An 86,575-nucleotide genomic window follows, 5' to 3' on the forward strand; every position below is an offset into this window, starting at 1 on the left:
AACCTTCTATACAACTGATCAACGCTGAGTGTTGATCGCTTCGAAACCGGTGTGGCCAGGCTTCGAAGTGTAAATTGGTGGAGCTAGACGGGATCGAACCGTCGACCTCTTGCATGCCATGCAAGCGCTCTCCCAGCTGAGCTATAGCCCCTCATCGTTGATGTCATCGCTGAGGACGGGGCGAATCTTAAGGGCGTATCGAAAGCCTGTCAAACTTATTTTTGAAAAATTTCAAAATTTTTTGTCGGCATAACAATCACTTACCGCCCTCCCCCCGTAAATTCGGGGGAAAACGCCGAAGACGGGATCAAAAGATCCTGACCTGCGGCGCGTCCTGCAACGTCAAACGCGATCAGGCTATAGCGCCCAACAGCTTTTCCCACTCTTTGTTTTCTTTCTTCGACACGCCGCCCAGCAGGTCAATGGCCTGGCGCAGACGGAAACGGGTCAGATCCGGACCGAGGATTTCCATCGCATCGAGCACCGATACCGAGCTTGCCTGACCGGTGATCGCCGCAAACATCAGCGGCATCGCATCACGCAGTTTCAGCTCGAGGAACTCTACCACCGCCTGGATCGTCGCCGTGATGCTGTCCTTCTCCCACTGACGCAGGCTTTCGAGTTTCCACAGGATCAACTGCATCAACTGACGAACCTGATCACCCGAGAGCTTTTTCGATTCGAACAGTTTGGCGTCCGGGTTCACGCCACCGGCGAAGAAGAACCCGGCCAGCGGAGCAACCTGACTGAAGGTTTCGACACGGCCCTGAACGTGCGGTGCGATCTTCATCATGTATTCGGAGTTGAAGGCCCACTTCTGAATACGAGCGGCGAACTCTTCCACCGGCAGGTCACGCAACCACTGGCCGTTGAGCCACGACAGTTTCTCGATGTCGAAAATCGGCCCGCCCAGGGACACACGCTTGAGGTCGAAATGGTCGACCATTTCCTGCAGCGAGAACTTCTCGCGCTCGTCCGGCATCGACCAGCCCATACGGCCCAGGTAGTTGAGCATCGCTTCCGGCATGAAGCCCATACGCTCGTAGAACGTCACCGAGGTCGGGTTCTTGCGCTTGGACAGCTTGCTCTTGTCCGGGTTACGCAACAGCGGCATGTAGCACAGCTCCGGTTGTTCCCAGCCGAAGTATTCGTAGAGCAGGATCAGTTTCGGTGCCGATGGCAGCCATTCTTCACCGCGCAACACATGGGTGATGCCCATCAGATGGTCGTCGACCACGTTGGCCAGGAAGTACGTCGGCAGACCGTCGGTCTTCATCAGTACTTGCATGTCCATGCGATCCCACGGGATCTCGACGTCGCCACGCAACATGTCCGGAACCACGCAGACGCCTTCGGTCGGTACCTTCATGCGAATCACGTGAGGCTCACCGGCAGCCAGACGACGGGCGACTTCTTCCTTGGACAGCAGCAGTGCACGGCCGTCGTAGCGCGGGGTTTCGCCGCGAGCCATTTGCTCGGCGCGCATCTGGTCCAGCTCTTCGGCAGTGCAGAAGCACGGGAAAGCGTGGCCCATGTCGACCAGTTGCTGGCAGTACTTCTGATAGATGTCGCCGCGCTCGCTCTGGCGATACGGACCGTGCGGGCCGCCGACGTCCGGACCTTCGCTCCAGTCGATGCCCAGCCAGCGCAGGGCGTCGAAGATCTGCTGTTCGGACTCGCGAGTCGAACGCAACTGGTCGGTGTCTTCGATCCGCAGGATGAACTCACCACCATGCTGCTTGGCAAAGCAGTAGTTGAACAATGCGATGTAAGCGGTACCTACATGGGGGTCCCCGGTAGGCGATGGCGCGATGCGAGTGCGGACGGTGGTCATGGCATGTCTCGAAAAGAATGAAAAGCAAAGAACAATCAAGCGGCGAATGGTAACAGGCGACACCCGCCCCGCTCCAGCGGGCAGGGCATTTAAGCCAAGCTTGCGTCTGAAACGCCCGTCGGGCGCAGTGAATGGCTGAATATCAGCAGACGGCATTTACCGCTTATCGGCTTCGTGCCAGATTCGCTTGCTGATAACTTTCCTTACAATTCCTCGACTACAGTTTGCCCATGCCTGCCCAACTCAAGCGTCGCCTGATCATTTTCGTCCTGCTTGTCCTGCTGATTGCCGGAAGCTTGTTTGCTCATTGGTTTTTCAAGGGACGATTTTATGAAAGCACTGACAACGCTTATGTCCAGGGCGAAATCACCCGCGTGTCGAGCCAGTTGAGCGCGCGCATCGACGAAGTCCTGGTGCAGGACAATCAGCACGTGGAAAAAGGCCAGTTGCTGGTCCGCCTCGAAGGCGACGACTTCCGCCTCGCCGTTGATCGCGCCAACGCCGCCCTCGCCACCCGCGAAGCCGAGCGCCTGCAGGCCCAAAGCAAATTGACGCAGCAGGCCAGCCTGATTGCCGCCAGCGAAGCACAAGTGGCCACCACGCAAGCGACACTGGGCCGCTCACAGATCGATCTGTCCCGTGCCGAAGCCCTGCGCAAACCTGGTTTCGTATCCGAGGAACGGGTCACCACTCTTTCCGCCGATAACCACATCGCCCGCTCGCAAGTGGCCAAGGCTCAGGCCGATGCCCAGAGTCAGCGCCAGCAGGTCAGCGCGTTGAATGCGGAGATCAAACGCCTCGACGCGCAGATCGCCAACGCCCGCGCCGACCTCGCCCAGGCCGAACTGAACCTGACCCGCAGCGAAATCCATGCGCCGATCAGCGGCCTGGTCGGCCAGCGTGCCGCACGCAATGGCCAGATTGTTCAGGCCGGCGCGTATCTGCTGTCGATCGTTCCGGACGAAGACATCTGGGTGCAGGCCAACTTCAAGGAAACCCAGATCGGCCACATGCAACCGGGCCAGAAAGCCGAGCTGGTCTTTGATGCCTACAGCGATACGCCGATCGAAGCACGGGTCGACAGCCTGTTCGCCGCCTCCGGCGCGCAGTTCAGCCTGTTGCCGCCGGACAACGCCACCGGCAACTTCACCAAGGTCGTGCAGCGGATTCCGGTCAAGCTGACGTTCAAGGCCGATAACCCGCTGCACGGCAAAATCCGCCCGGGCATGTCGGTCACCGCTACCGTGAATATCAAAGACGCTCCAGACAATGGCCGGTGACCAATTGATCCGCCCGGTCGGCGAGCCGACCCGGCGGGACTGGATCGCGGTGATGAGCGTGATGCTCGGCGCGTTCATGGCGGTGCTCGATATTCAGATCACCAACTCATCGCTCAAGGACATTCAGGGCGCCCTGTCGGCAACGCTGGAAGAAGGCTCGTGGATTTCCACGTCCTATCTGGTGGCGGAAATCATCATGATCCCGCTGACCGCATGGCTGGTGCAGCTGCTTTCGGCACGGCGCCTGGCGGTGTGGGTGTCGATGGGTTTTCTGATTTCATCCCTGCTGTGTTCGATGGCCTGGAGCCTCGACAGCATGATCGTATTCCGCGCCATGCAGGGTTTCACCGGTGGCGCACTGATCCCGCTGGCCTTCACCCTGACCCTGATCAAACTCCCCGAACACCACCGTGCCAAAGGCATGGCGATGTTCGCCATGACCGCCACTTTCGCCCCGTCCATCGGACCGACCCTCGGCGGCTGGCTCACGGAAAACTGGGGTTGGGAATACATTTTCTACATCAACGTGCCGCCGGGACTGATCATGATCGCGGGGCTGATGTACGGCCTGGAGAAGAAAGAAGCCCATTGGGAACTGCTGAAAAGCACCGACTACACCGGCATTCTCACGCTGGGCATCGGCCTTGGTTGCCTGCAAGTGTTTCTTGAAGAAGGTCATCGCAAGGACTGGCTGGAATCGAGCCTGATCGTGACGCTGGGCAGCATCGCGTTGTTGAGCCTCATCACCTTCGTGATCGTACAGATTTCCAAACCCAACCCGCTGATCAACCTCGGCATCCTGCGCAATCGCAACTTCGGTCTGTCGAGCATTTCCAGCCTGGGCATGGGCGTCGGGCTGTACGGCTCGATCTACCTGCTGCCGCTGTATCTGGCGCAGATCCAGAATTACAACGCCCTGCAGATCGGCGAAGTGATCATGTGGATGGGCGTGCCGCAGCTGTTTCTGATTCCGCTGGTACCGAAACTTATGAAGTTCGTGTCGCCCAAATGGCTGTGTACCCTCGGGTTCGGGCTGTTTGGTCTGGCGAGTTTCTCATCCGGCGTGCTCAACCCTGACTTTGCCGGGCCGCAGTTCAATCAGATCCAGATCATCCGCGCCCTCGGCCAGCCGTTGATCATGGTCACCATTTCGTTGATCGCCACGGCTTACATTCAGCCCCAGGACGCGGGCTCGGCGTCGAGTCTGTTCAACATCCTGCGCAACCTGGGCGGCGCCATCGGCATCGCCCTGCTCGCCACCCTGCTGGATGCGCGCACCAAGACTTACTTCGATTATTTGCGTGAAGCGGTGGTGCCGACCAATCCGCAGGTGGCCGAACGTCTGGCGTCGATGACCGACCGTTTTGGCAGTGACACGGCGGCGCTGGGGAAACTGAGCGAGATTGTCCATCAGCAGGCGCTGATCATGGCCTATAACGACGCGTTTCATTTTGTCGGGATTGCGCTGGGGATCAGCATGCTGGCCATTTTGTTGACCAGAAAACTGCCCGCCGGACTGAAGGCCGGGGAGTCTCATTAACGTTGAGCGGACGCAGAGCGTCCAGGGCTGCATTCCCACGCAGAGCGTGGGAACGTTCTGTTAAACGGCCAACAGATGCTCGCGCAACTTGGCAATCTCGTCGCGCATCTGCGCCGCCGCTTCGAACTCCAGGTCGCGGGCCAACTGGTACATCTTCTCTTCCAGCTGGCGGATGCGCTTGGTGATCTCGCTCGGCGAGCGCAGTTCGGCCTCGTATTTGGCGTTTTCCTCGGCAGCCTTGGCCATGCCCTTGCGCTTCTTGCTCCGCGAGCCGGGCACGGTGGCGCCTTCCATGATGTCCGCCACGTCCTTGAATACGCCCTTCGGCGTGATGCCGTTGGCCAGGTTGAAAGCGATCTGCTTTTCGCGACGACGCTCGGTCTCGCCAATGGCGCGTTCCATCGAACCGGTGATGTGATCCGCATAGAGAATCGCCCGCCCATTGAGGTTACGGGCCGCTCGCCCGATGGTCTGGATCAATGAACGTTCGGAACGCAGAAAACCTTCCTTGTCGGCATCGAGAATCGCCACCAGCGACACTTCCGGCATGTCCAGGCCTTCTCGCAAGAGGTTGATCCCCACCAGCACATCGAACGTACCAAGGCGCAGGTCGCGGATGATTTCGACCCGTTCGACGGTGTCGATGTCCGAGTGCAGATAACGTACACGAATGCCATGGTCGGCCAGGTAGTCCGTCAGATCTTCGGCCATGCGCTTGGTCAGCGTGGTGACCAGCACTCGCTCCTCCAGCGCCACACGCTTGGTGATTTCCGATAGCAGATCATCAACCTGGGTCAGCGCCGGACGCACTTCGACCTGCGGGTCGACCAGACCAGTCGGCCGTACGACTTGCTCGATCACCCGTCCGGCATGCTCGGCTTCGTAATTGCCGGGCGTGGCGGAAACGAAGATCGTCTGCGGGCTCACAGCTTCCCACTCGTCGAAACGCATTGGTCGGTTGTCCAGCGCCGAGGGCAGACGGAAGCCATATTCCACCAGGGTTTCCTTGCGCGAACGGTCGCCCTTATACATCGCGCCGACCTGCGGCACGCTGACGTGGGATTCGTCGATCACCAGCAAGGCGTCGGCCGGCAGATAGTCGTAGAGCGTTGGCGGTGCCGCACCGGCGGGACGCCCCGACAAATAGCGCGAGTAGTTTTCGATGCCGTTGCAGTAGCCGAGTTCGAGGATCATCTCCAGGTCGAACCGGGTGCGCTGCTCCAGGCGCTGGGCCTCGACCAGTTTGTTGTTGTTGCGCAGGTATTCCAGACGCTCTTGCAATTCGACCTTGATCCCCTCGATGGCATCGAGCAGGGTTTCCCGGGGCGTCACGTAGTGACTCTTCGGGTAGAAGGTGAAACGCGGCAGTTTGCGGATGACCTCGCCGGTCAGCGGGTCGAATGCGGAAATGCTCTCCACTTCGTCATCGAACAACTCGATACGGATGGCTTCGAGGTCGGATTCGGCAGGGAAGATATCAATCACATCGCCGCGTACACGGAATGTGGCCCGGGCGAAATCCATGTCATTGCGGGTGTATTGCAGGTCGGCCAGGCGTCGCACCAGTGCGCGTTGATCGAGTTTGTCGCCGCGATCGACGTGCAACACCATTTTCAGATAGGTTTCCGGGCTGCCCAGACCGTAGATGCACGACACCGTGGTGACGATGATCGCGTCCTTGCGCTCCAGCAATGCCTTGGTCGCCGACAGACGCATCTGCTCGATGTGATCGTTGATCGACGCATCCTTCTCGATAAAGGTGTCGGACGACGGCACGTAGGCTTCGGGCTGGTAGTAGTCGTAGTAGGAAACGAAATATTCGACGGCGTTGTTCGGGAAGAACGACTTGAACTCGCCATACAACTGCGCGGCCAGAGTCTTGTTCGGCGCCAGCACCAGGGTCGGACGCTGCACCTGGGCAATCACGTTGGCAATGCTGAAGGTCTTGCCCGAACCGGTCACACCGAGCAACGTCTGGTGCGCCAGCCCGGCTTCGATACCCTCGACCATCTGGCGAATGGCCTCAGGCTGATCCCCGGCAGGGTCGAATCGGGTGACGAGCTGGAATTCAGACATAAACACCTCTGCAATCGCGGCGCTGACGAAAAACCGCAGAACCACGAGGAAGACCGCGAACGACCAATGTCGCGCAAGGAAAAACGAAGATTGTGCTGAATGTGGAGCCGATTGCCTTGCCTTTCAAGGTAAAAGTCCTACATCCGGTAAAGTCTCCGACAAGCCCATTCGACTAACGGTCGAGAAATAATCGGAAAAACTTACCTGAAAACCCGAATCGCCTGTCGCCATTGGTCGATGATGGCCTCTATACTAGCTCCCCGTTTGTGCACCGCTCTAGTGCATTCGGCTGGAGCGCCACACGTCCCTCCACTCTCCATTTAGAGCTGCCGTAAAAATGAGCCTGTTCTCCGCTGTCGAAATGGCACCCCGCGATCCAATCCTGGGCCTCAACGAAGCATTCAACGCCGATACCCGGACCAACAAGGTCAATCTCGGGGTGGGTGTGTATTGCAACGAAGAGGGGCGAATTCCACTCCTGCGCGCCGTTATCGAAGCCGAAACCATTCGCGCTGCTCAGCACGCTTCCCGTGGCTACCTGCCGATCGACGGCATCGCAGCTTACGATCAGGCTGTGCAAAAGCTGCTGTTCGGCAATGATTCGCCACTGCTGGCCGCTGGCCGCGTGGTCACCACTCAGGCCGTCGGCGGAACCGGCGCACTGAAAATCGGTGCCGACTTTCTCAAGCAACTGCTGCCGAATGCCGTCGTGGCCATCAGCGACCCGAGCTGGGAAAACCATCGCGCTCTGTTCGAAACCGCCGGTTTCCCGGTGCAGAACTACCGCTACTACGACGCCGCCACTCACGACGTGAACCGCGCCGGCCTGCTGGAAGACCTCAACGCCCTGCCGAACGGCTCGATCATCGTGCTGCACGCCTGCTGCCACAACCCGACCGGTGTCGACCTGAGCCCGGCGGACTGGAACAACGTGCTGGAAGTGGTCAAGGCCAAAGGTCACGTGCCGTTCCTCGACATGGCTTACCAGGGTTTCGGTGACGGCATTGCCGAAGACGCCGCTGCCGTGCGCCTGTTTGCCGAATCCGGCTTGACCTTCTTCGTATCGAGCTCGTTCTCCAAGTCGTTCTCGTTGTACGGCGAGCGCGTCGGCGCCCTGTCGATCGTCAGCGAATCGAAAGAAGAAAGCGCTCGCGTATTGTCGCAGGTCAAACGCGTGATCCGCACCAACTACTCCAACCCGCCGACCCATGGCGCCAGCGTTGTCGCTGCAGTGCTGAACAGCGCGGAACTGCGCGCCCAATGGGAAGCCGAACTGGCCGAAATGCGCCTGCGCATTCGTGGCATGCGCGAGCAGATGGTCGCTCTGCTGGCGAAGAAAGCCCCGCAGCATGACTTCAGCTTCGTCGGTCGTCAGCGTGGCATGTTCTCCTACTCCGGCCTGACCACCGAGCAGGTTCATCGCCTGCGCAACGAGTTCGGCATCTACGCCCTGGACACCGGCCGCATCTGCGTGGCCGCGCTGAACCAGAGCAACATCGAAGTCGTGACCGACGCCATCGTTCAGGTCATCTGATCCGGCGCAGCACTGAAAACGGGAAGCCCTCGGGTTTCCCGTTTTTTATTTGTCCGAAGAAAAGCCGCTATACCCTCTAGACTGCATGCAAACAGGATTTCAGAGAACCGACATGAAAAACGACGATCTGCGCGCCGACCGTGACGAGCTGGACTACTATCCACCCCGCACCTCGGGCAAACGCGAGAAAAGCCTGGTGCTGCAAGTGGCGGCCGGTGTATTTCTCGGCGGTCTGGCCCTGTGGCTGGTGCAACTGGCCGCCACGGCGTTGTACGCAAAACTGCTGATGGGCACCTTTACATTCGGTGGCTGAAAACCGTTCAGCAAAAAAATATCCGGCAAAGCTTGACTAGTCTTTTTAAATCAGTAACATACGCACCAATTCCGCAATAGCTCAGTTGGTAGAGCAAGTGACTGTTAATCACTGGGTCCCTGGTTCGAGTCCAGGTTGTGGAGCCAAATACAGAGCCCCTGAATCGAAAGATTCAGGGGCTTTTTTGTGGGCGTTGAAAAAATCAGCGCCATAAAAAGGGCCGATCAATTTTCCGACTGATCGGCCCTTTTCTGTTTCAGACACAACGGTCAGACGTGCTCGCTGCTCCTGGCATGTACCTTCGGTGCGCCATGACCGTGATCCGACTCCAGATCGATCACCGGCACTTCATTGCCATCGCAGTCATGGAGCTTGCCGTCGCTGAAGTAATCGCCTTCGCGCAGAGCGGCCAGATCCCGGTAACGCAGGGTCCGCTCTTCTGCCGCCGCGAACACCGACTGCTGATCCGAATTGCCGGCGGTGAAGTGGTTGAACGCCAGGTTCAGCAGGATCGCCATGATCGCCGACGAACTGATGCCGGAATGGAAAATGGTCGCGAACCAGCTCGGGAAGTGATCGTAGAAGTTCGGTGCGGCAATCGGGATCATGCCGAAGCCGATCGACGTGGCGACGATGATCAGGTTGACGTTGTTGCGGTAGTCGACCTTGGACAGCGTGCGGATACCGCTCGCCGCCACGGTGCCGAACAGCACGATGCCGGCGCCGCCCAGAACCGAAGTCGGCACCGCCGCGATGACCCGGCCCATGAATGGCAAAAGGCCGAGGATCACCAGGAAGATACCGCCGGTCGCCACCACATAACGACTCTTGATTCCGGTTACCGCCACCAGCCCGACGTTCTGGGCGAAGGCACTTTGGGTGAACGAGCCGAAGATCGGTGCAAACATGCTCGACAGCATGTCCGCCCGCAGACCGTTGCCCAGTCGCTTGGAATCGACTTTGGTGCCGATGATTTCACCGACCGCCAGGATGTCAGCCGAGGTTTCCACCAGGGTCACCATGACCACGATGCACATCGACAGGATCGCGGCAAAATGGAAGGTCGGCATGCCGAAATGGAACGGCGTCGGGAAGCCGAACATCGGACCCTGGGTGACGCCAGAGAAATCCGCCATGCCGAGGAACACCGCCAGCACCGTGCCGATCACCATCGCCAACAGGATCGACAGACGCGAAATGGTGGAACTGCCGATCTTGCTCAGCAACAGCACCAGCACCAGCGTAACCGCCGCCAGACCGATGTTCTGCATGCTGCCGAAGTCCGGCGCATGGCTGTTGCCACCCATGGCCCAGCGGGCGGCCACCGGCATCAGCGTCAGGCCGATGGTGGTGATCACGATACCCGTAACCAGCGGCGGGAAGAACTTGGTGATGCGTGAGAATACCGGCGTGATCAGCAAGCCGATCAGGGACGCCGCAATGACCGCGCCGAGCACTGACTGAAAGCCGCCCTCCCCGCCGCTGCTGACAATCGCCACCATCGTGGCGACACCGGAGAACGACACGCCCTGCACCAGCGGCAACTGACATCCGAAAAACGGCAGACCCAGGGTTTGCAGCAACGTGGCCAGCCCCCCCGCAAACAATGAAGCAGCAATCAACAGACCGATGTCCGCCGGCGACAACCCGGCGGCCTGGCCAATGATCAGTGGCACCGCGACGATACCGCCATACATGGTCAGAACATGTTGCAGGCCGTAAGCCATATTCGCGCCGACCCCGAGATTTTCGTCCTCGGGCCGTTGGTGTGAAACATGGGGCGTTTTCATGGTTAGGGGGTTCCCTGGTTTTTGTTATGCGCACACTGTATTCAAGAGTCGGGACAAATGTCCATAGAGTTGTATACAACTTACCAGTCACATTATGGATAGGTAGCCACCCAACCTTCTATCTCGCTGCTTCCATCCCCCACAAATCCGGCAACACATCGTTGACTGGCCCCGCGTTTTATCCACCCAGGCTGAAGTGCTCATGGCGACCGACGGTGCGGCCGCGCTCTTTTTTATACATATAAAGTATGCATAATGAAGTCATTCAAGATTCAGTTCGACAAAAGCAAGAATGCTGCCAACAAACTCAAGCACAGAGGGATCAGCCTCGCCGAGGCCGAACCGGTCTTCTACGACGAACGAGCACTGACGATTGAAGACAACGATCATGACGAGCAACGCTGGATCACTCTCGGCAACGACGGCAAGGGACGTTTGGTCGTTGTGTACAGCTATCGAGAGCCGAATTTGGTTCGAATCATTTGCGCGCGCAGGGCAACGCCCAGCGAGCGACGCGATTATTTTCCGGAGACTTGATCAATGAAGGATGAATACGACTTCACCCAGGGAAAACGGGGCGCCGTCGCCTCCAACAAGGGCAAGACCCGCATCACCATCATGCTCGATGATGCGGTCATCGAAGCCGCACGTACGGTCGCCGAAGACGAAGGGTTTGGCTATCAGACGGTAATCAACAACACTCTGCGCCACGCTCTGCTTAACAGCCGTGGCGATGCCGATGAACTCGAGCATTCCATTGGGCAATTCAAGAAAGGCATCACCGCCACCGACCTCAAGAGCCTTGAGAAAAAACTGTCGGCGGCCGTGAACGAAATCCGGCGGGTACTGGAGCCGGATGCAAAACCTTAGGCTTCACGCCGGCTGGATCAAGCGCGCCAGCGCCAGACGTGCACCGGGCTGGTGCGGCAAGCGCAGGCCGAACTCCCGTTCCAGCAGTTCGATGAGCTCATCGACATCCGTCACTTCGCGCCGCTCGCTCTCGGCACCGATGCGGTGGATCGCAAAACTGCCGTTGTTCAACGTACGTCGCCAGCCATCGCCGGTGCGTGCCACCATCAGACGCTGAGCGAACGGTGAGTCCGGGTGGGTCGAGACATACCAATTGCCGAGGGTGTAATCGATGTCTTCCTGGCGTTGCAGGTCGAACAGGTACATCGGTCGCCATTCACCTGCGACACTCGCCCGCAGCATGTAGCCATCGGCCTGCACTTCGATGCGATAGGGTTCGTGGGGGGTGGATTGCTCCGCTTCGGTATCGAGTACCAGCGGCGCAGTCGGAACCATGCCGCCGAAGCCGACGTCGGTGATGTACCGCACGCCTTCTATGATCACCAGACTCAAGCGATGGGTGCGCGCCGTCCAGCTGCCTTCGGGCTGATTCATCACCACTCGCCCGCTGATGCCCCGGGCATCGAAGCCCAGCTCCAGCAACAGTGCCAGGAACAGGTTGTTGAGCTCGTAGCAGTAACCACCGCGGGCGTCGTTCAGAACCTTGCGCTCGATTGACGGCAGATCGATCAATACAGGTTCGCCGGTGAGCGTCGACAGATTTTCGAAAGGGAAAACACCGGTGTGGCGCAACTGCAACAACCGCAGCGTGTCCAGGGTCGGTGCCGGATGCGTGTCGAACCCGAGTCGTTGCAGATAACGTTTCAGATTCGCCAGGCGTGGCTCGCTCATTGCTCAGTCCTTTTGCAGGGAGACGCGGATCGTTCCGCCGATGGTCCTCATGTATACGGGATCCGGGTATCGGATCGACAATTGATTTCACCAATCGACCCTGCCGCCTCAACGCGCGGTTGCAAGAACTTCGCCCGCTGCGGCGTAATACGCCCTCGCCCGAACTGCCGAGAGCCACGCCCCATGCACATCACACTGGAAGGCCAGGGCATCGTCCTGCGCCCCCTGCAATATACCGACGCCGACGCCCTGCTTCGTGCCGCTGCCGACGGCGAGCTGTGGAACCTTACTGTTACCGTAGTGCCCTCGGTGACTACCATCGACAGTTATTTGAAGAAGGCCCTCGACGGCCGCGATGCGGGAACGGTGATGCCGTTTGTCATTGTGTTGAAGGGGACCGGAGAGGTCATCGGCTCGACCCGTTTCTGGAAAATCGACCCGCTCAATCGCAAACTGGAAATCGGCAGCAGCTGGATCTCGGCGCGCTTTCAGAAAACCTTCGTCAACACCGAAGCCAAGTACCTGATGCTGCGCCACGCCTTCGAGGTGCTCGATTGCGTGCGCGTGCAGTTCACTACCGATGAGCTCAACCACAAATCGCGCAACGCGATCCTGCGCCTCGGTGCGCGACAGGAAGGCATCGTGCGTCACGAACGGATCATGCCCGACGGCCGCAAGCGCAACTCGGTACGCTTCAGCATCATCGATGATGAATGGCCGCAGGTGCGCCAGAATCTCGAACAGAAACTCGCCGGGTACGAACGCCGCTGATCCGGCTCAGGCGCGACGACGCAGCCATTGCAGAAAGCCTCTTTTCGGAACCGCTGCCGGCGCTTCCTGCGTCAGCGCCTGCGCCTTGAGCAGGCGGAAATCCAGCAGCGCCTTCATCGCGTCATTGATGTCATGACGGGCATCCAGGCAGGGCTTGAGATAAGACTTCTCGATGCGATACAGAGCGCAGAACGTCTTGGCGGAAAAGTCGGCGGGCAAAGACGAATCGGACAGAATCCCGGCCTCGCCGATCACTTCCCCCGGTCCCATGCGCCCGGATTCGAACGGTACGCCGTGACGATTCAAGGTCACCGAAACCACACCGGACTCAATGATGAACAAGTGATCGCTGACCTCCCCGCCCGCCAGAATGATCTCACCGGCGCGGAAGGTTTGCAGGGTCATGTTCTGGCTGAAGGTTTCTTTCTCTTCCTGCCGCAGGGTGGAGAAAATCGGCGAGCTGTCGAGCAGCGCCCGTGGCCGCGAGAGATGGGCCGGTGCGGCAGGCTCATCGCTCGACAGCAGGTTGACTCCGGATGCCTGCAAATGTCGGTAAGCCAGGTCGAACAGTTGATTGCGCACCGCACGTTTCTCGCCCATCGAGGCGACGAAGCCGCTGATTTCATACTCCGCGCCGGCGCTGCTCGAACTTTTCAGCGCGACGCTCGGCGCCGGCGTGTCCAGCAACGGACGACAACCTTGCATCGCCCGCTCCAGGGCGTCGATCACCGAATTCGGTCGGGCATGGGGGCTCACCTGCACGCTGACGGCGACACCGAACATGTTGCTCGGGCGGCTGAAGTTGATGATCTTGGCCTTGGCCGCCAGTGAATTGGGAATCACCGCCATGCTGCCCTGGGAAGTCTGCAGGCGCGTGGCGCGCCAGTCGATGTCGGTGACCCGGCCCTCGGTGCCGTCGATGGAAATCCAGTCATCGAGTTGATAGGGCTTCGTGGTGTTCAGGACGATCCCGGAAAACACGTCGCTCAGCGTACTCTGCAACGCCAGACCGACGATGATCGCCAGCGCCCCGGATGTCGCCAGCACGCCTTTGACCGGCAGGTCCAGCACATAGGCCAGTGCCGCAATAATGGCGATCAGAAAGATCACCGCACCGAGCAGATCCTGCAAAAGCCGCCCGGTGTGGCCGACCCGTTGCATCATCACCGCCCCGATCAACACCGTCAGGGTCCGTGCGCCGAACAGCCACCAGCCGATCTGCAGCCCGGTCGCCGCCAGATGCAGCGGCACATTGTCGGCCCAAGGCGCCGGCTCCATCGGGTTGAGGCCTTCGTTGAACAGCAGCACGCTGAACAGGCTGAAAATCAGCACCCGCACCAACAGCTTCCATCCACTGCCCCGGGAACCGATCAGACGCCACAGGCCAAGGTCGAGCAGGATCAGGATCAACGCGCAGAACAACGGATGTTCAGTCAGCAGAGACAGCATCAAACAACTCCGACAGAGGTCAATCGCGAGAAAATCGCACAGATTGGGCTTAGTGTAGGAGCAATTGATTTGGCGGGATAAGGGCTATCGAATGTCCCTCTGAAAAAAACTGTGGGAGCCAGCTCGCTGACTCCCACAATGTCGATCTACGCAGGCATCCGTCCGAACCGGCCTGACTGGAAATCAACGAACGCCTGATGAATTTCCTGCTCGGTATTCATCACGAACGGGCCATGACCGACAATCGGCTCATCGATCGGCTCGCCGCTGAGCAGCAACACCATCGCGTCCTCGCCGGCCTCAAGCGTCAGGCGGTCACCCTCACGCTCGAACAACGCCAGTTGCCCTACGCCCGCCGACTCCTGGCCGTTGATCCGGACCGCACCACGAAGCACCACCAGCGCGGTGTTTCGGCCTTCATGCAGATCCAGCGTCAGCGACTTGCCGGCATTCAGACGCAGATCCCAGACATCGATCGGCGTGAAGGTCCGGGACGGCCCCGTATGGCCGTCGAACTCACCGGCGATCAGCCGCAGGCTGCCGGCGTTGTCCTTGAGCGCGATGCTGGGGATGTCACTGTCCAGAATCGTCTGGTAGCCCGGCGCCGCCATTTTGTCCCTGGCGGGCAGATTGACCCAAAGCTGCACCATTTCCAGCGTGCCGCCCTTGCGCGCGAAATCCGCAGAGTGAAACTCCTCATGCAGGATCCCGGAGGCGGCGGTCATCCACTGCACATCGCCCGGTCCGATCTTGCCGCCGCTGCCCGTGGAATCGCGGTGCTCCACTTCGCCGTCATAAACGATGGTCACGGTTTCGAAACCGCGGTGCGGATGCTGCCCGACCCCACGTCGTTCAGTGGTCGGGGTGAACTGCGCAGGTCCTGCATGATCGAGCAGCAGGAACGGGCTGATGTGCTTGCCCAGGTTGTCGTAGGAAAACAGTGTACGAACCGGAAACCCATCGCCGACCCAGTGGCCGCGAGGGCTGGTAAAGATACCGATGAGTTTTTTCATGGTGGGCTCCGAAATCAGGTTGATCATGGATCGATCATAAATTCGCCACGCGTTTGGCACTAGTCAGGCAAAACCGGCTTCATCGTTCTACTGATGGAACGAATATCTTCACAATGATTCGTGACTTTCAGTCAACAGTACTTTGCCCGGACAGCGGTTTTTCTCACGGAAGCGACAACGGATACTCCTGCCCATTCCCACTGCAACCCTGGAGTCCTGCATGTCTGTTCCCGCTTTCGGTCTTGGTACGTTTCGCCTGCAAGGTCAGGTGGTCATCGATTCGGTGAGCACTGCCCTTGAGCTCGGCTACCGGGCCATCGACACCGCACAGATCTACGAAAACGAGGCCGAGGTCGGCCAGGCCATCGCCGCCAGCGGTATTGCCCGCAACGAATTGTTCATCACCAGCAAGATCTGGATCGCCAACTTTGCCAAGGACCGTCTGATCGACAGTCTCAAGGAAAGCCTGGAAAAGCTGCAGACCGACTACCTGGACCTGACGCTGATCCACTGGCCCTCGCCGGAAGACCAGGTACCGGTGGCGGAATTCATGGGCGCCCTGCTGGAAGCGAAGCGCCTGGGCCTGACCCGGCAGATCGGTGTATCCAACTTCACCATCGACCTGATGAAGCAGGCGATTGCCGCCGTCGGTGCAGAAAACATCGCCACCAATCAGATCGAATTGCATCCGTACCTGCAAAACCGCAAGGTCGTCGAGTTCGCACAGAGCCAGGGCATCCAGATCACCTCGTACATGACCCTGGCCTATGGCGAAGTGCTGAAGGATCCGCTGATCGTGCAGATCGCCGAGCGTCTGCAAGCCACCCCGGCGCAAGTCACACTGGCGTGGGCGATGCAATCGGGTTATGCGGTGATTCCATCGTCGACCAAGCGCGCCAACCTGCAGGGCAACCTTGGCGCCACCGCGCTGACATTGAGCGAGGCCGACATGGCACTGATCGCCACTCTGGATCGCGGTCATCGCCTCACCAGCCCCAAAGGCATTGCGCCGCAGTGGGACTGATCGCTCAGGCCTGAAGTTGCTGCGCGAGGTCGTGCATGGCCTCGCGCAGCGCATTAATGGCAGCCTCAAGCGCTGCGTCGGACGCCTCCGCACGGCAAGCCTGTTCGAGCACCCGGCACGCGTGGACCACGCGTTCGGCACCGATCATATGCGCTCCGCCGGCGACGTGATGCGCCAGATCCTTCAGGGCTGCGCGATCACCTTTCCGACCCGACTGGTCCAGCCGTTCCAGATCGGTGTGCAGACTACTGAGCATCTCCTCACGCAATTGCCCGATGAGCGGGTTGTCCGCACCCGCCAGTTGCAACAGCGAATTCAGATCGAAACCGGGCAATCCCTGCTCGTCCATGGCTACGGGCTGTGTTTCGTCCGGTGTTGCGCCCAGCAGCGCCAGGCTCAGTTCCCGCAGCAAAACCGGCTTGAACAGGCAATCATCCATTCCGGCTGCCAGACATCGCTGTTTTTCTTCCATTTGTGCATTGGCGGTAAACCCCAGAATCAGACAGGGCTTGCTGCCCGTCGCCGCCTCCTCTTCGCGAATCACTCGCGCCAGCTCATAACCGTTGAGCCCGGGCATGTTGAGGTCGGTGATCAGTACATCGAAAGATTGGCCGCGCCACAGATCCAGTCCCTGTTCAGCGTGTTCGATGTCGACAAATCGATGCCCGAGTTCGCTCAACTGCCGACACAGCAACAGGCGATTGACCGGGTGATCGTCCACCACCAGAACATACAGCGATTTCGCCGCTGTCATCACCGGTATCCTGGCGTCCTTCTGATCGAGAGGCTCAAGCACCGGCAGTTCCAGACGCAACATGACTTGCGTACCTCGCCCGGGAGCGCTGGTCAGCCACAAGTCACCGCCCATCATCCGGCACAGGTTGCGGCTGATTACCAGGCCCAGACCGGAACCATGGCGAGCCGACACCGGCTGGCTGCCGACCTGCACGAACGGGTTGAACAAGCGTTGCTGATCTTCGGCGCTGATTCCCCGACCACTGTCTTCGATGATCACTCCCACTTCCACCTGCCCCTCGGGCGCATCGTAAATGCGCAACCGCAGGACGATTGCGCCTTCATCGGTGAACTTGATCGCATTGCTCAGCAGGTTCGACAACACCTGCTTGAACCGCAGCGCATCGAGCATCACCTCGACCTCGCTGCGCTCATCCAGTTCTACGCACCATGACAACTGTTTCTGGCGCGCCAGTCCTTCGAAAACCCGACACACGGATAACACGGTCTCACGCAGATGGGTCCGTTCGGGAGCCAGCGACAGATGACCTGACTCGATGCGTGCGATGTCGAGAATATCGCCGATCAATGCCAGCAGTTGTTGCCCCGCAGTGGACGCCACCTGCATCGCCGGGCGATCGATCACACCTTCATCGGCATGTTTGAGCGCCAGTTCGAGCATGCCCAGTAAGGCATTCATGGGCGTACGGATTTCGTGACTCATGACGGCCAGAAAAGTGCTCTTGGCCCGACTGGCATCATCCGCCGCATCCTTGGCTTCCTGCAGTTGCAGCAGCCATTGCTGGCGCTGGCGAATCTGCCGGCGCTGAAAGGCAATCCAGGCCGATGCCAGCAGCAGCAATCCTGACGCAACGGCAAATCCAAGCAGGATTTTCTGCTGATGGCGCTGCCAGTAACTGTCATCGGCAACTGCATCACGACCCCAGCGCTCGACCAGAGCGTCGATTTCCTTCGGCGCAATGCTCAACAGCGCCTTGTTCAGAATCGAGTGCAATGCCACCGCGTCCGGCGCGGTAGCCAACGCGATCCGGGCAGGCCGGTCCCCCACCGTACCGACAATCCGGGTACGCCCCCGGTACTGCCGGGAAATCAGATAGCGCGCCACGATCAACGAACTCAGCGTGGCATCGGCCCGCCCGCTGACAATGGCTTCCATCCCGGCCGCCGGACTTGGTACTTCAACCAATCCGAGCTGCGGTACTCGCTCCAGCAGATAATCGCGCAAAGGGTGACCGCGATAGATCGCCAGCCTCTTGCCTGCCAGGTCATCCAGCGTTTTCACACCGGACGCCGATATCCCGCTGACGAGGACGAACGGATTGTTCAGATAAGCCCGGGAGAAACGCATTTCGCGTTCACGCTCGCTGCCAGGGGTCACCACAGGCAGCAGATCAAGCTCCCCGGCCCTCAATTGCTCAATCTGTCTGTCCAGTGACTGTCCCCGTTCAATCTCGAACTTCAGACCGCTGCGCTGGCTGATCAGATTCAACAACTGCGCTGCAAGCCCCTGCAGTTGCCCCCGCGCATCGAAGAACGTCAACGGGGCGAAATCCTCGATCGCACCGACCCGCACACTCGGATGCCGGTCAAGCCAATCCTGTTCACTGCTGCTGAGACTGACCCGTGATTGTCCTGCCATGTCCGCACGACCGGCACTCCAGCGCAGCTCCATGGCCAGGCGCTGCTCCATGGGAATGGCCAACAGGGCCTTGTCGACCAGACGTTTCAAACGAGTGCTGCCACGCGTCAGGGCAAAAGCGAAAGGGTTTGCATCGAGGCCCGAAGGGCCGGCCAGTTGCAGGTCATTGTGAAAGTTGGTGTTGATCAGATAGCCGGCACTGATGAAGTCACCGAGGTACAGATCATCCCGACCGAATGCTACGGCACCCAGGGCATCGAGGATCGAGCGATAACGCTGCAGGACGGCTTGCGGGTAAGCCTTCACGATGGTCGAAGCCGGCAGGTAGTCATCCACCATCGCAATGCGCTTGCCTGACAGATCATCGGGTATCGGTTCATCGAGCCGGGTCACCCACATCGGCTGATCTTCGGCGTAGGCGCGGGACAGCATCAGCTGGGGATCGGCGATCTCATAGTTGTTCGAGGTGCCCAGCAAGTCCAGCTCCCCGGCCTTGAGCGCGGCCATGGCGGATTCGCGATCAGGGTAGCACCAGACTTCGATCCCGACGTTCAGCACCTGTGCGATCGCGTCGGCGTATTCGGCCGTGAGGCCTTCCAGTTCATGCCTGTTGCGGGTCAATTCGAAGGGGGGATAGTCCGGCCCGGAAGCGCCGATGCGCAATACCGGGTGTGCCCGGAGCCACTGTCGATCCTGCTCGTCAAGCCGTACCTGAACACCTTCCAGCCGGATGCGGGAGACGATTTCCAGTTTTTGCGCAGCGCCGGATGCCTGTACCGCACTTGCAAAAAGGAAGATCAACAGAGGAATGAGTCGCAGCGACCTCACCACGGGTCAGCCTCTCAGAGCAGATGGTTGCGTCTGGCAAACTCTCGCAGCACCACGAGCGAGCTGACGCCGAGCTTCAACATCAGACGAGTCTTGTAAGTACTGATGGTTTTGTGGCTCAGGTTCATTTCCATGGCGATGTCCTTGTTGGGTTTGCCGAGTGCCAGTTGCAGCAGAATGTGCAATTCACGATCCGAGAGACGGTCGATCAGTTCGCGCTCATTGCCGTCGACACTCGATGGCCCCGCGAACCCCACGGGCGCTTCAGGAAAATAGCTGTAACCGGAACGGACAGCCTTGATTGCGTTCTGCAGTTGCTGCAATTCCGCGGACTTGGTGACGAAGGCCATCGCACCGGCACGTCGGCAACGGGCCATGTAATGCTGCGGGTCGGCCGAGGTAAAAATCACGATCTTGCAGATCAGGCCGATGGCTCTGATGCGTTCCAGTACTTCCAGACCGCCCATGCCGGTGAGTTTCAGGTCAAGTACGATGAGTTCCGGCGCATGCTCGCGAATCATCGGCACCACATCGACACCGCTCGAAGCGACATGAACCGGTTTATAACCCACCGATTCCAGAACCATACGGACGGCACCGGCTACCACCGGATGATCATCGACGACCATTGCTGAACCCATAACCACTCCCGTGGCGAATGCCTGACACTGGCGCCACTGAACCTGCATGAACGGGACGACTGGCAGCTGCGCTACAACTTTTGCACGGCAGGCACGGCGAAGCACCTGTCAGACCTGACAGTTGCGTACCGGACCAAATCGTGATCAGGCGCGCAGTTGCGCAAAGGAAGTTGCCGGGCACATAGGCGATGAATGTTCACGGCAAGCCTCGACCGACGCCATCAGCTGTGCGATGGCGCTCATCGAGGGCAACGGGATGTGGCTGATGGCAATTCTGTCCCGGTACCGTGCGGAAACGGCCGGGACATCCGCCGTCTCACCATAGACCAGCACATGCCGGACTTGCGGATGATCGAACAGATACCCGCAAAGATCCGGCATCCCGCCCGCCAGCTCGGCGTTCAACACCAACACATCGAACGGCTGGCAACCGTAATCGACCAATGTCAGCAGCTCGGTGAGGTTCTGAACCGGTGCGATGCGGTAGTAGTCGAGGCCGTTGAACAGACGCTCGATCTTCATCCGGTGAAAATGCCGGGTATCGGCGATCAGAATACGCAAGGTTTTGTCGGTCATCGTGAACGTCCCGCCAGTCACTTCAAGTGGCGGCAAGACTACCCAAGCATCGGGATACACTCTGTAGGACTTTTCTGAAAAAAACCGTCACTCATCCGGATCAAGCATGTCACTCCGTCGTGCTCGGACTCCAGAACGCCTGCACCACCAGGTTCGAGGTGGAGATTCGCGCCACCAGCGCGTCCAGTTCATCGCCATCCACAGAAGTGGTCGCAAGCGTGGCTTCGATCTCGATCTCGTCGGCGCCAAAGGCATGCACATCGACATCACTGGCCGGGTAGTTGCTGCGTTCCAGTTCGGCTTCGAGCAAGGCGAAAACAGCTGTCTGCTGCGAACGTCGGGCGATCACATAGACAATGTTGGTCACCTCCGCCGAAACCACATCCAGTGGCTGACGGTTGATGTTGTTGACGATCGGTCGCAGCAAGGTATTCGCGGCAAGCACGAACAAGGTGCCCAGCACCGCTTCGGCCAGCAGGTCGGCGCCGGCGCAGGCACCGACCGCTGCCGAGGTCCAGAGCGTCGCTGCGGTGTTGAGACCGCGTACGTTGCCCTCTTCACGCATGATCACGCCGGCGCCGAGAAATCCGATGCCGGACACCACGTAGGCGACCACCCGCACCGCACCTTCGGCACCGCCGAGACGATTGGCCATATCGACGAAAATCGCTGCGCCCACCGCCACCAGCACGTTGGTGCGCAAGCCCGCCGTGCGTTGCCGGTACTGCCGTTCGAAGCCGATCAGCCCGCCGAGCACGAAAGCGGCGCTGAGGCTGACCAGCGTGTCGAGCAGCGAATCGAGGTTGATGTTGTTGATGGCTTGCATGTCGTACTCCTTGAAACCGCCCCCCTTGCTCCCACAAGGGGGGATTCTTACCTGTTACTGCCAGCCGAACCGGCGGATGTAAAAGCCTTTCACGGCCTGGGTCAGTGCCATGTACGCCAGCAGAATCACCGGCAGGAACACGAAGTACATCGATGGCAGCGCCTGCAGTTTGAAGTAGTGCGCCAGCGGTCCCATCGGCAGGAAGATGCCCACGGTCATGATGATTCCCGTCATCACCAGCAGCGGCATGGCGGCACGGCTTTGCAGGAACGGAATCTTCGGCGTACGGATCATGTGCACGATCAGCGTTTGGGTCAGCAGCCCCACCACGAACCAGCCGGACTGGAACAGGGTCTGGTGATCCGGGGTGTTGGCATCGAACACGTACCACATCAGGGCGAACGTTGTGATGTCAAAGATCGAACTGATCGGGCCGAAGAACAGCATGAAGCGTCCGACATCCCCCGGCTGCCAGCGTTGTGGCTGTTTCAGCATTTCGTCGTCGACGTTGTCGAACGGGATCGCGATCTGCGAAATGTCATACAGCAGGTTCTGCACCAGCAGATGCATCGGCAGCATCGGCAGGAACGGGATGAACGCACTGGCCACCAGCACCGAGAACACGTTGCCGAAGTTCGAGCTGGCGGTCATCTTGATGTACTTGAGCATGTTGGCGAAGGTCCGGCGCCCTTCCAGCACGCCCTCCTCCAGCACCATCAGGCTCTTTTCCAGCAGGATGATGTCCGCCGCTTCCTTGGCGATGTCCACCGCGCTGTCCACGGAAATACCGATGTCAGCCGTACGCAGGGCCGGTGCGTCATTGATGCCGTCGCCCATGAACCCGACCACGTGGCCGTTGCCCTTGAGGATGCGCACGATGCGTTCCTTGTGGGTCGGCGTCAGTTTGGCGAACACGTTGGTGGTTTCAACGGCCACCGCCAGTTGCGCGTCGCTCATGCGCTCGATGTCGTTGCCCATCAACAGACCTTGCTGCGCCAGGCCTACCTCGCGGCAGATCTTGGCGGTCACCAGCTCGTTGTCGCCGGTCAGCACTTTCACGGCCACGCCGTGTTCGGCCAAAGCCTTGAGTGCCGGCGCGGTACTTTCCTTCGGTGGATCGAGGAATGCCACATAACCGATCAGCGTCAGCTCCTGCTCGTCGCCCAGGCTGTAAGTGTCGCGACCTTCCGGCATCGACCGTGCCGCCACCGCGACCACGCGCAAGCCTTCAGCGTTGAAGGCTGCGGTGACCTGACGAATCCTCGCCAGCAATTCATCGCTCAAGGCTTCGTCGACTTCACCGTGACGAACCCGTGTGCACACCGACAACACTTCTTCCACCGCCCCCTTGCAGATCAGCAGATGCGGTTGCCCGCGCCCCTCGACCACCACCGACATGCGCCGGCGGTTGAAGTCGAACGGGATCTCGTCGACCTTGCGAAACGCCGTGCCGACCTTCAGCTCACGATGGATTTCCACGTGTTCCAGGACCGCCACATCAAGCAGATTTTTCAGGCCGGTCTGGTAGTAGCTGTTCAGATAAGCCATTTCCAGCACGTCATCGGAGTCTTCGCCCCAGACATCGACATTGCGCGCCAGGAAGATTTTGTCCTGGGTCAGGGTACCGGTCTTGTCGGTGCACAGCACGTCCATGGCGCCGAAGTTCTGGATCGCATCCAGGCGTTTGACGATGACTTTCTTGCGCGACAGGAACACCGCGCCCTTGGCCAACGTCGAGGTGACGATCATCGGCAGCATTTCCGGGGTCAGGCCCACGGCGATCGACAGGGCGAAGAGCAATGCTTCGGTCCAGTCGCCCTTGGTGAAACCGTTGATGAACAGCACCAGCGGCGCCATGACAAACATGAAGCGGATCAGCAGCCAGCTGACCTTGTTCACCCCTTGCTGGAACGAAGTCACCGCCCGATCAGTCGCCCCGACCCGCAGTGCCAGCGCACCGAAATAGGTGTTGTTGCCAGTGGTGAGAATCACCGCCACCGCCGTCCCGGACACCACGTTGGTGCCCATGAACAGGATGTTGTCCAGCTCCAGCGGATTGCGGGTATCAAGGTCCGTCTGACGGGGAAACTTCTCCACCGGCATCGATTCTCCGGTCATTGCAGCCTGGCTGACAAACAGGTCCTTGGCACTCAGGACCCGGCAATCGGCAGGAATCATGTCACCGGCCGAAAGCACGATCAGGTCGCCCGGCACCAATTGCTTGATCGGCAGTTCGGCACGCGGCTCGTCCCGGCGCATCACCGTGGCGGTGTTGCTCACCATGGCCTTGAGCGCGTCGGCGGCCTGGTTGGATTTGCTTTCCTGCCAGAAGCGCAGCAGGGTCGAGAGCACCACCATCGAAAAGATCACGATGGCGGCTTTCAGGTCATCTGTCAGCCACGAGATCACCGCCAACAGGGTCAGCAGCAGGTTGAACGGATTTTTGTAGCAGTGCCACAGGTGGGTCCACCACGGCAGCGGTTGCTCGTGCTCGACTTCGTTGAGGCCGAACTGCGCGCGCAGCGCATCGACTTCAAAATCGGTGAGACCGTCGGTGTGCGTACCCAGATTCGACAGCAGCACGCCGCTGTCGCAATGGGCGGCGTCCACCAGCGTGTTGGCCAGGGTGGGCGGCACTTCACGGCTGACCGTGGTGTCTTTGAGGTTCTCCAGCAACGCCAGGCGACGGAAGTGCCGGGCGATGTGGCGGGTACGCAGGAAACCTGCGAAAAATTCCTTGAGCGTAAGTTTCATGGCTGTTGCCCCTGTGGTCAGCCGGGAAACCGTCAGGCAGGTACGTCCAGCCCCTTGCACCGGAGCAACCGGCACGGCAAGGCCTGGCGCGCCGGTCAAAAAAGACAGGCGTGTCGATAGGGCCGCGATAGCGACGATGAAGTCGAAACCACGCTCTTTTCAGTGTCGGTGAGAAGGACGTCGGGACATGGTCTCAACTGACCATGATCGGGATGCCGCTGCTCGCTGTTCGGCGAGACAACGGCACAAAGGAATGCGCGTTATCTTGCCGAGAATCTGCCGGTTACAAGGACCGGCCGACAACTGTCACTCGAACAAGTACCCACTGTGGGTCTCCGCTATTGATGAAAACGCGCGAAGCTTACGCCCCGATGTCTGGAGAGTAAACCCGCAAAAAGAAGTGTGTCGGGGAATGTGGCGGGTGTTCAGGAAGGGTTCAGGATTACACCGAAGATCGTTCCCAAGCTCCGCGTGGGAACGATCAGTGTGGAGGCTGAAAGGATGGTTAGCTGGCAGTGGCCAGCAACAAATCCGTCACCGAACGGCTGTGCCCGCGGTTCTTGCCATGCTCGTACAGCGAACCGGCAATCTCGTCCGCGCGGATCGGCAGGACCGACAGCAGCGTGTCGCTCAGGCCGTGGCTGGCCTGGCAGAAGCCCTGCATGTACAGACCGGCCTTGCAGCGCTCATCGGTGATCAGTCTGTAGTTGCGATCGACCTCGAAGTCGCCCAGGTACTCTTCCAGCGGCGCCAGCAGTTTGCGGTGCATCTGACGTTCGTAACCGGTGGCCAGCACAACCGCATCGTAGATGCTCACGGTGACTTCGTCGGTGGCGTTGTTGCGCACCGTCAGTTCGATCCCGCGATCGGTAGCGGCGGCGCTCTCGACGGTAGTCAGGGTGCGGAACGCATGGCGGGCAATTCCGGAGACTTTCTGGCGATAAAAGATGCCGTAGATACGCTCGATCAGGTCGATGTCGACCACCGAGTAGTTGGTGTTGTGGTACTCGTTGACCAGACGCTCACGCTCGCTGCTCTTCTGCTGGAAGATCAGGTCGGTGAATTCCGGCGAGAACACTTCGTTGACGAACGGGCTGTCGTCTGCCGGTTTAAGCGCCGAACCGCGCAGGATCATGTCGACCCGCACCGACGGGAACGAATCGTTCAGATCAATGAAGGCTTCCGCGGCGCTCTGCCCGCCGCCGATGATCGCGATGTTCATCGGCTGGTTGTTCACGCAGGGCTGTTTGGCCATCTCCGCCAGGTATTGCGAGTGGTGGAACACCCGAGGATCACCCTTGAGCGCCTTGAACGATTCAGGAATACGCGGCGTGCCACCGGCACTCACTACCACCGAGCGCGCGGTGCGCACCCATTGCTGACCGTCGGTACCACGGGAAATCACCCGCAACGCTTCGACCTGATGGTTGTGCAGCACCGGCTCGATGGTCAGCACTTCTTCGCCGTAACGGCTCTGTTCGGTGAACTGTGCGGCCACCCAACGCAGGTAGTCGTTGTACTCCATGCGGCACGGGTAGAAGGTGCCGAGGTTGATGAAATCCACCAGACGACCATGGTGCTTGAGGTAATTGACGAACGAGTACGGGCTGGTCGGATTGCGCAGGGTCACCAGATCCTTGAGGAAAGAAATCTGCAGCTCGCTCTGGGTCGACAGCGTGTTGCCGTGCCAGCTGTAGGTCGGTTGCTTGTCGAGAAACAGCACATCCAGCTCGCCCAGGGTCGGGGCTCGCTCCTGCAGAGCGATGGCCAGCGCCAGGTTCGAAGGGCCGAAACCGACGCCGATCAGGTCGTGAACGATGGGCGATGCAATTGCCTGTGTCATTTCCAGTGTCCTCTGGATGAACCCCCGAACAGCGCGGAGGAAGAGCTTGGGTGACCGGCCGGCCCTGAGCAGGACAGCAGGTCGTCTGTTGAGTAGGAACGAGGACAGTGAAATAAAATTTAACGACGACGGCTCAGTGGGCGTCCCATTGCTTGATCCGCAGGCGGCAATGCTTCATGGCATTGACGATGTGCTTTTCCACCAGCGCCTTGGAAATGCCCAGGCGCTCGGCGATTTCGGGATGGGACAGCCCCTCGATCTTGCGCAGCAGAAAGCTGTCGCGACACAGTGGCGCAAGCTCCGCCAATGCCCGCTGCAACATGTCCAGGCGCTGACCATGATCAAGCGTATTGTGGGGCGACGGAGTGAAGTAGCGTTCTTCACTGTCGAGTACTTCCAGGGATTCGGCCTGCCGCAGGGCATTGCGCCGGTGGTCGTCGATCACCAGATTCAGCGCGGTGCGATAGAGGAAGGCGCGGGGTTGTTCGATCGGCGTATCGCTGGAACGCTCCAGCACCCGCACATAAGCGTCATGCACCACATCTTCGGCCACCTGTCGGTTGCCGAGCCTGGCGTTCAGGAAACACACCAGCTCGCGATAGTAGTTTTCCAACATGACTCCCGGCCGCTCGAGTGCGGGTCCTGTCCTTGAGCACACCGTTGAGCCCCGCCGTTTGCGGCAGTAGCAATGTGGTGGCAACTTGAGGTGCGTAATTTATAGTAATTCTCATATAGATTTAAAGTGGTGTTTGTCGTTGCCCGAAAAATAGAGGTTCGGCTATACCTTCGGATTGCTGTAACAACCTGTGTCACCGCTTAAATTCCCCTCCGCTTTCATCGTTAACAGGACAGCTCCCCGTGTCTGCCGCGCCCTGCGGCAGCGTTCCACGGTGCCCGATCCTGTGCACGCGTGTTGAACGACGGGCCGATTTCCACTGGCCGGAACCCTGCATGAAACGTCCCCGCCCCGCCCGACGCGCACTGCTCGCAGCCCTTTGTCTGATCCCCGTCGCCGCTTACGCTGCCTGGCAGATCCTGCCTCCCGGCCGGGACAAGTACGCCACGGTGCAAGTGACCCGTGGCGATATCGAAAGCAGCGTCACCGCACTCGGCACCCTGCAACCGCGACGCTATGTGGACGTCGGCGCCCAGGCATCGGGGCAGATCCGCAAGATCCACGTGGAAGTCGGCGACGTGGTCAGGGAAGGCCAACTGCTGGTGGAGATCGACCCGTCGACCCAGAAAGCCAAACTCGACGCCGGACGTTTTTCCATCGAAAACCTCAAGGCCCAGTTACAGGAACAGAAGGCCCAGCACGAACTGGCGCAGCAGAAATACCAGCGCCAGCAAAACCTGGCCGCCGGCGGCGCCACCCGCGAAGAAGACGTGCAGACCGCCCGCGCCGAACTGAAAGCCACCCAGGCGCGCATCGACATGTTCCAGGCACAGATCCGCCAGGCCGAAGCCAGCCTGCGCAGCGACCAGGCCGAACTCGGCTATACCCGCATTTACGCGCCGATGGCCGGCACCGTGGTCGCCCTCGATGCCCGTGAAGGCCAGACCCTCAACGCGCAGCAACAGACACCGCTGATCCTGCGCATCGCCAGACTGTCGCCGATGACCGTGTGGGCCGAGGTCTCCGAAGCCGACATCGGCCACGTCAAACCCGGCATGACCGCCTACTTCACCACCCTCAGCGGCGGCCATCGGCGCTGGAGCAGCACCGTGCGGCAAATCCTGCCGGTGCCGCCCAAGCCACTGGACCAGACCAGCCAGGGCGGCGGCAGCCCCGCCAATACCAGCAAAAGCGGCAGCGCCCGGGTGGTGCTTTACACGGTGCTGCTGGATGTCGACAACGCCGACAACGCCCTGATGGCGGAAATGACCACCCAGGTATTCTTCGTCGCCAGCCAGGCGAAGGACGTCCTCACCGCGCCGCTTGCCGCCCTGCAAGGCACGGCCACCGCCGACCGGCAGACCGCGCAGGTGATCGCCGCCAATGGCGAGATTCAGTCCCGCGAAGTGCGTACCGGCATCAGCGACCGCTTGAGAGTCCAGGTGCTGGAAGGTCTGAGCGAAGGCGATCACTTGCTGGTCGGCCCGGCCGACAGCAACGGAGGCTGAATGCAAACGCCCCTGATCGACCTGCAGGACATCCGTAAATCCTACGGTGGCGGCGATGCGCCTGAAGTGCATGTGTTGCGCGGGATCGACCTGTCGATCCACGCCGGGGAGTTCGTGGCGATCGTCGGCGCATCCGGCTCCGGCAAATCGACGCTGATGAACATCCTCGGCTGCCTCGACCGCCCGACGTCCGGCGAATACCGCTTCGCCGGGGAAAACGTCGCCGGCCTCGACACCGACGAACTGGCCTGGCTGCGCCGCGAGGCTTTCGGTTTCGTGTTCCAGGGATACCACCTGATTCCGTCCGGCTCGGCCCAGGAAAACGTCGAGATGCCGGCGATCTACGCCGGTACACCCGCCGCCGAACGCCACGCCCGCGCCGCCGCCCTGCTCGACCGCCTCGGGCTCGCATCGCGTACCGGCAACCGTCCGCACCAGTTGTCCGGCGGTCAGCAGCAACGGGTGTCGATTGCCCGGGCGCTGATGAACGGCGGGCACATCATTCTTGCCGACGAACCCACCGGCGCCCTCGACAGCCACAGCGGCAAGGAAGTCATGGCGCTGCTCGACGAACTGGCGAGCCAGGGCCACGTCGTCATCCTGATCACCCACGACCGCGAAGTAGCAGCCCGGGCCAAGCGCATCATCGAAATCCGCGACGGCCTGATCATCAGCGACAGCGCCCGGGACACTCCCGAAGCCCGGACGTCGGCCAACCCCGGTTCCCTGCAGGCCGTCGATCTGCGCCAGCGTCTGAGCGAAGGCGCGCAAGCGTCCGGCGCGTGGAAAGGTGAACTGGTGGACGCCCTGCACGCCGCCTGGCGGGTGATGTGGATCAACCGTTTCCGCACGGCACTGACCCTGCTGGGGATCATCATCGGCGTCGCCTCGGTGGTGGTCATGCTCGCGGTCGGCGAAGGCAGCAAACGTCAGGTCATGGCGCAAATGGGCGCGTTCGGTTCGAACATCATTTATCTCAGCGGCTCGGCGCCCAATCCGCGCACGCCGCCGGGCATCGTCACCCTCGATGACGTGGCGGCGCTGGCCAGCCTGCCGCAGGTCAAACGGATCATGCCGGTCAACGGCGCGGAGGCCGGTGTGCGGTTCGGCAACGCCGACCACATGAGCTACGTCGGCGGCAACGACACCAACTTCCCGGCGATCTTCAACTGGCCGGTGGTCGAGGGCAGCTACTTCACCGATGCCGACGAGCGCAACGCCAGCGCGGTGGCGGTGATCGGCAAGAAAGTTCGCGACAAACTGCTCAAGGATGTGCCCAACCCCATCGGCCAATACATCCTGATCGAGAACGTGCCGTTCCAGGTGGTCGGCGTGCTCCAGGAAAAAGGCGCGAGCTCCGGGGATCAGGACAGCGATGACCGCATCGCCATTCCCTACTCCGCCGCCAGCGTGCGGCTGTTCGGCACGCGCAATCCGGAATACGTGGCCATCGCCGCGGCGGATGCCCGCAAGGTCAAGGAAGCCGAACACGCCATCGAACAACTGATGCTTCGTCTGCACAACGGCAAGAAGGATTTCGAACTGACCAACAACGCCGCGATGATCCAGGCCGAGGCGCGCACGCAAAACACCCTGTCGCTGATGCTCGGCTCGATTGCCGCGATTTCGCTGCTGGTGGGCGGGATCGGCGTGATGAACATCATGCTCATGACCGTACGCGAACGCACTCGCGAGATCGGCATTCGCATGGCCACCGGCGCCCGGCAGCGGGACATCCTGCGTCAGTTCCTCACCGAAGCCGTGATGCTTTCGGTGGTCGGTGGTCTCGCCGGAATCGCCCTGGCGCTGATCGTCGGCGGCGTGCTGATTCTCAGCGAAGTCGCCGTGGCGTTTTCCTTGATGGCGGTGTTCGGCGCCTTTGGCTGCGCCCTCGTGACCGGCGTCGTCTTCGGCTTCATGCCGGCCCGCAAAGCCGCCCGGCTCGACCCGGTCACGGCCCTTACCAGTGAATGATCGTTCTATGAAACCGCGCCTCAGCCTGTTGACCGTGTGCCTGTTGTTCAGCGCCTGCGGCAGTTCCGTCCAGCGTCCCGACAGCGGCTTGCAACCGCCCGTTGCGTGGCAGTCGCCCCACACGGCCAGCGTTGCCCGCATCGATCCGCACTGGTGGAAACAGTTCGCCAGCCCCGAGCTCGACCGCCTGATCGAACAGGCCCGTCTCGGCAGCTTCGATCTCGCCGCCGCCGTGGCCCGGGTCCGCCAGGCCCAGGCCGGCACGGTGGTTGCCGGCGGCTCGCAACTGCCTGAAGTGAAAGCCGGGGCCAATGCCAATCGGCAAAAACTGCTGCGTGGCAACGGTTACAACCAGCTCGATGCCGACAGCAGCAATCGGGCGGTGGATTACTTCGACGCCAACCTGAGCGCGTCCTACGAAATCGATTTCTGGGGTGGTAAACGCGCCTCCCGCGACAGCGCGCAATTCGCCCTGCAGGCCAGCGAATTCGATCGAGCGACCGTCGAGCTGACCCTGTTCAGCGGCGTGGCCAGCACCTATGCCCAGGCCCTGTCGCTGCGCGAGCAAAGCCGCATCGCCGAGCTGAACCTGGCCAACGCGCAGAACGTACTGAAACTGGTGCAGACCCGCTTCGACTCGGGCTCGGCCACCGCACTGGAACTGGCTCAGCAGAAAAGTCTGGTGGCCGCGCAGCAACGACAATTACCGCTGGTGCAACAGCAGGCCCGGGATGCCGTGATCAGCCTCGCCGCCCTGCTCGGCCGCCCCGTGCAGGAGTTGCAGACCAGCACGGAGTCATTCGACCGGTTGCAATGGCCGAGCATCGACGCCGGCCTGCCCAGCGATCTGCTCAATCGGCGTCCGGACATCGCCCGCGCCGAAGCGCAACTGGCAGCGGCGCAGGCCGACGTCAAAGTCGCCCGCGCGGCCATGCTGCCGACCGTGACCCTGACTGCGCAGCTCGGCTCCGGGGCCAATCAGTTCGATGACATTATCCGCAGCCCTTTCTACAACCTCACCGCCGGGCTGGTGGCGCCGATCTTCAACAATGGCCGCCTGAGCGCCGAACGCGACAAGGCCATGGCCCGCCAGGAAGAACTGCTGGAAACCTATCGCGGGGCAATCATCAACGGCTTCGCCGATGTCGAAAAAGCCCTCAACGGGATTCGCGGGCTCGATCAACAGCGCCAGTGGCAAAGTGAAGAGCTGAATCAGGCGCAGACTGCCTTCGATATCGCTCAGAGCCGCTACCAGGCGGGAGCCGAGGATTTGCTGACGGTGCTGGAAACCCAGCGCACGCTGTACGCGGCACAGGATCTGAATGTGCAACTGAGACTGTCGCGATTACAGGCGAGCGTGGCGTTGTACAAGGCGCTGGGCGGCGGGTGGCAGACGCTGTAATCGCAGCGAACTCACGACCGCTTTCGCGAGCAGGCTCGCTCCCACAATGATCGCGTCCATTCAGATGAAATGCGCTCATTGTGGGAGCGAGCCTGCCAGGTTCAGCGAATCAACGATAGCGTGGCCCCTCAGACCGCGCCGGTCTTGGCCGTCAGATTGCGCGCATACCATGGTCGTTTCGGCACGCGCCGGAACAGGCTTTCGAGCTTCTTCTCGTCTTCACCAAAGGTGATGCGCAGCGCCAGCTTCATGGTTTCCGGGTCCATTTCCACCGACTTGCCCACCTGCAGGCCCGGCACCGTGCTGCACCCATGAGTGGTCGGGCCAAGCCAGGGATCCGCCACCTCGACCCAGCGCCCGGGCGCAAACCATTTCACGCCATTGACCTCAAGTCGCGAAACCTGCCCCGGATGGAAGCGCTCGTGAGCGCGGAACCAGTCTTCCACACGGTCGTCGATCCAGCCATGAAACGCCCAGAACACCGGGTTCACATGGGATGAAAACGGGTCGCCCAGAAAGTCGTTCTCCGGGGCGAACCAGCGTGCGGCGAAGTCATCCAGATCCCGGGCCAACGGCACCGGCTGGCCATTGGAAGGATCCCGCGGCACCGAGGCCCAGCGCATGTGCAACCAGTCGTGCAGACCCAGTTCCACCTCGGAGCCGAACTGGCCCAGGGTCAGCTTCGACAGGTACTGCGGATCGCGGTACTGCGACTCCCAGACTTCGAAATTGCTCTGATAGGTCTCGGCGGTCTTCAGGTCACTGACCCATTGCGCGTACTCGTCATCGCCCTCGGCCAGCCAGGTCGGCGGCAGCGAGGTGCCGTCGTGGTTGTCGAAATAACGGGCGAACCCGACACGATCGCGTACCAGTTCCGGCTGCGGCAGCGGGAAGAACTGCCAGGACGGCAGATCCTGCATGGAGCGCGCGGTGCCGAGCATGTGCCGGTGCATGAAGAAAAAATCGATTCCCGAACCGTTGCGATCCTTGCGCGGACCGCGAGCATCGCGCTCCTGATCGCGAGGACCGGGTTGCCAGCCGAGGCCGCGCAAGGCGTTGCGCTTGTCTTCGGACAGCGTGTGCCACTTGTCCCGCGTCGCATGCCAGACCTGGTGAAACAGCCGATGCTCGGGGGACACCAGCCACGCCAGCAGCGTCGGATTCAGCGGTGTGCGTTGTCGTGCTTCCGGGAACAGGCATTTGACCGCAATGAAGCGGTGATCCTGGACCGGCAAGGCCAGCGAGCGGTCGAGACGCTGCACCGTGCCGCTGAGGCTGCCGCTGCCGGCGTTGCCGAAATCGGCCCAGACCTCATCGAGGATCATGTTCAGTTCGTAATCGACACTGCCCCCGGCGCCCAGCAGCCGCCAACTGAGCTTCGACGCCTCGGCCCCGGCAAGATCGCCGAGAATCCGGTAGCGCGGTGTTTCGGCAGAACGCAAACGCTCCGGCGTGTCGAGAAACCCGCACACGCCCCGGCCCCTCTGGCCGATATCCAGAAACACCTCCAGACCCTCGTTCGGCAATCCGTCGAGGCCCGCATCACGACCGCTGAAACGGATCTTCCAGACCCCGCGCAATGCGTTCGCCAGGCGCTGCCCGGCCACATCGGCGACATCGAACGACGCCTCTCCGGGCGTGATCGTCGGGTCGGGCTTCGTCCATTCACGATGCCCGAAATAAGCTGCAGGTACGGCAGCGCCGGTCAGCGCCAGGCCTGCCATGAACCATCGTCGAGAAATCCTCATTGCCCTACCTGTATTCAGCCCTGAAGCAGGCTTTATCCCAGCTAGAACGTTTGCTGCCCGGACAAATTTAAGCGCCGGCAACCACGACTAATTTTTTCCTGCGCCCGCTCGTTCCTCCCAGATAGCAAAGGCCTCTGCGCCTGTACCTCGACAGCGAACCTGACTGAGATGGCAATGACAAAACCACGTTCGAAAAAGGCTCTATTCATCGGCCTGCCGCTGGCCCTGGCGATCAGCGCCGGTGCCGGTTTCGCGGTCTGGGACATCTGGTTCAAGGACAACCCCGGCTACCCGGTCAAAGTCATGCAGCAGGCCGAAGAACTGCACGAACACATGCTCTCGTTCGACAGCCACATCACCATCACCCAGAACTTCGGCACCACCGGCAACGAGATCGACAAGGACGGCAGCGAGCAGTTCGACCTGGTCAAGGCCAATCGCGGACGGCTGTCCGGTGCGGCGCTGACGATTTTCGGCTGGCCGGAAATCTGGAACGGCCCGAACGCCCCGCACAAGCCCACCGCCGGTTTTGTCGAAGAGGCGCGCAACCAGCAGGAAGTCCGCTACAAGATCATCTCCGGGATGGTCCGCGACTTTCCCAATCAGGTCGGCATCGCCTACACCCCCAACGACTTCCGGCGCCTGCACGGCGAAGGCAAGTTCGCGATTTTCATCAGCATGCTCAACGCCTACCCGCTGGGTCATGACCTGAATCAGCTGGACCTGTGGGCGGCGCGCGGCATGCGCATGTTCGGCTTCAGCTATATCGGCAACAACGACTGGGCCGACTCGTCGCGCCCGCTGCCGTTTTTCAATGACTCGCCGGACGCTCTCGACGGTCTTTCCGATATCGGCAAGCAGGCGGTCAAGCGCCTTAACGACCTGGGCGTGATCATCGACGTGTCGCAGATGTCGACCAAGGCCCTGGAGCAAGTCGCACAATTGAGCCGCACGCCGCTGGTGGCCTCGCACTCGGCACCGCGGGCCATGGTCGATATCCCGCGCAACCTCAGCGACAAGGAACTGCAACTGATCAAGAACAGCGGCGGCGTGGTGCAGATCGTTGGTTTCTCGCAGTACCTGCGTCCGCTGACCCAAGGCACTCAGGACAGACTCAACGAACTGCGCAAGCGCTTCGATCTGCCGCCGCTGCCGAATCAGGCCTTCGCGCTGATGCCGGGCGATCCGATCATCTCGGCGTGGTCGGAGCAGAAGTTCGGCGAATACGCCGGCCAGCTCTACGCCATCCTCGACACAGAACCAAAGGCCAGCCTGAAGGACCTGGGAGACGCCATCGATTACACCGTGCGCAAGATCGGCATCGACCACGTCGGCATCAGTTCGGACTTCAACGAAGGCGGCGGCGTCAAAGGTTGGGAGAACGTCAGCGAGATTCGCAACGTCACTGCTGAACTGCTGTCGCGCGGTTACTCGGAAGCTGACATCGCCAAACTCTGGGGCGGCAATTTCCTGCGGGTCTGGGATCAGGTCGAGAAAGCCGCCAGACCGGCGATTGCTTCGAGCCGGGAAGTCGCCAGACCATGAGCAACCGTCGTGACTTTCTGAAGCAGGCCGGGATCCTCGCTGCCGCACTACCGCTGGGCGCAAGCCTGCCGAACATCGCCAACGCTTCGACCGCTGCGCCTCTGCCGCGCAACAAGTGGGCGCAATTGCAGCAACTGTTCGATCAGGATCCGGCCTGGCTGCACTTCTCCAACTTCCTGGTCACCACCCATCCGCGCCCGGTGCGCGAGGCGATCGAAATGCACCGCGTCGCCCTCGACAAAAATCCGGGGCTGGCCATGGACTGGGACCACGGTGTCACCGAAAAACGCGAAGAGGAGGTGCGCACCTGGGCGGGCCGTTACGTGCAGGCCGATGCCCGGCAGATCGCCCTGACCGGCAGCACCACCGAAGGGCTGGCGATGATTTATGGCGGCGTGCAGGTGCGCGCCGATCAGGAAATCCTCACCACCGAACACGAGCATTACGCGACCCACACCATCCTCGAACTGCGCACCCGGCGCGAAGGCACCCGGGTGCGCAAGATCCGCCTGTTCAAGGACCCGTACCGGATCAGCAAGGAAGAACTGCTGGCCAATATCGACCGCAGTATCCGCCCGGAAACCCGCGTACTGGGCATGTGCTGGGTGCATTCCGGCAGCGGCGTGAAACTGCCGCTCGCCGATATCGGTGCGCTGGTGGACAAACACAACCGTGGCCGCAGCGAGGCCGACCGCATTGTGTATGTCGTCGACGGCGTGCACGGCTTTGGTGTAGAAGACGTGAGCTTCCCGGCGATGAACTGCGACTTCTTCGTTGCCGGCACCCACAAATGGATGTTCGGCCCGCGCGGCACCGGGATCGTGGTCAGCCGCACGACGGACGTGAAATACGTCACGCCGATCATCCCGACCTTTTCCGAGGCCGAGCACTTCTCGACCACCATGACCCCGGGCGGTTACCACGCGTTCGAGCATCGCTGGGCCCTGACCGAAGCGTTCAAATTGCACCTGCAACTGGGCAAGGCCGACGTGCAGGCGCGCATTCACGAACTCAACAGCTACCTGAAAAAACGCCTGCTGCAACGGCCGCAGATCGAACTGGTCACGCCGCTGAGCCCCGAATTTTCCGCCGGTTTCACCTTCTTCCGGGTCAAGGGCAAGGACAGCGACAGGATCGCCGCACACCTGATGGCCAACAAGGTGGTGGCCGATGCCGTGGAGCGCGATGTCGGGCCGGTGATCCGCACGGCGCCGGGGCTGCTCAACGACGAAGCCCAGATCGACCGCCTGCTGGCGGTGCTCGACCGGGCGCTGTGAGCGAACGATTTCCTTCCCTTTGACGAGACTCGAAATGAACAGTGAACTGCCTCGTTCTGCCGTGAAAACCCTGCCGGCGCTGTTGCTCGCCGCCCTCGCCGCGAGCCTGCTGCCAGGCGCTGCGCAAGCGGCCACTGCGCCGGCACCGGGCAAGGTGTTCAAGGACTGCAAGGACTGTCCGGAAATGGTCGTGCTGCCCACCGGCACCTTCACCATGGGCACTCCGGAAGATGAAGTGGGCCGCGAGCCCGATGAAGGTCCGATGCACCCGGTGACCTTTGCCAGACCACTGGCCATCAGCCGCTTCCAGGTGCTCAAGGGCGAATGGTTCGCCTACCTCAAGGACACCGGCTACCGCATGCCTGACGGCGATGATCGTCCGGGTCGCGCGTGCAAGGCCGGGGTTCCGGACTACGCCGGCAGTGACCCGCGCAAGCAGTACACCGACCGGCATCCGGCGGTGTGCATGGACTTCGCCGAAGCCAACGCCTACGTGGCCTGGCTGTCGAAAAAGACCGGTCAACCCTATCGACTGGTCAGTGAATCCCTGCGCGAATATGCGGCCCGGGGCGGCACGAGCGGCCCGTTTCCCTTCCCGTTCGACGAGGGCAAGGAATACAGCATCGCCAAACACGCCAATACCTATGGCGCCGCCGACGGCTATAACTTCACCGCCCCCGCCGGCAGTTTCCCGCCCAACGCTTTCGGCGTGTACGACATGCACGGCAACGTCTACGAATGGACCGCCGACTGCTACAACGAAAACTACGAAGGCGCGCCGAGCGACGGCAGCGCCTGGCTGACCGGCAAGTGTGAATTCAGGCGCATTCGCGGCAACGACTGGGGCGAAGCACCGGTATTTTCACGCTCCGGCAATCGCAATGCGCTGGTGCCGACCGAACGTGGCGACTGGATCGGCTTCCGGGTCGCCCGGGATCTGTAACCCGCCATCGCCACGCTAAATTAACCCTCCCGCCAGTCGTTCTACAGATGGCGCGATCCATTGCGGCGCGCCACTGCCCTCTACGTCACCCAGGCGACGCCCGCAGCCGATGCAGGCCTTTGCCGCTCTTTCACGCAGGGAACCTCCATGAGCAAACCAACACGCGGGGTGATCAATGAATTGTTCGCCCTGCTCAAACCCTTTCGGCTGATCGTTGCCGGCTCGATCCTGCTCGGCATGGTCGGCGGCCTGAGCGTCACGGCGTTGCTGGCGACGATCAATAACGCGCTGCATTCCGAAGCCGGCCTCACCAGCACAGTGGTCGCGGTGTTCGCCGGCCTGTGCCTGCTGGCCCTGGCCAGCTCGATCTTCTCCGACATCGGCACCAACTTCGTCGGCCAGCACATCATCGCCAGGCTGCGCAAGGAACTCGGCGAAAAGGTGCTGTCGGCGCCCATCGAGCAGATCGAACGCTACCGCAGCCATCGACTGATCCCGGTGCTGACCCACGACGTCGACACCATCAGTGACTTTGCTTTCGCCTTTTCGCCCCTGGCCATCTCCATGACTGTCACCCTCGGCTGCATGGGTTATCTGGCGATGCTGTCGTGGCCGATGTTCCTGATGATGGCGGTGGCGGTCCTGATCGGCACGATCATTCAGTACATGGCCCAGGGCCGTGGCATGCAGGGTTTCATGGAGGCCCGCGACCACGAAGACGACTTGCAAAAAAACTACAACGCGATTGCCGAAGGCGCCAAGGAACTGCGCATCCACCGCCCACGTCGCCACCGCATGTTCGTTTCAGGCATCCAGAGCACCGCCGACCGGATCTGCGACACCCAGGTGCGTTCGGTGAACATTTACGTGATCGCCAAGACCCTCGGCTCGATGCTGTTCTTCGTGGTGATCGGCTTGGCGCTGGCCCTGCAATCGCTGTGGCCGAGCGCCGACAAAGCGGTGATGAGCGGCTTTGTGCTGGTGCTGCTGTACATGAAAGGGCCGCTGGAACACGTCATGGCGGCGTTGCCGATTGTCGGTCGTGCACAGATCGCCTTCCGCCGGATCGCCGAACTCTCCGAGCAGTTTTCTTCGCCCGAACCGCACTTGCTGCTCAACGATCAGGGCAACCGGAAAACCCCGGCGCACAGTCTGGAATTGACCGATGTTTCGTACAGTTTCCCCACCGTGGAAGGCGCGGCACCGTTCCGTCTGGGGCCGGTGAACCTGAAGATCGATCAGGGCGACATCATTTTCATCGTCGGCGAAAACGGCTGCGGCAAGACCACCCTGATCAAGTTGCTGTTGGGCCTGTATGCGCCGCAGCAAGGCGAAATCCGCCTCAACGGTCAGGTCGTCACCGCCCTCACCCGTGATGATTATCGCCAGCTGTTCACCACGATCTTCGCCGACTATTACCTGTTCGACGACGTGGTGCAGGGCGACACGCATATTCCGCAGGACGCGAACAAATACCTCGAACGCCTGGAGATCGCGCACAAGGTCAGCGTGCGCGACGGCGCCTTCACCACCACCGATCTGTCCACCGGCCAGCGCAAGCGTCTGGCGCTGATCAACGCATGGCTGGAAGAGCGTCCGGTGCTGGTGTTCGACGAGTGGGCCGCCGACCAGGATCCGACGTTCCGGCGGATCTTCTACACCGAACTGCTGCCGGACCTGAAGCGTCTGGGCAAGACCATCATCGTCATTTCCCACGACGATCGTTACTTCGACGTCGCCGACCAACTGGTGCGCATGAACGCCGGCAAAGTGGTCACCGAGCTGCAACCCGCCTGATTGTGAAACGTCTGTAAAAAAAAGTGCGTCGGGCCTTTCCGGTTTTCGGGAGGCTCAACGTCTTACATACAGTTAATAGAAATCGTTCTCAGTCAACACTTTCAAGAGTAGAAGAACAATGCCCGCACCGCACGGACTCCACCCGCTCGCCAAGGCTCTGCTGATCCGCCGCTCCTTGCGCACTACCCTTCCCGCTTTTTGCGCCCTGGCGTTGACCCTGCCGGTGATCGGTCAGGTGCAGGCCGCAGCGGTGGCGATCAATATTCCTGCACAGTCGCTGGGGAGCGCACTGCAGGAATTCGGTCGCCAGACCAATCTGCAAGTGCTCTACAGCCCGGACGACGTCAGCGGCCTGCGCAGCACCGCCGTCAGTGGCAGCCTGGAGCCGACCGCCGCCATCGCGCAATTGCTGCAGGGCACCGACATCGCCTACAGCGTGCAGGGCAACAATGTATCGTTGCGCGCCCGCAGCAACGGCGCGGCCCTTGACCTGGCACCGACCAGCATCACCGCCGCCGGCGAATCGGCCTGGGGTCCGGTGGACGGGATCGTCGCCAAACGCAGCGCCACCGGTTCCAAGACCGATACCGCGCTGAAGGAAATCCCGCAGACCATCAACGTCGTCACCCAGGACGAAATCAAGATGCGCGGCTCGCAATCTGTCACCGAAGCCCTGCGCTACACCGCCGGCATGACCGGCGGCGGCTTCTCCGACCGGGTGAAGATCTTCGATGAGCCGACGTCTCGCGGCTTCTCGCCAACCCCGCTGTACCTCGACGGCCTGCACCTGCCCTACGGCGGTGGCAGCACCGGTGGTTCGCTGCAGATCGATCCGTACAGCCTGGAGCGCATCGAAGTGCTCAAGGGACCGGCGTCGGTGCTGTATGGCCAGAACCAGCCGGGCGGTATCGTCAACATGGTCAGCAAGCGTCCGACCGCCACACCGCTGCATGAAGTGATCGTCGGTGGCGGCAGCTACGACCGCAAATACGGCGCCTTCGACCTCGGCGGCCCGCTCGACGACCAGGGCGAACTGCTTTATCGCCTGACCGGTGTGGTCAACGACAGCAACTCGCAGATCGACTACGCCGACCAGAAACGCATGATGCTCGCGCCCAGCCTGACCTGGCTGCCGAACGACCGCACCAGCATCACCCTGTACGGCCAGTACCAGAAAGACCACGACACCCCGGAAGCCCAGGGCCTGCCGGCCAACGGCACCGTGTACCGCAGCGCCAACGGTCGCATCAGCCGCAGCCTGTTCCTCGGCGAGCCGAACGTGAACAAGTACGACCGCGAACAGTTCGTGCTCGGCTACGAGATCTCCCACGAACTCAACGACGTCTGGACCCTCAAGCAGAACGCCCGTTACGCGCAGCTCAACGACCGTTACATCGCGCCGCTGCACGGCTATTCCTTCGAACCGAATCCGGTCACCGGTGCCGATGACGAAAGCCGTCAGACCCGCTTTGGCGTGGACTGGGCCCAGGACAACAAGGTCTTCGGTGTCGATAACATCGCCCAGGCCAAATTCAAGACCGGCGAGCTGGATCACACCCTGCTGCTGGGCGTGGACTACTACCACTTCAACTCCAAGTTCCTCGGTCGCTATGACCGGACCGGACCGGCCATCGACCTGTACAAACCGGTCTACGGCAGCGAGTTCAACTTCCGCCAGCCTTACCGTTGGGACAACACGATCAAGCAGACCGGCCTGTACACCCAGGATCAGATGCGCTGGAACCAGTGGTTCCTGACCGTCGGCGGTCGCTACGACTTCGCCGAGACCATCAACAAGGAACCGCTGGGCGGCAACCGTTCGAACATCAAGGACGAGAAGTTCACCGGACGCGCAGGCTTTGGCTACGAGTTCGAAAACGGTCTGACACCGTACGTCAGCTACGCCGAATCGTTCCTGCCACAGACCGGCGCCGACATGAACGGCCGTCCGTTCGAACCGACCGAGGGCAAGCAGTACGAAGTCGGTATCAAGTACGAGCCAAGCTTCGTCGACGGCTTCATCCAGCTGTCGGCTTACCAGATCGATCAGAACAACATGCTGACCAACGATCTGCAGAACCCGGGCTTCAGCAGCCAGAGCGGTTCGGTGCGCTCGCGCGGCGTGGAACTGGAAGGCAAGGTCAACGTCACCCAGAACCTGCGTGTGCTGGCTTCGGTGTCGCGCAACCAGATCAAATGGCGCAGCGTCAACGACGGTCGCGAAGGCCGCACCCTGGCCATGAGCCCGCCGCTGACCGCCTCGGCGTGGGTCAACTACGACTTCGACGTCTCCACCCCGCTGGCCGGTCTGGGCATGGGCCTGGGTACCCGCTACGTGCGCAGCAGCTACGGCTCGGACTACGAGGAGGATTCCTTCCAGATCCCGTCCTATACCGTATATGACGCCATGGTCTCCTACGACCTGGAGAAATCGCCGCTGCACGTCAAAGGCGTGAAAGTGAAGATGAACCTGGAAAACCTCGCCGACAAAAAGTACGTCGCCAGCTGCAACAGCACCCTGGACTGCTACTACGGCGAAGGCCGCACCATGACCGCCGACGTGACCTACAACTGGTAACACGCTCGGCGCCAGACAAAACGCCGGCGTCTGCCGGCGTTTTGCTGTCTGCCCGAATGCAAATCCCGGACAAAAGAAAAGGGCCGCAGACAGCGGCCCTTTTCAGTCCCTCGAATAACCCGCGCTACCCCACCGCAAACACCTGCGCCAACCGCTCGGCAATGTGCTGCTGCGCCTCCTCGGCTTCATCGATGATCGCGCCCATGCGCAGGAAGTCATGGGTCATGCCTTCGTACACCTTCAACTCGACTCCGACACCCGCCGCCTGCAAATGCCGGGCGTACGCCACGCCTTCGTCGTGCAGCGGATCGCACTCGGCCAGCACCAGCAACGCCGGTGCCATATGGGCCGGAACCTCACCCAGCAACGGCGAAAAGCGCGGATCGAGACGGTCGGCCGCCTCACGCTGATAGTGGTCGTAAAACCAGTTCAGCGAGGCCTTCTCCAGCAGATAGCCCTCGGCATAACGCTCGATGGTGGGCGTGCTGCGACTGGCGTCGGTGACCGGGTAGATCAGCACCTGCAAACGCGGCTGCACCGGAGCACCCGCCAATTGCGCAGCCAGCACCGTGGCCAGACTGCCACCGACGCTGTCGCCGGCAATCGCCAGACGGTCAGTGTCCAGCCCCAGGTCCCGAGCACTGGCCACCAGCCAGTTCCAGGCGTCCTGTGCATCGTCCGCCGCGGTGGGAAAACGGAACGCCGGCGCCAGTCGATAGGCCACCGAAAGCACCACACAATCGGCCATCGACGCCAGCGCCCGGCACAGCGAATCATGGGAGTCGAGGCTGCCGACCACATAACCGCCGCCGTGGAAATACAACAACGCCGGGCGTCCGGCCCCGGCTTTCAACGGCTGATTACTGTAGATCCGCGCGTCCAGCAGCGAACCGTCGCGCACCGGCAATTGCAGCTCATCGACCGCAGCAAGGTCTTCGCCACCGGCGTCCATCAGCAGCGACGACTGATCGAACTGCTCGCGGGCCTGTTCCGGGGTCAGCTCATGCATGCCCACGCGTTTGCCGCTGGCACGGCCATTGCCGACCAGTTGCAGGAACGCGGCGATATCAGGATTCAACGACATTCAATTTCTCCAGACGACTCGGGCGCCATAGGCGCGAGTCGTGTTTGCAATGACAGAGCGGGTTTCAGGACATGACTACTGATTCAACGAACTCGCCGAGCATTTCTTCAGCCTCGGACAGGAAAGTTTCATCCCGCGGGATCTGGAAGTGCCCGCAGTCCAGCCATTCGCCGCCCATGCCCGGCTGTTCGAGTTGCGCGGCCAGTTCCACCGCCTCCTCTTCGCGGCCGAGAGTCCACCAGCAGATCGGCTGCACCGCCAGCGGCGGGCAGCGGTCGAGCTGCAACGACAACTGCTTGAGCCGGCGCGCCACGCTGAACACATGGGCCAGTTCGTCGGCCCCCAGCGCCACGTAGGTCGACGCTCCAGTCTCGGTGCCCATCGCGGTGCTGAAGATCGCGCGCAGGTTCTGCACGGTTTCTTCACCCTCGATGGTCACGTCCGAGGCGTCCGGCAGCGTGACCCGCAGGAAATCACGCAGATCGGCTCGCCAGTCATCCACCGCACCGGCATTGATCGCCGCCGACGCCACGAAGCTGTCCACCAGACCGACAAACTGCACCCGCTGCCCTTCCCGCTCAAGCTGCGCCGCCATCAGCATCGCCAGCGTACCGCCGAGCGACCAGCCCAGCAGGTGATACGGTCCCTGCGGCTGTTTCTCGCGGATCTGCGCCACGTAATCGCTGGCCATGCGTTCCAGCGACGTATCACTGAAGGCCGGGTCGAGCAACATCCGCGACTGGATCGCCAACACCTGGCGCTGACCGCTCAAGCGACGGGCCAGCGGCTCATAGTCGAACACCGTGCCGAAACCGGCATGGATGCAGAACAACGGCGCCTTGCCCTTGACCTCGGCGTTCATCGCCAGCAGTCCGGAGGTTTTCTCGGCGGAGCCCTGAACGCTGGCCACCAGCTCGCCGATGCTCGGTTTCTGCATCAGGTCGCGCAGTTTCAGGCTCAGGCCCTGAGCCTTGAGCACGCGGCTGCGGGCAACCACCTGCAGGCTGAGAATCGAATCGCCGCCCAGCTCGAAGAAGTTGTCGGTGAGGCCGACCCGTTCGATCTTCAGCACCTCCTGCCAGATCTTCGCCAGTGCCTTCTCCAGCTCGGTGCGTGGCGCCACGTAATCCTGACGCTGTTCGGCGTCCGGGTCCGGCAAGGCCTTGCGGTCGAGTTTGCCGTTCGGCGTCAGCGGCATGCGGTCGAGCAACATCAGGTGCGCAGGCACCATGTAGTCCGGCAGGCTGGCCTTGAGCTGCTCACGCAGGCGTTCGCACAGACCTGCCGATGCATCGGCACTGGCCAGCACGTAGCCGAGCAGTTGTTTGCCGCTGACGCCCTCGCGGGCGACCACGGCTGCATCGCGCACGCCCGGTTGTTGCTTGAGGCGCGCCTCGACTTCACCCAGCTCGATGCGGAAACCACGGATTTTCACCTGATGGTCGATCCGCCCCAGGTAGTCGACCGTACCGTCGGCACGCTGGCGCACCAGGTCGCCGGTGCGGTACAGACGACTGCCATCGGCGCTGAACGGGTTGGCCACGAAACGCTCGGCGGTGCCGCCGGAACGGCCCAGATAACCTCGCGCCAGCGCCCCGCCGAGATACAGCTCGCCGGCGATGCCCACCGGCAAACGGTTCAGATCGCTGTCGAGCACGTAACCGCTGCGCTCGCCGACCACACTGCCGATCGGCGCGTAGGCGGCGCCGCATTCGTCTTCGGCGCCGGCCTTCCAGATCAGCGGCGTGACCACGGTTTCGGTCGGGCCGTAGCCGTTGATGATGTACTGCGGCTTGAGCGCACGCCGGGCCAGTTCGAAGCTCGCCACCGGCACCGCGTCGCCACCGAAGCAGTAGATGCGTACCGGCGGTGGATTGCCGTGTTGCTCGGCGTGTTCGGCCAGTTGTTGCAGGTACACCGGCGGGAACGCCGCCACGGTCACGCCGTGCTGATGCATGGCGTTGTACGTCTGCTCGGCCGTCCACAGGCTGTCGTCACGGATCAGCAGGCGTGCGCCATGGGTCAGCGTGGTCAGCCAGCGCTCATGGGCGCCGTCGAAAGCGAACGACATGAAGTGCAACTCGCAATCGGCTTCGCTCATTTCATACCGCTGACCGATCGCCTGGCAGTGCATCGCCAGCGGCCCGTGGGCCACGCCGACGCCTTTTGGCAAACCGGTGGAGCCGGAGGTGTAAATCACGTACGCCAGGTTGTCCGGTTCTACCGAAACCTGTGGCGCCGTATCCAGATGAGCGCTCAGGTCCAGTCGATCCAGCTCCAGCACATGCAGGTTGTCCTGGGTCGGCATCACCTGACGCAGGCTCGAATCACTGAGCAGCAACGCGATACCGGAATCGCGCATCAGATAATTCAGGCGCTCGCGAGGATAGGTCGCGTCCAGCGGCACATAGGCACCGCCCGCCTTGAGCACCGCCAGCAGCGCGACGATCATGTTTTCGCTGCGCGGCAACGCCACGCCGACCCGCACTTCCGGGCCGACGCCTTCGGCGATCAGCGCATGGGCCAGACGATTGGCCCGAGCCTCGATCTGGCCGTAACTGAACGTTTGATCATTGAAGACTACCGCGGTTTGCTCGCCGCGTTGCGCAGCCCACTGGCCGATGCGCTGATGCACCGCCGACGCTGGCGACTGCACCGCAACCGGTGCCTTGTCCGCCACCTGCGCGGTCGGCAGGCCGATGCGGCCCAGCGGTTGCGCAGCGTCTTCGGTCAACGCAACCAGCAATCCCTCCATGTTGCTGCGAATGCCTTCGACGGTCGCCCGGTCGAAGTGCTCGCGCAGGAACATGTACTCGATCACCAGTCCTTCTTCGAGGGTGACCATAAGGTCCATCGGGAAGTTGGTCAGGCCCGCGCTGGCGCTCTCGCCAAACGTCAGCGAGTCGTCGCGCCACTCACGCAACGCCTGATCGATCGGATGGTTCTCGAACACGATGATGCTGTCGAACAGCGACTGCCCGGTGCGGCCGGCCCAACGCTGAACGTCGGACAGCGGCGTGTATTCGCGCTCGCGCATTTCCAGGTTGAAGTCCTGCAGGTCGCGCAGCCAGTCACCGACCGCCTGTTGCGCCGGCACATCCTTGATCACCGGCAAGGTGTTGATGAACAGACCGAGGATCGATTCCGACGCCGGCAGGCTCGCCGGGCGCCCGGCCACGGTAGCGCCGAAAGTCACGCTGCGCTGGCCGCTGTAACGGCTGAGCAGCATCAGCCACGCGCCCTGCACCAGCGTATTGAGGGTGACCCGCTGGGACTGGGCGAAGGCTTTGAGCTGTTCGGTGCGGGTTTGGCCCAGACGGCTGTACAGCGCTTCATGCCCGCGACCGTCACCGGTGCGCACCACCGCGTCGGCGAGGTAGGTCGGCTCGTCGAGCAGACGCAAATGTTCACGCCAGAAATCTTCGCTGGCATTGGCATCCTGCTGTTGCAGCCAGTTGATGTAGCGGCGGTACGGCACGGCTTCGGCCAACGGCTGGCCCGAATACTGGCTCAGCACCTCGCCGATCAGCTGCGAACTGCTCCAGCCATCGATCAGGATGTGGTGATAAGTCCAGATCAGTTGATAACTGTCCTCGCCCACTTGCACCAGCGTCAGGCGTTGCAGCGGCGGACGGTCGAGGTCGAACCCCTTGGCCCGTTCACTGGCGGCCAGCGCCTGCAACGCGGCTTGCGAGTGATCCTGATCACGCCAGTCGAGCAGGCTCACCGGCAGTTGCGGATCGGCGAGCACGAATTGCAGCGGCTCGGCCATGTCCTGCCAGAGAAAACCGGTGCGCAGAATGTCATGGCGACGGCTTACCGCTTCCCACGCAGCCTTGAAGCGCGCCGGTTCCAGGCCCTGCACCGGAATGCTCACCTGGTTGATATAGAGGTCGCCGTCCGGCGAATTCAGACCGAGGAACAGCATGCCCTGCTGCATCGGCGACAAGCGGTACAGCCCGTCCAGTTGCCCTTCCGGCAATGGCAGTTCGGCAATCTGCGCCTCGCTCAAGCCGTGCAGCGGCAGGTCGACCAGCGCGGCCACCGGTGCCGGGTTGCCTTCGATGGCCCGGGCACGCACGGCCAGTTGCTGGATGGTCGGTTGCTGGAACAGGTCTTTCGGGCTCAGTTCGAGGCCCTGCTGACGGGCGCGGCTGACCACCTGAATCGAGATGATCGAGTCGCCGCCCAAGGCGAAGAAACTGTCGTTGGTGCTGATCCGCTCAAGGCCCAGCACCTCTTTCCAGATCTCCACCAATGCCTGCTCGGTGGGGTTGACCGGCTCGACATGTTGCTGCGAAGCCGAAAACTCCAGCGCCGGCAGACGCTTGCGGTCGAGCTTGCCGTTGGGGCTCAGCGGCATCCGCGCCAGCCACATCCGGTGCGCCGGCACCATGTAATCCGGCAGGCTCGCGCCCAGCCAGGTCGACAGGTTCTCGTGCAGTTCATTGCGCACGGTGTCCGGAGCATCGAGCGTCGCCGGATCGCTCGGCACCAGGTACGCCACCAGTTGTTGGCTGCCCAGCACATCACGGGCAACCACGACCGCTTCACGCACGGCAGCATGCTCCATCAGCCGCGCTTCGATTTCACCGAGCTCGATCCGCAGACCGCGCAGTTTGACTTGATGGTCGATGCGCCCGACGTACTCGATCACGCCATCGGCGCGGTAACGCGCCAGATCACCGGTGCGATACATGCGCTCGCCGGCCGCGAACGGACTGGCGACAAATCGCTCGGCACTCAGCCCCGGACGACGGTGATAACCACGGGCCAGGCCGATGCCGCCGAGGTACAGCTCACCGGCCACCCCCACCGGCAGCGGATTGAGGCCGCTGTCGAGAATGAAGGTCGACAGGTTGGCAATCGGCTGACCGATCGGCACGCCATCGCGGCCTTCGTCGCGGCAGGTCCAGTGGGTCACGTCGATGGCCGCTTCGGTCGGGCCGTACAGGTTGAACAGACCGGCCTGCGGCAGTTTGGCGAACACCTGCACCTGCGCATCCACCGGCAGTGCTTCACCGCTGCAGACGATGCGCTTGAGACCGGTGCAGCTCGCAACGTTGGTGTCCTGCAGGAAGGCCTGCAGCATCGACGGCACGAAGTGCAGCGTGGTGACACGCTCGGCGTTGATCAGCGCAATCAGCTTCGCCGGATCGCGATGGTCACCCGGTGCCGCGACCACCAGCCGGGCGCCGGTCATCAGCGGCCAGAAGAATTCCCACACCGACACGTCGAAGCTGAACGGGGTTTTCTGCAGCACGGTGTCGCTGGCGTCCAGACCGTAGGCCTGTTGCATCCACATCAGGCGGTTGGTCAGGGCGCGATGGGCGTTGCCCGCCCCTTTGGGCATACCGGTGGAGCCGGAGGTGTAGATCACGTAAGCCAGGTTGCCAGCGTCGTATTCAACTTGCGGGCTATGCGTCGGCAACCCGGCGAAGTCCGCGCCGGACGGTTCCAGACACAGGGTCTGTACGCCGTCGGGAATCGGCAGGCTGGCCAGCAAGTGCGGCTGAGTCAGCAACTGGTCGATGCCGCTGTCGGCAATCATGTAGCTCAGGCGATCACGCGGGTATTCCGGGTCCAGCGGTACGTAAGCGCCGCCGGCCTTGAGGATCGCCAGCAGACCGATGACCATTTCCAGGCTGCGCTCGACCGCAATACCGACCAGCACATCCGGGCCGACCCCACGGGCGATCAAGCCATGGGCCAGCTGGTTGGCGCGGGCATTGAGCTGCGCGTAGCTCAGGCTCTGGCCGGCAAACACCAGCGCCGGTGCGTCCGGGGTGCGCAGGGCCTGGGCTTCGATCAGGGTGTGTACGCCCTGCTCCAGCGGATAGTCGACGGCGGTGGCGTTCCACTGCTCGACCGTCAAACGGCGGTCGGCGCTGTCGAGCAGATCCAGCGTACCGAGCAAGGCCTCGCCCGACTGCACCATCTGCTGCAACAGGTTGTGCAGTTGCGCGCTCAATTGCTCGATCACCGAATCGGTGAAGTGCCCGCGCTGGTAGCTGTAGTGCAGCGACAGCTCATCGCTGACGTTCACCGCCAAGGTCAATGGATAGTTGGTCTGCTCGTGGTTGTCGATGCCACCGAAACGCAACTCCTGCGGCGCGCCCTGCTCCAGGGCCTGAGACACGGGATAGTTTTCGAACACCAGAATGTTGTCGAACAGCGCTTCACCGCTCTGCCCGGCCCAGCGCTGAATATCGAACAACGGCGTGTGTTCGTGCTCGCGCAGGCCGATGTTCTGCGCCTGTACACGCTGCAACCACTGGCCGACGCTGTCGTCCGGACGCGGGCTGGCGATCACCGGCAAGGTGTTGATGAACAGGCCGATCTGCTGCTCGACCCCCTTGAGTTCGGTCGGACGCCCGGCCACGGTGGCGCCGAACGCCACGCTGTCCTGCCCGGTCAGGCGCTGCAACAGCAGCAGCCATGCGGCCTGAAGCAAGGTGTTGAGGGTGACCTTCTGCTGCCGGGCGAACTCGCCCAGACGCCGGGTCTGATCGGCATCGATGAACACGTAGCGCTCACCATGACCTTCACGCGACTCGTCGCTGCGCTGGGCCTGAATCGCCTGGGCCAGACGGGTCGGCTCCTGCAGGTTGGCCAGTTGCGCGGTCCAGTAGTGTTCGCTGACGCTGGCGTCCTGACGTTGCAACCATTCGATGTAGTCGCGATAACGCCCGGCGGGCGCCGGCAGGGTTTCACCGGCATAACGCTGGAGGACTTCACCGAGCAACTGTGAGTTGCTCCAGCCGTCCATCAGGATGTGGTGGTTGGTGTAAATCAGGTGACAACGCCGCTCATCCAGACGCATCACGACCATGCGCAGCAGCGGGCCGTGGCTCAGATCGAAACCTTGCGCCTGCTCGCTCGCGGCCAACTGATCCAGGGCTGCCGGATCGGCACTGCGATCACGCCAGTCGAGCACGCTGAACGGCATCTCCAGTTGTTTGTGCACCACCTGCACCGGACGCGCCACCTGGCCTTGCCAGACAAAACTGGTGCGCAGGATGTCGTGGTTGTCCACCGCCGCTTGCCAGGCCTGCCGGAAGCGCTGCGGGTCGAGGCCTTCGACGTCGAGGCGAACCTGGTTGATGTAATCGCCGGTCGCCTGCTCATACAGGCTGTGGAACAGCATGCCCTGCTGCATTGCCGACAGCGGATAGATGTCGGCGATCTGCGCGACCGGCAGCGGCAGGCTGTCGAGTTGCGTCTGGGTCAGGCCGGCCAGCGGGAAGTCCGACGGGGTCAGGCCTTCCACGCCCGGCGTCAGGCAATGGGCGATCAGCGCGGCCAGCTCATCGGCGTAGTCGCGGGCCAGGGCTTCAATGGTGGCGCGGTCGAAACGTTCTTCACTGAAGGTCCAGCCAACGCTCAGTTCACCGCCATACACCTGACCATTGAGGGTCAGCCAGTTACCCAGCGGTGCATCCAGGCTCTGCTCCAGGCCGGCATTGTCCGGCGCCGGCGCGAACAGCGCGCCGTCATCGGCTTCGAAACTGCCGTCGAACTGGCCAAGGTAGTTGAAGGTGATGCGCGGAGTCGGCAACGCCTTCAGGCTGTTTTGCGCGTCGGCATCACCGAGGTGACGCAACGCCCCGAAACCGATGCCTTTGTTCGGGATCGAGCGCAGCTGTTCCTTGATCTGCTTGATCGACTCCCCCGCGCCCTCGGCCGGGGTCAGGCGCACCGGGAACAGGCTGGTGAACCAGCCCACGGTACGGGTCAGGTCGACACCGTCGAACAGCTCTTCGCGACCATGGCCTTCCAGTTGAATCAGCGTCGACGCCTGCCCGCTCCAGCGCCCGATCACCCGGGCCAGCGCCGTCAGCAACAGGTCGTTGACCTGAGTGCGATAGGCCGCCGGGGCTTCTTGCAGCAACTGCCGGGTCAATTCCGCGCCGAGGCGGGTCTGCACGGTGTGCGCCAGACAGTTTTGCTGGCCGGCATCGCTGCGCTTGCACGGCAGATCGGTGCTGACGTCGCTCAGGCAGGCCTGCCAGTACGCCAGTTCTTCCTGCAACGCCGGGCCATTGGCGTAGCGCTGCAAGTGTTCGCTCCAGTCCTTGAAGGCGCTGGTCTTGGCCGGCAGGCTCGGGGCCTGACCGCTGAGGGCTTGCTGATAAGCGGTTTGCAAGTCTTCCAGCAGAATCCGCCATGACACGCCGTCCACCGCCAGGTGGTGGATCACCAGCAACAGGCGTTGGCTGCCATCGGCCAGATTCGCCAGCACCGCCCGCAACAGCGGGCCGTTTTGCAGGTCGAGGCTGCGCTGGGCGCGGTTGCCCAAGGCTTCGAGATCCGCGATGTCGGCAATGCTTTCCTGCCAGAGCAGGCTTTGCGGCAACGCATCGACCGACAGGTGTTCGGCCTGCCAGCCGCTGCCCTGCTGACGGAAGCTCAGACGCAAGGCATCGTGATGGATGACCAGTGCACGCAACGCCTGCTCGACCTGTTCGGCCGCCAGCGATTGGCGTGGTTTGAGCAGCACCGACTGGTTCCAGTGGTGGCGCTCGGGAATGTCATCTTCGAAGAACTGCTGCTGGATCGGCAACAGCAACGCCGGCCCGGTGACCGCTTGCTGATCGACGGTCGATGCGCTGCCGCCGGTCTGCGCGACCAGCGCCAGACGCTGCACGGTCTGGTGCTGGAACAGGTCTTTGGGGTTCAGACGGATGCCGGCCTGACGGGCGCGGCTGACCACCTGGATCGAGATGATCGAATCGCCGCCCAGCTCGAAGAAGTTGTCGTTCAGGCCGACTTGCGGCAGCTTCAGCACGTCCTGCCAGATCTCGGCCAGGCGCTGTTCCAGTTCGCTTTGCGGGGCCTGATAGGCCTGCTGCGCCTGGCTGGCGTCCGGGGATGGCAAGGCACTGCGATTGAGTTTGCCGTTGGCGGTCAGCGGCAATTGTTCGAGCAGCAGCAAGTGCGCCGGGAGCATGTGATCCGGCAGGGTTTCCTTGAGTGCGGCCCGCACGCTGTCACGCCACTGGCCCTGTTCGGCAGCGTCGGCGTCGAGCAATGCAACATCACTCGGCACCAGGTACGCCACCAGTTGCTGACCACTGAGGCCCGGTTGCGTCAGCACCACCGCCTGACGCACGGCGGCCTGTTCGAGCAACTGCGCTTCGATCTCACCGAGTTCGATGCGGAAGCCGCGAATCTTCACCTGATGGTCGATCCGCCCGATGTATTCGATCACGCCGTCGGCGCGATAACGCGCCAGGTCACCGGTGCGGTACAGACGCCCGCCATCGGCGGCGAACGGATCGGGAATGAAGCGCAGCGTGGTCAGATCCGGGCGGTTCAGGTAACCGCGAGCCAGGCCGGCGCGACCGACGTACAGCTCGCCGATGCAGCCCTCGGCCACCGGGTTCAGGTCACCGTCCAGCAAGTACCAGGACAAGTCCGGAATCGGCTCGCCGATGGGGCTGCCGGCATCGCGTTGCAGGTCGGCCAGGGAGATCGGCCGGTAGGTCACGTGAACCGTGGTTTCGGTGATGCCGTACATGTTGATCAGTTGCGGGGCCTGATCGCCGAAGCGCTCGAACCATGGGCGCAGGCTCTTCACCTCCAGCGCCTCGCCGCCGAACACCACGTAACGCAGGCACGGTTGCGCCGCCGCGTGTTCCGGAGCGCACGCCACTTGCATCAATTGCTTGAATGCCGATGGCGTCTGGTTGAGGACGGTGACGTCTTCACGGCACAGCAAGCCGTAGAAATCCTCCGGCGAACGGCTGGTCTCGTAAGGCACCACCACCAGTCTGCCGCCGTACAGCAGCGCACCGAAAATCTCCCAGACCGAGAAGTCGAACGCGTAGGAATGGAACAGGCTCCAGACATCCTGCGGGCCGAAATCGAACCAGCCATCGGTGGCCTTGAACAGGCGCAGCACGTTGTGATGGGCGAGCAAAGTGCCTTTCGGCTGACCGGTGGAACCGGAGGTGTAGATCACGTAAGCCAGGTTGTCCGGGCTCATCGACATTTGCGGGTCGCTGTCGCTGAAACCTTCGAAGCCGTCGTGCTCCTGATCGAGCATCAGGCTGCGCACCGAGTCGGGCACCGGCAGACGACCCAGCAGATGACTTTGGGTCAGCAGCAGAGCGATGCCGCTGTCGCCGATCATGTAGGCCAGACGATCTTCCGGATACGTCGGGTCGAGCGGCACATAGGCGCCGCCGGCCTTGAGAATCGCCAGCAGGCCGACGAGCATTTCCAGGCTGCGCTCCACCGCCAGTCCGACGCGCACGTCCGGCCCGACACCATTGGCAATCAGCTTGTGGGCCAACTGGTTGGCGCGGCTGTTGAGCTCGCCATAGCTCAGTGTCTGTTCACCATAAGTGACGGCGATTGCTTGCGGCGCACGCGCGGCCTGCGCCTCGATCAGTTGATGCAAGCACGCTTCGCTCGGGAAATCGGCGACGGTCGGGTTCCATTGCAGCAGCGTGGCCTGACGTTCGGCGGCGTCATGCAGCGGCAGCTCGGCGATGCGCTGACCACAATCCGCGATGATGCCGTGCAACAGATTCGTCCAGTGCTGCGCCAGACGCCCCATGGTGTCCGCGTCGAACAGGTCGGTGGCGTAGGTCAGTTCGGCCCAGACGTTGTCCGTCGATTCGAAGGTGTCGAGGGTCAGGTCGAACTGCGCGGTGTGCGACACCCAGCTCAGGCCTTCGATCTCGATCTTCGACAGACGCGTCGCGCCTTGTGCCCGACGGGCCTGGCTCTGGTGGTTGTGCAGCACCTGGAACAGCGGGCTGTGGCTGAGGCTGCGCTCCGGTTGCAACGCGTCCACCAGTTGCTCGAACGGCAGGTCCTGATGGGCCTGGGCGCCGAGCACGGTGCGCTTCACCTGCTGCAACAGACTGCGGAAGGTCTGCTGACTGTCAAACTCGGCCTTCAGCACCTGGGTGTTGACGAAAAAGCCGATCAAGCCTTCGGTCTCGACCCGGTTGCGGTTGGCCACCGGCACGCCGACGCGAATGTCGGTCTGACCGCTGTAGCGATGCAGCAGGGTCTGGAACGACGCCAGCAGCAGCGCGAACAAGGTGACGTTTTCCCTTTGCGCGACCTGTTTCAGGCCGGCGACCAGTTCCGCGCTCAGCGGGATGTCCTGACGTGCGCCCCGGTAGCTTTGCTCCGGCGGACGCGGACGGTCGGTCGGCAGTTCCAGCAACGGTTGATCGCCGTCGCCCAGTTGCGCGGTCCAGTAGCTCAGTTGTCGCTCGCGCTCACCGGCGTCCATCCACTGGCGCTGCCACACGGCGTAGTCGGCGTACTGCACCGGCAACGCCGGCAATTGCGCAGTCTTGCCTTCGCTGTACGCGGCATACAGCGCCACCAGTTCGTTGACCATGATGCCCATCGACCAGCCGTCGGAGACGATGTGGTGCAAGGTGATGATCAGTGCGTGGTCATCGGCGGCCAGGCGCAGCAGTTTGACCCGCAGCAGCGGGCCCTTCTGCAGATCGAACAGATGCAGGGTTTCTTCGGCGACCAACGCTCGCAATGCGGACTCATCCAGCTCGCTGTCGAGGCTTTCGACAGCGAGCTCCAGCGAAGCCTGCGCCTGGATCACTTGCAGGGTCTGGCCTTGCTCTTGCACAAAGCAGGTGCGCAGGGATTCGTGGCGGGCGATCAGTGCATCGAAGCTGCGCTGCAACGCCGGCAGGTCCAGCTCACCGCGCAGGCGCAGCGCCGCCGGCACGTGGTAGGCGGTGCTGGTCGGTTCCAGTTGCCAGAGGAACCACTGGCGTTCCTGAGCGTAGGACAGGGTCAACGGTTGCAGACGCGGCAGCGCCACGAGCGGCGGCTCCTGCTGCGCCTGCTCGACCCCGAGGGCGGCGACGAAGTCTGCCAGGGTGCTGTGTTCGAACAGGGTGCGCAACGGCACTTGCACATTGAGCGCCTGACGCACCCGCGAGACGACCTGGGTCACCAACAGCGAATGGCCGCCCAGCTCGAAGAAATGGTCACTCAGCCCAACCTGTTCCAGTTTCAGCACCGCCTGCCAGATCTCGGCGACGGTGTGCTGGGTGGCGGTCTGCGGCGCGATCCAGGCCGACTGCATCTGACTGGCGTCCGGCGCCGGCAAGGCCTTGCGGTCGACCTTGCCGTTGGGGGTCAGCGGCAGTTGCGCGAGGAACAGCACGTGCGCCGGCACCATGTACTCCGGCAGTTCAGCCTTGAGGCTGGTCTTGAGCGCGGCGCGCAACGCGGCTTCGCCCTCGGCGTCCAGCGCTTCGCCGGACGCCGGCACCACGTAGCCCACCAGTTGCGGGCCGGTCGGGCCATCCTGAGCGGCCACCACCGTTTCGCGCACGCTGTCGAGCGCCAGCAGGCGCGCTTCGATTTCCCCCAGCTCGATGCGGAAACCACGGATTTTCACCTGATGGTCGATCCGTCCGATGTATTCGATCACGCCCTCGGCGCGGTAACGGGTCAGGTCACCGGTGCGATACAGACGCTCGCCGGTGGTCGAGAACGGGTCCGGCACAAAGCGTTCGGCGGTCAATGCCGGACGCTGGAAGTACCCCCGGGCCAGACCGTCACCACCGATCAACAGTTCGCCCGGTGCGCCGGGCGGATTGAGTTCCAGATCGCTGCCGAGGATGTACAACGCCGTGTTGTCGATCGGCTTGCCGAGGAACGGACGGCCGTTGTCCGGGCTCAGCGGATGCAATGCTGACCAGATGGTGGTTTCGGTCGGACCGTAGAGGTTCCAGACCAGCGGCGAACGCGCCAGCATGCGTTGCGCCAGCTCCTGGGGCAGCGCTTCACCGCCGCAGAGGAAGATGCGGCCATCGAGAATCGCGGCGTGTTCGTTGTCCAGCAGCATGCGCCAGGTCGAAGGCGTGGCTTGCAGCATCGTCACGCCGTGGCGGGCGATCAGTTCGAGCACCGCTTGCGGATCCTGATGCACATCCTTGCCGGTCAGCACCACGGCGGCGCCGGCCAGCAGCGGGCCGTAGATTTCCAGGCCGAAAATATCGAAGGAGAACGTGGTCAGCGACAGCATGCGATCCGCCGCAGCGATGCCCGGTTGCCCGACCATGCTCGCGACGAAGTTGCTCAGGGCGGCGTGGCGCACCATGACGCCCTTGGGCTTGCCGGTAGAGCCGGAGGTGTAAATCGTGTAGGCCAGATGCTCGCCGGTCACGGCCACCTCAGGCGCTGCGGTCGGGTACGCCGCCAGCCAGTCCTGTGGTTGATCCAGCAACACCGTGGCCAGACCCGCCGGGATCGGCAGTTGCATCTGCAAGTGCGCCTGGGTCAGCAGCAGTTCTAGGCCACTGTCCTCGATCATGTAGGCCAGACGATCTTCCGGGTAGGCCGGGTCCAGCGGTACATAAGCACCGCCGGCCTTGAGGATCGCCAGCAGGCCGACGATCATTTCGACGCTGCGCTCGACCGCGATGCCCACCAGCCGATCCGGGCCGACGCCCAGCTCGATCAATTTGTGCGCGAGCTGGTTGGCGCGGGCGTTCAACTGGCCGTAAGTCAGCACAGCCTCGCCAACGATCAGCGCGGTGGCTTCAGGGGTTCGCTCGGCCTGCAAAGCAATGCGTTGCTGCACGCACGGGGCCGGCGCAGCGTGATCGACCACGCGTTTCCAGTCCTGCAACAACACTTGATGTTCGGTGGTTTCCAGCAGCGGCAGTTCGCCGACGCGCTGGTGCGGCGCGGCGACAATGCCGTGCAACAGGTTCAGCCAGTGACGCGCCAGGCGTTCGATGGTTTGCGGCTTGAACAGGTCGGTGGCGTAAGTCAGCTCCGCCGCCACGCCGTCGCCGGATTCGTAGGTGCCGAGGGTCAGGTCGAACTGCGCGGTGCGGCCCTCCCAGACGATGTCCTCGACACTCAGTTGCGGCAGTTGCACCTGACTCTGACGCCGGGTCTGGTCGTTGACCGCCTGGTGGTTGTACATCACCTGGAACACCGGGCTGTGGCTCAGGCTGCGTTCCGGTTGCAGGGCTTCGATCAGTTGCTCGAACGGCAGGTCCTGATGGGCCTGGGCAGCCACCGCCGACTGCTTGACCTGGGCCAGCAATTGATTGAACGGCAGTTGTCCGTGGACGTCCGCGCTCAAGACCTGGGTGTTGACGAAGAAGCCGATCAGGCCTTCGGTTTCCACCCGGTTGCGGTTGGCAGTCGGCACGCCGACGCGGATCTGCAACTGGCCGCTGTAGCGATGCAGCAAGGCCTGGAACGATGCCAGCAGCACCATGAACAGGCTGGCGCCTTCGCGCTGGGCCAGTTGCTTGAGGGCATCACTCAACGCGGTCGGCAGGTTCAGATCGAGGCGTGCACCCCGGAAACTCTGCACCGCCGGGCGCGGATGATCGATCGGCAACTCCAGCACCGGCTGTTCGCCGCCAAGGGTGTCGATCCAGTATTTCAGTTGCCGTTCACGCTCGCCGGCCTCCAGCCAGTGGCGTTGCCAGATCGCGTAGTCGGCGTACTGCACCGCAAGCGGCGGCAGGTTCAGGGACTGGCCGCCGGTGTCGGCGGCGTAATGTTTGATCAGCTCGCCCACCAGCACTTGCATCGACCAGCCATCGGAGATGATGTGGTGCTGGATCAGCGCCAGCACATGATCGTCTTCGCCGACCTTGAGCAATGACACTCGCAACAACGGACCCTGTTGCAGATTGAACGGGCGCGCGGTTTCGTGCTCGACGAAAGCCTTGATCGCGGCGTCGGCGTCCTCGCCGGGCGCCAGCGCCTCGACGGTGATGCTCAGCGGCATCTGCTCGTGAACCTGCTGGCAAAAGGTTTCACCCTGCTCGACGAACGTGGTGCGCAGGCTTTCGTGGCGGGCAACCACCGCGTTGAAACTGCGTTCCAGCGCCGCGACATCCAGCATGCCCTTCAAGCGCAAGGCGCTGGGGATGTGGTACGCGGTGCTGTGCGGGTCCATCTGCCACAGGAACAACTGGCGTTCCTGGGCGTAGGACAGCGGGATCGCCTCGAAGCTTGAGCGAGTTTCCGGAATCGGCAGGTTGGCCGGCGAGACGCCCTCTTCGAGCATCTTTTCCAGGTAGAGCTTACGTTTGTCCAGCGGCAGAGTGATAAAGCGCTTGGCAATCCTCAAAGCAACACTCGTGTCCATCAGAACTCCTCCATTTCGTCAAGCAGGGCTTCCAGCTTGTTCAGTTTCTGTTCGTTGATTGCCCCGCCTCCTGTATCGAGTCGAGCGACAAAGTCGCCCAGGACGGGGTGCTGGAATAGCAGTTGCGGCGTCAACGTCAGGCCCAGTTCAAGGGCGATGCGCGACACGACATTGACCGCCAGCAGCGAGTGCCCGCCGAGTTCGAAGAAATGGTCGTTCAGACCGATGCGTTCCACGGTGAGCACTTGCTGCCAGATTGCCGCGACCTGTTGTTCGAGCTCCGATTGCGGCGCGACATATGCGGCCTGCATCTGGCTGGCATCCACCGTCGGCAGCGCCTTGCGGTCGAGCTTGCCGTTGGGAGTCAGGGGCAACTGCTCGAGGAACAGCAGGTGCGCGGGAATCATGTAGTCAGGTAACGAAGACTTGAGGCCAGTCTTTAGTCCGTCGCGCCGTTGTCGCTGCGCTTCACCGTCGTACACGTCCAGTTGCGCAGCGACCACGTAGGCCACCAGTTGCGCGCCGCCGTCGGCCTCGACCGCCAGCACGGCCGCCTCGCTGATGCCCGGTTGCGCCAGCAGGCGTGCTTCGATTTCACCCAGTTCGATACGGAAACCGCGGATTTTCACCTGATGGTCGATCCGGCCCATGTACTCCAGTTCGCCGTCTTCGCGCTGACGGATCAGGTCACCGGTGCGATAGAGGCGCTCGCCGTTGCGGGCGAACGGATGGGGCACGAACTTCTCGGCAGTCATCGCCGCTTTGCCCAGATAACCGCGTGTGACGCCGGCGCCGGACAGATACAGTTCGGCCGACACGCCTTGCGGCACCGCTTGCAGATCGGCATCGAGCAAATGACTGGCGGAGTGATCCAGGGCCCGACCGATGCGTGCCTGACCACCGGCAGTGCGGCGGGTCCAGGTCGAGTAAGTGGTGTCTTCCGAAGGGCCGTACAGGTCGTAGACATGCTCGATGTCCGGCTGCTGATAGAGCGTGTCCACCAGCCCTTGCTTGAGCGGCTCGCCCGCCAGGTTGATGATCCGCACGCCCGGCGGAATCTGCCCGGCCCGTTGCAGCGCGTTGATCGCCGACGGCACGGTGTTGATCAGGCGCACCTGATCCCGCGCCGGCAGTTGCGGCAGTTCCAGCGCGTTGCGGGCGATGATCAGCGAGCCGCCGTTGGCCAGAGTCACAAACAGCTCCCACACCGACAGGTCGAAGCACACCGAGGTCGAGGCCAGCACGCCCTGGATGTCTTCGCGGCGGTAGACCTTGGCCGACCAGTCGATCAGCGCCATGACGTTGCGATGGGCAATCGCCACGCCTTTCGGCTTGCCGGTGGAGCCGGAGGTGTAGATCACGTAGGCGAGGTTGTCCGGTATCACTGCGGTTTGCGGTGCCTGATCCGGATAGCCGTGCAGTTCAACTTGATCCAGCAACAACACTTGCGTGTCGGACGGCACGGCCAACGTGGCAGCCAGTTCCTGCTCCGTCAGCAGCACTCGCGCACGGCTGTCTTCGAGCATGTACGCCACGCGGTCAGCCGGGTAGTCCGGGTCCAGTGGCACGTAGGCGCCGCCGGCCTTGAGGACCGCCAGCAAGGCAATCAGCAACTGCTCGGAACGTGGCAATGCCACGCCCACCCGCACTTCCGGGCCGACGCCGAGTTCGATCAGCTTGTGCGCGAGGCGGTTGGCCCGCACATCCAGTTCGGCGTAGGTCAACTGCGTGTCGGCGAAGGTGACGGCCAGCGCATTCGGGGTTGCGGCCACCTGACGGGCGATGCTCTGGTGGATGCACAGGTCGGTGACAAAATCGCTGTGAACCGTAGCCGTTTCGAGCAGATGCAACTCGCTGAGCGAGCGCTCGCCCGCCTCGGTCATTTGCTCAAGCAGACGCTGCAAGTGCGCGCCCAGTTGCGCCACGCTGGCATCGGCGAAGCTGTCGCGCTGATAGCTGAAGTGCACCGACAGTTCGACCCCCAGATGCACCAGCAGGGTCAACGGGTAGTTGGTCTGCTCGTGGTTCTCCACCGGACCGAATCGCAGGCCTTGCGGTGCGCCGTGCTCCAGCGCTTCGGCGATCGGGTAGTTCTCGAACACCATCAGGCTGTCGAACAGCGCGTCACCGCCCTGCCCGGCCCAGCGCTGGATCTGCGCCAGCGGCGTGTGTTCGAACTCGCGCAGCGCCAGGTTCTGCGCCTGCACGGCCTGCAGCCAGCTGGCCAGGCTCTGCTGCGCTTGCGGCGCGGCGATCACCGGCAAGGTGTTGATGAACAGACCGACCTGCTGCTCGGCCCCCGGCAGATCCGCCGGACGCCCGGCGACAGTGGCGCCGAACGCCACGCAATCCTTGCCGGTGTAGCGTTGCAACAGCAGCAGCCAGGCAGCTTGCACCAGGGTGTTGACGGTGACTTTCGAGGCCCGGGCGAACTCGCCCAGACGCTGGGTCAGACCGGCATCGAGTACCTGGAAATGATCGCCGTAACCGGCACTCGGCAGACCGGCATTCGGCCGCGCAATGGCATCGGCCAGACGGGTCGGCTCCTGCAGGTTGCCCAGCGCCGCCAGCCAGAAGGCTTCGGCGGTTGCAGCATCCTGACGCTGCAGCCAGGCAATGTAATCGCGGTAACGCCCGGTCGGACGCGGCACCGCTTCGCCGCTGTAGTGCTGCAACACTTCACCGAGCAACTGCGCGCTGCTCCAGCCGTCCATCAGGATGTGATGGTTGGTGTAGATCAGGTGATGCCGGTTTTCGGCGACGCGCACCAGCACCAGCCGCAGCAACGGTGCGCGGGTCAGGTCCAGGCCTTGGGCACGTTCGTCATCGGCGAGTTTTTTCAGTGCGGCATCGAGGTCGGCCTGGCCGCTCCAGTCGAGTACGCGGAACGGCACGTCGAGCTGACGCTGCACCACTTGCAGCGGCTGCTCCAGATCACCCTGCCAGACGAATCCGGTACGCAGGATGTCATGGGCATCCACCACCGCTTGCCACGCGGCGCGGAAACGCTGCGGGTCGACGCCATCGACGTCCAGGCGCATCTGGTTGATGTAGTCGCCGTTGCCGTGTTCGAGCAAGGTGTGGAACAGCATGCCCTGCTGCATCGGCGACAGCGGGTAGATGTCGTCGATGGCCTGCGGTTGCGGCGCCAGCACGTCGAGCTGGGCCTGGGTCAGGGTCGCCAGCGGGAAGTCCGACGGGGTCACGCCACGGTTGGCGCGGTCACAGCAATGGGCAATCAGGGCGGTCAGTTCTTGCAGATAGTCGTCGGCCAGGCGCTGGATGGTCGCCGGCTCGAACATCTCGCGGCTGAAGGTCCAGCTCAGGTCCAGCTCGCCGTTGAACACCTTGCCGTCGAGGGCCAGCGGGCTGCCCAGCGGCCCCTGCATATTCACTTCTTCGCCACCGGACTCGCTGGTCGGCACGAACAGCGCAGCGTCGCCGGCCTCGAAACTGCCGTCGAACTGGCCCAGGTAGTTGAAGGTCAGGCGCGGCGTCGGCAGCGCTTGCAGGGTCGCCCGGGCGTGGTCGTCGCCCAGGTGCGCGAGAGCGCCGAAGCCGATGCCTTTGTTCGGGATCGCCCGCAGTTGTTCCTTGATCTGCTTCAGCGAGGTGCCGAGGTCAGCGACCGGGGTCAGCTTTGCCGGGAACAGGCTGGTGAACCAGCCCACGGTGCGGGTCAGATCGACGTGATCAAACAAGTCTTCGCGACCGTGCCCTTCCAGTTGCACCAGCACATGGTCGTCGCCGGTCCAGCGCACCATCACCCGGGCCAATGCGGTCAGCAACAGGTCGTTGACCTGAGTGCGGTAGGCCGCCGGGGCTTCCTGCAACAGCTGGCGGGTCAGGGTTTTGTCCAGCGGCGTGCGGATCGCCATGGCCTGGCAATGCTGCTGACCACCCTGCGGGTTGTCGCACGGCAATGCATTCGATGTGCCTTGCAGTTGCTGTTGCCAGTAGCCCAGCTCGGCTTGCAACGGCGCACTGCCGGCGTAGTCCTGCAAGGCTTCGGCCCAGGCTTTCACCGCACTGGTCCTGGCCGGCAGGTGTAAGGCTGCACCCGACTGAATCTGCCGGTAAGCGCTTTGCAGGTCTTCGAACAGAATCCGCCACGACACGCCATCCACCACCAGGTGATGAACCACCAGCAGCAGACGCTGGCTGCCATCGGCAAGGTTCGCCAGCACCGCGCGGATCAGCGAACCGTCGCTCAGTTGCAGGCTGCGCTGGGCCTTGTTGCCGAGGACTTCGAGGGCCGCCAGATCGGCGACCTCGACCTGCCACAACACGGTTTCGCCTGCCTGGTTTTCGATATCGCGGTACTGCGCCGTCCAGCCCCGGGCCTGCTCGACAAACGCCAGGCGCAAGCTGTCGTGATGCGCCACCACGGCATCCAGCGCCTGCTCAAGAACAGCCGCATCCAACGCTTGAGTGGTCTTGAGCATCACCGACTGGTTCCAGTGATGACGGTCAGGAATCGACTGCGCGAAGAACCACTGATGAATCGGCAGCAACGCGGTTTCACCGGTCACCGGTTGCTGATCGATCGGCTGCACCGCTTCGCCGGTCTGCACCACATTGGCCAGCGCCTGAATGGTCTGGTGCTGGAACAGGTCTTTCGGGGTGAAGCGCAATCCGGCCTGACGGGCACGGCTGACCACCTGGATCGAGATGATCGAATCGCCGCCCAGCTCGAAGAAGTTGTCGGTCAGACCGACGCGCTCCAGCTTCAGCACGTCCTGCCAGATCGTTGCCAGTTGCTGCTCCAGCGCGCTTTGCGGTGCCACGTAGGTTTGCTGCAACTGACTGACGTCAGGCTTCGGCAGGTTCTTGCGATCGAGTTTGCCGTTCGGTGTCAGCGGCATGCGCTCGAGGGTCAGCACGTAGGCCGGCACCATGTGCGCCGGCAATGTGGCCTTGAGTTGCGCTCGCAATTGCTCGGCGAAATCCGTCTGTTGCGAGTCGCCGACCACATACGCCACCAGTCGTTTGCTGCCGGCGCTTTCCTGCGCCACGACCACCGCTTCGCGCACCCCATCGAGGGCTTGCAGACGGGCTTCGATCTCGCCCAGTTCGATACGGAAACCCCGGATCTTTACCTGATTGTCGATACGCTCCAGGTAATCGAAGGTGCCGTCAGGGCGCTGGCGCACCAGGTCGCCGGTGCGGTACAGCACACCACCGGTCGTGCTGAACGGATCCGCCACAAAGCGCTCGGCGGTCATCGCCGGGCGATTCAGGTAACCCCGGGCCACGCCGCTGCCACCGAGGTACAACTCGCCGGCCATACCTTGGGGCAGCAGGTTCAGATCGGCGTCGAGCACGTAGGCGCTGCGGTCGCCGATGCGGCTGCCGATCGGCGCATAGGCGGCGCCGCACGGCACTTCGCGACCGGCCTTCCAGATCAGCGGTGTGACCACGGTTTCGGTCGGGCCGTAACCGTTGATGATGTATTCCGGGTTCAGCGCACGTTTGACCCGTTCGAAGCTGGCGCTCGGCACCGCATCGCCGCCAAAGCAGTAGATGCGCACCTGCGGCGGATTGCCCACGCGCTCGGCGTGTTCGGCCAGCTGTTGCAGGTACACCGGCGGGAACGCGGCCACGGTCACGCCGTGTTCGATCATCGCGTTATAGGTCTGCTCCGGGGTCCACAGGCTGTCGTCGCGGATCAGCAGCGAGCCGCCGTGGGTCAGGCTGGTCAGCCAGCGCTCATGGGCGCCGTCGAAGGCGAACGACATGAAATGGAATTCGCAATCGCTGTCGCGCATTTCGTAGCGCTCGCCGATGGCCTGGCAGTGCATCGCCAGCGGCCCGTGGGTGACGCTGACACCTTTCGGGTTGCCGGTGGAACCGGAGGTGTAGATCACGTAGGCCAGATTGTCCGGATCCAGCGCCACCACCGGCGCCTGTGCCGAATGGCCGCTGAGGTCGAGGCGATCGAGTTCCAGCACGCTCATGGCGTCGTCGAGCGGCAGTTGCGCCGACACACGGGAGTCGGTCAGCAGCAACGTCAGACCGGAATCCTGCATCAGGTACGCCAGACGCTCGCGCGGGTAGCTCGTATCCAGCGGCACATAAGCGCCGCCGGTCTTGAGCACCGCGAGCAGGGCAACGATCAGACCTTCACCACGCGGCATCGCCACGCCGACCCGCACTTCGGCGCGCACGCCACGGGCCACCAGTTCATGGGCCAGACGGTTGGCCCGGGCATCCAGTTCACCGTAGCTGTAATGCCTGCCATCGAAAATGACCGCCGTGCGATCCGGTTGCTGCGCCGCCAATCGGGCGTAGCGCTGGTGTACCGGGATATCGACCGGATACGCCTGCGGATGGTTTTGCGCCTGCTGCCGCGCCTGTTCGTCGGCAGTGGCCAGGGCGATTTCACCGAGACGACGTCCGGCGGATTCGGCAAATTGTTCCAGCAGGTGCAGCAACTGCGCGCTCAGGCGCTCGACGGTGGCGACGCTGAAATGCGTCTGGTCGAAGCTCATGTGCAGCGCCAGGGTTTTGCCCAGCGTCACGCCGAGGGTCAGCGGATAGTGGGTCTGATCCTGGTTGGTCACTTCGCCGAATACCACGCCTCGGGCGGTGCCGTGTTGCAAGGCTTCGGAAATCGGGAAGTTTTCGAATACCAGCAGCGTGTCGAACAACGACTCGCCACCCTGCCCGGCCCAGCGCTGGATGTTCGCCAGCGGTGTGTGCTCGAACTCGCGCAGCGACAGGTTCTGCGCCTGTACGGCTGCCAGCCACGCGGCCACGGTCTGATCGGGACGACTGCCGGCGATCACCGGCAAGGTGTTGATGAACAGGCCGACCTGCTGCTCGATGCCCACCAGTTCCGCCGGACGCCCGGCCACGGTGGTGCCGAACGCCACGCAGGCGTTGCCGGTGTAACGCTGCAACAGCAGCAGCCACGCGGCTTGCACCAGGGTGTTGACGGTGACTTTCTGTTCACGGGCGAAGGCGTTCAATCGAGCGGTGCGCGGTGCATCGAGCTCGTAATGCTTGAGCCGGTGACCGACTTCGCTGCGCACCTCGCCACCGCCGGCAGCGGCCTGCGCCAGCATCGCAGGCTCGTGGAAATCCGCCAGTTGTTGCAGCCAGAACGCTTCGCTGACGGCGGCGTCCTGACGTTGCAGCCACTGGATGTAATCCGCATAACGGCTGACCGGACGCGGCGGTTGCTGCCCGGCATAACGTTGCAGGACTTCGCCAAGCATCTGCGCGCTGCTCCAGCCGTCCATCAGGATGTGGTGGTTGGTGAAGATCAGGTGATGGCGGTTGTCGTCGATGCGAATCAGGGTCACCCGCAGCAGCCCGGGCCGGGTCAGGTCGAAACCTTCGGCCAGATCGGCAGCGGTGAAATCCTTGAGGGCCTGAGCGATGTCGCTGCGCTCGCGCCAGTCGAGCAGCGTGTACGGCAACGTCAGTTGGCGATGGATGATTTGCAGTTGTTCCTGCAATTGGCCCTGCCAGATGAAACCGCTGCGCAGGATGTCGTGGGCGTCCATGGTCGCTTGCCACGCCGCACGGAAACGCTCGGGATCGAGGCCGTCGACATCGACGCACAACTGGTTGATGTAGGTGCCGGTGCCCTGCTCGTACAAGGTGTGGAACAGCATGCCCTGTTGCATCGGCGACAACGGATAGAGGTCTTCGATATTGGCGGCCGGCACCGGGATCGCGTCCAGTTGCGCCTGATCGATGTGCGCCAGCGGGAAGTCCGACGGCGTCACGCCCATCGAATCCGCCTCGCAGCAATGGCGGATCAATGCTTGCAGTTCACGCTCGTAATCCTCGGCCAGCCCGGCGATGGTCGCCTCGTTGAATTGCTCGCGGCTGAAGGTCCAGCGCAGGTCGAGTTCGCCGTTATAGACCTGACCTTCGACGCCCAGCCAGTTATCCAGCGGCGCATCGAGGCTCTGCTCCAGTCCGGCGCTTTCACCAGCCGGGCTGAACAACGCACCGTCCTCGGCATCGAAGCTGCCGTCGAACTGGCCCAGGTAGTTGAAGGTAATGCGCGACATCGCCAGCGCCTTGAGGCTGGCCTGGGTGGCGGCGTCACCGAGATGGCGCAGCACGCCGAAACCGATGCCCTTGTTCGGAATGGCGCGCAGTTGTTCCTTGATCTGCTTGATCGCCGCCGCAAAGGAATCCGCCGGTGTCAGGCGCACCGGGAACAGGCTGGTGAACCAGCCGACGGTGCGGGTCAGGTCGACATCGTCGAACAGGTCTTCACGACCGTGGCCTTCCAGCTGGATCAGGGTGTCGGCGTAGCCGGTCCAGCGGCTGATGACCCGCGCCAGCGCGGTCAGCAGCAGGTCGTTAACCTGCGTGCGATAAGCGGCCGGGGCCTGTTGCAGCAATTGCTGGGTGAAGGTTTTGTCGAGGCGGCTGTGCAGCACCAGGGCATGGCGGCTTTGCAGACTGCCCTGCGGGTTATCGCAAGGCAGATCCAGTGCCGCGCCGTCGAGTTGTTGCTTCCAGAATCCGAGTTCAGCCTGCAGTGCTTCGGTCGCGGCATAAGCTTGCAAATGCTCGCCCCAAGCCTTGTAGGCGCTGGTTTTCGCCGGCAGCTTGATGACAGAACCTTGTGCAGCCTGTTGATAAGCCAGCTGCAGGTCCTCCAGCAGAATGCGCCACGAAACACCGTCCACCACCAGGTGATGCACCGCGAGCAACAGGCGCTGGCTGCCATCGGCAACGGTCGCCAACACGGCGCGCAGCAACGGGCCGTCTTGCAGGTTCAGGCTTTGCTGGGCCTTGGCGTACAGCGCTTGCACATCGGCATCGGGGAGATTGTCGGCAGTCCACAACAGCTCCGGGTCGTGCGCCAGCGCTGCCACCTCGGCACGCCAACCTTGAGCGTCTTCGACGAAACGCGACCGCAGGCCATCGTGATGGGCGACCAACGCGTTCAGCGCTTGCAGCAGCGCCTCGGCATTCAGGGTCTGGTGGCTGCGCAACAACACCGCCTGGTTCCAGTGCTGGCGCTGGGGAATTTCATCCTCGAAGAACACTTGCTGGATCGGCAGCAACGGCAACTCGCCGGTCACCGGGCCCTGATCAATGCTCACGTCGCCGCTGCCCTGCCGCGCCACGCTGGCCAGGCCTTGCACGGTCTGGTGCTGGAACAGGTCGCGGGGGCTGAAATGAATCCCGGCCTGACGCGAGCGGCTGACCACCTGAATCGAGATGATCGAGTCTCCCCCCAGCTCGAAGAAGTTGTCGGTAAGGCCGACCTGTTCAAGCTTGAGCACGTCCTGCCAGATGTTGGCGATTGTCTGTTCCAGCTCGCTGCGCGGCGCGACGAACGCCTGCTGCATCTGGCTGGCGTCCGGCGCCGGCAAGGCCTTGCGGTCCAGTTTGCCGTTGGGGCTCAGGGGCAATTCGGCAAGGAACAGCAGCTGCGTCGGGATCATGTAGTCCGGCAGGCTGTCCTTGAGCTGCGCCTTGATCGCTTCCCGCGCCGCGCCCTGTTCATCGGCGTCTGCTGCGACCACCGACGCGTCTTTCGGCACCACATAAGCCACCAGCTGCAGGCTGCTGCCGCCCTGCACCGCCAGCACCACGGCTTCGCTGACATCGCTCAGTTCCAGCAGGCGCGCTTCGACTTCGCCGAGTTCGATGCGGAAGCCCCGGATCTTTACTTGATGGTCAACGCGACCGACGTATTCGATCTGGCCATGAGCGTTGTAACGCGCCAGGTCGCCGGTGCGGTACAGGCGTGCACCCGTGCTGGAAAACGGATCGGGAATAAAGCGTTCAGCGGTCAGGTCGGCGCGCTGGAAATAACCACGCGCCAGCAACTCACCGCCGATCAGCAACTCGCCGACCACACCGACCGGGGTTGGCTGACCGTCGGCGTCCAGCAGATACGTATGACGACCCGGCAGCGGCTGACCGATCGGCATTGTCAGCGGCAACGGCTGGCGACCGAAGACGTAGTCGCTGCAATCGAGGGTGGTGGCGGTGACCGTGGCTTCGGTCGGGCCGTAGGTGTTGAGCAATCGGACGTGCTCAAGACCGGCCTGACGCCAGGCTTGTACGCCTTCCGGTGGCATCGCTTCACCACCGCTGTGCACCTGGCGCAGTGCCGCGTAGTCACGCGGGCCAGCAGCGGCGAATTCCTTGGCGATCATGTTCCAGTAAGCAGTGGTCAGGTCCATGACCGTGATGCCGTGCTCGACAATGTTCCGGTACAGGGTTTCGCTGTCCCACACCTCATTGCCGCGCAGCACCACCGAAGCGCCGCAGGTCAGCGGGCCGAACAGTTGCTCGCCGAAGGCATCGAAGTTGAACGTCGCGAATTGCAGCGCGCAATCGGCGGCGCTCAGGCCGTAGTAATGCTGCGAGGCAAATGCGTGCTTGCTCAGGGCGCCGTGGCTGATGCCGACGCCTTTCGGGCGACCGGTGGAGCCGGAGGTGAACATCACGTAGGCCAGGTTGTCGGCCCACACGGTGCGCTGCGGATTGCTTTCGTCAGGGCTTTCCCATACTTCATGTTGATCCAGGCACAGGCTCAGGACGTCCTGCGGCACCGGCAAACGCTCGAGCAAATGGCTTTGGGTCAGCAGCAAGCGGCTGCCGCTGTCTTCGATCATGCCCAGCAGGCGATCACGCGGGTATTGCGGATCCAGCGGCACGTAAGCGCCACCGGCCTTGAGCACGGCGAGAATCGCGACGATCAGTTCCAGTCCGCGCTCCACCGCCACGCCCACCAGCACCTCCGGGCCGACGCCTTGCGCCAGCAGCGTGCGCGCCAGACGATTGGCCCGGGCGTTGAGCTGGCGATAGGTCAGTCGCTGGTCATCGAAAATCAGCGCGACGGCATCCGGTGTCAGTTCGGCCTGGGCTTCAAACAGTTGATACACCGGGCGCTCGCTCGGCCATTGCGCGTCGTGGCGACCCCAATCCTTGGTCAGTTGTGTGAGCTCGGTCGATTCCAACAGCGCGAGGTCACCGACACGCTGCTGCGGATCGCTGGCGATGCTGCGCAGCAGGTTGGTCCAGTGGCGCGCCATGCGCTCGATGGTTTCAGGCTCGAACAGATCCGTGGCGTAGGTGAACGCCGCGTGCAGCTGCCCGCCCTTCTCGTAGGTGTCCAGGCTCAAGTCGAACTGGGTGCTGCGGCTTTCCCATTCGATAACGCCCAGCTCCAGACCGCTGCCAACCTTGAGCGTGGTGACATCGGCGACTTCCGGCTGGTGGTTGTACATCACCTGGAACAGCGGGTTGTAGCTGAGGCTGCGTTCCAGTTTCAGCGCCTCGACCAGTCGTTCGAACGGCAGGTCCTGATGGGCCTGGGCGCCGAGGGCGGTTTCCTTGAGATCACGCAGCAGATCGGCGAAGGCGGTCTGGCCGTGCAGTTGCACGCGCAGGACCTGAGTGTTGACGAAGAAGCCGATCAGCCCTTCGATTTCCCGGCGGTTGCGGTTGGCGATCGGCACGCCGATGCGCAGGTCGCTCTGCCCGGTGTAACGGTGCAGCAGAATATTGAAGGTGGCGAGCAACAGCATGAACAGCGTCACCCCGTGCTGGCGGGCGATGCCGCGCAATTGCTCGACCAGCGCAGCGTCCACCACGCTTTCCAGGCGCCGGCCCTGATTGCTCGGCAGCACCGGGCGCGGATGATCCACCGGCAACTCCAGCACCGGATGTTCGTCGCCCATCTGCGCCAGCCAGTAGTCGAGTTGACGCTGTTGCTCACCCGCTTCCAGCCAGCGGCGTTGCCACAGGGCGTAGTCGCTGTATTGCACCGCCAGCGGCGGCAGGTCGGCAGCACGGCCCTGATCATGGGCGTCATAGAAGCGGCAGAATTCGTCGATCAGCACGTTCATCGACCAGCCATCGGACACGATGTGGTGCAGGGTCAGCAGCAACACATGTTCCTGCTCGCCCAGCTGCAACAGGCGCACCCGCAGCAGCGGGCCGTTGGCCAGGTCGAACGGCAGCAGCGATTGTTCCTGCGCGGCGGCGGCCACGCGGGTTTCACGTTCGGCGGCAGGCAAATCGCCGAGGTCGATGCGCTGGATGTCCAGCGGCTGTTGCAGCGGCACTTGCAGCAGGCTGTCGTCGGGCTGCTGCCGGAACACCGTGCGCAGGGTTTCGTGTCGCTCGATCAGGCTGGCGAAGGCTTGCTCCAGCGCGGCCTGGTTCAGGCGACCGGTCAGGCGCACCGCCGCCGGCAGGTTGTAGGCACCGCTTTGCGGATCGAGATGCCAGAGAAACCACATGCGCTGCTGCGCGTAGGACAGCGCCTTGCGATCCTCGGCCTCGACCCCGGCCGGAATCGGAAACCTTGAAAAATCCACGCCTTCGCGTTGCAGGGCGGCGAGGAACATCTGGCGCTTTTCCAGCGGCAACCCGATAAACCGGCGAGCGAGTTTCAAGGAGTCATCAGCATTCATTTCTTGGGATCCGGATTCAGTAGGCAAGAAGCACAAAGGCACGTCGTCCCTATAAAACGAATCCAGACCTGAAAAATTAGCGATTGAGAAGAAGTGTCAGAAGCAACTGTGGGGCAAGCCCGCTCCCACAGTTTTCAGGATGAGTTGGAGGTCGGGCTAGACGGCAGCCATCAAGCTGTGGCGCCGGTGATGCACTTCAAGTTGATCCTTGATCACCTTGAGCACCCTGGCTTCATGTTCATGAATGAAGAAATGCCCGCCGGCCAGCATGTCCACCGAGAAGCTGCCCGAGGTTTCCTTGCTCCAGCCGATCAACTGTTCGGTGGTGGCCTTGTCAGCCTTGCCGCCCAGCACGTGCACCGGGCACTTGAGCAGCGGGCGCTGCAATGGCTGGAATCTGCCGCAGAGCAGAAAGTCCGCACGCAGGATCGGCAAGGTCAGGCTCATCAGCTCTTCGTTGGCCAGCACCTCTTCGCTGGTGCCGTTGAGTGTGCGCAGCTGGTCGATCAGCTCGGCGTCTGTCTTGGGATCGGCAAAACCCCGGTCGTATTCGGCGCGCATGGTTGGTGCGGCGGTGCCCGAGGCGAACAGCGCCACGGGTTCCGGGCACCCCAGCGCTCGCAGCGCGTGGGCGATTTCGCACGCCATCAAGGCGCCCAGACTGTGGCCGAACAAGGCATACGGAGCCTTGAGTGTCGGGCGCAATTCCTTGGCCAACTGCATGGCCAGCACGCGCATGTCGGTGTGCAGCGGCTCGTCGAACCGTGCACCGCGCCCGGGCAGTTCCACCGGCTGCAGTTGCAGCCATTGCGGCAGTTTGGGCCGCCAGCGGCTGTAGACCATGGCACTGGCGCCGGAGTACGGCAGGCACAGCAGGGTCAGCTTGGTCACCACGTTTCCCTCGAAAAAGTCTCTTCAAAAGGGTACGGATCAACGGTCGGGCAAATTAGTCGGCGGCGGCTAAATTTCCCCCGCAAAGCCTCGTTAACCGTTCAGACCAAAACAACAACGAGGATTCACCGTGGACCTGCAGAGCATTCTGGGCAAGCTGTTCGCCAACGCCGGTGCCGTCGGCATCGAAGGCGTTTTTCAATTCGTCTTTGGTCCGCAGCAGGCGTACTGGTCCGAGGTCAAGGCCAGCTCCCGCACCGAAGCCGGTCGACACCCGAGTCCGGACGTGACCATTGAGGTGGCACCGAACGACTTTGCCGGGATCATGACCGGCACCGCCAACGTCGAAGAACTGTTCGCCAGCGGTCGGCTGAAGATCGGCGGCAACATGGGCCTGGCGACGATGCTGCCGCAGATCATCGACCATGCCCGTTACGGTGGTGCGCCGACGCAGAAAGTCGACATGAACAAGCGCTACCCGACACCGCCACGCCACAGTGAAACCATCACCGCCGCACGGCCTGTGCAGACCGTCGTCGAACGCCGACCGCGCAGCGAACTGTCGCGCCAGGCATTCGAAGAACACTACCTGCCTTACGGCACGCCGGTGGTCATCAGCCATGCCCTGCACGACTGGCCGCTGTTCCGGCTCAGCCGCGAAGAATCACTGGTGCATTTCGCCGAACTGCAAGGCATCACCCGCCATGGCGACTACGTGAAGAAAACCTTTTCCACCGAACGGGATTTTCGCTCCACCTCGATGGCCGATTTCATCGCTTCGCTGGACAGCCCGGCGGTCAAGGGCAAGGACGGCGAGCCGCCGGCGTACATGGGCAACAACATCCTGCCGAGCGCCTTGATGCAGCAGATTCAATACCCGCCCTACTTCGATGCGTCGCTGTTCATTGCGCCACGGATCTGGATCGGCCCCAAGGGCACGCTGACGCCGCTGCACCGCGATGACTCCGACAACCTGTTCGCCCAGGTCTGGGGCCAGAAGAAATTCACCCTCGCCGCGCCCCACCATCGCGAAGCGCTGGGCACCTGGTCCACCGCACCGGAGGGTGGTCTGGACGGCTGCGATTTCAACCCGGATGCGCCGGACTACGAGCGTTTTCCCGGCGCACGCGACGTGACATTCCTGCGCGTGACCCTGGAGGCCGGGGATCTGCTGTTCCTGCCCGAAGGCTGGTTCCATCAGGTGGAGTCGGTGTCGACTTCACTGTCCGTCAACTTTTGGGTGAATTCCGGTCGGGGCTGGTAAGCGGCCTATTTGAGGTGACGAAAGCTCTGCACCGCAGAGCCCAGCACCACCGCGCCGGCAACGATCGCCAGCCAGAATCCGCTGCGCGCACCGAAGGCATCCACCAGGCTCCGGAGCCCGCAGCACCGATGGCCACGCCGATGCTCAGGCCGGTCACCAGCCAGGTCAGGCCTTCGGTGAGCTTGGCCGGCGGCACGATGCGTTCGATCAACGCCATCGCCACGATCAGGGTCGGCGAGAAGAACAGCCCCGCAATGAACACCGCGACGGCCAGACCGAAGATGTTGGTGGCCAGCAACAGCGGCAGCGTGGTCACCGCAGTCGCCAGCCCGCCATAGAGAAACAGGCGCGGCAACGGCAGCTTCGAGCGCATCGCCCCGAACGCGATGCCCGCCAGACAAGAGCCGATGGCATACACCGACAAGACGATGCTCGCCGCTGCCGGTTGACCCTGTTGCTGGGCGAACGCAACGCTGACCACATCGACCACGCCAACGATCATGCCCATGGCGACCATCAACAGCAGCAGCCATTGCACGTCGGTGGAGCGAATGATCGAACCTTGGTGATGGGATTCATGAGGATGCACCGGCGGCTCGGTGCTGCGCTGGGCGACGAATGCCGTCACGCCGACGGCCAGCATCAACAATGCCGCCAGCGGTCCGGCCTCGGGAAACACCGCGACGCTCAACCCCACCGACAGCGGCGGCCCGACGATGAAGCAGACTTCGTCGAGTACCGACTCCAGCGCATAGGCCGTCTGCAATTGCGGCTGACCGCGATAGATTTCTGTCCAGCGCGCCCGCACCATCGCTGACATGCTCGGCATGCAACCGGCCAGCGCGGCGCAGATGAACAGCGTCCAGTTCGGTGCCTGCAAACGGGTGCACAGCAGCAACATCAGCAGCGCCCCGCCACCGATCAGCGCCGCCACCGGCAGAATCCGCCCCTGACCGTAACGGTCTACCAGCCGCGACACCTGCGGCGCACAGAATGCCGTGGCCAGGGCAAAGGTCGCCGCCACCCCGCCCGCCAGCGCATAACCGCCAGCCAGTTGCGAGAGCATGGTGATCACACCGATACCGGTCATGGAAATCGGCATGCGCGCAATCATCCCGGCCATCACAAAGGCCCGGGCGCCGGGGGCGTTGAACAGTTCGCGGTAAGGGTTTGCCATCGGATACAGCCTCATCAGGGGCGGCCAACTTGCCACAAAGCCTGACGGGCGGGAAAGCGTGGAATTGTTGGTGGAATGTGAAAAGGCTACTGAATCACTGCCAGCGTGTTTCCCTGGCTGAAAATCCGGAGCAGAACCGCTCATCGTCCCGCCGACCTCCGGAATCACAGCGACCATCTGTCGTGAAACCTGCCTGGCCTGTCAGGTCTGACAGGTGTCATTACAGACGATCTATCTTTTACTACAGCGAATCGAAACGCCCCACACAAGCTCGGACAAAAGACCGATAGCCAAGACTGTCAGGAATCAGGCGATGGACGAAATGTTGATTCTGGTTTCCGCCAAGGATCGTCGGACCGGCGTTGCACCCAAGACACAGGTCCACCTTCAAGGGCTACGCCATCGCGCTTTCTCGATTTTTGTCTTCAACGATCAGGGTCAGTTGCTGATGCAGCAGCGGGCATCAGGTAAATATCACTCCGGTGGACTATGGACCAATACCTGTTGCGGGCATCCCCGACCTGACGAACTGACCGTTACAGCTGCCAATCGTCGATTGCGCGAAGAAATGGGAATGACCTGCAAGCTTCACAAAGTCGCGACGATGCTCTACCACGAGCAGGTTTCCAATCAAATGTTCGAACATGAGTTCGACCATATATTGGCCGGGACAAGCCGGGCAGACCCGATGCCCAACGCCGCTGAGGCACAGGATTGGCAATGGTTGACACTTGCCGATATCGCTTCACGGATAGAGCGTACTCCGGACGATTTCACAGCCTGGTTTCGCCGGATGTTCGAGCAGTTCGGAGTCGAAGGCATAAGCCAATGGTTCATGACTGCTCGGCATTCGCCAGCGCTGCCCTTCGCGCCAGAACAGACTGCGACCCGCGCGGCATCCCCTTGGGCGGTGCCTGCACTGTATTGCCCCGCTCCGTTTCGGATCGATGAGTCGCTGGCCACCGCGGTGGATGACCGGCTGATGCCATGGATTGAACAGATCGGGATTTTCCCGGGGCAACAGTCCAGGGTTCGGTCCATGGGTTTTGGCCGCTTCGCCATGCTCTGCCACACGGACACGGACAATCAGGATCGCTTGCTGCTTGCCGCTCAATGTTTCGCCGCTCTGTTTGCGGTGGATGATTACTACTGTGATGACGAGAGAACCGGTTCCGATCCAGGACTTGTAGGTCCTCGCCTGTCCCTTGCATTGGCTGCACTGGAACCTGTGCATTTGAGCGCACAATACCAAGACGGATTGGAGCAGGCGCTGAACAACGATCCAGTGCTCTTCGCCCTTCGCGCTTACATGCAACACGTCGAGAGCCTCGCCACACCGGCGCAAGTGGCACGCGTACGACACGAAATCATAGCCATGTTCGTCACCATGAACGCCGAAGCGGCCTGGCGTGTCGAGGCCATCACCCCGGCTATCTGGGAATATCTGGCCCAACGCCAGACCAACAGCTTTCTGCCATGCCTGTCGCTGATCGACATCATTGGGGGATATGAGCTACCCGCCAATATCTACAGCGACCCGGCAGTGAGACGTGTCACGACATTGGCCGCGAGTGCCACGATCATTGCCAATGACCTTTTCTCGGCCCTCAAGGAACAACAGGCCGGGATCGGTGATTTCAACCTGCCCTTATTGCTGGTTCGCGATCAGCGAATCTCGCCCGAGAAGGCCATGCAACAGAGTGCCGCGATCCACGACGAAATCATGCGCATGTACGAGGCAGCCGAACTGGCCGTACTGCCGCACGCCTCGCCATTGCTCAAACGCTTCCTGCATGGAATCAAAAGCTGGCTGGCCGGGAGTGTGGAGTGGCATCGCACCAGCGGTCGATATCAAGTCTGAAACTATCGATCTTTTCATGATTGCAGGTGAACTCTCGCCGCCGCCCTTCAGTCAGCTAAGTAAGCTCTCAACCCAAGGCGCGACCCTGCATGCAGATTTCCCTCGCCCGCCAGGTGGCACTGGTCACCGGTGCCAGTTCCGGCATCGGCCACGGCGCCGCCAGAGCTCTGGCCGCCGCCGGTGCCGCCGTGGTCATCAACTACAACCGTCAGGCCGAACCTGCCGAAGCGCTGGCCCGGCGGATCGTCGCCGACGGGGGGCAGGCCATTGCCATTGGCGCCGACGTTTCGAACGAAGAAGACGTTGAGCGACTGTTTCAACAGACCCTCGATGCCTTCGGCACGCTGGACATTCTGGTGGCCAATTCCGGCCTGCAAAAGGACGCGGCGGCGGTGGATCTGTCGTTGGCCGACTGGAATGAAGTCATCGGCGTCAACCTCACCGGTCAGTTCCTCTGCGCCCGCGCTGCGCTGCGGATTTTCAATCGTCAGGGCGTGCGTGAAGGCGTATCCCGGGCCGCCGGCAAGATCATCCACATGAGCTCGGTGCACCAGCGCATTCCATGGGCCGGGCACGTCAATTACGCAGCGTCCAAGGGCGGTGTCGATCAGTTGATGCAGACCCTGGCCCAGGAAGTCAGCCAGCAGCGGATCCGCGTCAACGGCATCGCGCCGGGGGCGATCCGCACGGCCATCAATAAAGACACCACCGAAGGCGACGCCGGGCAGGCCCTGCTCAAACTCATCCCTTACGGGCGTATCGGCGATGTCGAAGACGTGGCCAACGCGGTGGTCTTCCTCGCCTCCGATGCCTCCGACTACATCGTCGGCACCACCCTGTTCATCGACGGCGGCATGAGCCTCTATCCGGAGTTCCGTGGCAATGGCTGAACATCATTCCGAACGACAAAGCGCCATCGATGCCCACGGCATCATCGGCGACCTGCGCAGCGCGGCGCTGATCAATGACAAGGGCAGCGTGGATTTCTTCTGCTGGCCGGAGTTCGACAGTCCGTCGATCTTCTGTTCGCTGCTGGACACGCCCGATGCCGGAATCTTTCAGCTGGCCCCGGACCTGCCCGACGCCCGCCGCGAGCAGATTTACCTGCCGGACACCAACGTCCTGCAAACCCGCTGGCTGAGCGACCACGCCGTGGTGGAGATCACCGATCTGCTGCCCATCGGCGACAACGACGAGGCGTTGCCGCTGTTGATGCGCCGGGTGCGGGTGGTCAGCGGGCAGGCAACGTTCCACCTGCGTTGCGCCGTCCGGCATGACTATGCCCGCGCAGACACCCGCGCCGTCATCGACAAGAACGACGTGCTGTTCAGCGCCAGCGGCCAGCCGACACTGCGGCTGGCCTCGGATCAAGGCTTGAACGTCGATCAGAAAGCAGCCGTCGCGCAGTTCACCCTGAAGCAGGATGAGACAGCTGCCTTCATGCTCGGCGCCAGCGACGACCCGCGCTTTGCCGAAGGGGCCGACGAGCTCTGTATCGAACGCACGCTGAAGTTCTGGCGCGACTGGATCGGTCAGTCCAACTATCGCGGTCGCTGGCGGGAAATGGTCAACCGTTCGGCCCTGGCCCTGAAGCTGCTGACCTCCCGCCAGCACGGCGCAATCCTCGCCGCCGCCACTTTCGGCCTCCCGGAAACACCCGGCGGCGAACGCAACTGGGACTATCGCTACACCTGGATCCGCGATGCGTCGTTCACCGTCTACGCCTTCATGCGCCTGGGTTTCATCGACGAAGCCAACGGCTACATGCGCTGGCTGCGCGGGCGGGTCAGCGATTGCAGCGATCAGCCGATGAAGCTGAACATCCTTTACGCCATCGACGGACGCCAGGAACTGCCGGAAACCGAACTCACGCATTTGTCCGGTCATGGCGGCGCAAAACCGGTGCGCATCGGCAATGGCGCCTACGATCAGATTCAACTGGATATCTTCGGCGAACTGATGGACGCCGTTTATCTGGTCAACAAATACGGCGACGCAATTTCCCACGAAGGCTGGAAACACGTAATGGAAGTCGTCGATCAGGTCTGTGAGACCTGGCAGACCAAGGACGTCGGTATCTGGGAAATGCGTGGCGAGCAACATCACTTCCTGCATTCGCGCCTGATGTGCTGGGTGGCAGTGGACCGGGCGATCCGGCTGGCGTCGAAACGCTCGCTGCCGGCACCTTTCGCCCGCTGGGACCAGACCCGCCAGGCCATTTATACCGATATCTGGAACAACTTCTGGAACGAAGAGCGCGGGCACTTCGTGCAGTACCAGGGTGGTACTGCGCTGGATGGTTCGATGTTGTTGATACCGCTGGTACGTTTTGTCAGCGCCAAGGATCCGAAATGGCTGGCGACACTGGCCGCTATCGAGAAGCATCTGGTGCGCGACGGCATGGTTTATCGCTACCGCAACGATGACACCGGCATCGACGGCCTGGCCGGCACCGAAGGCGCCTTCGCGGCGTGCTCGTTCTGGTACGTCGAATGCCTGGCCCGGGCCGGGCAAGTGGACAAGGCCCACCTGGAATTCGAACAACTGTTGCGCTACGCCAATCCCCTGGGGTTGTACGCGGAGGAGTTCGACAGCCGTGGCCGGCATCTGGGCAACACGCCACAGGCGCTGACGCATCTGGCACTGATCAGCGCGGCGTGTTTTCTCGATCGCAAGTTGAGTGGGACAAAGAGTGAATGGCAGCCGTAAAGCCATCAGATTCTGTAGGAAATACGCCCGGCACTCGCTCTGATCGTGGCTAATCCCTACACGCAAATAAACAGAATCACAGCAGTCGTGGCGAGGGAGCTTGCTCCCGCCGGATGGTGCAGCGACACCCCAGGCCCTGCCCCCGCACTTCCCCTGAGAGACTGCTCAGCCCGGCTTTGCGACGGCTGCGCAGCCGGACGGGAGCAAGCTCCCTCGCCACGACTGGCAGTACCTGACTGCCTACAGCCAATCAACAAACCCCAAACATTCCCTGCCCGTAACTTGCACTTACACCCCGAAATACCTTGTTGCCAGCGGTTACGTCCCCCCCTACCATCCACCGCAACGGGCACAGCGGAGCTGTCCAATAAAAACCCGATTCAAGGAACCAGAATGAGCCAACGCATCCACCGCCCCATCGACTCCCCTTTTAGGTCTGGCCTGACCCGCGACGAACTGTGGGAAGCCGCCGACAAGGGCCTGATCAAATGCTGGGAAATCGGCCGCCAGCGCGCCGCCCGCTTCCCCGATCTCGCCCAACGCTGCCGCGCCGACGAGTTGCCGGTGCTCGGCTGGAAAGGTGGCGTGAGCCGCAGCCTGAAGAAAAACGAAAAATACGGCTCGCTGAAATACCTGGCTCAGTGGCAGGGGTTGCGTGGGGAAGATCTGGATATCGATCTGGGTGCAGAGCGGGTCATGACCTGTTCGCGGACGAAAATGGTGGTGACGTTTACACCGGATCGCAGCAAGTATTTCAATCAGGTGGCGGAAGCCGAGGCTTAAGGAGACTTTCCATGACCCGTGCCGACATCCGATTCAGCCAGACCGCCAGTCTGACCATCGCCCATGAACATCACGGCCCGGAAAACGGCACGCCGGTCATCCTGCTTCACGGCTTCCCCTACTCGCCTCGCGCCTACGACGAAATCGCCCCGCCCCTCGCCGCCGAGGGTTACCGGGTGATCGTGCCGTACTTGCGTGGCTACGGGCCGACCCGTTTCAACAGCCCGGACACGCTGCGTTCCGGCCAGCAAGCGGCGCTGGCTCAGGATCTGCTGGATCTGATGGACGCACTGGGTATCGAACAAGCGACGCTGTGCGGTTACGACTGGGGCGGTCGGGCGGCGTGCATTGTGGCGGCGTTGTATCCCGAGCGGGTGCGTGGGTTGGTGACGGGCGATGGCTACAACCTGCAAGACATTCCGAATTCGATCCAGCCGCTGGATCCCGAGACCGAGCACCGCTTCTGGTATCAGTACTACTTCCACACGCCCCGTGGCGTTGCAGGGCTGACGCAGAACCGGCGGGCGCTGTGCGAGTTGCTCTGGCAGTTGTGGTCGCCGACCTGGGCGCGGAACGCCGAGCGTTATCCGCTGAGCGCTCCGGCGTTCGACAACCCGGATTTCGTCGAGGTGGTGATTCACTCCTATCGCCATCGCTTCATGTATGCGCCGGGCGATCCGGCGCTGGAGTGGATGGAGCAGGCGCTGGAAAAACAGCCGGCGATCGGCGTGCCGACGATTTCCCTGTGCGGTGCCGATGACGGGGTGGGCCCGGCGCCGGAAGACGATGAAGATGCCCATCACTTCACCGGGACTTATGAGAGGCGGGTGTTGGCGGGTGTCGGGCACAACATTCCCGAGGAAGCGCCGCAAGAGACGCTCAGGGCATTACTGGATCTGCTTCGGCACTGACCGAAAACCGCTCCCGATACGCCTGCGGCGTCACACCCATGGCCCGCAGGAAGCTGCGTCTTAACGTCTCTTCACTGCCAAATCCACAATTAGCCGCGACCCGCTTGATCGGCAACCCGGTGTCACTCAACAACCGGCGAGCGGTTTCGACGCGGATCAGTTCGATGGCCCGGGCCGGGGTCTGGCCGGTGTCGGCGCGGTAGTGGCGCACGAAACTGCGCTCGCTCATGCCGGCCTGTTCGGCAAGGGTCGGGATGCCCAGATCGCAGGTCAGGTGTTCGGCGATCCACGCGTGCAAATCATCGAAGCGATTGCCTTGTTTTTGCAGCGACAGCGTCACGCTGAATTGCGACTGCCCGCCCGGGCGCTTGAGAAACACCACCAGTTGCCGGGCGACGTCCAGCGCCATGTCGCGGCCTAGATCGTCTTCGACCATGGCCAGCGCCAGGTCGATGCCGGCAGTGACGCCCGCCGAGGTCCAGACCGGACCGTCATTGATGAAGATCGGATTGGGCTCGACCTGCAAGCGCGGGTGTTTCTGTGCCAGTTGCTCGCAACGGGTCCAGTGGGTGACCACCCGGCGACCGTCGAGCCAGCCACTGGCGGCCAGCAGAAATGCGCCGGTACAGACCGACGCCACGCGCCGGCAGCCGCTGGCGTGTTCGCGCACCCAACTCACCAATTCAGCGTCTTCGGCAGCGGCGTAAACGCCCCAGCCACCGGCGATGATCAGGGTATCGCTGGCCTGCTCCGGCAACGGTTCGGCGAGCAGCGCCAAACCGGCGGACGAGTTCACCGCCCCGCCACCACTGGCGATGACCGTTGGCGTATACGGCGCAGGCAAACCCTGCTGGCGGGCCATGTCGTTGGCCGAAGCAAAAACCTGCAACGGCCCGGTGACATCAAGCAGCTGCACATTGGCGAACGCGAGGACGTGGATAGTTTTCGGCATTTGGCGTAATTCGAGGGTTTATTGGCGTATGCGCCAAAACCTACCCGCCTACAGTGAAGCCGTCCACCCATTTTTCACGGAGAAAAACCATGGCGTTGCAGATCGGTTTTCTGTTGTTTCCCCAGGTGCAGCAACTCGACCTGACCGGCCCGTACGACGTACTGGCCTCGTTGCCGGACGTGCAAGTGCACCTGATCTGGAAGGATCTGGTGCCGGTGACTTCCAGCACCGGGCTGCTGCTGAAACCGACCATCACCTTTGATGATTGCCCGAATCTGGACGTGATCTGCGTTCCCGGCGGTGCCGGGGTCGGGCCACTGATGGAAGATGAACAGACCCTGGCCTTCATCAAGGCGCAAGCGGCGCAGGCGCGGTACGTGACGTCGGTGTGCACCGGTTCGCTGGTACTTGGCGCGGCGGGACTGTTGCAGGGAAAACGGGCGACCACGCATTGGGCCTATCACGAACTGCTGCCAACCTTGGGCGCCATTGCGGTGAAGGATCGAGTGGTGCGCGACGGCAATCTGTTCACCGGGGGCGGCATTACTGCCGGGATCGATTTTGCGTTGACGCTGGCAGAGGAACTGGTCGGTGCCGACAAGGCACAGCTGATCCAGCTGCAGCTTGAATATGCACCGGCGCCGCCGTTTGATGCGGGCAGCCCCGAGACCGCGCCGAGCGCAATTGTCGAAGAGGCGCGTAAACGTGCGGCACCTTCGCTGAAGCTGCGCACTGAAATCACCGAGCGCGCTGCGGCGAAACTTAACCTGCGCTGATCCTCCAGCCAAACACAAAACCCTGTGGGAGCGAGCCTGCTCGCGAAGCGGGCGTGTCAGTTGACCTTTGTGCCACTGACCCACCGCCATCGCGAGCAAGCTCGCTCCCACAGGGGGTCCTTGCCCTCCTTCAAATCTCATACAGGGATTGGCGCTGTCCCTGACTTGCCCTGCACCTTCACTTGTCCCCTCGCCCCCACCCGTGTAGAAAGCCTGTCCACCCATCGTGCACAAGGACTTTCCATGACCGCTCTGCCATGGCTCTATCTCGGGCTTCTCAGCCTGGGTTACGGATTGGCGCTGAGCTTCGGCCAGCTCGGCTGGCTGGCGCTGATCTCCATCGCACTGCTGGTGTTCGCCGGCTACGCCGTGCGCCAGCAAACGGTGCCGGTCGGGCGTTTTCTCGGCCATGGCCTGTTTATCGTGCTGGCTCTGGCACTGGCCATGCACTGGCTGCCGGGCTTCTACAACGGTCGGGCCATCCCGGCGCAGCGCTTCACCGACGACGCCGTGCCGTTTTCGATGTTCGTGAACCTCGACAAACCGCTGATCGGCTTCTGGCTGTTGCTGGTCTGCCCTTGGATCGTCGCGCGGCGCTCGTTGCGCCTGACGGTGTATGCCACCGCACTGGCATTGACGTTGAGCGTGATTGTGGCCCTCGGCGGCGCAGTGTTGCTGGGCATGATCACCTGGGCGCCGAAATGGCCGGATCAGGCGTGGCTGTGGGTGCTGAACAACCTGCTGCTGGTGACGCTGGTCGAAGAAGCGCTGTTTCGCGGCTATATACAGGGCGGCCTCGGCCGGCGCTTCAAACACCTGCCCTACGGCGACAATCTTGCGCTGCTGCTGGCGTCCCTGCTGTTCGGCCTGGTGCACGTGGGCGCCGGCTGGCAATGGGTGTTGCTGGCGGGCCTGGCGGGTGTCGGCTATGGTCTGGCCTATCGATTTGGCGGGCTTGGTGCTGCGATCGCCACGCACTTTGGTCTGAACCTGCTGCATTTCAGCCTGTTCACCTATCCGATGCTCGCCGGTTGAAGCAAGAGCCGTTTTGCGACGCCGTACTTATAAATGAAAAAAAACTTCAATAAATCGCCGACCCCGCCGACAACCTTTCAAAGCCTTGCGGATTGAAAAACCATGCGTAATAACCAGCCCATTACACAACGCGAACGGACTTTCCCGGCTCAGCAACGGTTGATCTCCACAACCGACGCCAAGGGCGTGATCACCTACTGCAACGACGCCTTCGTCGAAATCAGCGGGTTTTCGCGTGAAGAACTGATCCGTGCGCCGCACAACCTGGTTCGTCACCCTGACGTCCCGGCGGCGGTGTTTTCGCACATGTGGGGCACACTGAAACAAGGCTTGCCATGGATGGGCATTGTCAAGAATCGCTGCAAGACCGGTGACCACTACTGGGTCAACGCCTACGTGACACCGGTGTTCGAAGGCAATCAGGTGGTCGGTTACGAGTCGGTGCGGGTCAAACCCACCGCCGAACAGATCCGCCGCGCCGAAGCGCTCTACCAACGCATCAACCAGGGCAAGTCGGCGATCCCCCAAACGGACAAATGGCTGCCAGTGCTGCAGGACTGGGTGCCGTTCATTCTGGTCAGCCAGTTGAGCTTCATGATCGGCGCCACCCTGAACTCGCAGTGGGGCTTCGCCCTCGCCGCCGGTCTGTCGGTGCCATTGGGCCTGTTGGGCCTGCAATGGCAACAACGCGGGCTCAAGCGCTTGCTGCGCCTGGCCGAGCAGACCACGTCCGACCCGTTGATCGCACAGATGTACACCGACAGCCGTGGCCCTCAGGCGCGTCTGGAGATGTCGATCCTCAGTCAGGAAGCCCGCTTGAAAACCTGCCTGACCCGTCTGCAGGACACCGCCGAGCACCTGACCGATCAGGCCAAACAGTCCGACGCCCTGGCGCACAACAGCTCCAGCGGTCTGGAACGCCAGCGCGTGGAAACCGAACAGGTCGCCACCGCCGTCAACCAGATGGCCGCCACCACCCAGGAAGTGGCGAGCCACGTGCAACGCACTGCTGATGCGACCCAGGAAGCCAATCGCCTGACCGGCCGCGGTCGCGACATCACCGGAGAAACCCGCGAAGCCATCCAGCGCCTGTCGGCGGCGGTCGGCGAAACCGGCCTGACCGTTTCGCAACTGGCCAAGGACAGCGACGAAATCGGCGGCGTGGTCGACGTGATCAAAGGCATCGCCGACCAGACCAACCTGCTGGCGCTCAACGCCGCCATCGAAGCAGCACGTGCCGGCGAAATGGGCCGTGGTTTTGCCGTGGTGGCCGACGAAGTCCGTCAACTGGCGCAACGCACCAGCGAATCCACCGGCCAGATCCATGCCCTGATCGCCAAGCTGCAGCAGACCGCTTCGAACGCCGTGCAAACCATGGAAACCGGCCACCGCCAGGCGGAAGAAGGCGTGGCGCGGGTCCTGGAAGCGGACGAAGCGCTGGTCGGCATCAGCGAAGCAGTGGCCAACATCACCGACATGACCACCCAGATCGCCGCCGCGACCGAGGAGCAAAGTGCCGTGGCTGAAGAAATCAGCCGCAACATCAGCAACATCTCGGAACTGGCGGACCAGACCTCGGAACAGGCGCATAACTCGGCGTTGCTGAGTGAAGAGCTGACCAAGACGGCCAACACGCAGTATTCGTTGGTGGAGCGGTTTAACCGCTGATTGATCTGCAATACAAAAAACCCGGATAGCGAGAGCTTCCGGGTTTTTTATTGTGGCTTACGGCGTGACTACACATAGGGGCGCCATGCCCTACAAGCACGCCAGAATCCGCTGACTGGTGCGCCTTTGGGTCCGGTTCTATCGTTTGCCGGTAGAAATCCAATCCCTTAAGCTGGTCAGTATGAATACATCTCCTTTGGAGGCTCCGATGGCCACCACCAGAAAGATCGACAAGCCGGTTAAAAAAGTCATTCGCGATGAACTGACTTTTCTTGATGTCCGGCAAGCCGCGCGTGATGGGCAGAAAGCGTTCGATAAATATGTGATCACTGGCAAGCTACCCATAACAAAGTAGCCATAGATGCCAGCAGTCAAAATCTCTGCGCTTTTCGAACAAATCAACAACTGGAAAAACTTCGCCGCTCATTTTTATAACTACAAAGTGTGCGGTGAACTGCCCGCTATTTTCGGGCGAGACGAACGACTCGATCTCAACGATATGCATCATATCCACCTGGCCAGCACTCAAGCGACCCAGACGCGGTGGGCAAAAATTGACCGTCAGTATTATCGAACTGCCCTGGTTGACGATCCTGACAACGACTTCTGGCTTATCTACGCCTACGACGCTTTCCGGGATGAATACCTTTTGCTGACAATCACTGGCCCGGATGCCCATAACCGGGGTGAGTGGGGATCATTTCTGCGCACGGTGCATTGCGAGATTGTTGAGCCATGGGTTGTGGGGAAAATCGTCTATCCCGACCTCGACGACTTTTGATCAACTGGCCTGCCAGTTCTCGGAGCTCGCCTACAGCAAGGCAGAAAAAAACCCGGATAGCGAAAGCTTCCGGGTTTTTAATTGCCTTGGTACTTACTCCTTCGGCACGAGGTTATCCAGTGCCTGATTCACCGCCAGTTCGCCCAACATCACCACTTGCGCAATGCCCAACAGGGTCTTGCGGTTCGGCCCTTCCAGCAGGCCGGCAAAGTCACCGAGCATGACCGTGGCTGACGCGAGGGATTCGCAGGCGTTGGCCAGCAAGGATTCCGTGCCGGTTTGCGGGTTGACCCTGAACATATCGTTTGGGGTGTAGGGCGTGGCCATGATCTTGGCTGCGGGGGTCAGGTAATAGTCGAGGGCGCGTTCGGCCGCGTCGTGGAGTTTTCTTGAATCGGGAAATTCGTACGGGGACACCGGATCTTCTAACGGTGGAATGACGGTCGTGGACATCAGCTAAAACTCCGGACAAGAGTCGCTTGAGGATTTGTGTAGATGGCTAACAAACAGTAAGGGGACAAGCCCCTCACCGAGGCGGCAACTACCGCGAGACGTGATGGTTATCCAGCACACGATTGACCAGCAGTTCACTCAGCATGATGACCTGCTGCAGTATCTGCATCGCCTTGCGCTGCGACGGATCGACGGTGTCGCCGATATCCCGGGCCATGTCACTGGCCGACGACAGCGTTTCGCACGCTTCGACCAGCAGCGTTTCGTCATCCACCGTTGGATTGACCAGATAGATCCTGCCCGGCTTGCGCGACGGCTTGGACGTCTTCTGCGCCCCGGGATCGAGGTAATGATTGATCGCCCGCTCGGTGGCCGTTTTTATGCTTTCGGCTTCGAGTGCGGCGTCGTAGGGGATTGAATCGGTTTCTGGTGGGTTTGGCGTGATTTTGAACATACGGACTCTCTATCTTGAAGGAATTGAAGAGCCGTCACTTTCGCTACCAAACGAAGGGTGGCGGCCACACGTGGGTTGGTAGACCGGTCAAGACAGAGAAACCCCCGGCGCCCCCGAAAGAGCCCCACGCATGGCCACCATATAAAATCAGCCTCAAAAATGAGACTGCATAAGGGACGCCACACGGCTGTCAAGAAACGGGCTACCAAACCCGATCACTGTTTTTCAGTGACAGGGAAACGATATAGCCCATCCCGTAGCCGCGTAAGCCGGCGGATTCTGGCGTACGCGTAGGCAACGACGCAAGGTGTTGTAGCCCTTATGGCGTAACGGTTCGTGTACTTTAAACGTGATCAGGCGATCGTGTTTATTTGCTGGAAATGCTGGGCTGGGGGAGTTTTCAGTTTTGGTAGTGTGCCAGTGAAATCTTTCCCCTCACCCTAGCCCTCTCCCCGTGGGAGAGGGGACTGACCGTGGTGTTTGGGCGAGGTGCGCCGACGTGGGATATCGAGTTGAACTCAGATTTTGAACAGCACTTCAATCGGCCCTTAACCACTCAACACGATGAGCGTTAGCTCGAGTACCGCTTTTGATCTTCGGGCGACGTCGGAAGGCTGAGTGGAGGGATTTATCCGGGGGTGGGAGCGTAGCGACGTTTGGCGAAGCCAA

Annotated in this window: 48 protein-coding genes, 2 tRNA genes and 1 pseudogene; 28 read left to right on the plus strand and 23 right to left on the minus strand. The window is 62.1% G+C overall.

Annotation, left to right across the window (positions count from 1 at the left end; genetic code table 11):
- Positions 1-75: 75 nt before the first annotated feature.
- Together BBF94_RS02070 and gltX are read right to left on the minus strand one after the other, a co-directional pair.
- Positions 76-151, minus strand: a tRNA-Ala gene (locus BBF94_RS02070).
- Positions 152-352: 201 nt separating this feature from the next.
- Positions 353-1,834, minus strand: a complete 1,482-nt coding sequence (gltX, locus tag BBF94_RS02075) for a glutamate--tRNA ligase (RefSeq protein ID WP_065257400.1) — start codon at positions 1,832-1,834, stop codon at positions 353-355.
- 230 nt (positions 1,835-2,064) lie between these two features.
- On the opposite strand from gltX, the gene BBF94_RS02080 reads away from it, so the two are divergent.
- Together BBF94_RS02080 and BBF94_RS02085 are read left to right on the plus strand one after the other, a co-directional pair.
- Positions 2,065-3,114, plus strand: a complete 1,050-nt coding sequence (locus BBF94_RS02080; RefSeq protein ID WP_065257401.1) for an HlyD family secretion protein — start codon at positions 2,065-2,067, stop codon at positions 3,112-3,114.
- Between the two features lie 49 nt (positions 3,115-3,163).
- On the plus strand, positions 3,164-4,654 hold the full coding sequence (locus tag BBF94_RS02085; RefSeq protein WP_176704401.1) for an MDR family MFS transporter: 1,491 nt from the start codon (positions 3,164-3,166) through the stop codon (positions 4,652-4,654).
- Between the two features lie 60 nt (positions 4,655-4,714).
- Here the strand turns inward: BBF94_RS02085 and uvrB are convergent, their stop codons facing one another.
- Positions 4,715-6,730: an excinuclease ABC subunit UvrB gene (uvrB, locus tag BBF94_RS02090; RefSeq protein WP_065257403.1), complete on the minus strand. Its 2,016-nt coding sequence runs from the start codon at positions 6,728-6,730 to the stop codon at positions 4,715-4,717.
- Between the two features lie 337 nt (positions 6,731-7,067).
- On the opposite strand from uvrB, the gene BBF94_RS02095 reads away from it, so the two are divergent.
- The 3 genes from BBF94_RS02095 (at position 7,068) to BBF94_RS02105 (ending at position 8,723) form a co-directional block, all read left to right on the plus strand.
- Positions 7,068-8,264, plus strand: coding sequence for an amino acid aminotransferase (locus BBF94_RS02095; RefSeq protein WP_065257404.1), 1,197 nt, complete (start codon positions 7,068-7,070; stop codon positions 8,262-8,264).
- A 112-nt stretch (positions 8,265-8,376) separates the two neighbouring features.
- Complete coding sequence (locus tag BBF94_RS02100; RefSeq protein ID WP_065257405.1) at positions 8,377-8,577, plus strand: hypothetical protein; 201 nt, start codon at positions 8,377-8,379, stop codon at positions 8,575-8,577.
- A 70-nt stretch (positions 8,578-8,647) separates the two neighbouring features.
- Positions 8,648-8,723, plus strand: a tRNA-Asn gene (locus BBF94_RS02105).
- A 123-nt stretch (positions 8,724-8,846) separates the two neighbouring features.
- Here the strand turns inward: BBF94_RS02105 and BBF94_RS02110 are convergent.
- Entirely contained in the window at positions 8,847-10,367 is a 1,521-nt protein-coding gene (locus BBF94_RS02110) for a nucleobase:cation symporter-2 family protein (RefSeq protein ID WP_065257406.1), read from the minus strand.
- Positions 10,368-10,622: 255 nt separating this feature from the next.
- Between BBF94_RS02110 and BBF94_RS02115 the strand changes: the two genes are divergently transcribed.
- Both BBF94_RS02115 and BBF94_RS02120 read left to right on the plus strand, forming a co-directional pair.
- Positions 10,623-10,904, plus strand: coding sequence for a BrnT family toxin (locus BBF94_RS02115; protein ID WP_065257407.1), 282 nt, complete (start codon positions 10,623-10,625; stop codon positions 10,902-10,904).
- 3 nt (positions 10,905-10,907) lie between these two features.
- Positions 10,908-11,237, plus strand: coding sequence for a BrnA antitoxin family protein (locus tag BBF94_RS02120; protein ID WP_065257408.1), 330 nt, complete (start codon positions 10,908-10,910; stop codon positions 11,235-11,237).
- A gap of 3 nt (positions 11,238-11,240) precedes the next feature.
- On the opposite strand, the gene BBF94_RS02125 is transcribed toward BBF94_RS02120, so the two are convergent.
- A complete protein-coding gene (locus tag BBF94_RS02125; protein WP_065257409.1) occupies positions 11,241-12,068 on the minus strand; it encodes an arylamine N-acetyltransferase family protein in 828 nt (275 codons plus the stop codon).
- A 183-nt stretch (positions 12,069-12,251) separates the two neighbouring features.
- Between BBF94_RS02125 and BBF94_RS02130 the strand changes: the two genes are divergently transcribed.
- Positions 12,252-12,839: a GNAT family N-acetyltransferase gene (locus BBF94_RS02130; RefSeq protein ID WP_065257410.1), complete on the plus strand. Its 588-nt coding sequence runs from the start codon at positions 12,252-12,254 to the stop codon at positions 12,837-12,839.
- A gap of 6 nt (positions 12,840-12,845) precedes the next feature.
- Here the strand turns inward: BBF94_RS02130 and BBF94_RS02135 are convergent, their stop codons facing one another.
- Complete coding sequence (locus BBF94_RS02135; RefSeq protein ID WP_065257411.1) at positions 12,846-14,288, minus strand: mechanosensitive ion channel family protein; 1,443 nt, start codon at positions 14,286-14,288, stop codon at positions 12,846-12,848.
- 146 nt (positions 14,289-14,434) lie between these two features.
- On the minus strand, positions 14,435-15,301 hold the full coding sequence (locus tag BBF94_RS02140; RefSeq protein ID WP_065257444.1) for a pirin family protein: 867 nt from the start codon (positions 15,299-15,301) through the stop codon (positions 14,435-14,437).
- 220 nt (positions 15,302-15,521) lie between these two features.
- Here BBF94_RS02140 and dkgB point away from each other — a divergent pair, with 220 nt between their 5' ends.
- Positions 15,522-16,325, plus strand: a complete 804-nt coding sequence (dkgB, locus tag BBF94_RS02145; protein WP_065257412.1) for a 2,5-didehydrogluconate reductase DkgB — start codon at positions 15,522-15,524, stop codon at positions 16,323-16,325.
- Positions 16,326-16,329: 4 nt separating this feature from the next.
- On the opposite strand, the gene BBF94_RS02150 is transcribed toward dkgB, so the two are convergent.
- From BBF94_RS02150 to BBF94_RS02180, 7 genes are all read right to left on the minus strand, one after another.
- On the minus strand, positions 16,330-19,521 hold the full coding sequence (locus BBF94_RS02150) for a transporter substrate-binding domain-containing protein (protein ID WP_225875030.1): 3,192 nt from the start codon (positions 19,519-19,521) through the stop codon (positions 16,330-16,332).
- Positions 19,522-19,562: 41 nt separating this feature from the next.
- The gene (locus tag BBF94_RS02155; protein ID WP_065257414.1) at positions 19,563-20,189 is read right to left on the minus strand and encodes a response regulator transcription factor; all 627 of its coding nucleotides are present in this window, start codon (positions 20,187-20,189) and stop codon (positions 19,563-19,565) included.
- A 144-nt stretch (positions 20,190-20,333) separates the two neighbouring features.
- Positions 20,334-20,765, minus strand: coding sequence for a chemotaxis protein CheY (locus BBF94_RS02160; protein ID WP_065257415.1), 432 nt, complete (start codon positions 20,763-20,765; stop codon positions 20,334-20,336).
- A gap of 109 nt (positions 20,766-20,874) precedes the next feature.
- Entirely contained in the window at positions 20,875-21,591 is a 717-nt protein-coding gene (locus BBF94_RS02165; protein ID WP_065257416.1) for an MgtC/SapB family protein, read from the minus strand.
- A 54-nt stretch (positions 21,592-21,645) separates the two neighbouring features.
- On the minus strand, positions 21,646-24,345 hold the full coding sequence (gene mgtA / locus BBF94_RS02170) for a magnesium-translocating P-type ATPase (RefSeq protein WP_065257417.1): 2,700 nt from the start codon (positions 24,343-24,345) through the stop codon (positions 21,646-21,648).
- A gap of 505 nt (positions 24,346-24,850) precedes the next feature.
- Entirely contained in the window at positions 24,851-26,188 is a 1,338-nt protein-coding gene (locus BBF94_RS02175; protein WP_065257418.1) for a lysine N(6)-hydroxylase/L-ornithine N(5)-oxygenase family protein, read from the minus strand.
- A gap of 133 nt (positions 26,189-26,321) precedes the next feature.
- The gene (locus tag BBF94_RS02180) at positions 26,322-26,804 is read right to left on the minus strand and encodes a sigma-70 family RNA polymerase sigma factor (RefSeq protein WP_065257419.1); all 483 of its coding nucleotides are present in this window, start codon (positions 26,802-26,804) and stop codon (positions 26,322-26,324) included.
- Between the two features lie 335 nt (positions 26,805-27,139).
- Between BBF94_RS02180 and BBF94_RS02185 the strand changes: the two genes are divergently transcribed.
- Genes BBF94_RS02185 through BBF94_RS02195 form a run of 3 tightly spaced genes read left to right on the plus strand, consistent with a single transcriptional unit; the run spans position 27,140 to position 31,688 of the window.
- Positions 27,140-28,312: an efflux RND transporter periplasmic adaptor subunit gene (locus BBF94_RS02185; RefSeq protein ID WP_065257420.1), complete on the plus strand. Its 1,173-nt coding sequence runs from the start codon at positions 27,140-27,142 to the stop codon at positions 28,310-28,312.
- Positions 28,313-30,286 (plus strand): MacB family efflux pump subunit, encoded by a 1,974-nt coding sequence (locus BBF94_RS02190; RefSeq protein WP_065257421.1) that lies wholly within the window; start codon positions 28,313-28,315, stop codon positions 30,284-30,286. It begins immediately after the preceding gene.
- Positions 30,287-30,293: 7 nt separating this feature from the next.
- Positions 30,294-31,688, plus strand: coding sequence for an efflux transporter outer membrane subunit (locus BBF94_RS02195; RefSeq protein WP_065257422.1), 1,395 nt, complete (start codon positions 30,294-30,296; stop codon positions 31,686-31,688).
- Positions 31,689-31,816: 128 nt separating this feature from the next.
- On the opposite strand, the gene pvdP is transcribed toward BBF94_RS02195, so the two are convergent.
- Positions 31,817-33,436 carry a pyoverdine maturation tyrosinase PvdP gene (gene pvdP / locus BBF94_RS02200; RefSeq protein WP_065257423.1) on the minus strand — a complete coding sequence of 540 codons (1,620 nt, stop codon included), beginning with the start codon at positions 33,434-33,436 and terminating at the stop codon, positions 31,817-31,819.
- 174 nt (positions 33,437-33,610) lie between these two features.
- On the opposite strand from pvdP, the gene pvdM reads away from it, so the two are divergent.
- From pvdM to BBF94_RS02225, 5 genes are all read left to right on the plus strand, one after another.
- Positions 33,611-34,981 carry a pyoverdine-tailoring dipeptidase-like protein PvdM gene (pvdM, locus tag BBF94_RS02205; protein ID WP_065257424.1) on the plus strand — a complete coding sequence of 457 codons (1,371 nt, stop codon included), beginning with the start codon at positions 33,611-33,613 and terminating at the stop codon, positions 34,979-34,981.
- Complete coding sequence (gene pvdN / locus BBF94_RS02210; protein WP_065257425.1) at positions 34,978-36,258, plus strand: pyoverdine-tailoring periplasmic protein PvdN; 1,281 nt, start codon at positions 34,978-34,980, stop codon at positions 36,256-36,258. Before pvdM ends, pvdN begins: the two co-directional genes overlap by 4 nt.
- A 34-nt stretch (positions 36,259-36,292) precedes the next feature.
- Complete coding sequence (gene pvdO, locus BBF94_RS02215; protein ID WP_065257426.1) at positions 36,293-37,201, plus strand: dihydropyoverdine dehydrogenase; 909 nt, start codon at positions 36,293-36,295, stop codon at positions 37,199-37,201.
- A 147-nt stretch (positions 37,202-37,348) separates the two neighbouring features.
- On the plus strand, positions 37,349-38,998 hold the full coding sequence (locus BBF94_RS02220; RefSeq protein ID WP_065257427.1) for a cyclic peptide export ABC transporter: 1,650 nt from the start codon (positions 37,349-37,351) through the stop codon (positions 38,996-38,998).
- Positions 38,999-39,116: 118 nt separating this feature from the next.
- Positions 39,117-41,576: a TonB-dependent siderophore receptor gene (locus tag BBF94_RS02225; protein ID WP_065257428.1), complete on the plus strand. Its 2,460-nt coding sequence runs from the start codon at positions 39,117-39,119 to the stop codon at positions 41,574-41,576.
- A gap of 124 nt (positions 41,577-41,700) precedes the next feature.
- Here the strand turns inward: BBF94_RS02225 and BBF94_RS02230 are convergent, their stop codons facing one another.
- The 4 genes from BBF94_RS02230 to BBF94_RS02245 form a co-directional block, all read right to left on the minus strand.
- Entirely contained in the window at positions 41,701-42,660 is a 960-nt protein-coding gene (locus tag BBF94_RS02230) for an alpha/beta hydrolase (protein ID WP_065257429.1), read from the minus strand.
- A 64-nt stretch (positions 42,661-42,724) separates the two neighbouring features.
- Positions 42,725-57,781, minus strand: a complete 15,057-nt coding sequence (locus BBF94_RS02235; RefSeq protein ID WP_082302352.1) for a non-ribosomal peptide synthetase — start codon at positions 57,779-57,781, stop codon at positions 42,725-42,727.
- Positions 57,781-70,191 carry a non-ribosomal peptide synthetase gene (locus BBF94_RS02240; protein WP_065257430.1) on the minus strand — a complete coding sequence of 4,137 codons (12,411 nt, stop codon included), beginning with the start codon at positions 70,189-70,191 and terminating at the stop codon, positions 57,781-57,783. Before BBF94_RS02240 ends, BBF94_RS02235 begins: the two co-directional genes overlap by 1 nt.
- A gap of 156 nt (positions 70,192-70,347) precedes the next feature.
- The gene (locus tag BBF94_RS02245) at positions 70,348-71,085 is read right to left on the minus strand and encodes a thioesterase II family protein (RefSeq protein ID WP_065257431.1); all 738 of its coding nucleotides are present in this window, start codon (positions 71,083-71,085) and stop codon (positions 70,348-70,350) included.
- Between the two features lie 127 nt (positions 71,086-71,212).
- On the opposite strand from BBF94_RS02245, the gene BBF94_RS02250 reads away from it, so the two are divergent.
- Positions 71,213-72,346 carry a cupin-like domain-containing protein gene (locus BBF94_RS02250; RefSeq protein WP_065257432.1) on the plus strand — a complete coding sequence of 378 codons (1,134 nt, stop codon included), beginning with the start codon at positions 71,213-71,215 and terminating at the stop codon, positions 72,344-72,346.
- Positions 72,347-72,351: 5 nt separating this feature from the next.
- Here BBF94_RS02250 and BBF94_RS02255 read toward each other — a convergent pair.
- A pseudogene (locus BBF94_RS02255) lies at positions 72,352-73,523 on the minus strand (MFS transporter).
- Between the two features lie 313 nt (positions 73,524-73,836).
- Between BBF94_RS02255 and BBF94_RS26950 the strand changes: the two are divergent.
- The 5 genes from BBF94_RS26950 to BBF94_RS02280 all read left to right on the plus strand — a co-directional run bounded on the left by BBF94_RS26950 (position 73,837) and on the right by BBF94_RS02280 (position 79,787).
- On the plus strand, positions 73,837-75,384 hold the full coding sequence (locus BBF94_RS26950; protein ID WP_082302353.1) for a family 2 encapsulin nanocompartment cargo protein terpene cyclase: 1,548 nt from the start codon (positions 73,837-73,839) through the stop codon (positions 75,382-75,384).
- Between the two features lie 89 nt (positions 75,385-75,473).
- A complete protein-coding gene (locus tag BBF94_RS02265) occupies positions 75,474-76,274 on the plus strand; it encodes a glucose 1-dehydrogenase (RefSeq protein WP_065257433.1) in 801 nt (266 codons plus the stop codon).
- On the plus strand, positions 76,267-78,093 hold the full coding sequence (locus BBF94_RS02270) for a glycoside hydrolase family 15 protein (protein ID WP_065257434.1): 1,827 nt from the start codon (positions 76,267-76,269) through the stop codon (positions 78,091-78,093). The genes BBF94_RS02265 and BBF94_RS02270 overlap by 8 nt, the downstream gene beginning before the upstream one ends.
- A gap of 393 nt (positions 78,094-78,486) precedes the next feature.
- Positions 78,487-78,876, plus strand: coding sequence for a hypothetical protein (locus BBF94_RS02275; RefSeq protein ID WP_065257435.1), 390 nt, complete (start codon positions 78,487-78,489; stop codon positions 78,874-78,876).
- A gap of 11 nt (positions 78,877-78,887) precedes the next feature.
- On the plus strand, positions 78,888-79,787 hold the full coding sequence (locus tag BBF94_RS02280; RefSeq protein WP_065257436.1) for an alpha/beta fold hydrolase: 900 nt from the start codon (positions 78,888-78,890) through the stop codon (positions 79,785-79,787).
- Here the strand turns inward: BBF94_RS02280 and BBF94_RS02285 are convergent.
- On the minus strand, positions 79,756-80,739 hold the full coding sequence (locus BBF94_RS02285; protein WP_065257437.1) for a GlxA family transcriptional regulator: 984 nt from the start codon (positions 80,737-80,739) through the stop codon (positions 79,756-79,758). The two genes, BBF94_RS02280 and BBF94_RS02285, sit on opposite strands and share 32 nt — an antisense overlap.
- A gap of 89 nt (positions 80,740-80,828) precedes the next feature.
- Between BBF94_RS02285 and inhA the strand changes: the two genes are divergently transcribed.
- From inhA to BBF94_RS02305, 5 genes are all read left to right on the plus strand, one after another.
- Positions 80,829-81,515 carry an isonitrile hydratase gene (gene inhA, locus BBF94_RS02290; RefSeq protein ID WP_065257438.1) on the plus strand — a complete coding sequence of 229 codons (687 nt, stop codon included), beginning with the start codon at positions 80,829-80,831 and terminating at the stop codon, positions 81,513-81,515.
- 243 nt (positions 81,516-81,758) lie between these two features.
- Positions 81,759-82,550: a CPBP family intramembrane glutamic endopeptidase gene (locus BBF94_RS02295; protein ID WP_065257439.1), complete on the plus strand. Its 792-nt coding sequence runs from the start codon at positions 81,759-81,761 to the stop codon at positions 82,548-82,550.
- 102 nt (positions 82,551-82,652) lie between these two features.
- The gene (locus BBF94_RS02300; protein WP_065257440.1) at positions 82,653-84,218 is read left to right on the plus strand and encodes a methyl-accepting chemotaxis protein; all 1,566 of its coding nucleotides are present in this window, start codon (positions 82,653-82,655) and stop codon (positions 84,216-84,218) included.
- A gap of 208 nt (positions 84,219-84,426) precedes the next feature.
- Entirely contained in the window at positions 84,427-84,573 is a 147-nt protein-coding gene (locus BBF94_RS27870; protein ID WP_165369536.1) for a hypothetical protein, read from the plus strand.
- Positions 84,574-84,579: 6 nt separating this feature from the next.
- Entirely contained in the window at positions 84,580-84,999 is a 420-nt protein-coding gene (locus BBF94_RS02305; RefSeq protein ID WP_065257441.1) for a type II toxin-antitoxin system YafO family toxin, read from the plus strand.
- A gap of 93 nt (positions 85,000-85,092) precedes the next feature.
- Here BBF94_RS02305 and BBF94_RS02310 read toward each other — a convergent pair whose 3' ends face one another.
- Complete coding sequence (locus BBF94_RS02310) at positions 85,093-85,452, minus strand: DUF6124 family protein (protein WP_065257442.1); 360 nt, start codon at positions 85,450-85,452, stop codon at positions 85,093-85,095.
- An 88-nt stretch (positions 85,453-85,540) separates the two neighbouring features.
- Complete coding sequence (locus BBF94_RS02315) at positions 85,541-85,906, minus strand: DUF6124 family protein (RefSeq protein WP_065257443.1); 366 nt, start codon at positions 85,904-85,906, stop codon at positions 85,541-85,543.
- Between the last annotated feature and the right edge of the window lie 669 nt (positions 85,907-86,575).

Source organism: Pseudomonas bananamidigenes (assembly GCF_001679645.1).
Taxonomy (GTDB): Bacteria; Pseudomonadota; Gammaproteobacteria; order Pseudomonadales; family Pseudomonadaceae; genus Aquipseudomonas; species Aquipseudomonas bananamidigenes.

Bases quoted from the DNA above. Each gene is read 5' to 3' on its own strand.
- BBF94_RS02110 (WP_065257406.1), bottom strand. From the start codon at position 10,367: ATGAAAACGCCCCATGTTTCACACCAACGGCCCGAGGACGAAAATCTC.
- BBF94_RS02230 (WP_065257429.1), bottom strand. From the start codon at position 42,660: ATGTCGTTGAATCCTGATATCGCCGCGTTCCTGCAACTGGTCGGCAAT.
- BBF94_RS02300 (WP_065257440.1), top strand. From the start codon at position 82,653: ATGCGTAATAACCAGCCCATTACACAACGCGAACGGACTTTCCCGGCT.
- BBF94_RS02115 (WP_065257407.1), top strand. From the start codon at position 10,623: ATGAAGTCATTCAAGATTCAGTTCGACAAAAGCAAGAATGCTGCCAAC.
- BBF94_RS02100 (WP_065257405.1), top strand. From the start codon at position 8,377: ATGAAAAACGACGATCTGCGCGCCGACCGTGACGAGCTGGACTACTAT.
- pvdP (WP_065257423.1), bottom strand. From the start codon at position 33,436: ATGAGGATTTCTCGACGATGGTTCATGGCAGGCCTGGCGCTGACCGGC.
- BBF94_RS26950 (WP_082302353.1), top strand. From the start codon at position 73,837: ATGGACGAAATGTTGATTCTGGTTTCCGCCAAGGATCGTCGGACCGGC.
- inhA (WP_065257438.1), top strand. From the start codon at position 80,829: ATGGCGTTGCAGATCGGTTTTCTGTTGTTTCCCCAGGTGCAGCAACTC.
- BBF94_RS02180 (WP_065257419.1), bottom strand. From the start codon at position 26,804: ATGTTGGAAAACTACTATCGCGAGCTGGTGTGTTTCCTGAACGCCAGG.
- BBF94_RS02225 (WP_065257428.1), top strand. From the start codon at position 39,117: ATGCCCGCACCGCACGGACTCCACCCGCTCGCCAAGGCTCTGCTGATC.
- BBF94_RS02095 (WP_065257404.1), top strand. From the start codon at position 7,068: ATGAGCCTGTTCTCCGCTGTCGAAATGGCACCCCGCGATCCAATCCTG.
- BBF94_RS02130 (WP_065257410.1), top strand. From the start codon at position 12,252: ATGCACATCACACTGGAAGGCCAGGGCATCGTCCTGCGCCCCCTGCAA.
- BBF94_RS02175 (WP_065257418.1), bottom strand. From the start codon at position 26,188: ATGACACAGGCAATTGCATCGCCCATCGTTCACGACCTGATCGGCGTC.
- BBF94_RS02220 (WP_065257427.1), top strand. From the start codon at position 37,349: ATGAGCAAACCAACACGCGGGGTGATCAATGAATTGTTCGCCCTGCTC.
- pvdM (WP_065257424.1), top strand. From the start codon at position 33,611: ATGACAAAACCACGTTCGAAAAAGGCTCTATTCATCGGCCTGCCGCTG.
- BBF94_RS02190 (WP_065257421.1), top strand. From the start codon at position 28,313: ATGCAAACGCCCCTGATCGACCTGCAGGACATCCGTAAATCCTACGGT.
- BBF94_RS02160 (WP_065257415.1), bottom strand. From the start codon at position 20,765: ATGACCGACAAAACCTTGCGTATTCTGATCGCCGATACCCGGCATTTT.
- BBF94_RS02120 (WP_065257408.1), top strand. From the start codon at position 10,908: ATGAAGGATGAATACGACTTCACCCAGGGAAAACGGGGCGCCGTCGCC.
- mgtA (WP_065257417.1), bottom strand. From the start codon at position 24,345: ATGAAACTTACGCTCAAGGAATTTTTCGCAGGTTTCCTGCGTACCCGC.
- BBF94_RS02240 (WP_065257430.1), bottom strand. From the start codon at position 70,191: ATGAATGCTGATGACTCCTTGAAACTCGCTCGCCGGTTTATCGGGTTG.
- gltX (WP_065257400.1), bottom strand. From the start codon at position 1,834: ATGACCACCGTCCGCACTCGCATCGCGCCATCGCCTACCGGGGACCCC.
- BBF94_RS02280 (WP_065257436.1), top strand. From the start codon at position 78,888: ATGACCCGTGCCGACATCCGATTCAGCCAGACCGCCAGTCTGACCATC.
- BBF94_RS02265 (WP_065257433.1), top strand. From the start codon at position 75,474: ATGCAGATTTCCCTCGCCCGCCAGGTGGCACTGGTCACCGGTGCCAGT.
- BBF94_RS02165 (WP_065257416.1), bottom strand. From the start codon at position 21,591: ATGCAAGCCATCAACAACATCAACCTCGATTCGCTGCTCGACACGCTG.
- BBF94_RS02295 (WP_065257439.1), top strand. From the start codon at position 81,759: ATGACCGCTCTGCCATGGCTCTATCTCGGGCTTCTCAGCCTGGGTTAC.
- BBF94_RS27870 (WP_165369536.1), top strand. From the start codon at position 84,427: ATGGCCACCACCAGAAAGATCGACAAGCCGGTTAAAAAAGTCATTCGC.
- BBF94_RS02125 (WP_065257409.1), bottom strand. From the start codon at position 12,068: ATGAGCGAGCCACGCCTGGCGAATCTGAAACGTTATCTGCAACGACTC.
- BBF94_RS02310 (WP_065257442.1), bottom strand. From the start codon at position 85,452: ATGTCCACGACCGTCATTCCACCGTTAGAAGATCCGGTGTCCCCGTAC.
- pvdN (WP_065257425.1), top strand. From the start codon at position 34,978: ATGAGCAACCGTCGTGACTTTCTGAAGCAGGCCGGGATCCTCGCTGCC.
- BBF94_RS02235 (WP_082302352.1), bottom strand. From the start codon at position 57,781: ATGGACACGAGTGTTGCTTTGAGGATTGCCAAGCGCTTTATCACTCTG.
- BBF94_RS02140 (WP_065257444.1), bottom strand. From the start codon at position 15,301: ATGAAAAAACTCATCGGTATCTTTACCAGCCCTCGCGGCCACTGGGTC.
- BBF94_RS02080 (WP_065257401.1), top strand. From the start codon at position 2,065: ATGCCTGCCCAACTCAAGCGTCGCCTGATCATTTTCGTCCTGCTTGTC.
- BBF94_RS02270 (WP_065257434.1), top strand. From the start codon at position 76,267: ATGGCTGAACATCATTCCGAACGACAAAGCGCCATCGATGCCCACGGC.
- BBF94_RS02305 (WP_065257441.1), top strand. From the start codon at position 84,580: ATGCCAGCAGTCAAAATCTCTGCGCTTTTCGAACAAATCAACAACTGG.
- BBF94_RS02195 (WP_065257422.1), top strand. From the start codon at position 30,294: ATGAAACCGCGCCTCAGCCTGTTGACCGTGTGCCTGTTGTTCAGCGCC.
- BBF94_RS02155 (WP_065257414.1), bottom strand. From the start codon at position 20,189: ATGGGTTCAGCAATGGTCGTCGATGATCATCCGGTGGTAGCCGGTGCC.
- BBF94_RS02135 (WP_065257411.1), bottom strand. From the start codon at position 14,288: ATGCTGTCTCTGCTGACTGAACATCCGTTGTTCTGCGCGTTGATCCTG.
- BBF94_RS02285 (WP_065257437.1), bottom strand. From the start codon at position 80,739: ATGCCGAAAACTATCCACGTCCTCGCGTTCGCCAATGTGCAGCTGCTT.
- uvrB (WP_065257403.1), bottom strand. From the start codon at position 6,730: ATGTCTGAATTCCAGCTCGTCACCCGATTCGACCCTGCCGGGGATCAG.
- dkgB (WP_065257412.1), top strand. From the start codon at position 15,522: ATGTCTGTTCCCGCTTTCGGTCTTGGTACGTTTCGCCTGCAAGGTCAG.
- BBF94_RS02275 (WP_065257435.1), top strand. From the start codon at position 78,487: ATGAGCCAACGCATCCACCGCCCCATCGACTCCCCTTTTAGGTCTGGC.
- BBF94_RS02315 (WP_065257443.1), bottom strand. From the start codon at position 85,906: ATGTTCAAAATCACGCCAAACCCACCAGAAACCGATTCAATCCCCTAC.
- pvdO (WP_065257426.1), top strand. From the start codon at position 36,293: ATGAACAGTGAACTGCCTCGTTCTGCCGTGAAAACCCTGCCGGCGCTG.
- BBF94_RS02185 (WP_065257420.1), top strand. From the start codon at position 27,140: ATGAAACGTCCCCGCCCCGCCCGACGCGCACTGCTCGCAGCCCTTTGT.